Origin of the sequence: Fulverythrobacter ferritrahens (genome assembly GCF_020539485.1) — a bacterium.
GTDB classification, from domain to species: Bacteria; Pseudomonadota; Alphaproteobacteria; order Sphingomonadales; family Sphingomonadaceae; genus Andeanibacterium; species Andeanibacterium ferritrahens.
This window is the reverse complement of sequence record NZ_JACDXU010000003.1, coordinates 1-114,858: the sequence shown is the minus strand read 5'-3', so window position 1 is coordinate 114,858 and position 114,858 is coordinate 1. Positions and strand designations below refer to the sequence as shown.

General features: G+C 63.1%; 105 protein-coding genes, 2 tRNA genes, 3 pseudogenes and 1 riboswitch (1 of these 111 only partly in view). Of the genes and pseudogenes, 54 read left to right on the top strand and 56 right to left on the bottom strand.

All coding sequences use genetic code 11. The annotated features are described in order from the left end of the window. Positions 1-64 carry the 3' end of an alkylphosphonate utilization protein gene (locus tag H0274_RS12610; RefSeq protein WP_226795819.1) on the top strand. Its footprint begins 245 nt before the window's first position, so the window shows 64 of its 309 coding nt (coding positions 246-309); its start codon lies beyond the left edge, outside the window; the stop codon is at positions 62-64. A 111-nt stretch (positions 65-175) separates the two neighbouring features. Here H0274_RS12610 and H0274_RS12605 read toward each other — a convergent pair whose 3' ends face one another. Beyond that, the gene (locus tag H0274_RS12605) at positions 176-337 is read right to left on the bottom strand and encodes a hypothetical protein (protein ID WP_226795818.1); all 162 of its coding nucleotides are present in this window, start codon (positions 335-337) and stop codon (positions 176-178) included. A 40-nt stretch (positions 338-377) separates the two neighbouring features. Between H0274_RS12605 and H0274_RS12600 the strand changes: the two genes are divergently transcribed. Next, positions 378-629, top strand: coding sequence for a DUF2061 domain-containing protein (locus H0274_RS12600; RefSeq protein ID WP_226795817.1), 252 nt, complete (start codon positions 378-380; stop codon positions 627-629). Here the strand turns inward: H0274_RS12600 and H0274_RS12595 are convergent. The 4 genes from H0274_RS12595 to H0274_RS12580 all read right to left on the bottom strand — a co-directional run bounded on the left by H0274_RS12595 (position 626) and on the right by H0274_RS12580 (position 2,533). Beyond that, entirely contained in the window at positions 626-1,060 is a 435-nt protein-coding gene (locus tag H0274_RS12595; RefSeq protein ID WP_226795816.1) for a COG3650 family protein, read from the bottom strand. The genes H0274_RS12600 and H0274_RS12595 overlap by 4 nt on opposite strands. Before the next feature lie 34 nt (positions 1,061-1,094). Further along, a complete protein-coding gene (locus H0274_RS12590; RefSeq protein WP_226795815.1) occupies positions 1,095-1,730 on the bottom strand; it encodes a c-type heme family protein in 636 nt (211 codons plus the stop codon). A 68-nt stretch (positions 1,731-1,798) separates the two neighbouring features. Beyond that, positions 1,799-1,954, bottom strand: a complete 156-nt coding sequence (locus H0274_RS12585; RefSeq protein WP_226795814.1) for a hypothetical protein — start codon at positions 1,952-1,954, stop codon at positions 1,799-1,801. Positions 1,955-1,969: 15 nt separating this feature from the next. Then, entirely contained in the window at positions 1,970-2,533 is a 564-nt protein-coding gene (locus H0274_RS12580) for a hypothetical protein (protein ID WP_226795813.1), read from the bottom strand. Positions 2,534-2,699: 166 nt separating this feature from the next. Between H0274_RS12580 and H0274_RS12575 the strand changes: the two genes are divergently transcribed. Continuing rightward, positions 2,700-3,590 carry a hypothetical protein gene (locus H0274_RS12575; RefSeq protein WP_226795812.1) on the top strand — a complete coding sequence of 297 codons (891 nt, stop codon included), beginning with the start codon at positions 2,700-2,702 and terminating at the stop codon, positions 3,588-3,590. 92 nt (positions 3,591-3,682) lie between these two features. Here H0274_RS12575 and H0274_RS12570 read toward each other — a convergent pair whose 3' ends face one another. The 4 genes from H0274_RS12570 to thiC form a co-directional block, all read right to left on the bottom strand. Then, positions 3,683-4,066, bottom strand: a complete 384-nt coding sequence (locus H0274_RS12570) for a hypothetical protein (RefSeq protein ID WP_226795811.1) — start codon at positions 4,064-4,066, stop codon at positions 3,683-3,685. Positions 4,067-4,120: 54 nt separating this feature from the next. Next, a complete protein-coding gene (locus H0274_RS12565; RefSeq protein WP_226795810.1) occupies positions 4,121-5,638 on the bottom strand; it encodes a DUF1570 domain-containing protein in 1,518 nt (505 codons plus the stop codon). A gap of 366 nt (positions 5,639-6,004) precedes the next feature. Beyond that, entirely contained in the window at positions 6,005-6,922 is a 918-nt protein-coding gene (locus H0274_RS12560) for a hypothetical protein (protein WP_226795809.1), read from the bottom strand. 244 nt (positions 6,923-7,166) lie between these two features. Beyond that, positions 7,167-9,026: a phosphomethylpyrimidine synthase ThiC gene (gene thiC, locus H0274_RS12555; RefSeq protein WP_226795808.1), complete on the bottom strand. Its 1,860-nt coding sequence runs from the start codon at positions 9,024-9,026 to the stop codon at positions 7,167-7,169. 47 nt (positions 9,027-9,073) lie between these two features. Further along, a riboswitch (TPP riboswitch) is annotated at positions 9,074-9,200 on the bottom strand. Positions 9,201-9,315: 115 nt separating this feature from the next. On the opposite strand from thiC, the gene H0274_RS12550 reads away from it, so the two are divergent. Continuing rightward, entirely contained in the window at positions 9,316-9,693 is a 378-nt protein-coding gene (locus H0274_RS12550; protein WP_226795807.1) for a DUF6152 family protein, read from the top strand. Positions 9,694-9,967: 274 nt separating this feature from the next. Here the strand turns inward: H0274_RS12550 and H0274_RS12545 are convergent, their stop codons facing one another. The 3 genes from H0274_RS12545 to H0274_RS12535 all read right to left on the bottom strand — a co-directional run bounded on the left by H0274_RS12545 (position 9,968) and on the right by H0274_RS12535 (position 11,459). Continuing rightward, positions 9,968-10,231 carry a hypothetical protein gene (locus H0274_RS12545; RefSeq protein WP_226795806.1) on the bottom strand — a complete coding sequence of 88 codons (264 nt, stop codon included), beginning with the start codon at positions 10,229-10,231 and terminating at the stop codon, positions 9,968-9,970. A gap of 130 nt (positions 10,232-10,361) precedes the next feature. Then, the gene (locus H0274_RS12540; protein WP_226795805.1) at positions 10,362-10,769 is read right to left on the bottom strand and encodes a hypothetical protein; all 408 of its coding nucleotides are present in this window, start codon (positions 10,767-10,769) and stop codon (positions 10,362-10,364) included. A 102-nt stretch (positions 10,770-10,871) separates the two neighbouring features. After that, positions 10,872-11,459, bottom strand: a complete 588-nt coding sequence (locus H0274_RS12535) for a DUF2585 family protein (RefSeq protein WP_226795804.1) — start codon at positions 11,457-11,459, stop codon at positions 10,872-10,874. Positions 11,460-11,541: 82 nt separating this feature from the next. Between H0274_RS12535 and H0274_RS12530 the strand changes: the two genes are divergently transcribed. The 7 genes from H0274_RS12530 (at position 11,542) to H0274_RS12500 (ending at position 18,825) form a co-directional block, all read left to right on the top strand. After that, on the top strand, positions 11,542-12,318 hold the full coding sequence (locus tag H0274_RS12530) for a DUF2059 domain-containing protein (protein ID WP_226795803.1): 777 nt from the start codon (positions 11,542-11,544) through the stop codon (positions 12,316-12,318). A 55-nt stretch (positions 12,319-12,373) separates the two neighbouring features. Beyond that, positions 12,374-13,576: a lycopene beta-cyclase CrtY gene (crtY, locus tag H0274_RS12525; RefSeq protein WP_226795802.1), complete on the top strand. Its 1,203-nt coding sequence runs from the start codon at positions 12,374-12,376 to the stop codon at positions 13,574-13,576. Further along, entirely contained in the window at positions 13,573-15,081 is a 1,509-nt protein-coding gene (locus H0274_RS12520; RefSeq protein WP_226795801.1) for a phytoene desaturase, read from the top strand. Before crtY ends, H0274_RS12520 begins: the two co-directional genes overlap by 4 nt. Further along, positions 15,078-15,506, top strand: a complete 429-nt coding sequence (locus H0274_RS12515; protein WP_226795800.1) for a hypothetical protein — start codon at positions 15,078-15,080, stop codon at positions 15,504-15,506. The genes H0274_RS12520 and H0274_RS12515 overlap by 4 nt, the downstream gene beginning before the upstream one ends. Continuing rightward, entirely contained in the window at positions 15,506-16,087 is a 582-nt protein-coding gene (locus H0274_RS12510; RefSeq protein WP_226796155.1) for an LOG family protein, read from the top strand. Before H0274_RS12515 ends, H0274_RS12510 begins: the two co-directional genes overlap by 1 nt. A 96-nt stretch (positions 16,088-16,183) precedes the next feature. Further along, positions 16,184-17,137, top strand: a complete 954-nt coding sequence (locus H0274_RS12505; protein WP_226795799.1) for a phytoene/squalene synthase family protein — start codon at positions 16,184-16,186, stop codon at positions 17,135-17,137. Positions 17,138-17,205: 68 nt separating this feature from the next. After that, positions 17,206-18,825, top strand: coding sequence for an MFS transporter (locus H0274_RS12500; RefSeq protein ID WP_226795798.1), 1,620 nt, complete (start codon positions 17,206-17,208; stop codon positions 18,823-18,825). Between the two features lie 30 nt (positions 18,826-18,855). On the opposite strand, the gene H0274_RS12495 is transcribed toward H0274_RS12500, so the two are convergent. Next, complete coding sequence (locus H0274_RS12495) at positions 18,856-20,328, bottom strand: glycerol-3-phosphate dehydrogenase (protein ID WP_226795797.1); 1,473 nt, start codon at positions 20,326-20,328, stop codon at positions 18,856-18,858. Positions 20,329-20,355: 27 nt separating this feature from the next. Next, positions 20,356-21,615 (bottom strand): multidrug effflux MFS transporter, encoded by a 1,260-nt coding sequence (locus H0274_RS12490; protein ID WP_226795796.1) that lies wholly within the window; start codon positions 21,613-21,615, stop codon positions 20,356-20,358. Between the two features lie 149 nt (positions 21,616-21,764). On the opposite strand from H0274_RS12490, the gene dinB reads away from it, so the two are divergent. Continuing rightward, positions 21,765-22,880 (top strand): DNA polymerase IV, encoded by a 1,116-nt coding sequence (gene dinB, locus H0274_RS12485; protein ID WP_226795795.1) that lies wholly within the window; start codon positions 21,765-21,767, stop codon positions 22,878-22,880. Here dinB and H0274_RS12480 read toward each other — a convergent pair. The 3 genes from H0274_RS12480 to H0274_RS12470 all read right to left on the bottom strand — a co-directional run bounded on the left by H0274_RS12480 (position 22,877) and on the right by H0274_RS12470 (position 24,702). Further along, complete coding sequence (locus H0274_RS12480) at positions 22,877-23,335, bottom strand: NUDIX domain-containing protein (protein WP_226795794.1); 459 nt, start codon at positions 23,333-23,335, stop codon at positions 22,877-22,879. The genes dinB and H0274_RS12480 overlap by 4 nt on opposite strands. Further along, on the bottom strand, positions 23,323-23,943 hold the full coding sequence (locus H0274_RS12475; RefSeq protein WP_226795793.1) for a 6-phosphogluconolactonase: 621 nt from the start codon (positions 23,941-23,943) through the stop codon (positions 23,323-23,325). Before H0274_RS12475 ends, H0274_RS12480 begins: the two co-directional genes overlap by 13 nt. A gap of 198 nt (positions 23,944-24,141) precedes the next feature. Continuing rightward, positions 24,142-24,702: a hypothetical protein gene (locus tag H0274_RS12470; RefSeq protein ID WP_226795792.1), complete on the bottom strand. Its 561-nt coding sequence runs from the start codon at positions 24,700-24,702 to the stop codon at positions 24,142-24,144. 24 nt (positions 24,703-24,726) lie between these two features. Between H0274_RS12470 and H0274_RS12465 the strand changes: the two genes are divergently transcribed. Further along, positions 24,727-25,134, top strand: coding sequence for a hypothetical protein (locus H0274_RS12465; RefSeq protein WP_226795791.1), 408 nt, complete (start codon positions 24,727-24,729; stop codon positions 25,132-25,134). A 62-nt stretch (positions 25,135-25,196) separates the two neighbouring features. After that, entirely contained in the window at positions 25,197-25,502 is a 306-nt protein-coding gene (locus tag H0274_RS12460) for a hypothetical protein (protein WP_226795790.1), read from the top strand. 132 nt (positions 25,503-25,634) lie between these two features. Here the strand turns inward: H0274_RS12460 and H0274_RS12455 are convergent. The 6 genes from H0274_RS12455 to H0274_RS12430 form a co-directional block, all read right to left on the bottom strand. Beyond that, positions 25,635-25,708: transfer RNA gene (locus H0274_RS12455), tRNA-Gly, on the bottom strand. 150 nt (positions 25,709-25,858) lie between these two features. Beyond that, on the bottom strand, positions 25,859-27,550 hold the full coding sequence (locus H0274_RS12450) for an alkaline phosphatase D family protein (RefSeq protein ID WP_226795789.1): 1,692 nt from the start codon (positions 27,548-27,550) through the stop codon (positions 25,859-25,861). 163 nt (positions 27,551-27,713) lie between these two features. Then, the gene (locus H0274_RS12445; protein ID WP_226795788.1) at positions 27,714-30,038 is read right to left on the bottom strand and encodes a TonB-dependent receptor; all 2,325 of its coding nucleotides are present in this window, start codon (positions 30,036-30,038) and stop codon (positions 27,714-27,716) included. A 250-nt stretch (positions 30,039-30,288) separates the two neighbouring features. Continuing rightward, positions 30,289-30,912: an SCO family protein gene (locus H0274_RS12440; RefSeq protein ID WP_226795787.1), complete on the bottom strand. Its 624-nt coding sequence runs from the start codon at positions 30,910-30,912 to the stop codon at positions 30,289-30,291. Positions 30,913-31,108: 196 nt separating this feature from the next. Beyond that, positions 31,109-31,519, bottom strand: coding sequence for a DUF2946 family protein (locus H0274_RS12435; protein ID WP_226795786.1), 411 nt, complete (start codon positions 31,517-31,519; stop codon positions 31,109-31,111). Positions 31,520-31,597: 78 nt separating this feature from the next. Continuing rightward, positions 31,598-31,849: a twin-arginine translocase TatA/TatE family subunit gene (locus tag H0274_RS12430; RefSeq protein WP_226795785.1), complete on the bottom strand. Its 252-nt coding sequence runs from the start codon at positions 31,847-31,849 to the stop codon at positions 31,598-31,600. A 122-nt stretch (positions 31,850-31,971) separates the two neighbouring features. Between H0274_RS12430 and mce the strand changes: the two genes are divergently transcribed. The 6 genes from mce (at position 31,972) to H0274_RS12400 (ending at position 37,349) form a co-directional block, all read left to right on the top strand. Continuing rightward, the gene (gene mce, locus H0274_RS12425; RefSeq protein WP_226795784.1) at positions 31,972-32,388 is read left to right on the top strand and encodes a methylmalonyl-CoA epimerase; all 417 of its coding nucleotides are present in this window, start codon (positions 31,972-31,974) and stop codon (positions 32,386-32,388) included. Further along, positions 32,381-34,672, top strand: coding sequence for a methylmalonyl-CoA mutase (gene scpA, locus H0274_RS12420; RefSeq protein ID WP_226795783.1), 2,292 nt, complete (start codon positions 32,381-32,383; stop codon positions 34,670-34,672). The genes mce and scpA overlap by 8 nt, the downstream gene beginning before the upstream one ends. Continuing rightward, a complete protein-coding gene (locus H0274_RS12415; protein ID WP_226795782.1) occupies positions 34,669-34,899 on the top strand; it encodes a hypothetical protein in 231 nt (76 codons plus the stop codon). Before scpA ends, H0274_RS12415 begins: the two co-directional genes overlap by 4 nt. A gap of 106 nt (positions 34,900-35,005) precedes the next feature. Continuing rightward, entirely contained in the window at positions 35,006-35,116 is a 111-nt protein-coding gene (locus tag H0274_RS12410) for a biotin carboxylase N-terminal domain-containing protein (RefSeq protein WP_226795781.1), read from the top strand. After that, positions 35,113-35,358, top strand: coding sequence for a hypothetical protein (locus tag H0274_RS12405; RefSeq protein WP_226795780.1), 246 nt, complete (start codon positions 35,113-35,115; stop codon positions 35,356-35,358). Before H0274_RS12410 ends, H0274_RS12405 begins: the two co-directional genes overlap by 4 nt. Next, positions 35,358-37,349, top strand: a complete 1,992-nt coding sequence (locus H0274_RS12400; protein WP_226795779.1) for an acetyl-CoA carboxylase biotin carboxylase subunit — start codon at positions 35,358-35,360, stop codon at positions 37,347-37,349. Before H0274_RS12405 ends, H0274_RS12400 begins: the two co-directional genes overlap by 1 nt. Positions 37,350-37,389: 40 nt before the next feature. Here H0274_RS12400 and H0274_RS12395 read toward each other — a convergent pair whose 3' ends face one another. Continuing rightward, positions 37,390-38,340, bottom strand: coding sequence for a TauD/TfdA dioxygenase family protein (locus H0274_RS12395; protein ID WP_226795778.1), 951 nt, complete (start codon positions 38,338-38,340; stop codon positions 37,390-37,392). Between the two features lie 173 nt (positions 38,341-38,513). Here H0274_RS12395 and H0274_RS12390 point away from each other — a divergent pair, with 173 nt between their 5' ends. The 17 genes from H0274_RS12390 (at position 38,514) to H0274_RS12310 (ending at position 54,842) form a co-directional block, all read left to right on the top strand. Then, complete coding sequence (locus H0274_RS12390) at positions 38,514-38,897, top strand: Rid family hydrolase (RefSeq protein ID WP_226795777.1); 384 nt, start codon at positions 38,514-38,516, stop codon at positions 38,895-38,897. Between the two features lie 84 nt (positions 38,898-38,981). Further along, positions 38,982-39,464, top strand: coding sequence for a hypothetical protein (locus H0274_RS12385; protein WP_226795776.1), 483 nt, complete (start codon positions 38,982-38,984; stop codon positions 39,462-39,464). A 12-nt stretch (positions 39,465-39,476) separates the two neighbouring features. Next, positions 39,477-39,779, top strand: coding sequence for an I78 family peptidase inhibitor (locus H0274_RS12380; RefSeq protein WP_226795775.1), 303 nt, complete (start codon positions 39,477-39,479; stop codon positions 39,777-39,779). Positions 39,780-39,801: 22 nt separating this feature from the next. Next, on the top strand, positions 39,802-40,929 hold the full coding sequence (locus H0274_RS12375; RefSeq protein WP_226795774.1) for an enoyl-CoA hydratase/isomerase family protein: 1,128 nt from the start codon (positions 39,802-39,804) through the stop codon (positions 40,927-40,929). Between the two features lie 14 nt (positions 40,930-40,943). Next, positions 40,944-41,720: an enoyl-CoA hydratase-related protein gene (locus H0274_RS12370; protein WP_226795773.1), complete on the top strand. Its 777-nt coding sequence runs from the start codon at positions 40,944-40,946 to the stop codon at positions 41,718-41,720. A 54-nt stretch (positions 41,721-41,774) separates the two neighbouring features. Beyond that, entirely contained in the window at positions 41,775-42,737 is a 963-nt protein-coding gene (cysD, locus tag H0274_RS12365) for a sulfate adenylyltransferase subunit CysD (RefSeq protein ID WP_226796154.1), read from the top strand. Continuing rightward, positions 42,737-44,674 (top strand): sulfate adenylyltransferase subunit CysN, encoded by a 1,938-nt coding sequence (cysN, locus tag H0274_RS12360; protein WP_226795772.1) that lies wholly within the window; start codon positions 42,737-42,739, stop codon positions 44,672-44,674. Before cysD ends, cysN begins: the two co-directional genes overlap by 1 nt. A gap of 26 nt (positions 44,675-44,700) precedes the next feature. Then, complete coding sequence (locus H0274_RS12355; RefSeq protein WP_226795771.1) at positions 44,701-44,949, top strand: DUF2061 domain-containing protein; 249 nt, start codon at positions 44,701-44,703, stop codon at positions 44,947-44,949. Positions 44,950-44,959: 10 nt separating this feature from the next. Then, complete coding sequence (locus tag H0274_RS12350) at positions 44,960-45,706, top strand: 3'(2'),5'-bisphosphate nucleotidase CysQ (protein WP_226795770.1); 747 nt, start codon at positions 44,960-44,962, stop codon at positions 45,704-45,706. Positions 45,707-45,790: 84 nt separating this feature from the next. Next, positions 45,791-46,633, top strand: a complete 843-nt coding sequence (locus H0274_RS12345; protein WP_226795769.1) for a beta-etherase — start codon at positions 45,791-45,793, stop codon at positions 46,631-46,633. A 20-nt stretch (positions 46,634-46,653) separates the two neighbouring features. After that, a complete protein-coding gene (locus tag H0274_RS12340; RefSeq protein ID WP_226795768.1) occupies positions 46,654-47,640 on the top strand; it encodes a helix-turn-helix transcriptional regulator in 987 nt (328 codons plus the stop codon). 340 nt (positions 47,641-47,980) lie between these two features. Beyond that, the gene (locus tag H0274_RS12335; protein WP_226795767.1) at positions 47,981-48,985 is read left to right on the top strand and encodes a helix-turn-helix domain-containing protein; all 1,005 of its coding nucleotides are present in this window, start codon (positions 47,981-47,983) and stop codon (positions 48,983-48,985) included. Between the two features lie 159 nt (positions 48,986-49,144). Continuing rightward, positions 49,145-50,986, top strand: coding sequence for a PEP-utilizing enzyme (locus tag H0274_RS12330; protein WP_226795766.1), 1,842 nt, complete (start codon positions 49,145-49,147; stop codon positions 50,984-50,986). Positions 50,987-50,990: 4 nt separating this feature from the next. Further along, complete coding sequence (locus H0274_RS12325) at positions 50,991-52,040, top strand: PEP/pyruvate-binding domain-containing protein (protein WP_226795765.1); 1,050 nt, start codon at positions 50,991-50,993, stop codon at positions 52,038-52,040. Continuing rightward, the gene (locus H0274_RS12320) at positions 52,037-52,513 is read left to right on the top strand and encodes an acetyl-CoA carboxylase biotin carboxyl carrier protein (RefSeq protein WP_226795764.1); all 477 of its coding nucleotides are present in this window, start codon (positions 52,037-52,039) and stop codon (positions 52,511-52,513) included. The genes H0274_RS12325 and H0274_RS12320 overlap by 4 nt, the downstream gene beginning before the upstream one ends. A 4-nt stretch (positions 52,514-52,517) precedes the next feature. Further along, positions 52,518-53,978 (top strand): biotin carboxyl carrier protein, encoded by a 1,461-nt coding sequence (locus tag H0274_RS12315; protein ID WP_226795763.1) that lies wholly within the window; start codon positions 52,518-52,520, stop codon positions 53,976-53,978. A 15-nt stretch (positions 53,979-53,993) separates the two neighbouring features. Further along, a complete protein-coding gene (locus H0274_RS12310; RefSeq protein ID WP_226795762.1) occupies positions 53,994-54,842 on the top strand; it encodes an HAD-IIA family hydrolase in 849 nt (282 codons plus the stop codon). Positions 54,843-54,929: 87 nt separating this feature from the next. On the opposite strand, the pseudogene H0274_RS15705 reads toward H0274_RS12310, so the two are convergent. The 9 genes and pseudogenes from H0274_RS15705 to H0274_RS12270 all read right to left on the bottom strand — a co-directional run bounded on the left by H0274_RS15705 (position 54,930) and on the right by H0274_RS12270 (position 68,238). Further along, a pseudogene (locus H0274_RS15705) lies at positions 54,930-55,345 on the bottom strand (transposase family protein). A 437-nt stretch (positions 55,346-55,782) separates the two neighbouring features. Further along, complete coding sequence (locus H0274_RS12305) at positions 55,783-56,430, bottom strand: O-methyltransferase (protein WP_226795761.1); 648 nt, start codon at positions 56,428-56,430, stop codon at positions 55,783-55,785. A 124-nt stretch (positions 56,431-56,554) separates the two neighbouring features. Next, positions 56,555-57,043: pseudogene (locus H0274_RS12300) on the bottom strand (OmpA family protein); the annotation flags it as partial. A gap of 87 nt (positions 57,044-57,130) precedes the next feature. Continuing rightward, positions 57,131-57,889: pseudogene (locus tag H0274_RS12295) on the bottom strand (autotransporter outer membrane beta-barrel domain-containing protein); the annotation flags it as partial. Positions 57,890-62,816: 4,927 nt separating this feature from the next. Next, positions 62,817-63,674 carry an alpha/beta hydrolase gene (locus H0274_RS12290; RefSeq protein ID WP_226795760.1) on the bottom strand — a complete coding sequence of 286 codons (858 nt, stop codon included), beginning with the start codon at positions 63,672-63,674 and terminating at the stop codon, positions 62,817-62,819. Position 63,675: 1 nt separating this feature from the next. Then, positions 63,676-64,791, bottom strand: a complete 1,116-nt coding sequence (locus H0274_RS12285) for an NAD(P)-dependent alcohol dehydrogenase (protein WP_226795759.1) — start codon at positions 64,789-64,791, stop codon at positions 63,676-63,678. Then, positions 64,788-65,336 carry a nuclear transport factor 2 family protein gene (locus H0274_RS12280; protein WP_226795758.1) on the bottom strand — a complete coding sequence of 183 codons (549 nt, stop codon included), beginning with the start codon at positions 65,334-65,336 and terminating at the stop codon, positions 64,788-64,790. The genes H0274_RS12285 and H0274_RS12280 overlap by 4 nt, the downstream gene beginning before the upstream one ends. Further along, positions 65,333-66,781 carry a carotenoid oxygenase family protein gene (locus H0274_RS12275; RefSeq protein ID WP_226795757.1) on the bottom strand — a complete coding sequence of 483 codons (1,449 nt, stop codon included), beginning with the start codon at positions 66,779-66,781 and terminating at the stop codon, positions 65,333-65,335. Before H0274_RS12275 ends, H0274_RS12280 begins: the two co-directional genes overlap by 4 nt. 11 nt (positions 66,782-66,792) lie before the next feature. Beyond that, positions 66,793-68,238 carry an aldehyde dehydrogenase family protein gene (locus tag H0274_RS12270; protein WP_226795756.1) on the bottom strand — a complete coding sequence of 482 codons (1,446 nt, stop codon included), beginning with the start codon at positions 68,236-68,238 and terminating at the stop codon, positions 66,793-66,795. Positions 68,239-68,363: 125 nt separating this feature from the next. Between H0274_RS12270 and H0274_RS12265 the strand changes: the two genes are divergently transcribed. Continuing rightward, the gene (locus H0274_RS12265) at positions 68,364-68,873 is read left to right on the top strand and encodes a MarR family winged helix-turn-helix transcriptional regulator (protein ID WP_226795755.1); all 510 of its coding nucleotides are present in this window, start codon (positions 68,364-68,366) and stop codon (positions 68,871-68,873) included. Positions 68,874-68,968: 95 nt separating this feature from the next. Continuing rightward, positions 68,969-69,643 (top strand): response regulator transcription factor, encoded by a 675-nt coding sequence (locus H0274_RS12260; RefSeq protein ID WP_226795754.1) that lies wholly within the window; start codon positions 68,969-68,971, stop codon positions 69,641-69,643. Between the two features lie 259 nt (positions 69,644-69,902). Here the strand turns inward: H0274_RS12260 and H0274_RS12255 are convergent, their stop codons facing one another. Both H0274_RS12255 and H0274_RS12250 read right to left on the bottom strand, forming a co-directional pair. Then, positions 69,903-72,569 carry a TonB-dependent receptor domain-containing protein gene (locus tag H0274_RS12255; RefSeq protein ID WP_226795753.1) on the bottom strand — a complete coding sequence of 889 codons (2,667 nt, stop codon included), beginning with the start codon at positions 72,567-72,569 and terminating at the stop codon, positions 69,903-69,905. Between the two features lie 78 nt (positions 72,570-72,647). Next, positions 72,648-74,258 (bottom strand): hypothetical protein, encoded by a 1,611-nt coding sequence (locus H0274_RS12250; RefSeq protein WP_226795752.1) that lies wholly within the window; start codon positions 74,256-74,258, stop codon positions 72,648-72,650. A gap of 316 nt (positions 74,259-74,574) precedes the next feature. Here H0274_RS12250 and H0274_RS12245 point away from each other — a divergent pair, with 316 nt between their 5' ends. From H0274_RS12245 to H0274_RS12195, 11 genes are all read left to right on the top strand, one after another. Continuing rightward, positions 74,575-74,949, top strand: coding sequence for a hypothetical protein (locus H0274_RS12245; RefSeq protein ID WP_226795751.1), 375 nt, complete (start codon positions 74,575-74,577; stop codon positions 74,947-74,949). Between the two features lie 141 nt (positions 74,950-75,090). Then, complete coding sequence (locus H0274_RS12240; RefSeq protein ID WP_226795750.1) at positions 75,091-75,774, top strand: lytic transglycosylase domain-containing protein; 684 nt, start codon at positions 75,091-75,093, stop codon at positions 75,772-75,774. Continuing rightward, positions 75,775-76,092, top strand: coding sequence for a TrbC/VirB2 family type IV secretion system protein (locus tag H0274_RS12235; protein WP_226795749.1), 318 nt, complete (start codon positions 75,775-75,777; stop codon positions 76,090-76,092). A 4-nt stretch (positions 76,093-76,096) separates the two neighbouring features. Then, the gene (locus H0274_RS12230) at positions 76,097-76,381 is read left to right on the top strand and encodes a VirB3 family type IV secretion system protein (RefSeq protein WP_226795748.1); all 285 of its coding nucleotides are present in this window, start codon (positions 76,097-76,099) and stop codon (positions 76,379-76,381) included. A 32-nt stretch (positions 76,382-76,413) separates the two neighbouring features. After that, positions 76,414-78,840: a VirB4 family type IV secretion/conjugal transfer ATPase gene (locus tag H0274_RS12225; protein ID WP_226795747.1), complete on the top strand. Its 2,427-nt coding sequence runs from the start codon at positions 76,414-76,416 to the stop codon at positions 78,838-78,840. After that, a complete protein-coding gene (locus H0274_RS12220; RefSeq protein ID WP_226795746.1) occupies positions 78,837-80,033 on the top strand; it encodes a TrbL/VirB6 family protein in 1,197 nt (398 codons plus the stop codon). The genes H0274_RS12225 and H0274_RS12220 overlap by 4 nt, the downstream gene beginning before the upstream one ends. After that, the gene (locus H0274_RS12215; protein WP_226795745.1) at positions 80,030-80,845 is read left to right on the top strand and encodes a TrbG/VirB9 family P-type conjugative transfer protein; all 816 of its coding nucleotides are present in this window, start codon (positions 80,030-80,032) and stop codon (positions 80,843-80,845) included. Before H0274_RS12220 ends, H0274_RS12215 begins: the two co-directional genes overlap by 4 nt. An 11-nt stretch (positions 80,846-80,856) precedes the next feature. Then, positions 80,857-81,969, top strand: a complete 1,113-nt coding sequence (locus tag H0274_RS12210; protein ID WP_226795744.1) for a TrbI/VirB10 family protein — start codon at positions 80,857-80,859, stop codon at positions 81,967-81,969. Between the two features lie 27 nt (positions 81,970-81,996). Next, positions 81,997-82,989 carry a P-type DNA transfer ATPase VirB11 gene (virB11, locus tag H0274_RS12205; protein WP_226796153.1) on the top strand — a complete coding sequence of 331 codons (993 nt, stop codon included), beginning with the start codon at positions 81,997-81,999 and terminating at the stop codon, positions 82,987-82,989. 157 nt (positions 82,990-83,146) lie between these two features. Beyond that, positions 83,147-85,291, top strand: coding sequence for an RNA degradosome polyphosphate kinase (locus H0274_RS12200; protein WP_226795743.1), 2,145 nt, complete (start codon positions 83,147-83,149; stop codon positions 85,289-85,291). Between the two features lie 24 nt (positions 85,292-85,315). Continuing rightward, complete coding sequence (locus tag H0274_RS12195; protein ID WP_226795742.1) at positions 85,316-86,863, top strand: Ppx/GppA phosphatase family protein; 1,548 nt, start codon at positions 85,316-85,318, stop codon at positions 86,861-86,863. Positions 86,864-86,905: 42 nt separating this feature from the next. Here H0274_RS12195 and H0274_RS12190 read toward each other — a convergent pair whose 3' ends face one another. Genes H0274_RS12190 through H0274_RS12180 form a run of 3 tightly spaced genes read right to left on the bottom strand, consistent with a single transcriptional unit; the run spans position 86,906 to position 91,628 of the window. Next, positions 86,906-88,261, bottom strand: a complete 1,356-nt coding sequence (locus H0274_RS12190; RefSeq protein WP_226795741.1) for an alkaline phosphatase PhoX — start codon at positions 88,259-88,261, stop codon at positions 86,906-86,908. Then, positions 88,234-89,274, bottom strand: coding sequence for a phytase (locus tag H0274_RS12185; RefSeq protein WP_226795740.1), 1,041 nt, complete (start codon positions 89,272-89,274; stop codon positions 88,234-88,236). Before H0274_RS12185 ends, H0274_RS12190 begins: the two co-directional genes overlap by 28 nt. Further along, positions 89,274-91,628 carry a TonB-dependent receptor plug domain-containing protein gene (locus H0274_RS12180; RefSeq protein ID WP_226795739.1) on the bottom strand — a complete coding sequence of 785 codons (2,355 nt, stop codon included), beginning with the start codon at positions 91,626-91,628 and terminating at the stop codon, positions 89,274-89,276. The genes H0274_RS12185 and H0274_RS12180 overlap by 1 nt, the downstream gene beginning before the upstream one ends. A gap of 243 nt (positions 91,629-91,871) precedes the next feature. Here H0274_RS12180 and H0274_RS12175 point away from each other — a divergent pair, with 243 nt between their 5' ends. The 3 genes from H0274_RS12175 to H0274_RS12165 all read left to right on the top strand — a co-directional run bounded on the left by H0274_RS12175 (position 91,872) and on the right by H0274_RS12165 (position 94,641). Further along, positions 91,872-92,255: a protocatechuate 4,5-dioxygenase subunit alpha gene (locus H0274_RS12175; protein ID WP_226795738.1), complete on the top strand. Its 384-nt coding sequence runs from the start codon at positions 91,872-91,874 to the stop codon at positions 92,253-92,255. Then, the gene (locus H0274_RS12170; RefSeq protein ID WP_226795737.1) at positions 92,252-93,112 is read left to right on the top strand and encodes a class III extradiol dioxygenase family protein; all 861 of its coding nucleotides are present in this window, start codon (positions 92,252-92,254) and stop codon (positions 93,110-93,112) included. The genes H0274_RS12175 and H0274_RS12170 overlap by 4 nt, the downstream gene beginning before the upstream one ends. 71 nt (positions 93,113-93,183) lie before the next feature. Continuing rightward, on the top strand, positions 93,184-94,641 hold the full coding sequence (locus H0274_RS12165; RefSeq protein ID WP_226795736.1) for a carotenoid oxygenase family protein: 1,458 nt from the start codon (positions 93,184-93,186) through the stop codon (positions 94,639-94,641). Between the two features lie 180 nt (positions 94,642-94,821). Here H0274_RS12165 and hemN read toward each other — a convergent pair whose 3' ends face one another. The 10 genes from hemN to ccoN form a co-directional block, all read right to left on the bottom strand. Next, the gene (gene hemN / locus H0274_RS12160) at positions 94,822-96,135 is read right to left on the bottom strand and encodes an oxygen-independent coproporphyrinogen III oxidase (protein ID WP_226795735.1); all 1,314 of its coding nucleotides are present in this window, start codon (positions 96,133-96,135) and stop codon (positions 94,822-94,824) included. Between the two features lie 69 nt (positions 96,136-96,204). Beyond that, positions 96,205-96,453, bottom strand: a complete 249-nt coding sequence (locus H0274_RS12155; RefSeq protein ID WP_226795734.1) for a hypothetical protein — start codon at positions 96,451-96,453, stop codon at positions 96,205-96,207. Beyond that, a complete protein-coding gene (gene ccoS / locus H0274_RS12150; RefSeq protein ID WP_226795733.1) occupies positions 96,453-96,599 on the bottom strand; it encodes a cbb3-type cytochrome oxidase assembly protein CcoS in 147 nt (48 codons plus the stop codon). Before ccoS ends, H0274_RS12155 begins: the two co-directional genes overlap by 1 nt. Positions 96,600-96,608: 9 nt before the next feature. Continuing rightward, positions 96,609-98,729, bottom strand: coding sequence for a heavy metal translocating P-type ATPase (locus H0274_RS12145; protein ID WP_226795732.1), 2,121 nt, complete (start codon positions 98,727-98,729; stop codon positions 96,609-96,611). Next, complete coding sequence (locus tag H0274_RS12140; protein WP_226795731.1) at positions 98,726-99,187, bottom strand: FixH family protein; 462 nt, start codon at positions 99,185-99,187, stop codon at positions 98,726-98,728. Before H0274_RS12140 ends, H0274_RS12145 begins: the two co-directional genes overlap by 4 nt. Before the next feature lie 5 nt (positions 99,188-99,192). Next, complete coding sequence (ccoG, locus tag H0274_RS12135) at positions 99,193-100,665, bottom strand: cytochrome c oxidase accessory protein CcoG (protein WP_226795730.1); 1,473 nt, start codon at positions 100,663-100,665, stop codon at positions 99,193-99,195. After that, positions 100,652-101,593, bottom strand: a complete 942-nt coding sequence (ccoP, locus tag H0274_RS12130) for a cytochrome-c oxidase, cbb3-type subunit III (RefSeq protein ID WP_226795729.1) — start codon at positions 101,591-101,593, stop codon at positions 100,652-100,654. Before ccoP ends, ccoG begins: the two co-directional genes overlap by 14 nt. Beyond that, positions 101,586-101,756: a cbb3-type cytochrome c oxidase subunit 3 gene (locus tag H0274_RS12125; RefSeq protein WP_226795728.1), complete on the bottom strand. Its 171-nt coding sequence runs from the start codon at positions 101,754-101,756 to the stop codon at positions 101,586-101,588. Before H0274_RS12125 ends, ccoP begins: the two co-directional genes overlap by 8 nt. Beyond that, positions 101,753-102,502, bottom strand: coding sequence for a cytochrome-c oxidase, cbb3-type subunit II (gene ccoO, locus H0274_RS12120; protein WP_226795727.1), 750 nt, complete (start codon positions 102,500-102,502; stop codon positions 101,753-101,755). Before ccoO ends, H0274_RS12125 begins: the two co-directional genes overlap by 4 nt. Positions 102,503-102,515: 13 nt before the next feature. Next, entirely contained in the window at positions 102,516-104,168 is a 1,653-nt protein-coding gene (ccoN, locus tag H0274_RS12115; RefSeq protein ID WP_226795726.1) for a cytochrome-c oxidase, cbb3-type subunit I, read from the bottom strand. Between the two features lie 214 nt (positions 104,169-104,382). Here ccoN and H0274_RS12110 point away from each other — a divergent pair, with 214 nt between their 5' ends. Then, positions 104,383-105,066 carry an OmpW/AlkL family protein gene (locus tag H0274_RS12110; protein ID WP_226795725.1) on the top strand — a complete coding sequence of 228 codons (684 nt, stop codon included), beginning with the start codon at positions 104,383-104,385 and terminating at the stop codon, positions 105,064-105,066. A 56-nt stretch (positions 105,067-105,122) separates the two neighbouring features. Here the strand turns inward: H0274_RS12110 and H0274_RS12105 are convergent, their stop codons facing one another. The 8 genes from H0274_RS12105 to H0274_RS12070 all read right to left on the bottom strand — a co-directional run bounded on the left by H0274_RS12105 (position 105,123) and on the right by H0274_RS12070 (position 114,843). After that, positions 105,123-105,818 carry a Crp/Fnr family transcriptional regulator gene (locus tag H0274_RS12105; protein ID WP_226795724.1) on the bottom strand — a complete coding sequence of 232 codons (696 nt, stop codon included), beginning with the start codon at positions 105,816-105,818 and terminating at the stop codon, positions 105,123-105,125. A gap of 140 nt (positions 105,819-105,958) precedes the next feature. After that, a complete protein-coding gene (locus H0274_RS12100) occupies positions 105,959-107,296 on the bottom strand; it encodes an MFS transporter (RefSeq protein ID WP_226795723.1) in 1,338 nt (445 codons plus the stop codon). A gap of 22 nt (positions 107,297-107,318) precedes the next feature. Beyond that, entirely contained in the window at positions 107,319-108,668 is a 1,350-nt protein-coding gene (locus H0274_RS12095) for an MFS transporter (protein WP_226795722.1), read from the bottom strand. A gap of 39 nt (positions 108,669-108,707) precedes the next feature. After that, the gene (locus H0274_RS12090) at positions 108,708-109,862 is read right to left on the bottom strand and encodes an alpha-hydroxy acid oxidase (RefSeq protein WP_226795721.1); all 1,155 of its coding nucleotides are present in this window, start codon (positions 109,860-109,862) and stop codon (positions 108,708-108,710) included. 10 nt (positions 109,863-109,872) lie between these two features. Then, positions 109,873-110,607 (bottom strand): SDR family oxidoreductase, encoded by a 735-nt coding sequence (locus tag H0274_RS12085; protein ID WP_226795720.1) that lies wholly within the window; start codon positions 110,605-110,607, stop codon positions 109,873-109,875. Between the two features lie 154 nt (positions 110,608-110,761). Then, positions 110,762-112,270 (bottom strand): tannase/feruloyl esterase family alpha/beta hydrolase, encoded by a 1,509-nt coding sequence (locus tag H0274_RS12080; protein ID WP_226795719.1) that lies wholly within the window; start codon positions 112,268-112,270, stop codon positions 110,762-110,764. Between the two features lie 91 nt (positions 112,271-112,361). Next, positions 112,362-114,551: a putative bifunctional diguanylate cyclase/phosphodiesterase gene (locus H0274_RS12075; RefSeq protein ID WP_226795718.1), complete on the bottom strand. Its 2,190-nt coding sequence runs from the start codon at positions 114,549-114,551 to the stop codon at positions 112,362-112,364. A 215-nt stretch (positions 114,552-114,766) separates the two neighbouring features. Further along, a tRNA-Met gene (locus tag H0274_RS12070) sits at positions 114,767-114,843 on the bottom strand. Positions 114,844-114,858 lie beyond the last annotated feature (15 nt).

Below are 114,858 nucleotides of genomic sequence, written 5' to 3'. Positions count from 1 at the left end.
CGATTGTCGATATCCGGGCATCAAGGGCCTCGTCCTGCGCGCGGAATTCGTCAAGAAGCGCTGAGGCGCCGTCACGAACAGATGTCCCCGCCCTCGCTTCGCCGTGGTTCCTGGTGTTGCCGGGAGCCCTGGCGAAATCGGCGCCCCTTTCCACGGCGAAGCGAGGACGGGCGATCTATTCGAGTGCCAGTGGCAACAGGGTGCCGGCGTCGGCCAGTTCCCCGAAATGGGCAGCGGAAGGCTGGCCCTGTCTCTCGTCCAGGCTCCGCTTGAGCCCCCCTTCTTCGCCCTTTCCGATCAGTGTGAGCGGAGCAATGCGCTGGAAGTTGCGAACCATTCGCAATAATCTCAGCCCACTGAATGCGAAGAGAAACACCATGAACCGCGACGTGATGAAAACGCTGACCTACCTGTCCGTCCACCTCACCGTGGGCTTCACGGTCGCCTATGCCCTCACCGGCTCGATCGCACTGGCCGGCGGCATCGCCCTGATCGAACCCTGCATCAATGCCGTTGCCTTCTATTTCCACGAACGGGCATGGAAGAAGGCCGATGCCCGCAAGGCGCGCCCCGCCGCCGATAGTCTCGATCCGGGCCGCTTCGCCTCAAGCCACTTCCACCCTGCCTAGGGCGCCTGCGTCCCGGTGAAGGGATGCTGCTCCGACCAGGCACAGCCATGGCGGGTTTCGCCCTTCACGCTCAACAGGGCAGTGAAGGGATAGACCCGGTCGCTCATACTGTCGCTGCAAGGCGCCTGCGAGATGGCAAGGTCGAAAGGCGCGCCGTCCAGCGTGCCGCTGAAGGACAGGCCGCCCCGCCCGGCAAAGCGCTTCACGTCCACTGCCTGCCCATACGGATTTTCAGGCGTGGTATAAGTCAGCGCGCTGCCCTGCACCTGCCCGCCCCAGAAAGGTTCGGTTCCGGTGAAACGCAGCAGCTCGTCCGCCGCGATCTCGTGGAAGGGAGTATTATCCTCCGCATCGCCGGGAAGGCTGCCACCAGGGCCCGAATGGCATGCCGCCAGCAGCAACAGGCTGGAAGCAACGGCAATCGCACGCATCATTTCACCTCGACCATTCACTCGAACCGACTATTCACTCGAACATCTTCACCGGCCAGCTGACCAGCATCGCCCCGCGCAATTCACCCGGAGCAAAGCCCGTGGCCCGGTCCGCCGGATAGAGCGCGTGAAGCAGTTCCGCCACATCCGGGCTGAGATTGGTGCCGTGGCAGGTTGAACACGGCTTGTCCTGCATGGGGATGGCGCGCAGCACATTGATGCGTTCCGCCGCGCCCGTGCCGCTGCGCCACAGGGCGGTTGCCGGGCGGCCATCCACCAGCGGAGCTTCAGCCAGCCGGGCGTAATAGGGGCGCATTTCCTCGGTCAACCCACCCGCCGGATTGCGATTGCGTTCGGCCACGCGGCTCACCTGCGCACCGCTGGCGGCGGATTCGGCGGCGGCGATCTGCGGCGCGGCATCCTTGCACACGCCAATCGCCTGCACCGGTCCGCCTTCCTGCAAAGCGGCAACCAGCTGCGCCTGCAGCTTGCCCTGGAAGCTCTGCGCCACGGCGGCGGAGCGTTCCATCACTGCCGCTTCATCTATCTTCGCCTGCCGACTGCCGCCTTCCGGCAGGCTGGCGCATCCGGCCGGCAGCAGCAGGGCAAGTGCCATAACGGGGGCCAGAACGGGTGCCATAACGGGGTGCGGGGCAGATCTGTGCATCATCGAAGCTCTCCTCCGGGCAAGGCAAGGTTCCGGCATGACTCCAAATGCTGTCACTGGCCAGCGGGACTTTACCCCTGCTTGCGCGCCTTATGGGCGGCGATCTGTTCGTCCAGCGCGGCAATGCGCAATCGCTCGGGCGTGCCCTTGGCCAGCCCTTTGAGGCGGCAGGTGGCCCACAGCGCCTTGCGTTCGGATTCCAGCGCCTTGAGATAAAGATCGGCCATTATCGCTCCTATAAGTCAAGCCCGCCGCATAGAGGGGGACGGCGCCGAGGGACAGGGATTTGGCGCCGCGCCCCGCATCCGGGAAAAGTGACACGATCCGCCCCGCGAAACAGGGGGCGCTTCCCCCGCCGCTTGGGCCCGGTCGGCCTCGCCCGCCAGCCCCAGATGGGGCCGCGCGATCAGCCGCAGAAGCGCGGTATTGTCAGCTTTTCGCATGATCCCGGTGAAGCGCCCGGCATAGAGCATCGGCTTGAGCGCACCGTACAAGGCGCGATATTCCAGCTCATAGCCTGTGACTTTCCGCGAACGGTGTGTGTCACCCTTGCCCCTGCCCATGGCAACATTCCACGCCGCCGCGAAACTTTCCGCCCCGCGCCGGGCCCGCAGACGATAGGCCGTCTCACGCGCCATCCCCACCAGCCGCGCCGCTTCGGAGACCGAGCGCGTCTGCGCCAGATAGCCAAGAAACGCCGCCTGCCTGTGCGGCGTCCACCCATCGGCACGGGCACGCAGGGGAACGGGAACGAAACCCGGCACATAACGGCGCGGGCGGCGAGCAGGTCTGAGGCGATGGGTCATCCGACAGGATAAGCCACGGATTGGGGTGTGTAGGAAAGGGTTTTGGGTGGGGTGGTGGCTGGCTCTCCTGCCCTTCATCGTCATCCCCGCGAAGGCGGGGATCCCTCCGATTTACCAGCCTGGGAATTACACACAGAAATGCGCTATCAGAATGGGGTGACAGCCCATGAAAATCGGTTATTTAGCACTTATGGGGGACAATGGCGCACATATCCGGCTCAAGTTGGATACAGATCAGCCAATTGCATTGGCAGATTTCGTCGCAGAATTTGTCGGAATTGGTAATCAGTTCGATAAATTCATCGCGCGCGAATATCCTGACCTAAAGGCAGAAAGCGAAATCTTCATAGAAGAAGTTCGCTCGGGCTGCATTGAGGCAGATTTGGTAGCATGGATAGTCGGCGGTGCCTTGAGCGTCGGCGCGACCGCAAAACTAGCTATTGATTTCATCGACAAGGGGCAAATTCTCACAAAATTTGTGAAAGATGTTGGAGAACGAATTAGCCCATACTTTCGTAAAGGAGGACGAACAAAGGACGCCAGCAAAAGCGACCTCGTTGATTTTCTAAAAACTACCAAAGCTATCGCGCGTGACCCAAATGGAACATTGAGTCTTGAGGCGGCCGTATTCGAAGACGGCAAGCGTAACGTTCGCGCAGCATTTCAATTCAGCAGCGACGATGCCCGCCAAGCTGAAACCGAGATAGGCGACCATCGTCGGGAACTTGAGACAAAGATCGACGAAAACCAAGAGCGCGTTCTGCTCCAATTCGTTCGACCGAGCGTAGAAGCGGGAAAGCCCGGCAAAAAGGGCGGCGAACGTGGAGTGATCACAAGCATTCACAAGCGCGCTCTTCCTATACTCTACGCCTCCACCTTGGCGGAGGAGCGAATGCTCCATGAAAAAATGCAGCTAGAAGGAAACGTGTTTCGCGCCCTATTTGATGTAAGCGTTAATGTGGAGTTGAGTGCTACCGGAAAGCCCTTAGCTTATCGAATTACCGCTGTTCACAATGTGATCGAAAACGGTGACGAGGCAGACTTAATCGACAGCTAAGCCCGAACTTAACTCTAGGCAATTTACGTTAGGCCTTGAAAGAGAAGAAGCCTCGAGAATTTGCCCGGCGGAGCTTCCGATTGATATTCGGTTCAAAGTCCATTACCCGCCCCCATCGCCTCCCAATACAACACCAAAGCCCCCGCGCTCACCACCGCCCAGTTGAACGCCAGCGCCAAGGCAGTGAACAGACGCCAGCCGCTTCCAGCCTCCGCCATGCCGCGCCGGAAGGTCCAGCGGCCGATGGCGAAAGTCAGCAGCCCGCAGGCAAGGATGTTGAAGGCCGGATGCTTGTTCAGCAGGGTGAAGAACACCACCAGCAGCACGATGCTTTGCAGAAACCACGCCGAGGCGAACCATACGATGGGCACCGGGCGATAGGTGCCTTCGGGCAGGAAGCTGCCGATGTCGCTGGAACGCACGCCATATTCGGGCGGGCCGTAATCCTCTTCGTCTTCCCGCGATCTTCGCATCATGCCCCCTTTTGCTTCACAGGATGCCACGGGCAGGGGGCGCTTCAATCAGGAAGGCTACTCACCACCCTCCTTCACCGCTGAAACCGCACCTTCCTGCGCATAGAAGGTGGGAGAAGTCAGCAGCGCCGCCAGTTGCCGGCCTGCATCCTCACCTTTCACCCCGGCATCGATCCTGCGGACCACCCGCCGCGCCGCTTCGGACAGGAAGCCGCCATTGGGATCGGAGGCAATCGAGGCCAGATGGGGGCGAGCCTCGGCGAATTTGCCATGTTTCAGATAATATTGGGCAAGATCGGAACGCAGGGACTGGTCGAAGGGTGCCAGCCGGATCGCCCGCTCCATCCCCTGCACCGCCTCGGCAGGGGGCGGGCGGGCACGCTCCAGGTAATTGTGAAAATTGTAGATCAGCGGCAGGGGATGGTCTTTTTCCAGCCGGCGCAGCGCCATGAAAGGCGCCATCGCGGCGGTGTAGGCCGCGTCCCGATCATCGGCCTGCGCGGCCTGCCGGAACAGCGCATTGCCCTTCTGGACATAGGCATTCCTTTGTTGTGGATCGAGTTCGATGGCCCGGTCCGCCGCCCGGATGGCGCGCCGCATATTGCCTGCATCCACTTCGGCTTCCGCCAGAGCCGACAGGACCGGAGCGCTTTGGGGGTAAAGTACGGCAATCTTGCGCACTTCCCCCACCAGCTGCGCCGCCTGATCCGGGCCAACCCCGCTGCGCAAGCGCATTACCAGAGGCATGACCGCCGCTTCCGCCTCGTCCAGCTGGCGAACCATTATGGAACCGACGCCCAGCTTTCCCGGCTGGAAAGAGAATGAACGGATCGGCCTGCCGAGATAGAGCTTAAGCTCCCGGTCCAGCTGGTCGAAATCGCCAAAGGCCTGCCTTGCGGCTTTCATCGTACCCAATCCCTTGCCCATCAGGCCGAGATAGGCCTCCATCTGGCCCTGGCGCATCTCCGCGAAAGTCAGATAGTGATACAGCAGCCAGCTGCGCGCATAGAAGGCGTTGGAGGCCTTCTCCATTCCCGCCTCGAAACTGGCCGGGTCCAGCAATTCCCTCACCTTCACTTCCCGGCCATGCAGCAAGGCGCCCATGCGGTGCCGGGCGGGCCCACCCAGCGAAATGCCGCCGGCATGGGGGAATTGGGCAGAGGCGAAGAATTCCGCCCCGCCTTCATCGTACCAGCGCGGGCCCATCGACGCGCCGGCGGAGATCAGGAAATGGTGGGTATATTCGTGCAGCAGCACGATCATGGGGAACGCCGTATGGTCTCCCCCCGTCTTCACTCGCGGGACGACGGCAATCGATGCCCCGGCCCGCGGCCTGTAAAAGCCGGCGATGCGGCGGGGCCCCTCCCCCATCAGGCGGCGCACTTCCCGATCGTTCTTCACGACGAATATGGTCAGCCGGTTCGACGGGCTCGGGGCGGGCAGATCTTCTCCGGTCAGGGCTTCCAGTGCCGAATGGTAGAGTTCCAACTGTCTGGAAAAACGGCGAATGTTCTGTTCATCGTCATCGGCATAAATGACGAAGTTCGCGCTGGAGGCCTCGCGCCATTCCGCCATTGCCGGCGCCGCAGACAAGAGGCAGACCGGCAACATCGTCAAAAGAGCTCGCACCACGGCCCCCTTTGATCGAATGATCCTTTTCTATATCAACAGGTTGACACAAGCAGGCCGCGTATCAAGGCGGGAAAAGGCTTTTCCCGGCGGCCTGTCCAACTTGTGCCACGCCTCAGCGCGCAGCGCGGGCTGCGAGCAGGCGCCGCGACCTTTCCGCGATCCAACCGGGCGCGAAAGGGAAAGGAGGAAGCGCTGATGAGGGACGCGAACGGCTGTCTCGACCTGTGGCGGGGCGAACCCGCTATCAGTCATCCCGGACCTGTTCCGGGATAAGGCTGCTTTCCTTCCCCCTGCACGTCGCGGCTTCGCTCAGTCCTTCACCGTCGTGTCGTAAGTCTCACGGAAGTTTTCGGCATTGCGCGCCGGCCCGATGAGCGCGCGATATTCCGCCCGCCTGGTTTCAGCTTTGGCCAGGGATTCCCGAAGTTCGGCAAGATCCTTCTCGCTTTCGGCGACCTTCTTCGCCGCAGCCTCGGCAGTGGCGCGCAGACTCGCGGCGGCGGCATTTGCGCTCCCCTTTTTTCCAGCGGTCCTTACTTCAACCGCGCGGGCCCGTTCGTCCGCAGCAATGAATTTCGCCTTGCGCTTCGCCAGTTGCTTTTCCGTCCTCTCGACCCCCGTCCTGGCCGCATCGACTTCAAATTCGTCCGCGTCGCCGGGCTTCTGGCAATAGGGGTTGGCCGGCACAATCTCGTCATCAGGCCCTAGCAGTGTGAGCGTCCGGAACTTCCAGATCTTGCCTTCCCGCTCGAAGACGCCGTCATAGACTCCGGCGATACTGCCATCCGGGGCGTGTACTGCCCACTGCCCATGGGCAGTGGTGAAGGTGCCCGCCCGATAGAACCGCAGGGGCAGCGGTTCGAGCGTGTTGCCCGCGACAGCAAGCGGATCAATCTGGCGATCGAGATTTGTCTGATCCGCCACGGAATCTCCAGATGTCCAACGGGTCTTCCTGGTCAGCTTGAACAAGGTGCTGCGGGGCTTGCCCGCAGAGGCTGCCGCAAAATAGTCGCTCATCAGCTGCGTGCCGGGTGCATGAGCCTCGAACTGCTCTTCCTTATCGACGAATAGGTCGCACCGCATATAACCGTTCATGGAACGGCCGATCGCCTGGCCCAGGACATCGGGCAATCCCGCCATCAGCGCCCCGCTGAAACCCTGCGAATATGCCGGCTGTGCGGCACAGACAGCTGCCAATGCCAGCACGGCGCGAAAACCGATTTTCATGAATACTTCCCCCCTGTCGCGGAGCGGAAGCTAGCAAGCACTGGCCTGGCCGGACAGAAGGTAAAAACTCCATAGTGGCTCAATGCCGGTTGAAATACGGCAGTTTTCGCTCACCCTCCGCCAAGGTCGCGGGGCCAATCGCGTTGGCGGGGAAGCGGTTGCGCACCGGGCCCTGCCAGTGCGCAACCGGTTTTCCTGTTTCCCCTCGATCGAAGGGAAACAGGAGGGCGGGCCTTTTGCCCTGTCAGTCGTGTTCGCGGTCGCCCTGGCCGATGTAAAGCTCGCGCCCCGTCTCGTTATAGACGCGGCTCATCTCCTTCATCCCCGCCTCGGCCTCTTCGGCGGCGGCGAAGGTTTCGATGGGGGCGTTCTGCTTCGCGGCGAAATCGCGCACTTCCTGCGTGATCTTCATCGAACAGAATTTCGGCCCGCACATGGAGCAGAAATGCGCCGTCTTGGCGCCTTCGGCCGGCAGCGTCTGGTCGTGATATTGTTCGGCAGTGTCCGGGTCCAGCGAGAGGTTGAACTGGTCGCGCCAGCGGAATTCAAACCGCGCGCGGCTAAGCGCATCGTCGCGCACCTTGGCTGCCGGATGGCCCTTGGCAAGATCCGCCGCATGGGCCGCCAGCTTGTAAGTGACGACGCCCACCTTCACATCGTCCCGGTCAGGCAGGCCGAGATGCTCCTTGGGCGTGACGTAGCAGAGCATGGCCGTGCCATACCAGCCGATCATCGCCGCGCCGATGCCGCTGGTGATGTGGTCGTAACCGGGCGCGATGTCGGTCACGAGGGGCCCGAGCGTGTAGAACGGAGCCTCACCGCAGGCGGCCAGCTGCTTGTCCATATTCTCCTTGATCTTGTGCATCGGCACGTGGCCGGGGCCTTCGATCATCACCTGCACGTCCTGCTCCCAGGCGCGCTTGGTCAGTTCGCCCAGCGTGTAGAGTTCGGCGAACTGCGCCTCGTCATTCGCATCGGCGATGGAGCCGGGCCGCAGGCCATCGCCCAGCGAATAGGCGATGTCATAGGCCTTCATGATCTCGGTGATCTCGTCGAAATGTTCGTAGAGGAACGATTCCTTGTGATGGGCAAGGCACCACTTGGCCATGATCGAACCGCCCCGGCTGACGATGCCGGTCACGCGCTTGGCGGTGAGCGGGATGTAGGGCAGGCGCACGCCGGCATGGATGGTGAAATAATCCACGCCCTGCTCGGCCTGTTCGATCAGCGTATCGCGGAAGATTTCCCAGGTCAGATCCTCGGCAATGCCGCCCACCTTTTCCAGCGCCTGATAGATCGGCACGGTCCCGATGGGCACGGGGCTGTTGCGGATGATCCATTCGCGCGTGTCATGGATGTTGCGGCCGGTGGAAAGGTCCATCACCGTGTCCGCGCCCCAGCGGATCGACCAGACCATCTTGTCCACTTCGCTCGCCACATCGCTGGCGACGGCGGAATTGCCGATATTGGCGTTGATCTTCACCAGGAAGTTGCGGCCGATGGCCATCGGTTCGCATTCCGGGTGGTTGACGTTGCTGGGAATGATCGCCCTTCCGCGCGCCACTTCCTCGCGCACAAATTCCGGCGTCACGTAATCGGGAATGGCAGCGCCCCAATCCTGCCCGTCGCGGATATATTCGCGCAGCATCTCGCGGCCGAGATTTTCGCGCGTGGCGACATATTCCATCTCGGGCGTGATGATACCCCGGCGGGCATAATGCATCTGGCTGAGGTTCGCGCCGGGCTTCGCGCGCAGCACACGCTTGTGGACATTGGGATAGGCAGGCACGCCGCCCGAACGATCCGGCCCAAGCTGACCGTTGTCTTCCGGCTTCACTTCGCGCGCGGCATATTCTTCCACATCGCCGCGTTCGATCTGCCACTGGCGGCGCAGCTGGGGCAGGCCCTGCGCGATGTCGATCTGGACGGTGGGATCGGTGTAGGGGCCCGACGTGTCATAGACCCGTACCGGCGGTTCGCCGCTGGAAGGTTCCAGATCGATCTCGCGCATGGCCACCTTGAGAGGGCCGACATGGATCTTGCGGCTGCCCCGGATCGGGCCGGTGGTCACGCCGATTTCGATGGGGGAATTGATGTCGGCCATTCAGTCTCTCCAGCCGAGCGGAAGAGCGGATGGCGGGCCTTGTCATCAGGCTGGACGCCCTCCACTCCCTCCGCCCGTGTTAACGGGTTCAGGTTCGACGGGTCGTGGGGCGCAACGCCCACCTCTCAGCCAATGGTCCGCAAGCGGTCCGGCATGGCTCCCCGGGGATGAGTCGGGGTTCTAGGGCCTTGCGCGCGCGGCGGCAAGCGGGGCCATGCCGGATCGCGACAGGCAGCGCGCGGCGTGCTATCTTTCGTTTCACGGGAGATGTGAAAGAGGAGATACGCCCATGAGCGTTTCCACAAGGCACGCCCTCGCCGCAGCTGCGGCGCTGGCCCTGCCCGCCGCAGCCGCGGCCCATCATGGCTGGGGCTGGACTGAGGACAAGGAGAGCCGCCTTTCCGGCACCATCCAGTCGATCAGCTTCGGCAATCCGCATATGCACCTGCAGTTGCGCACCGATGACGGATTATGGGAAGTGGACCTTTCCCCGCCCATCGTGGCGCAGGGATCGGGCTTCGGCCCGGATGCGGCGAAGACGGGTGATACGGCCATCGTCACCGGCCACCGCGCCCGCGACGGCAAGCTGCGCGCCTTCAAGGGCGAGACGATCACGGTGCGCGGCAAGACCTATGACGTCTATCCGCAGCGGGAGAAGACGCTCTGACCTTAGGGCGGAGCGCAGATTCCTGGGCGGATAATCGTCCGCTTTCAGCAGAGCCCTATAGCGAGGGGAATGGCAGGAATGTTGGGGGAAACGGACCATCCTGACTCGTCATGCTGAACTTGTTTCAGCATCCATTTCTCCCCACGGACTGCCGCTCAATTTGGTCAAATGGGTCCTGAAACAAGTTCAGGATGACGATAGTGCAAACGTCTGCAATGTTGTCGGTTCCTGAAGGGCAGGTTTAGGTGCTTTGGTAGTGGGAAGCGGGCATAAGTCAGGCGTCGTTTTGAGCGTAGCTGATCAGCCGTTGGCATTGCTCTTCGGCGGACCCGATGAAGCCTTCGATGATCTCACGAGCAATGAACGTCTCAAGGAAATATTCGTAGTGCTTGCCATCCCGCTTCACGGGGTCTGTGGTGTCCGGTGCAGGAGACACAAGGATTGCGTTTGCCTCACAGGACCATGGCTGCTCGACATAAATTGTCGTAATATCATTGGTCCATCCGGACGCCTCGGCAATCAACTCGATGAGCGTCATTCTCCCCTCCCTCTCGCGAGTGGATTATAGTTGGCCTCCAATGTCCGCAAAGTTGTCGTGTCCGGACAGTCAGCTTTTGAGGCCCCTCCACGAATTGCGGAAGCCCGCTGACGCCCCCGCCCAGGCCCCCTCACGTAAACCGCATGAAGCCCGACACCGCCAGCGTCAGCCCGGCAAGCAAGGTCACCACCGCCCACGCGCGGTGCATGGCGGCTAGGTTCTTGAGCCAAAGGTGGAAATAGAGGTCCGAGAAACCGGCCACGGCCAGCGCCTCGATCATCATCAGCCCGCCGATACCCTTCATCACGCAGGTCACGATGTCCCCCGAATCCCACGGGTTCATCAGATAGATCAGCGCGCCGAAGGTCAGTTCCACCGCAGCGCTGAGCAATTGCAGCGCGGGGGACTTGTCGATTTCCTCGATCATGGTGCGCCAGATGCCGGGCTGGCGCAGCGCGCCGATGGCGGCGAAAGTGGCAAACAAGCCCAGCAACGCGGCGCTCCACGCAGTGGGATCGAAACTGTTCAGCATCCTCATGCACCTCCGCTCGATGGAGTGTTTGAGCAGATGAGTAAGGCCGGTCCAGTGCGCTGTCCAGCGCCGCGTTCCTGCTGTTTTCCGCTATCGGTTTTTCGCCTCTTAGGCCGCGGCCTGCCACTGTACTATCGCATCCATCGGCCAGAGCAGCATCAGGACGTTGAGCGTAAGATTGTCGCGGATCATCGCCAGGGTGAACAGTTCCAGTGCCACGCCCAGGGCGATACCGGCCCAGGTCGGCAAGCGGCCAGCGAGCAGGAAACCGACGATCATCCAGCCGATATCGGACATGGAATTGACGATGCTGTCCCCCACATAGCCCCAGCTGACCGTCACTTCGCGATAGCGGTTGATGATGAAGGGCGTGTTTTCCAGCACTTCCCAGAAGCCTTCGAAACCCACTGCGATCGGCAGGGCCCAGCGCGCGGGCAAGCCGCCGAACAGGCCCCAGCGCCACCACAATATATGCGCGAAGAAATAGAACAGCAGGCCGTGGATCAGATGGCTGGGCGAATACCAATCCGTGATATGCTGGCTGTTCTCGGAAGACTGAACCACACCGTGCCACAGCTTGATCGTGCCGCATTCGCACATGATCGGGCGGTGCATCGCCAGCAGGATCGCGAGGATCAGCGCCAGAACGGCCAGAGTGGCGAACAGGGCGCGACCATGGGGTAGCAGCGATGGCATTTGCGCTGACTGCACCCGATGCAGTCCATCCGCAAGCATACGCAATTGTCTTTATCATTCCGGTGCTTCACTCGTGCTTCCCATGACGATTCCCACGCGTGTCCGCGCGCTCGCCCTTCCGCTTGCTCTCGCCCTCGCCCTCACCGGCGGGCCGCTCCATGCGGCGGAGGCGCCTGCCCCCTTGCCGGAAGCTGCGGCGCAGCGGATCACAGCCGATCCGCACGGGGATCTCTATGATGCGATGCAGGGCGGGATCGACAATGAACGGGTGCTCGACAATCTGATCGAGTCCATCATTGCGGAAATGTTTCGGCTGGTGCCGGAATTGGAACTTCTGGAAGCCGAAAAGCCGGGACTTATGGCCGGGATGGCCGCCGCCTTTCGCCCCGTTCTGGCCGACTATTCCGCGCGGGTAAAGGAAACCTACCGTCCCCGGATGATCGCGCTTTTCAAGGAAGAACTGAGCGCGGAAGATGCCGAACAACTCTCTGCCTTCTATCGTTCCGACCTCGGCCGCAAATTGCTGACGGGATTGAGCAACAATTACACCGGCGCCCGAACCATGCGCAGCGCGATAGAAAATCCGAAGGCCGACATTCCCGCCGAAACGATCACCAACGACGTGAAAAGCGCCACCTTCAAGGCCTATCTCGGGCTCTCCGTCGCTGATCGGAAGGCTGTTGACGCGCTGGCCACGGACATACCGGCTTTCGGGAAACTCAATAAGCTCCAGCCGCAGATAAACGCCTTGCGGCATGAGATGGAGAATTCCCCCATGCTGCCCGAGGAAGATGCTCGCCTGCAAAGCTCGATCGACGCCGCCTTGCAGGAATATCTCGATAATCCCGCCGAGAAGTAGGCACAGACACCCGCAGGCATTGCGCGGGGCGGCTCATCGGCTAAAGCCTTTGCCCATGAACGGGCGCCAATTCGATATTGTCCTGCTGGGCGGCGGGCTTGCTGGCGGAATGATCGCCGCGGCGCTGGCACGCGGCCGGCCCGACCTGTCGGTGGCGGTTGTGGAGGCGCAGCCGGTGCTGGGTGGCAATCATCGCTGGAGCTGGTTCGAAAGCGATCTTTCTCCTGAAGGCGTCGACCTGCTCGCTCCCTTCGCCAAGACCGAGTGGAATGGCGGCTATGAAGTCGCATTTCCTGGCCATCGCCGCACGCTCTCCTCGCCCTATCGTTCGCTGGCCTCGGGCGATTTCGATGCGCAATTGCGCCGCCTCTTGCCTGAAGGCGCGATCCTGACCGGTCATGAAGCCGTAACGGTGGACCATGCCGGCACCATTCTGGACAATGGCGAGCGGATCGGCGCGCGCGCGGTGATCGATTGCCGGGGGCAGGCGAAATCGGCGCATCTGAGTGGTGGCTGGCAGGTATTCCTGGGCCATCATCTGCGCACCAGCACTCCCCATGGAGTGGAGCGGCCGATCATCATGGATGTCACCATCGAACAGGTGGGCATTGCCGATCCGGGCGCCTATCGCTTCGTCTATGTCCTGCCGCTTTCCCCCGATGAGCTGTTCATCGAAGATACCTATTATGCCGACAGCCCTGTGCTGGACCGTGACCTGCTCACCCGGCGGATCGAGGCCTATTGCGCAAGCCACGGATGGGCCGGAGAACTGCTCGGCTCCGAAACAGGCGTATTGCCGGTGATCACGGGCGGAGACTTTGCAGCCTATCAGGCTGAACGGCGCGTGGAAGGCGTGGCCCGCGCAGGTGCGCTGGCCGGCTTCACCCATCCGCTTACTTCCTACACCATGCCCTTCGCGGTGGAGACGGCGCTGGCCATCGCGCGGGAGGCGGACCTTCCGGCAGACCGGATGGCGGCCATGCTGGAAGCGCGCGCGCAGCAGCATTGGCGCGATACCGGCTTTTACCGGCTGCTGGGCAAGATGCTGTTCGGCGCCGCCGATCCGGCACGGCGCTGGCGCATCTTCGAGCACTTCTATCGCCTGCCACAGGGCCTGATCGAGAGATTCTACGCCGCGCGCTCGACACCGCTCGACAAGGCGCGCATCCTCATGGGCAAACCGCCGGTGCCCGTCACTCGCGCGCTGGGCGCATTGCTGCAGAAAGGCACACCGATGAACGGGCAGGAAGCCGTATGACCCCCGATCTCGTTCCCTATCCCGGCAAGCGGGCCTGCGTCATCGGCGCGGGCTTTGGCGGGCTGGCACTGGCGATCCGCCTGCAATCGGCGGGCATTGCCACCACTGTTGTCGAAGCGCGCGACAAGCCGGGCGGCCGGGCCTATTTCTGGGAGCGCGAGGGGTTCACTTTCGATGCCGGCCCCACCGTCATCACCGATCCGACCTGCCTGCGCGAATTATGGGCGCTGTCCGGCCATGAAATGGATGACGATATCGAGCTGATGCCGGTCATGCCGTTCTACCGGCTCAACTGGCCCGACGGCACGAATTTCGACTATTCCAATGACGAGACTGCGCTGCAGGCGGAAATCGCCCGCATCTCGCCTGCGGACATCGCCGGTTATGAGGATTTCCTGCGCTATTCCGAAGGCGTGTGGCACGAAGGCTATGTGAAGCTGGGCCATGTGCCCTTCCTGGACTTCGCCTCCATGATCAAGGCCGCCCCGGCGCTGGCCAAGTACCAGGCGTGGCGCTCGGTCTATTCGATCGTCTCCAAATATATCCAGTCGGAGAAACTGCGCGAGGCGTTCAGCTTCCACACTCTGCTGGTCGGCGGTAATCCAATGACCACCAGCAGCATCTATGCCCTGATCCACAAGCTGGAAAAGGATGGCGGTGTGTGGTGGGCCCGCGGCGGTACCAACCGGCTGATCGCTGCCATGGTCCGCCATTTCGAGCGGCTGGGCGGCACGATCCGCCTGCACGATCCGGTAAAGGCGATCCACACCGTGGGCACCGTGGCCAGCGAAGTGGAAACGGTGAGCGGCTGGAAGGAACGCTTCCACGCGGTGGCCAGCAATGCCGACATCATGCATACTTATCGCGACCTGCTGGGCGGCACCAAGCGCGGGCGGGACGAGGCGAAATCCCTGTCGCGCAAGCGCTTTTCCCCCAGCCTGTTCGTCGTCCATTTCGGGATCGAGGGCACCTGGCCGGGCATCCCCCACCACATGATCCTGTTCGGCCCGCGCTATAAGGGCCTGCTGGAGGATATTTACGAACACGGCGTGCTGCCCGCCGATTTCTCGATCTATCTCCACCATCCGACCGTGACCGATCCCTCCATGGCGCCGGAAGGCAAGAGCACTTTCTATGCGCTGGTCCCGGTGGCCAATATGGGCAAGCTGCCGATCGACTGGGAACAGGTCGGACCGGTGCTGGAAAAGCGCATTCTGGATGAAGTCGCCCGGCGGCTGATCCCCGATCTGCATGACCGGATCGTCACCAAGTTCCATTACGCGCCGCGCGATTTCGCGCTGGACCTCAACGCCCATGTCGGCAGCGCCTTCAGCCTGGAGCCGATCCTTACGCAGAGCGCATGGTTCCGCGGCCATAATCGCGACGATGTAATCCGGAACATGTATCTGGTAGGGGCAGGAACCCACCCCGGCGCCGGGATTCCCGGCGTGGTCGGCAGCGCCAAGGCCACTGCCAAGCTGATGCTGGAGGACATGAAGGAATGAAGCCGCTTTCCGCCCTTTGCGCAATCGCCCTGTTCGCCCTTCCCGCCGCGCTCAGCGCCGAAAGCTGGGAAGAAGTGGACCGCCTGCCGGGCGACATCGCCGTGGAACTGGACAGGCAGAGCATGAGCGAAGCTCAGGATGGCACGGCCCAGGTAGTGCTCGCCTCCTTCCGCAAGCAATTGCCCAATGGCATGATGCAGACCGACGTCGCCATGGATTGCGCGGGACAGGCGGCCAAGATCCGCGGCATCCAGCTGCTGCAGGAAGGCAAGGTAATATCGTCCACCCCCTCACCCGGCGCGGATTTCCGCCCGGTGAACTACGGCAGCTCGGAAGCGATCTATTACAAGGCGCTGTGCGGGCGGGAAATTCCCCTGCCCAACGCTGGAGAAGGTGAAGCGGCTGGAGGCGAAACGGGCGAATGATCCGCCGCCTTGCCGTCTATTGCGGGTCTGCCTCACCCGCCGATCCCCGTTATCTGCAACTCGCGCATGAGGTTGGCGCCGCTCTGGCCGAGCGCGGCATCGGCGTCGTCTATGGCGGCGGCAGGTTGGGCCTGATGGGCGCTGTGGCCAATGGCGCGCTGGAGGCGGGCGGCGAAGTGATCGGCGTGATCCCCGATGCGCTTTCCACCAGCGAAATCGCCAATACGGACTGCACCGAGCTGCATGTCGTCTCCGGCATGCATGAGCGCAAGAAGGCCTTCACCGATCTGTCGGATGGCTTCGTCACCATCCCCGGCGGCGTGGGCACGATGGACGAATTGTGGGAAGCGGTCAGCTGGGCACAGCTGGGCTATCACACCAAGCCGGTGGGGCTGCTCAATGCCTTCGGCTATTACGACCATCTGATCGCCTTCAATCGCCATATGGCGGAAACCGGCTTCATCCGGCCAGCCCATCAGGGCATCCTGATCGCGCGGGAATGTATGCCCGATCTGCTGGAAGCCATGGCCGCCTATCAGCCGCACCGCCCGATCTTCGCCATGAAGGCGGACGATTTGTGAGTTCCTTTTCGTCATTGCGAGGGGCTGAAGGCCCCGCGGCAATCCAGAGGGCAGTTACAGGCGGCCCTGGATTGCTTCGTCGCTCCGCTCCTCGCAATGACTTTTGATCGCCCGACCCTCGTCGCCCATGCGCGCGACACGATCCGCGAAGGGTCCAAAAGCTTCGCCGCCGCCAGCACGCTGTTCGGCCGCACCACGCGCGAACGCGTGTGGCTGCTCTATGCCTGGTGTCGCCGCTGCGACGATCTGGCCGACGCGCAGGATATGGGCGGCACGCTGGGCGATCAGGCCGGCGCGCATGATCGGCTGGCGGAGATCCGCGCCCTGACGGCCAAGGCTTTTGCGGGGGAACCCACGGGCGATCCCTGTTTCGACGCTTTCGGCCTCGTCGCCCATGAATGCGGGATCACGCCCGCCATGGCAGAAGACGTGATCGCCGGTTTCGCGCTGGATGCCGATGGCTGGCGCCCGCAGAGCGAAGGCGACATGATGCGCTATTGCTTTCATGTGGCAGGCGCAGTGGGCGTTATGATGGCCGTGGTCATGGGCGTGCCCGCGCGGCGCGACGACGTGCTGGACCGTGCCTGCGACCTTGGGCTTGCCTTCCAGCTGGCCAATATCGCCCGCGACATCGCCGAGGATGCCGAAGCGGGGCGCTGCTACCTGCCCGCCGAATGGCTGGCCGAAAAGAACATTCCCGAAAGCGAGATCATGGCGCCCCGGCACCGCGCCGCCCTGGCCGAACTTGCCGTGCGGCTGGTAACGCTCTCCAAAGAGCATGAGCAGGCATCGCGCATCGGGGCGGCGCAGCTGGGGTTCCGCGAGCGCTGGGCGATCCTCTCCGCCGCCGGCATCTATGGCGCAATCGCCATCGAAGTCGGCCGCCGGGGCGAGGCCGCGTGGGACGAGCGGGTCCATACTTCCGGCCGGGCCAAGTTGGGCTTCGTGGCCAAAGGACTTGCCGCAGCCCTGATGCCGCCGCCGAAAATCGCAAGTCTGCCCAAGTGGAACCGCCGCCAGCTGGCCGCCATGGCCCGCCCGGCAGGCTGACCAAACCCCGCTTGCCTACCCGCCCCCTTCGGGGCAGTCTCCCCGCAAAATATACAGGGGAGAAGGACATGGAAGAACCCGGTGCCGAACAGGCGCAGGTCCGGAAGACCGAGTGGAAAGTGATCGCGGCATCGTCGCTCGGCACGGTGTTCGAATGGTATGATTTCTATCTCTACGGGCTGCTGGCCACGATCATTTCGGCCCAGTTCTTTTCCGGCGTCAACGAAACCACCGCTTTCATCCTGGCCCTTGCCGCCTTTGCCGCGGGCTTTGCCGTGCGGCCCTTCGGCGCGCTGGTTTTCGGGCGAGTGGGCGACCTTGTGGGGCGCAAGAACACCTTCCTCGTCACCATGGGGATCATGGGCGCATCCACCTTCGCGGTCGGCCTGCTGCCATCCTATGCCAGCGTGGGCGTGGCCGCGCCGCTGATGCTGGTGGCGCTCCGCCTGCTGCAAGGGCTGGCGCTGGGCGGGCAATATGGCGGCGCGGCGACCTATGTGGCGGAACATGCGCCGGAGGGGAAACGCGGCTTCTATACCAGCTTCATCCAGACCACCGCGACCCTGGGCCTGTTCGCCAGCCTGCTGGTGGTGATCGGCACGCGCGAGGCGATGGGAGAGGAAGCCTTCGCCAGCTGGGGCTGGCGCCTGCCTTTCTTTGCCTCGGCGCTGCTGCTGGTCGTCTCGCTGTGGATCAGGCTCCAGCTCAACGAGAGCCCGGTCTATCAGAAGATGAAGGCTGACGGCACAACGTCAAAGGCCCCGCTGACCGAGGCATTCGGCAATTGGAAGAACCTGCGCATCGTGCTGATCGCGCTGCTGGGCGCGGTCGCCGGGCAGGCGGTGGTCTGGTACACGGGCCAGTTCTACGCGCTGTTCTACCTCGAAAAGATCCTGAAGGTTGAAGGCTCCACCGCCAACATCCTGATCGCCGCCGCATTGGCCATCGGCACGCCCTTCTTCGTGTTCTTCGGCTGGCTGAGTGACCGGATCGGGCGAAAGCCGATCATCATGGCGGGCTGCGCGCTGGCGGCAGTGCTCTATTTCCCGCTATTCGGCGCGCTGACCGCCGCCGCCAATCCGGCGCTGGCGGAAGCGCAAGCGGAAGCCCCGGTGGTGGTCCATGCCGATCCGGCGACCTGCTCGGTCCAGTTCGACCCCATTGGCAAGACCAATTTCAACACCACTGCATGCGACATTGCGAAGTCAACGCTGGCCAAGGCAGGCATTCCCTATGAGAACGCCGCCAATGGCAGCGGCGAGACGAGTATCGGCGGCGTCACCGTGCCTGCGGACGACCTCGAAAGCTATGGCGAGCGGCTGACCATTGCGGTGGCGCAGGCGGGCTATCCCGCGCAGGCGGACCCGGCGCGCACCAATACTCCGCTGGTGATTGCCATCCTCACCGCGCTCGTTCTGCTGGTGACCATGGTCTACGGCCCGATCGCGGCCCTGCTGGTGGAACTGTTCCCCAGCCGCATCCGCTACACCGCGATGAGCCTGCCCTATCACATCGGCAATGGCTGGTTCGGCGGCTTCCTGCCCACCATCGCCTTTGCCTGCGTGGCAGCGACGGGGAATATCTATGCAGGCCTGTGGTATCCGGTGGGCGTCGCCGTGCTGACGCTGGTGGTGGGGCTATTGTGGCTGCCCGAGACCTTCCAGCGGAAGATCGATCACGAGGGGTGACAGCTTCGATCCTCCCCCAAGGGGGAGGATCTACCCGCCCATATATTCCGCCACGCTCGTCCGCTCGGCCTCGCTCATATGCAGGCCCAGCTTGCTACGTCGCCACAGCACGTCCTCGGCAGTCCGTGCCCATTCCACTTCGCGCAGATAGGCAACTTCCGCCTCGCTCAGCCCCGCGCCGAAATGGCGACCGAGATCGCTCCACCCCCGTGCCTTGCTCAGCCAGCGTTCGGCTCTGGTGCCATAGGCGCGGGCGATACGCGTCGCCTCCGCCAGCGAAAGAAACGGGTGCCCCTGCTTCAGGTCAGCCGCCAGCGCCGCTTGCCCCTCCAGCGGGAAATCCCCGCCCGGCAGAGGCGCATGGGCCGTCCATGCCGGGCCGGACAGGGCCGGAACGCGCTGAGCGAGTTCATCCACTGCGGCTTCGGACAAATGGCGATAGGATGTGATCTTGCCCCCGAACACATCGAGCAAGGGCGCGCCTTCTTCCGGCGGGGAAATGGGCAGGCGATAGCCGCGTGTCGCCGCCTCCGGCCTGCCCGATCCATCGTCCACCAGCGCGCGCACGCCCGAATAGGTCCACACGACGTCAGCCGGGGTCACGGGCTTCGCGAAATATCGGCTCGCCGCCTCGCACAGATATTCAACCTCGTCCTGCGAAGCCTCGATCCGGTCCAGCGGGCCCTCATGATCCCGATCGGTCGTGCCGATCAGGGTGAAGTCCCGCTCATAGGGAATGGCAAAGCAGATGCGCGTATCGGGCAGCTGGAAGATATAGGCGTAATCATGGTCGAACAGGCGGCGCGTCACGATATGCGATCCGCGCACTCGCCGCAGCGAGAAGCCGGGGGCCTGCCCGGTGAGCCGCGCCACATCGTCCGCTCCCGGCCCCGCGGCATTCACCAGCGCACGGCCGTGGAAGGTTCCGGCGGGAGTTTCCACCGCCCATAATTCGCCTTCCCGCCTGATCGCCGTGGCGGGCGTGCGCGTGCGGATTTCCGCCCCGCGTTCCGCCGCATCGAGCGCGTTCAGGACGACCAGCCGGGCATCGTCCACCCAGCCATCCGAATATTCGAAACCCCAATCCAGCGCCGGGTCCAGCGCCGCGCCCGCCAGGTGATTGTGCAATCGGATCGTATCGGCGGCGGGCAGGCGCTTTCGCCCGCCGATATGGTCATAGAGGAACAGCCCCAGCCGCAGCATCCAGCGCGGGCGCAGATGGGGCATCCAGGGCAGCACGAAGCGCATGGGGCGGATGATATGCGGGGCAATGGCCCATAGCACTTCCCGCTCGTGCAGGGCCTCTCGCACCAGGGCGAATTCGTAATATTCGAGATAACGCAGCCCGCCATGGACCAGCTTGGTACTGGCGCTGGACGTGCCGCTGGCCAAGTCCCGCGCCTCCAGCAGGAGAACCCGGGCACCTCGTCCTTGGGCATCACGCGCGATCCCCGCGCCGTTGACCCCGCCGCCAATGACGATGAGGTCGAACGGCCCGGTCATCCCGCGTCTGCCATCAATGGCCTGCCATCAGTGAATCGTCACCGGCGGAACCGGCCGCGCATGCAGGCGGCGGAACAGGCGGCCCTTTTCGCTGAACATTACCAGCACCAGCGCCAGCGCGCCGGCGCTCAACAGTGCCCAGGCGAGCGGACGGGCGGTGCCATCGTAACTCTGCCCGATCACGATGCCGATCACCGAAGCCAATACCATGCGCACGAAGGCCTGGATCGAGCTGGCCGCACCTGCGATCTCGGCAAAGGGCTGCATCGCAATGGAGCCGAAATTGGCACCGAGGAAGCCCAGCAGGGCAAGGTTGCACGCCATCAGCGGCAGGAACCACAGCAGCGAGTCGCTGTGGGACGAGTGAGACACCCAGACCTGCAACGTGCTCACCAGAATGAAGATCAGCAGGCCCGCATGGCTCACGCGGCGAGCGCCGAAACGCTCCACGATGCGTGAATTGACGATGCTGGATACCGCCATGGTCGCCGCCGTCGCCCCGAAGATATAGGGGAATGCTTCCCCCGCGCCGAAATGCTCGCCCACCAGCTGCTGGGCGGAATTGACGTAGCCGAAGACCGTGCCGATCACCAGCCCGGAGCCCAGCACATAGCCGAACGCCTCACGCGAGGTGGCGGCGATCACCATGTTGCGGCCCAGGATTTTCGGGCGGATTTCCTGCCGGAATTCGGGATGCAGCGTTTCCGGCAGGCGGATGGCCGCCCACACGATCATCACCACGCCCATGAGGCTCAGCCCCACGAAGATCCAGCGCCAGCCCGCCACTTCCAGCACCAGCTGCCCCAGCGTGGGGGCCACCACCGGCACGGTGATGAACACGGCCGAGATCAGCGAGAAGACGCGCGCCATGCGGTCCCCTTCGAACTGATCGCGAATGATCGCGCCGGGCAGCACCATCAGGCCCGCCGAGCCCAGCCCCTGCAGGATGCGCATCGCCACGAGCTGATTGAAGCTGGTCACGAAAGCGCAGCCGATGCCGAACACCACATAACAGGCCAGCGAGATCATCAGCAGCTTCTTGCGGCCGAAACGGTCCGCCAGAAGGCCGGGAATCAATGTGCCCGCCCCGGTGGAGAGCAGGAACAGCCCAACGATATATTGCCGCTTATTGGCGTCCAGAACGCCGAAGTCGCCCGCGATCTCGTCCAGCGCGGGCAGCATGCCGTCAATCGCGAGGGCGTGCAGCGCCATGAGCATGGCGGTGATAACCACCAGCTCGGTGCGACCCAGCTCGCGCGGCGGGGAAAATTTGATAGACTTGCCCATGCCGCGCCCCTAGCCCGGTCTCGCCTTTCATGGCCAGCGAGAATTGCTGCATGTGCTAACAAAATTTCCTGTCCGCGCATTATCCCCGCTTCGCCGCGACGGACGGGGGGTGACGATCCGGCGCGAGCGGCGTATCCTTCGGGCAAGCCATGCATGCTGACGAAACCGAGGATGAAGACGCCGCGCCGGGCCTGCGCAAGATCATCCATGTCGACATGGATGCCTTCTTCGCCAGCGTGGAACAGCGCGACGATCCCGATCTGCGCGGCAAGCCCGTGGCGGTGGGCGGGGCCACCGGGCGCGGCGTAGTGGCCGCCGCCAGTTACGAGGCCCGCAAGTTCGGCGTGCGTTCCGCCATGCCTTCCCTGCGCGCGCAGCAATTGTGCCCCGGCCTGATCTTCCGCAAGCCGCGTTTCGATGTCTATCGCGAAGTATCGCAACAGATCCGCGCGATCTTTCGGGACTACACGCCCCATGTCGAACCGCTGAGCCTCGATGAGGCCTATCTCGACGTGACGGAGGATCTGAAGGGCATCGGATCGGCCACCCGCATTGCCGAACTGATCCGCCAGCGCATCCGCAAGGAAACCGGGCTCACCGCGAGTGCGGGCGTGAGTTACAACAAGTTCCTGGCAAAGCTGGCGAGCGACCAGAACAAGCCGGACGGCATCTGCGTGATCCGGCCCGGCCAGGGCGCGGGCTTTGTCGCCGGCCTGCCAGTCCGCCGCTTCCACGGGGTCGGCCCGCGCGGCGCGGAGAAGATGGCCAGGCTGGGGATCGAGACGGGGGCGGATCTGCGCGAAAAGGACATCGCCTTCCTCAAAGCCAATTTCGGCAGCTTCGCCGATTATCTCTATCGCGCCGCGCGCGGCATCGATCTGCGGCCGGTAAGGGCCAACCGCCCCCGCAAATCCCTGGGCGGAGAGCGGACCTTCATGGGCGACATTTCCGCCGGACATGCCCTGCACGAAACGCTGGACCGGATCGCCGACATCGTGTGGGGGCGAATTGAAGAAGCTGAGGCGCGCGGACGCACCGTTACACTGAAGCTGCGCTTCACGGACTTCCGCATCGTCACGCGCGCCCGTTCGCTGCCCCATTTCGTCAGCGGCAAGGCGGAGTTCGTAAAGCTGGGGCACGATCTGCTGGACGAAATGCTGCCTCTGCCGCTTCCCGCACGGCTGATGGGCCTCACGCTCTCCGCACTGGAGGGGGAAGATGCGGAGAAACCGCAGAAGGACATGGCGCAGCTTTCGCTTCTCTAGGTCATCATCTCCAGCACCGCATCCACCAGCGCGATACGATCCTGCGGAAGATCATCGGGCGCAAAGAAGCGCGCCTGTGTGATCTCCCGCTGATCGGGGCGCAGGGTGCCTGCCAGCCGGGCGGAATAGATATGGCTCACGCAAGGCGCCCCGTGAAGCATCCGGCGGTTGACGCCCAGCGGCACCAGGCTTTCCACCGCGCAGCCCAGTTCCTCCGCAATCTCCCTGCGGGCCGCCGGTTCGGGCAGTTCCTCGCGCTTCAGGCCGCCGCCCGGCAGGGTCCATTTGCCGGAACCATAGGCATGACGCACCAGCAGCACCTTTCCCCCGTCATCCAGCAGCAGCACATTCACCCCGCAGAGCTGCGGGCGGGCCAGCCGCCACCAGACCTTGCGCAGTTCATGCGCCAGCCGCAGCCCCATCCGGTGGAGCGGCGCGGGAATCAGGTGAAGCATGTGACGGGCTGGCGTGCCGCGGAAAGCAGCCGCGCCACCGGCAGATCGCTCTCGCCAGCGGCAGCCGCCTCGAACAGGGCGCGCTTGTCCTCGCCCCGGATGACGAACAGAATCCGATCGGCATCGAGCAGCGCGGGAATGGTCAGACTCACGCGGTCGAACGGCGCCTCGGGCGGAAGCGGATCGGGGGTGAGGCGGCGCACTTTCAAAGGATCGTCCACCCTGGGATCGGTGTTGGGGAACAGGGAAGCGATGTGCCCATCCCCGCCCATGCCCAGCCAGGCCAGCGCGAAATGCGGCGGCTCGCTCTCCAGCGTCAGCGCCGTGACCTGCGCGCCTGCCGGCGCCAGCAGCGCGCGGATGCGGCCGACATTGCTGGCAGGGTGCTCTTCCGGCACCAGCCGGTCATCCCCCGGCCACACCTCCACCCGCGCCCAGTCCAGCGGCAGGGCGGCCAGTTGTTCGAGAATGGGGAACGGCGTCGATCCTCCCGGAACGGTGATGGCAATGTACCCGCTCCCCGCCGCCAGAGCTTCCTCGATCCACTGATAGAGCCACAGGGCAATGGCGCGATCATCCGCGCCAGAGATGATTTCGGGGCGATTCATGAGGTTAATCTAGCAGACCGGCGCCCAACGGAAAGGCCGCCACGGCATAGCCGCAGCGGCCCCGCTGTCCAGGATCCAAAGGGCCAGGCGGAGCGGTTTACCCGGTCGCCCTGATTGGGGTGGCTTGGGGGCTTCGTAAGGACACCTTTCGATACACCCGCAACGCGCGAATGGCCTGCAAGGTTCCGGCGCCGCGGCTCACACAATTCCGCGCGCAGCCAGCCCCGTCCAGACTGCCGCCAGCAGCATCGCCGCCGCTATCGAAAGGCGTATGGACGCAAGCGGCAAACGCGCCTCCATCTGTCCCGACATCGCCCATGCCAGGGTCAGCGCAGCCCCGCCGCCCAGCGCCCCCCCGGCGCCTGCAAGGCCGGGCGATCCGGCGGAGGCCGCGAAGGCGACGATCAGGAAGCGGGCGGCATCCACCAATTGCCGCGCGGCAATCACCAGCGTGATGGCAACCAGAGAGCGCGTCGGTTCCGCCGGCTCCCGCGGGCGGACCGGCCAGGCCAGTTCCCCCGCGCCAAGCAGCAGCGCAAGTGCGACGAACATCGCCTTGCCTCCCGGCGGCATCAGTTGGGCCAGGGCCGCTCCGGCAAAAGCGGCAATCGCGGCGGTCGCGATGCTGGCGATCCATCCTGCGACCAGCAGGGGGCTATTGGCGCCCAGCCTGCGCGCCAGCACGCTGACTATCCGCTGGTCGCGTCCACCGGTAGCGGCAAGGAATGTGGCAAGCAGGGCGAAGAAAAAGGCTGGCATGATCCAAGGATAGCATGCCGCAAAATGCGCGACACTGGCAAAACCGGTGCCGAACCCCTAGCTGGACAGGTTATGAGCGTGGCGATGGACATGAAACGCGGAGGATGGCGCTGGATCTGCACCCTGCTGGTGCTGGTCGCAGCGATTCATGCCGTTCTCCCGTCGGACCAGCCCTTGCAGCGCGTCAGCGGCTCTGCCTTCAGTTCGGCCACTGCCGAAGTGGCGGTCAGTTGCCCCTCCCGCAATGAAGAGCGCCGGCAGGCCGTCCCTCAGGAACCGCGCAGCGCTCCGCTACCCTGCCGCGTTGAACTACAGCCGCTCGCCAATGCCGAGCCAGCCCGGCCTTTCGCACCCAAGCCGGCGCCGCGCGGCCCTCCGCTCTGGGAAACCACTCTTTCCCCTCTCAACCCACGGGCTCCGCCTTTCGCCTGACCGGTCACCGGGCGCGACACATCGTCGCGGCCAGATGTTTCCATCCGGACAGGATATGAAAAATGAGTTCCGACAATCCCGTCGCCGCTGAAAAGCGCGCGGCCGCCGAGCGACTGCTCGAACGCTATCCCGACCTTACGGGCGATGAGCTGGAGCGCCTGCTCCATTATTTCCGCAAGGAAGCCTCCTCGCTCGATTGCGCGCTGGTTTCCTCGAATTACGAGGTGCTGGGCAAATATCGGCAATTCTGCCGCGATCACTATCTTAACCGCCTGCGCCCCCGGGAAGTGATCTTCATCGGGGCCTGCGTCACGGGCCTGGTGGCCCTGCTGATCGCCTTTTCAACCTTCTCGGGCAGCAGCGCATGAGAGGCAGCGGCCCCGGATCGCACAGCCGGCGCATCCGGGGCCGCTTTGTTTCCTAAAGAATACAAGCACCGGGAGACAACGCCGCCGCGGAGCGCTGGAACTCAAGGGGATGATATTTGAAGGAGGGGCGGCTGGAGCGGGTGAAGGGAATCGAACCCTCGTATTCAGCTTGGGAAGCTGCTGCTCTACCATTGAGCTACACCCGCTAACGGCGGAAATGCTCGATTTCCGGGCCGCCGAGAGGAAACTGCCTGCAACATGGATTATGTCAGCAGCCTCGTCTGGGCGGCCAGTGCCACAAGATGCTTGCGCCGGTCAACGCACAGATGCGCCGGACCGGAAATGCGTGGCCATATTCAGCCGCGCAGCACCACCGATCCATCCTGCCGATCCAACGCGAAGCGGCGGATCACGCTGGTCCTGTAATCGGGTTCCAGCACCGTATCCACGGCAACGAAGCTGGCCTGGCCGCCTGCTTGCGTCAGTTCAAGCCGGACGTAGCCCTGATGCATATTGTCGGTCCAGACGATCTCGGGATTGTGGTCGGCAAAGGCCCTGTCGAATTTCAGGGAGAGTTCCGGGCCGAAGCCGCTGGCCATGAAATCGCCCGGCGAACTGATTCCCGCAGTGCCCAGCTCCACCCCTGCCGGACGGCCGGAGGCATCGGCGAGCTCGTTGGCCCAGAAACTGTGGCTGTCGCCCGTCAGAAAGACGAGATCGCCCGCCCCCGCTGTTCGGCTGAGGTCGTAAAGGCGTTCGCGGGCCCAATCGTAGCCATCCCAGGTGTCGGGATAGAAGGGCAAGTTCCACTTGCCCTTCCAGGCCAGCGCCCGTGCCTCCAGCGAGGCATCGGCGGCAGGTTCCGCCATCAGGCCGAGCGCCACCACGTCAGGCACATTGGTGCGGGCGATGGGCATGGGATTGCCGATCAGGCGCCAGGGCTGCTGGCCGGCAACGGATTGTTCGAGCGCGCGGGAAAGATCCGCCTCAAGCTCGGGCGCCAGCATGGCGCGGCCGGGCGCACCGATCACGTTCTTCACCAGATGGCGGGCATCGTCGGCGCTGGCGATCTTGTCTGCATAATCGAGATAGTCGACCTGCAAGGCGCGGGCGGTATGGCGCGTTTCCAGTGTGAACAGGGTGGCCAGATCGCCAAAGCTGTAGCTGCGCCAGAACTGCATCCGGCTGCGGCCTTTCTGGGCCAGCCATTCCGGCTCGCGCACGGGCATCCATTCGAAATAGGCCTGGATCGAGGCGGCGCGGCGGGTCTGCCAGTCCCCTTCCGTGCCGGGCTGGTGGTTCTGCGCCCCGCCGGTCCACGGATTGTTGGCGCTTTCGTGATCGTCCCAGCAGGCCAGCAGGCTATGCGCAGCGTGCATCGCCTGCGAGCCGCTGTCGGTCTTGTACTGCGCATGGCGTGTCCGGTAATCTGCCAGAGTGACGATCTCATGCGCGGGTTCATGGCGGCGGCCGATAGTGCTGGCCACATCGTCCCCCCAACCATCCGGCCCCTGCCCATATTCATAGATGTAATCGCCCGTGTGCAGCACGAAATCGACATCGGCATCCCGCGCGATCGCGTCATAGGCATTGAAGAAGCCGAAGGCGTAATTGGAGCAGGAGGCCAGTGCAATGCCCAGCCGGTCCAGCGCCCCCTCAGGCAAAGTGCGCGCGCGGCCCACGGGTGAGAAACTGTCTCCCAGCTGGAAGCGATAATAATAGGTGTGCCCCGCCTCCAGCCCGTCGGCCAGCAACTTCACCGTATGGTCGCGCTCCGGCCCGGTGGCGAAAGTGCCCTGCTTCACGATCCGGTCGAACGCCTGGTCTGCGGCCACTTGCCAACGCACCGTCTGCGCGCCCTGCGCCGTCACCCGCGTCCACAGCACCAAGCTGGACCGGTCCGGATCGCCGCTCGCCACGCCATGGCGGAACACCGCATTGCTCTTCGGTTCATGCGCACCGGCGCGCCACGGCAGCGTTGCGAGGAAGGTGGTTCCGGCGAGGCCCGCAAGCGTGGTCCGACGAGTGATGAGAGAGGCGAAGGCCATTGGGCGAACTCCGAATTCAGACATATCCTGCGTGACTGGCAGGAGGATGATCCATTGATGTGTCAGCCAGATGGAAAAGAGCGCCCCCAGGGCGAGGGCGCTCCCTTCCTTCCGGCAAGAAGCCAGCCGGGCGCGGCGATAAGGGCTGCCGCGCCCGCCCGGATCAGAAGCCGGCCTTCAGCGTGACGAAGACCTGACGGGGAGCACCGACCAACAGGGTCTGGCGGTCGCCCGAGTCGCCGTAACCGCCCGAACCGACAGTCGCGATGTACTGCTTGTCGAACAGATTGGTGGCGTTCAGCTGCAACTCGATCTTGTCGGTGAAGCGATAACCCAGGCTGGCATCGGCCAGCAGGCGGGCATCGACCGACTGGTCGTTCAGATAGGTGAAGTAGCGTTCCGACATCCAGTTGAGGCCGACCCGGCCGAACAGCTTGCCATCGTCATAGGCCAGCTCGCCACGCGCCATGTGCTCGGGGCTGTCGGTCAGGGTCTTGCCCTTGATGGGAGAGATCACCTTGCCGTCACCATCCACCACATCGTCACGATAGGTCGCGTCGGTGTAGCTGTAGGATGCGTAGAGCGAGAAGTTGCTGCCCAGCTTGAGATCGCCCGCCGCTTCGAAGCCCAGCGAACGGACCGAACCGACATTCTGCAACGCGCTCGGATTGCCCTGAATGGAAGAGCCGACCGCAACCGACTGCAGGCGGTTCTGGAAATTCACCAGATAGACGCCGACCACACCGTTGAAGCTGGAGGTGTTGTAGCGCAGGCCAGCTTCATAGGTGTCCGAGCTTTCCGGCTTCAACGTGTTCTTGATCGCGTCAAAACCGGCCTGATTGGTCGAGAACGGGCCAGTGGTGGTTGCCGAAGCATAGGCGCGGGTCGACTGCGTGAAGCCGGCGAAGACTTCGGCATTGTCGGTCAGTTCATAGACCAGGCCGACATGCGGCTGGAACCAGTCCTCTGCCTTGATCCTGCCTTCCGGATAGGTGGCCTGAACCACGGCATCGGCTTCGTTGGTGACCTTGAAGCCCTTCCAGCCCAGATTCACCTTCAGCGATCCGAGGTCGATCTTGTCGGCCACGAAATATTGCAGCGTGTCGGTGGTGAAATCGAATTCCCACTGGGTGTAGAACGGGTTCTTCGGATAGGTCCGGAACGAGAAGCCCGGATCGGTGCGGCTGGCCAGCGCATAGAAACGGCGGGCCTGGTTGAACTCGTTGTGTTCGTACCAGCCGCCGACGCTGACCTGATTGCTACCCAGATCGATGTCGAGCGAGCCGAAGATGCCGCCACGGTCGATCTCATATTCGGTCGTGCGGACGGAAATCGGCGTGCCATTGGGGCTCGGCACGTAGGGCGTGGCCCACAGGCCCATGCCGCGGTTATTGTGATAATAGCCCTTGAGCGACAGGTTCACCTTGTCACCCAGCGGCGCCTTCACGCCCAGCGAAGCTACGAAGTCCTTACGCAGGCCAGCCGCATCGTAATAGGCATCGTCGACAGATTTGTAATCGCCGGGGAACACCGTGCCAGCCGACGGGTTGCTCGGCGCAAGGCCGGTGATGTCCGACAGGCCATCCGCCCCCGGCAGGCCGGTGGTATTGTTGAAGGAGTCGATATTGTTGGCGATGTCGGCCAGCTTGATCGCCAGCGCCCAGTCGCCATAGAGGTTGTCGGAACCATAGCCCAGGCGCTCCAGCATATCGAGCGACATGTCCTGGTAGTCCTGCTCGCGGCGATCCGAATAGCTTACCCAGCCATCCACTTCAGCCGCGCCGATCGGAATCACGAGCTTGGCGTTGACCATGTGCTGGTCCTGCATGCCCTTGCCCTTGTATTTGTCGGTCGAGCCATAGGCATAGCTGACATAGCCGCGCGCGCCATTGGCACTGCCGGCATTGAGCCGCACGAAGCCACGCATCGTCTCGTTGCTGCCATAAGTGACGGCAGCATCGGCAGCGAAACGATCTTCCGGATCGCGCGAGAAGTTTTCAACCGTGCCGCCCAGATTGTTGGTCGACTGGGTGCCCAGCGTGCCCGCGCCCTGCGACACTTCCACGCGACCCACGTTTTCGGGGCTGATCACGCGGCTGATATGCAGACCGTTATGGTTGCCATAGGTCATGTCGCCCAGCGGGATGCCGTCAAAGGTGAAGCCCAGCTGGTTCTGGTTGAAGCTGCGGATGGTGACGCGGGTCGACCATTCATAATTGCCGAAGGGGTCGGCCGACTGGAAGTTGACGCTGGGCAGCTTTTCAATCGCCTTCAGCGGGCTGGTGCCCGGCAGCAGGGTGACGATATCTTCGGAAGAAATCGCCTGCACCTGGCGGGTCTCGCCCTTGCCATAGACGACGATCTCGTTCGCCGGGGTGTCGCTCTCGGCGGCAGCGGCGGCTTCTTCGGCGTGGGCGGCATTGGCCAGCGCAAGGCAGGTCAGGCTGGCGCCGATGAGAACGCCCGCGCGGAGCTGATGGAATCGCATTTTTGGTCCCTCATGGTTTTGTTGCAGCGCGGCATTGGCGAGGGATTTTGAAATGCGCGGGTCAGTTCAGAGACGGATTTGTGACTTTTCTGACGGATTGGTTTCAAACGGGAACTTATGCTGCGGCGCAAGACGAATGTCCCGCGCCGTAGCTTTTTTGCATCAGTGCAGGCGAGCTTGCAGCCGATCCCGGGCGGACAGAGCGGGCACGCGGATGTTCATGATGCCCTCATTCCCCGTTGTTCCGGATTCAGCCTACCAGCCGGTGTAGCTTGGCCAAGGCCGATGCCTCGGCTTCATGGTGATCGATGATCGACTGAAGCTTGCCCGCGCGGTCCATCAGGAAGACCGAGGCGGTATGGTCGATAGTATAGTCGCCGCCAGGCTGGGGAACCTTCTGATAGAAGACATGCCAGGCCTTCACGATCCGGGCGATCTGCTCGTCCGAGCCGGTCAGGCCCACGATGGGCGTGCCGAAGAGGTCCACATAGGCGCCGATATCCGCCGGCCTGTCGCGCTCGGGATCGACCGAGACGAAGACGATGCGGAACTTGTCCCCCTCCGCGCCCATCTGCTGGCGCAGTCGCGCCATCCGAGAAAGGGTGGTTGGGCACACATCCGGGCAGCGAGTGAAGCCGAAGAAGATCGCATAGGGTTTGCCTGCGAAGTCTTTCTCGGTCACGGTCGATCCATCGGCCCCGACCAAGGTGAACGGGCCGCCCACGGCATTGCCGTAATCGCTGGCCTCCCGCGGCTTGTGTCCGCTGCCGAACCAGGCGACGAGACCAAGACAGGCCACGAGCGCCACGACCAGCCACAGGATCATGCGGAAGCTCCGCACTGCTTCTGCGGGCTGCTGCCCTTCCCCGCTCATGGCCGGTGCCCCTGGCTGGATGTGCGGGGAAAGAGTGCGCCCTTATCGGCGCGCGGGGCGAAGTCCTTGCAGAGTTCCGCCACCTCCCGCCCCGTGGGGCAGGCAGGAATGATCGACATGTAGAATGCTCCGGCAGACCGGCACCGCCCATTCAGGGCACAGCGCCGGGATTGGCTGACGTTTCAGGTCGGAAATGTCAGGCCGTTGCCGGGGGACCGCGCAGAGGCGGCTGGAGATAGTCGGCCTGCAGGAAAGGCAGGCGCGCGGCCGGGCGCAGGCCCAGCAAGAGAATGAAGGCCAGCGCCAGCACCAGCAGCGGCGCATCCGCACCGCCCATGGCCGCCATGGTCAGCGCGGAGAAGGAACACTGCCTCCCATCCTTAGCTTCGCCCTTCCCGTCAGGCGTCACGCCCTCGGCGGGAATATCGATAGTGGCGAGAGTGGGGCCGCCCTGCCCGCCGCCGTTACAGACGGTAACGGCAATACTGTCCGACCCGCCGGATACCATATAGCCGGCCGGGATCAGCGCCTTGATGGACAGGGCCAGTACCACCACCAGAACGGCGGCGCGGCTATTGGCAAGGACCAGGGCGCGCAAGGCTCGCATTGCCGCCGCCCTTAAGGCTGATTGCGCGGCTTGTCAGCCCCGCCGGGCCCGCCCGCGCATAGGGCAAATTGTCTCAGCTCAGTTACCGGAAGAGGTGCGGTCCGCCGTTTCGCCGGTCGTCTTGGCGGCATCTGCCTGATCGGCGGCAATCTGCGCCACCGGCTTCGCGGGGGCGCTGGCCGGCTTGTCATCATCTTCGGCCATGCCCTTGCGGAAGCTGCGCAGGCCCTTGCCGAAATCGCCCATCGTTTCGGAGATCTTGCCCCGGCCAAACAGGATCAGCACCACCACGGCCACGATCAGCCAGTGCACCATGGAAAAGGAACCCATATCGAATCGCTCCACCGTTTAGGTCGGTATTTCTGGCGCGCCTATAACCGAACCATGCAAGGAAAGTGACAGGAATCGCGTTAGCCATTTCCCGCCAGCCCGCATCGCGCTAGGGCTGGGTCATGTATCTGGGGCCGCTCAACCATGTCGGCGTCGCGACGCCTTCTATCGCCCGTTCCGTCGCCTTCTGGCGCGATGTGATGGGCGCCACCCGAATTTACAACCCCTTTCCCATGCCCGAACAGGGTGTGACGGTGTGTTTTGTGGACACGCCGAACACCCAGATCGAGCTGCTGGAGCCACTGGGAGATAATTCCCCCATCGCGAAGTTCCTCGAACGCAACCCCGAAGGCGGCCAGCACCACCTCGCCTTCGAAGTGCCGGACATCGCCGCCGCCCGCGCGGAATTTGAACGCCAAGGCAAGCGCATCCTTGGCCCCACTCGCATCGGCGCGCATGGTACGCCGGTGTTCTTCCTCCATCCCAGGGAGATGGGCGGCGTGCTGACCGAAATCATGGAAACGCCCAAGCATGACTGACAAGTCCGACTGGCAGGCCCGCGCGGATAAAGAAGCCAAGGGCGCGGACCTCATCTGGCACACCCCTGAAGGAATCGCGGTCCAGCCGCTCTACACCGCCGATGACGCGCCCGCAGACCCCGGAGTGCCCGGCTTCGCCCCCTTCACCCGCGGCCCCTATGCCAGCATGTACACAGTGCGGCCCTGGACCATCCGGCAATATGCGGGCTTCTCCACGGCGGAAGAAAGCAACGCCTTCTACCGCCGCAACCTCGCCGCCGGGCAGAAGGGCCTGTCCGTCGCCTTCGATCTTGCCACTCATCGCGGCTACGATTCCGATCATCCCCGCGTGGTAGGCGATGTCGGCAAGGCAGGCGTCGCCATCGACACGGTCGAGGACATGAAGCTGCTGTTTGACGGCATCCCGCTGGCCGAGATGTCCGTTTCCATGACGATGAACGGCGCGGTGATCCCGATCATGGCCTTCTTCATCGTAGCGGGCGAGGAACAGGGTGTTTCTCGTGCCCAGCTTTCCGGGACCATCCAGAACGACATCCTCAAGGAGTTCATGGTCCGCAACACCTACATCTACCCGCCCGAACCATCGATGCGGATCGTGAGCGACATCATCGCCTTCTGCTCGGCCGAGATGCCGAAGTTCAATTCGATCTCGATCAGCGGCTATCACATGCATGAGGCCGGGGCGACGGCAGTGCAGGAACTGGGCTTCACCATTGCCGACGGCAAGGAATATGCGAAGCGCGCCATGGAAGCCGGGCTGGACATTGACGCCTTCGCCCCGCGCCTGTCCTTCTTCTTCGGCATCGGCATGAATCTGTTCATGGAAGTGGCCAAGCTGCGCGCCGCGCGCGTGCTGTGGTGCCGCGTGATGGAGGAACTGGGCGCGAAGAGCGAGAAGTCCAAGGCGCTACGCACCCATTGCCAGACCAGCGGCGTAAGCTTGCAGGAGCAGGACCCCTACAACAACGTCATCCGCACCACGGTGGAGGCACTGGCCGCCACTCTGGGCGGGACGCAGAGCCTGCACACCAATGCGCTGGACGAGGCGCTGGCGCTGCCGACCGACTTTTCCGCCCGTATTGCCCGCAACACCCAGCTGATCCTGCAGGAAGAAAGCGGCATCACCCGCGTGGCCGATCCTTTGGGCGGTTCCTATTATGTCGAGGCGCTGACTGCCGCTCTGGTGGAGGATGCGGGCAAGCTGATCGCCGAAGTAGACGCGATGGGCGGCATGACCCAGGCCGTCGCCAGCGGCATGCCCAAGCGCAGCATCGAACAGGCCGCCGCCGCAAGGCAGGCCCGCGTGGACCGGGGCGAGGACGTGATCGTAGGCGTCAACAAATACCGCCTTGCCGAGGAACAGCGGATCGAGACGCTGGAAGTGGACAATCACGCGGTGCGCGAAAGCCAGATAGCGCGGATTGCTGCCGTGAAGGCCGGGCGGGACGAGGCGAAAGTGCGGGCGGCGCTGGCGGCGCTGACTGCGGCGGCCAAAGCTCCTCCCCGAAACGGGGAGGGGGACCACCTGCAGGGTGGTGGTGGGGGCGTGCCCAACCATACAGGTTCCGCTCATGCTGAGCCTGTCGAAGCACGCGCGCAAACGGTCGAGCCAGACGGAACCCACGGCGCGCGCCCTTCGACAAGCTCAGGGCGAACGGATACTTCTCAAAACCTCCTCACCCTCGCCATCGAGGCCGCCCGCGCCCGCGCCACTCTGGGCGAAATCTCCGCCGCGCTGGAAGAAGCCTTCGGCCGCTACGGCACAAAGCCCCAGCCGGTCGGCGGCATATACGGCCCGGCCCATGGCAGCGATCCGCGCTACCGGCAGGTGCTGGACGGAGTGGAAGCCGTCACCCGCCGCCTTGGTCGCAAGCCGCGCCTGCTGGTCGCCAAGATGGGACAGGACGGGCACGATCGCGGGGCCAATGTCATCGCGAGCGCCTTCACTGACATGGGCTTCGATGTGATCAGCGGGCCCCTGTTCCAGACCCCGGCCGAAACCGCCGCCCTCGCCCTTGCCGAAGAGGTGGACGCCGTGGGCGCCAGCAGCCTCGCCGCCGGGCACAAGACCCTGATCCCCGAACTGATCCGCCATCTGCGCCAAGCAGACCGCGCCGACATCAAGGTTGTCGCCGGCGGCGTGATCCCGCCGCAGGATTATGAATTCCTGCGTGAGGCAGGCGTGCAGGGGATTTACGGGCCAGGCAGCAATGTAGTCGAATGCGCGGCGGATATGCTGCGGCTGTTGGGGCATAATATGGGGCCGGTGGAGGATAACGCGTGAATAGATTGATTCGGTGGGCGTCTCTGGGCTTTGCCACCTTCTCCACCGTCTTTTGGGCAATCGTGGATATTATCGACCAGATCGTCGGCCAAGGTCTTGGCGGAGCAGCGCAAAGCTGGCTGACGACCACATTGCCTGCAATTCTCTTCGGTATGATCTGTGTGCTGTTCTGCCACTGGTTTGCGCGCAGAATCCTCAGGCAATTTACGTTGGACACCCTTTCATGACCCTTACCTCGTCATTCCAGCGAAAGCTGGAATCGCAGGCCTCAAGGTCCAGCCCAGCCGCCAGAGACCCCAGCTTCCGCTGGGGTGACGGCTTGTAGGAGCCGTCATGTTCACCAAAATCCTCATCGCCAATCGCGGCGAGATCGCCCGCCGGATCATCCGCACCGCGCAGGTGCCGCAGCACGATCTGCTGCTGGTGGGGAAGGCATCGGTGTGAGCTTCAGCAACCGCCCTATGCTGAGCAACGGCAAGAAAATCGGTTGCGTCCTATACATGAGCCTCGGAACCCTGATCGTCCTATTCGGCCTTATTGGCGCCGCGCTCGGAGATTGCGCCGACATCGCGGATTCAAGCTGCAAAGACAATTTCGGCAATTTCCTGCTGTTTCCCGGCTCGCTCATAATAGTGCTCGTGGGCGGCATGGTCATGCTTTGGTTTTTCACGAGAGACGCCCGCTGATGTTCTCCAAAATCCTTATCGCCAATCGCGGCGAGATCGCCTGCCGGATCATCCGCACCGCGCGCCGCATGGGGATCGCCACGGTGGCGGTCTATTCGGATGCCGATGCGCGCAGCCCGCATGTGAAGCTGGCGGATGAGGCGGTGCATATCGGCCCTTCCCCCGCCGCGCAGAGCTATCTCCTGCCAGAGAAGATCATCGCCGCCTGCGAGCAGACCGGGGCCGAGGCGGTCCATCCGGGCTATGGCTTCCTGTCCGAGCGGGCGAGCTTCGTGGAGGCGCTGGAGGCGGAGGGGATCGCCTTTATCGGCCCGCCGCCCAATGCCATCGCGGCCATGGGCGACAAGATCGAGAGCAAGCGCCTGGCGGCGGCGGCGGGTGTGAATGTCGTCCCCGGCTTCGTCGGCGAGATCGAGGATACCGAGCACGCCGTCCGCATCGCGGGCGAGATCACCTATCCGGTGATGATGAAGGCCAGTGCGGGCGGCGGCGGCAAGGGAATGCGGCTTGCCTGGTCCGAACAGGACGTGCGCGAGGGCTTCGAAAGCGTGAAGCGCGAGGGACTCAATTCCTTCGGGGATGACCGCGTCTTCATCGAGAAATTCATCGAAAGCCCGCGCCATATCGAAATTCAGGTGCTGGGCGACAGGCATGGCAATATCGTCCATCTGAACGAGCGCGAATGCTCAATCCAGCGGCGTCACCAGAAGGTGGTGGAGGAAGCCCCTTCGCCCTTCGTCACGCCGGAAATGCGCGCGCGCATGGGGGCGCAGGCCGTCGCTCTGGCGCGGGCGGTGGGCTATCATTCCGCGGGCACGGTGGAACTGATCGTCAGCGGTGCCGACCCGACTGGCGAGAGCTTCTACTTCCTCGAAATGAATACCCGCCTGCAGGTGGAACACCCCGTTACCGAGGCGATCACCGGGATCGATCTCGTCGAACAGATGATCCGCGTGGCGGCGGGCGAGGCTCTGCCTTTCACGCAGGAAGACATCGGGATCGACGGCTGCGCCATCGAGAACCGCGTCTATGCCGAAGACCCCTATCGCGGCTTCCTGCCCAGCACCGGGCGACTGGTGCGGTATCAGCCTCCCCAGAATGGGGAGGAACAGGGCTATGTCAGGGTCGACGATGGCGTCACCGAAGGCGGCGAAGTCTCGATCTTCTACGACCCCATGATCGCCAAGCTCATCACCTGGGCCCCCACGCGCGATGAGGCCGCCGATCTTCAGCTGCAGGCGCTGGACGCCTTCCGTATCGAGGGGCCCGGCAACAATCTCCATTTCCTCTCAGCCCTGATGCAGCACCCCCGCTTCCGCGCGGGCGAGCTGACCACCGGCTTCATCGCGGAGGAATATTCCGAAGGCTTCACGGGCGCTCCTGCCTCGCCAGAACTGCTCCGGGCCCTTGCCGCCATGGCGGGGACCATCGTCACCATCGATGCCGACCGCGCGCGGCGGATTGCAGGGCAACTTAACGGCCCGCCTGCCGCTCCGGGCGACTGGCAGGCGACGATCGACGGGCAGGATTATCTGGTTAGCATCGAAGAGGATGCGATCACGGTGGACGGCGAGCCGGTGGACATCGCCTTCGAATATACGCCGGGCGAGCGGATCATCTTTGCCGAACTCGACGGCGCGGCGCTGACCGTTCAGGTGGCGCCCCGGAAGCTAGGCTACACGCTCGCCACGCGCGGCTTCAGCCGTTTCGTGCGCACCCTGAACGCCCGATATGCCGCCCTGAGCGCACATATGATCGAGAAGGAAGCGCCCGATCTATCACGCCTGCTGATCTGCCCGATGCCGGGCCTGCTCGTAGCATTGCACGTTGCCGAAGGGGATGCGGTGGAACCCGGCCAGCCCCTCGCCACGGTGGAGGCAATGAAGATGGAAAACATTCTGCGCGCCGGGAAATCGGGCACGATCCGTCGGATCAACGCCTCGGCAGGCGCCAGTCTGGCAGTGGATGCAGTGATTCTGGAACTGGATTGACGTCCAGCTCCCGAACCACGCACCAATCAATCAGGCCGGCTTAGCGCCCACCCTCGCGCGCACTGACGATATCCACCGTCCTGGGCGTGCTGGAGAACAGCTCGGCAAAGGGATCGTCACCGGTTTCCATCGTATGAGGCTCGGTGCCCTCGCGCACCGTGGTGCGGCGCATGTCGCGCTTTTCGTGTTCGTAATCGAACTCGCCGCCCCGATGCATGGTGCACAGATTGTCCCAGATCACCAGATCGCCGACATGCCACTTCACGCTGAAGATATACTGCGGCTGGGCGCAATGCTCGATCAGTTGCCTGATCAGCGAGCGTCCCTCCTCCCGGCTCATCCCTTCGATGTCCATGGTGTGGGCGGCAATGAACAGCGCCTTGCGGCCCGAACCCTTGTGAGTGTGAACCAGCGGATGACGCGCCTTGGGCCGGGCGTCGATTTCTTCCTCGGTGATATCCGCGCCAGCCTGCTTGCGGCTCCACCACAGCGAGTTGACCCCCACCTTGTCGGCCAGGAATTCCTTCATGTCTTCCGGCAGGTCTTCATAGGCGGTGCGGGTATCGGCGAACCACGTTTCGCCACCTTCGCCCGGCACCTGATGCGCCAGCAGAAGCGAGAAGGACGTGCGCTTTTCCATGAAGGCACTGTCGGTGTGCCACAGCCGGTCGCCCTTGCGATACTGGATCGCGGCCTGATCCTGAGTGATCTCGCCTTCCAGATTGAGATTCGAAGCGTCGAACAATTCACGGAAGGGGAGGCGCATCTTCATGCCCTCCCGCGCGGGAACCCGTTCCAGATAGCCGAAATTGCGGCTGAATTCGACATGCTGCTCGTCGGTCAGGCCCGTGTCGCGGTAAACACAGACGCCGTATTTATCCATGGCATCAGTCACTTCCTTCAGCTCTTCAGCGGAAAGGGGACGGGTGATGTCCAGGCCGGAACATTCAGCGCCGAACTTCGGCAGAATCGGTTTCACTTGGAGGCCCATCTGGCCTTCTCCTGTTGCTTGCGCAGCCCTTTCGGGGAAAACGAGGCAGCGCGATTCCCCAAAGCGAGGACAGAGTCAATCAGCCGGCCGGGATCATCCCCTTCCGTCGAGCCTCTGGCGCGACGGGACCCATTTTACGATAGATAGGCCGATAACCAAGGAGAGGAAGACCCATGAGCACTCGTCAACGAATCTCGCCGCGTTCAAAATTCGAGGAATCGGTCGGTTTTACGCGCGCGCTGCGCGATGGAAACCGCATCATCGTGGCCGGCACAATCGATGATCGCGTGCCTCCGGCCGAAAGCGCGGGAGATCAGGCCGACCGCATCTACACGCTGATCGGGGAATATATCGAGGAACTGGGCGGCTCCATGGCGGATGTGGTGCGAGTGCGGATGTTCGTGACCGACATCGCCGATGCCGATGCCGTAAGCGCAGCCTTTTCCAAACACCTCAAGGCCGCCTGCCCGACCGGCACGCTGGTGGCCATCGCTGCGCTCTACCGGCCTGAATATAAGGTGGAGATCGAAGCCGAGGCGGTTGTCCGGCAAGACTGAGCGAGCAGGTGCTGGGGAAATATCCCGGCGCCAAGGCGTTGATATGTTCCGGATTATGCATCCGCACGCGAGTGGAGAATGCAAATGAGCCTGCGCCTTTTCGCCACCCTCTCGGCCTTCGCCCTTGCTGCCTGCAGCGGCTCCGACAACACGGAGAATACCGCCGGGCCCGATCAGGATGCCTCCACGGAAACTCCTGAAACGCTCGCAGCCCCACGGACATCCGCCACGACAGATGCTGCCGTATTGCCGGATGAAATTCCGGCCGGAATGCAGGGACGCTGGGGCCTGGTTCCGGCCGATTGCACATCCACGCGCGGCGATGCCAAGGGACTACTCGTGATCGGCCCGGAGAAGATGAAATTCTATGAGTCGGTCGGAACGCTCAAGACAGCCCGGGAAGCTGACGAAAACCGCTTTGTAGCGGTCTTCGACTATACGGGAGAAGGGATGAGCTGGACGCGCGATGAGGAATTGCTGTTGCGGGAAAATGGCCGCCAGCTCGTCCGCACCGAACATGGGGAGGGTGCCATGCCGGAGCCTTTGCGATATGATCGCTGCCCCTGATCGGAGTACCCCATGAAACGACTTGCCCCCCTTCCCGCCATCGCCGCGGCTTTCGCTCTCTCGGCTTGCGCAACCACCGGCGCGGAGGAACCCGCTTCCCCTCCGGTTGAAGCGGAATGCAAAGCGGAAGCGGGGCAGCCCTATGTAGGGCAAAAGGCAACGGCGGAAGTCGGCGCGGCATTGCTCAAGGCCACCGGAGCGCGCAGCCTGCGCTGGGTTCCTCCGCGCAGCGCGGTAACGATGGATTTCCGGCCTGACCGCCTGACCGTGAGCTATGATGACGACATGGTGATCGAACGGGTTTCGTGCACCTGATCGGCCCGCTATCTCCCCGGCGATGAGCGAGAATATCCACCACCACATCCATGGCAGCGTGGGGCATCTGTCCCTCGCCCGCCCCCGCGCGATCAACGCCCTCACGCTCGACATGGTCGAGGCCATGCAGCGGGTGCTGCTGGAATGGCGCGACGATCCCGCAGTTCAGGCTGTGCTGATCGATCACGCCGAAGGCCGGGGCTTCTGTGCCGGGGGAGACGTGGCAGCGGTGCGTCGGTCTGTGCTGGAAGATGGCGGGGCAGCGGGTCGCGCCTTCTTCCGCGAGGAATATGGCCTCAACCATTTGCTGTTCACCTATCCCAGGCCCGTGGTCGCCTTCATGGACGGGATCACCATGGGCGGCGGAGTGGGCATCGCCATGCCCGCGACATTCCGCGTGGCGACCGAGAACACCCTGTTCGCCATGCCGGAAGGGGCCATCGGCCTGTTCCCCGATGTCGGCGCGGGCTGGTATCTTTCGCGCCTTGCCGGTCGGATCGGGCCATTTCTGGCACTGACCGGCGCGCGGCTGGATGGGGCGGAATGCCTCTGGGCGGGGCTTGCCACCCATTACCTGCCCTCCGATGCGTTGGCACAGGCCAAGGCGCGGATCATAGCCGCGCCGGATGCTGTCGCCACAATCCTTGACGAGCTTTCCGTCCAGCCGCCCGAAGCGCGCCTCACCCGCAATGCGGATAAGATCGACCATTTCTTCGCCTCCGACCGGCTGGAGGACATCCTCGCCGCGCTGGAGGCAGACGATTCGAAATGGGCGGGTAAGGAACTCGCGACCCTGCGTTCCAAGAGCCCGCTGACCATGAAGGTCGCCCTGCGGCAGATCGCTGAGGCCCGGCGTCGTCACGAGCTTGACCCGAGGCCGCTGGCCGGCGGAGTGGAACAGACCGGCCGCGATCCCGGCATTCGCCGGGACGACGCAGCAGCCTTCGCCGAGGAAATGCGCATCGAATATCGCCTCGCCGCACGCATGATCGCCGAGCCCGACTTTGCCGAGGGCGTGCGCGCGGTGCTGGTGGACAAGGACAATGCTCCACGCTGGAATCCCGCGACGCCCGAAGGCATAAGCGAGGTCAAGCTGGATGCGATCTTCGCCCCGCTCCCGCATGGGGATGAGTGGGCGCCGCTGGCCTGAACGGAGAACAAGCCTTGGCCGAATATCAGACTATCCTCGTCGAACAGCAGGGCGCCGTCACGCTGGTGACGCTGAACCGGCCGCAGGCGCTCAACGCACTCAACAGCCAGCTCCTGGCCGATCTGGTCACGGCATTTGCCGCCTATGAAGCCGATCCGGCGCAACGCTGTCTCGTCCTCACCGGCAGCGAAAAGGCCTTCGCCGCCGGGGCTGACATCAAGGAAATGTCCGCCAAGGGCTTTGCCGACATGTATGGGGCCGATCTCTTCGCGGGCTATGACCGCGTGGTCGCCACTCGCAAGCCGTGGATCGCCGCCGTGGCGGGCTATGCGCTGGGCGGTGGCTGTGAACTGGCAATGATGGCCGATTTCATCCTCGCGGCCGACAGCGCGAAGTTCGGCCAGCCGGAAATCACCCTGGGCATCACGCCGGGCATGGGCGGATCGCAGCGCCTCACTCGCGCGATGGGCAAGGCCAAAGCGATGGAAATGTGCCTGACCGGCCGGATGATGGATGCTGCGGAGGCGGAAAGCGCCGGCCTCGTCGCCCGCGTGGTTCCAGCTGACGACTTGCTGGCCGAGGCCATGAAGGCGGCAGCCAAGATCGCCGCCATGCCGCCGCTCGCCGCCATGGCCTGCAAGGAAATGGTCAATGCCGCCTTCGAGACCCCGCTGGGTCAGGGCCTCGCTTTCGAGCGCCGCCTGTTCGCCGGGCTGTTCGGTACGGAAGACCAGAAGGAAGGCATGGCCGCCTTTTCCGAGAAGCGCCCCGCGCAGTTCACCGGCCGGTGAGCGGGCGAACCGCGCGAAGGGGCAGACCTAGCCACAGTTTGCCCCCCGCAAAGAATTTCTGCCCCGCCGCGCTCTTGCCCCCGCTCGCAGCACAAGCCATGTGCCGATGCGATTATGCAGCAACTGACGCATCTTGATCGGCTCGAGGCCGAAAGCATCCATATCCTGCGCGAGGTCGTGGCCGAAGCGCAGAACCCCGTGATGCTCTATTCGATCGGCAAGGACAGCGCAGTGATGCTGCACCTTGCCCGCAAGGCGTTCTATCCGTCGCCCCCGCCCTTCCCGCTGCTCCATGTCGATACGACGTGGAAGTTCCGGGACATGTACGCCCTGCGCGACAAGATGGCCGAACAGTCCGGCATGGATCTGATCGTCTATCAGAACCCGGAAGCGAAAGAGCGCGGGATCAACCCGTTCGACCATGGTCCGCTCCACACCGATATGTGGAAGACGGAAGGGCTGAAGCAGGCGCTCGACAAATACGGCTTCGATGCCGCTTTCGGCGGTGCGCGCCGCGACGAGGAAAAGAGCCGCGCCAAGGAGCGCATCTTCTCCTTCCGCACCGCGTCGCACGGCTGGGACCCGAAGAACCAGCGCCCGGAACTGTGGAACCTCTACAACGCCCGCAAGAACAAGGGCGAGAGCATTCGCGTTTTTCCGATCAGCAACTGGACCGAGCTGGATATCTGGCAGTACATCATGAAGGAGCAGATCGAGATCGTGCCCCTTTACATGGCCGCCCCCCGCCCCACCGTGGAGCGTGACGGACTGCTGCTGATGGTGGATGATCACCGCTTCCCGCTGCTGCCGGGCGAAGAGCCCGTGATGCGCTCCATCCGTTTCCGCACGCTGGGCTGCTACCCGCTGACCGGCGCAGTGGAGAGTTCCGCCAGCACCCTGCCCGAAGTGGTGCAGGAAATGCTGTTGACCACCACCAGCGAACGGCAGGGCCGCGTGATCGACAAGGATGGGGGCGATGCCTCGATGGAAAAGAAGAAGCAGGAGGGATATTTCTGATGACCGATCCCGCCGCTCTCGATCCCATCTACAAGACCGACGCCCTGATCGCCGAGAATATCGACGCCTATCTCGAGCTGCATCAGAACAAGAGCATGCTGCGCTTCATCACCTGCGGGTCGGTGGATGACGGCAAGTCCACGCTGATCGGCCGCCTGCTTTACGATTCCAAGATGATCTTCGAGGATCAGCTGGCCGCGCTTGAAGCGGACAGCAAGCGCGTGGGCACGCAAGGGGGCGATATCGACTTTGCCCTGCTGGTGGACGGCCTCGCCGCAGAACGCGAACAGGGCATCACGATCGACGTCGCCTATCGCTTCTTCGCGACGGAGAAGCGCAAGTTCATCGTGGCGGATACGCCCGGCCACGAACAATATACCCGCAACATGGTGACGGGCGCCTCCACGGCGGACCTCGCCGTGATCCTGATCGATGCGCGCAAGGGCGTGCTGACGCAGACCAAGCGCCATTCCTACCTCGCCCATCTGATCGGCATCCGCCATCTGGTGCTGGCCGTGAACAAGATGGACCTGGTGGGATATGACCGGGCCGTGTTCGACAGCATCGTGGAAGATTATGCCGCGTTTGCGCGGGAAATCGGGATCGAGGAATTCACGCCCATCCCCATCTCCGGCTTCAAGGGCGACAACATCACCGTCGCACCGTCCGACAATACGCCGTGGTATGCAGGCCCCAGCCTGATCCACCATCTGGAAACGGTGGAGATCGCGGACACCGTCGCGCAGGCGCAGAGCTTCCGCATGCCGGTGCAGTGGGTAAATCGCCCCAATCTCGATTTCCGTGGCTTTTCCGGCCTGATCTCCTCGGGCGAGATTTCGCCCGGCAAGGAAGTGCGCATCGTGCCTTCGGGCAAGACCAGCCGGATCAAATCCATCGTCACCCTGAATGGCGATCTGGATGTGGCTGTGGCCGGGCAGTCCATCACCCTTACGCTTGAGGATGAAGTGGATTGCAGCCGTGGCGACGTGATCTCCATTGCCGATAATCCGCCGCAGGTTGCCGACCAGTTCGAAGCCACCGTCGTGTGGATGAGCGATGAGGCGATGATCCCCGGCCGGGGCTATTGGCTGAAACTGGCGACGCAAACCGTGACCGCGACGGTGGCGGAGCCGAAATATGAGATCAACGTCAACACGATGGAACATCTCGCGGCCAAGACGCTGCGGCTCAATTCCATCGGCGTGGCGGAAGTAACCACGGACCGGCCGCTTACGTTCGAGCCCTATTCGGATTCGCGCACGCTGGGCGGCTTCATCCTGATCGACAAGATCACCAATGCTACCGTGGCCGCCGGCATGATCCATTTCAGCCTGCGCCGCGCCCAGAACGTCCACTGGCAAGCGCTGGAGGTCGGTCGGGAACAACATGCCGCACTGAAGGGCCAGAGGCCCGCCGTATTGTGGTTCACCGGCCTTTCGGGCTCGGGCAAATCGACCATCGCCAATCTGGTGGAGAAGAAGCTTCACGCGCTGGGCAAGCACAGCTTCCTGCTGGATGGCGACAATATCCGCCATGGCCTCAACAAGGACCTTGGCTTCACCGAGGCGGATCGGATCGAGAATATCCGCCGCGTGGGCGAAGTGGCCAAGCTGATGGCCGATGCCGGGTTGATCGTGCTGACCGCCTTCATCAGCCCCTTCCGGGCCGAACGCGAGATGGTGCGCTCCATGCTGCCGGAAGGCGAGTTCGTGGAAATCTTCGTCGATACGCCCCTGAGCGTGGCGGAACAGCGCGACGTGAAGGGCCTTTACAGGAAGGCGCGGAGCGGCGAACTCAAGAACTTCACGGGGATCGACAGCCCCTATGAAGCGCCGGAGAAACCCGAGATTCGCATCGACACCACCACGACCAGCCCCGAAGCCGCCGCGGATCTTATCGCCGAGCGTATTCTGGGCGTGTGGACGCCCGACCTGTGACGGACGCCTGAGGGGGGAACGGGGGCATGTTCCTCTTCCAGGGACGCGAAGCGCATAGCCGCTCGGTGGTGAAGGCCATCAGTTGGCGCGTGCTGGGCAGCATCGACACGTTCCTGCTTTCGTGGCTGTTCACCGGCAGCCCGAAAGCAGCGGGTGCGATTGCCTCGACCGAGGTGATCACCAAGATGATTCTCTATTATTTCCACGAGCGGGCATGGAGCTCGGTGACCTGGGGCTTCAAACAGGTTCCGGAAGATCCGGCCACCAAGATCTGAGAATATCGCAATGACAGACGCCGAACTCGCCGCTCATCTGGCCATCACTGCCGGACGTATCCTGTTGGAAGTCCGGACCAGCGGAATGTTCGAGGGCAAGGCGCTGGGCAAGGCCGGCGATCAGGTGGCGAACCAGTTTCTTGTCCACGCCCTGCGCGCGCAGCGGCCTGAGGACGGGCTCCTCTCCGAGGAAGAGAAAGACAATCCCGAACGTCAGGGCAAATCACGCGTGTGGATCGTCGATCCGGTAGATGGCACCCGCGAGTATGGCGAGGAACGCAGTGACTGGGCCGTTCATGTCGGAATGGCAGTGGATGGCGTGGCCACGCTGGGCGCGGTCGCCCTGCCCGGCCTTGGCGACGGCACAATATTCCGCAGCGACAGCCCCGCTCCGCTGCCGGAGCATCGCGGGCCGCCACGTCTGCTGGTAAGCCGCACCCGCCCGGCCGCAGAGGCGCTGGCCGTGGCCGAGATGCTCGGCGGCGTGCTGGTGCCGATGGGCTCCGCCGGGGCCAAGGCCATGGCGGTGATCCGGGGCGAGGCGGACATCTATCTGCATTCCGGCGGCCAGTATGAATGGGACAGCTGCGCCCCAGTGGCCGTCGCGAAGGCTCACGGCCTGCATTGTTCGCGCATCGATGGCAGCCCCCTGGTCTATAATCAGGCCGATACCTATATGCCCGACCTGCTGATCTGCCGCCCCGAATGGGCGGAGCCTGTGCTGAAATCGGTCGCTCAGGTGGTATCCCCGGACTGAATTTGCGATATGTCAGTGTTCAAGGGCGCAGTGCGAGCGTAGCACTGGGCCAGGGCACCTATCGAGTCCATTGGGAGAGCCACCTTGGCAAAGAACAACACGATCACCTTTTACGACCTTGCTCTTTCCACCGGGGCAACGATCAGCCCCTTCGTGTGGGCGACCAAATATGCGCTGAAGCACAAGGGTTTCGATCTTGATGTGGTGCCCGGCGGTTTCACGGGCATTCCCGAGCGCACCGGCGGCCATTCGGAACGCCTTCCGGCAATCGTGGACGACGGCAAATGGGTGCTCGATAGCTGGGGCATCGTCGAATATCTCGATGCCGAGTATCCCGCACGGCCCATGCTGATCCCGCATGAAAGCGTTGCAGCCGTGACCCGCGCGCTGGATGCCTGGTTCTGGAAGGTCGCGACCGGCCCGTGGATGCGCTGCTTCTGCGCCAATTATCGCAATCTGGCTAACCCCGAAGACCATGAATACATCACCCATTCGCGCGAGATCATGCTGGGCATGAAGCTGGAGGAAATGCAGGCCGGTTATGAAGACCGCCTGCCGAAGATTTCCGCCGAGCTGGAGCCGCTGCGCATCGCCCTGCGGGAAACCAAGTGGCTGGGCGGATCGCAGCCGAATTACGCGGATTACCGAATTCTCGGCTCGATCCTGTTCACGGCATCGGTCTGCCAGACGAGCCCGGTATTCGCCGATGACGATCCGCTGCGCGACTGGATCGAGCGCTGCCTCGATCTTTATGACGGCCTCGGCCGCCATCCCGGCCTCTTCCCGCTATTCGGCCTCAAGCAGCGCGAAGGCGATCCGGAACTGTTCGCTCCCCAGGGCCAGGGCGGCATTCACAAGCGCAATACCGGCCCGGCATCGACCAGCGCCGAAACGCAACGCATCACGCAGGGCTTGGCGGCGGACTAAGCTCCTGCCCGGCTGGCACCATGAACGGCAAGAATCCCCCGGTCGAACCAGACAACGGTGCGACCGGGCAGAATGAACAATGGACCTCGGAGGATTTCTCCTCCGAGGAAGCCGCCAAGCGCTGGCGCAACTATTTCGCGGGGCTGAAAGAATCCCCAGTCGAGATCACCCTGCACAGCCAGGAGCCTTTTGCCGCCCAGCTCGTCAGCAGGGGCGTAGGCCAATTGCGTCTGCTCCACCTGATCGCACCGCCCCAGAAGGTCGTCCATCGGGAGATAGTTCAGGATCTGGCCGCAGCGGATCATCTGATCCACCTGATCTACTCCGTCCGAGGCGCGTTCCGTGCCCGCGCGGAAGGGTATGATTTTCACGTAGAACCGGGCGAATCCGCCCTGATCGACAATTCCCATCGCTTCGAGCTGGACATGTATACCCAGCACGAAGCGGTGGATCTCATCATGCCCTACCCATGGCTTGCCCAGTTCCTGCCCGATCCGCTTTCCTATCTCGGCAGGCCGATGCCGATGGATCGCGGCTGGGCCCCGCCCCTTGCCGCAATGTTGCTCACGATCGCGCGGGAGGGCGATAATTGCCCCCAACCCCGGACTCTAGTGGCAGAACAGCTCGGCCATCTGATCGCTCTGGCCCTGGGCGTGCGGGAAACGGTCGCAATCCGCCCCAGCGCGCGGCTCGCACAGCAGATCATGCGCCGGATCGAAAGCGACTACGCCGATCCCGAATTGTCGCCCGAAGGGGTGGCCGCCGATTTGCGCATATCCAAACGCTACCTGCAGGCATTGCTTACAGGCGCGGGGACGAGCTTCGTCCGCGAACTGACTGCCGTGCGGCTCGACAAGGCGAGTGCTTTGCTCACCGATCCAGCGACCCGGGCGCTCAGCGTGGCGGAAGTCGCCTATCGCTGCGGCTTTCTCGATCCCGGATATTTCGCGCGCCAGTTCCGCAAACGATTCAATGCGACCCCCCGCATGTGGCGCGAGTTGGCCTGACTTCACCCCTGCTGGACGAACACGCATGCGCGTTTATCCTCATTCCCGTGCGCTTGCGTCCTTTCTAATACGAACCCAAATGCACTATCTACGCCGACGAAAGCTGCCCGTAGGGCCTTTCGGGATCGCACGAACGACCGCCCATAAAGACATCGCCCAGCCGCGAAGACTTGCGACGTGACAAGCAAGCCGAGCCTGGTGCAGGGCGGGAGGGAAAACCGTAACTGAACGGGGGGACTCCCCCTCCCCCCGTTCTTTCCACCTGGTTAAGGTCGCTCGTGCGGTCCGTCATCCAGTTGCCCGAATGGCGCATGGATGCGATCCATGCGATAGTCACAAAGTGACCGAACGGGACAGAACCAAGCGCGACAGGCAGGCGGAGGACGACAGGGAGTGGAGTTCGTCCGGCCTCGCCATGCGCGATGCAATCGATCAATGGCGCCACTGGGCCGCCAGCACGATTGCCCCGATCGAGGTTACCGTCTTCGATCCTGACAGTTTCGCCGCTCGCTGGGTCAGCCATGGTATCGGCCAGTTGCGCCTCCTCCAGCTCCACGCCCCCGCCCAGCGCGTGACCCATACGGGCGCAGAAGGCGCAGCCATGCGCGCCACGCCTTCCATCCAGCTCGTTTATTCGCAACAGGGTGCGATGAAGACGCTGATGGGCGGCCGGCGCTTCACACTGGAAACCGGGCAATTCGTGCTGCTCGACAATACGCGCTTCTACCAGATGGAAATGGAGACCGAGCATCGCGCGCTGGATCTGATGATGCCGCAAAGCTGGGTCGAAAAATACCTGCCCGATGTCGGCATCCATCTCGGACGGCCGATCGACACAAGGGAAGGATGGGGCGCCCCGCTCGGCGCATTGCTCGAATGCCTCGCCAGCCGCCTGAAGGCCAGCACTCTGCCGCGCTCCCTGATTGCCGAGCAGATCGGCAATCTGCTGGCTCTGGCAACCGGAGTGCTGGAAGCGAATGACACCAACCCTCCGCGCAACCGCCATCGCGGCCAGCTCGCCCGGCTCATCCTGCGCAGGATCGAGAACGACTATGCCGATCCCGACCTGACGCCCGATCGCGTAGCAACCGATTGCGGTATTTCCAGAAGCTATCTTCAGACGTTGCTGGCCGCGAGCGGCACCAGCTTCGTGCAGGAACTCAACGCCACGAGGTTAGAACGGGCGGGCGACATGCTTTCCGACCCACGCGCTCGCAGCCTTCCGATCGCCGAGATCGCCTATCGCAACGGCTTTCTGGACCCGGGCTATTTTTCGCGCCTGTTCCGCAAACGCTTCGGCATCACGCCGCGCGAGTGGCGGGCCGGTCACGCACCCCAATCCTGATATCCTCCCCAAAACTAGACAATTGCATTGTGCTTTTGTCTCATTCCTGATGTGCTTGAATCCTACCGTGTGGGGAACCGACGCGGTATGTAAGAATCAATAAGATAGAACCGCAGGCTTTTTGACCGTGCGGATCGGGAAAATTGGAGGATGCTGGAAATGGCCGATGGAGCTAAGGGTTTCCCCTTGCCGAGTTCCCTGAAGGTAGTGCCGGGCACCGAAGCCGCCCAGGCCGCCTATCCCTATTACACCCAGTTCACGCCGGAAGATGACGAGCGGTTCTGGTTCTACAATTCGATGCACTTCCCCGAGCCGATGCATCATTTCGACATGATCACGGCAGAGGCGGCCTATGTCGCGCTGGGCGCCTTCAACACCCGCGTCCATGTGCTGCCCACCGCCAAGGGGATCGACCACCGGGTCATCAACGGCCGCGTCTATATCGGCGGCGTCGCGGTAACCGATCCGGCCGAGATCGAGGAACGCGTGGGCGAATTCCAGCAGCGCGCCTTCTATTATTACGAACACTGGGAGACTTTGTACGACCAGTGGAAGGAGAAGATGAAGGCGCTGATCGCAGATGCGCAGGCGCTGCCCAAGCCTTCCCTGCCCGATTACGAGCCGCTGGAGACGACCCACACCGGCAAGGGCGTGGCCGCCAATCATGCGCTGCTCGACATCTACCAGAAGCAGATCGAAGGGTACCACCGCATGTGGCACCACCACTTCGAGTTCCTGCTGCTCGGCTATGGCGCCTACATGACCTTCTTCGACTTCTGCAAGAAGGCCTTCCCCGAGATTTCCGACCAGACCATCAGCCGCATGGTTGCCGGCATGGAGGCGGAAATCTTCCGCCCCGACGAGGAAGTGAAGCGCCTCGCCCGCCGCGCGGTGGAACTGGGCGTGGACGACAAGTTCCATGACGGCATGTATATCGACGACGTGCTGGAAGCGCTCGACCAGTTGGGCGAGGCTGGCCGCGCCTGGCTCGACGAGCTGGAAGCAAGCCGCAACCCCTGGTTCAACGTCAGCTCCGGTGACGGCTTCTATCACTATCACCGCAGCTGGAACGACGACCTCTCGCTGCCCTTCGCCGCCCTGCCGGGCTATATCGAGAAGGTGAAGGCGGGCACGAATATCGAGCGGCCCACCGGGCAGCTCATATCGGAACGCGAACAGCTGGTGGCGGACTATCGCGACCTGCTCGACACCGATGAGGACAAGGCAACCTACGATCAGCTGATCCACCTCGCCCACCGCGTGTTCCCCTATGTTGAGGGGCACAAGTTCTATTGCGAGCACTGGTACACCAACCTGTTCTTCAACAAGATCCGCGAATTCGGCGCCCTGCTGCGCGATCACGGCTTCTTCGAGAAGGAGGAGGACGTGTTCCATCTCACCCAATACGAACTGGAAAGCGCGATCATTGATCTGATGCTCTCCTGGGGCATCGGCTCCGAGCCGCGCGGCCCCAAATATTGGCCCGCCATCGTCAAGCAGCGCGCCGCCGCAATCCAGGAATGGGCCAAGCATCCCACTCCGCCGGCGCTGGGCAATGTTCCGGACTCGATCGACGATCCGGCCATCGTCATGCTGTGGGGCATCACCCGCGACAATCTCGACACCTGGCTCAACGCCGATGCCGAGGCGGATTCGAAGGAACTCAAGGGCTTCGCCGCCTGTCATGGGGTTGTCGAAGGCCCTGCCCGCGTGGTGAAGTCCGTCGAGGAAATCGGCCGTCTGCAGCAAGGCGACATCCTCGTCTGCCAGGTGACCAATCCCACCTGGGCGCCGATCTTCCAGAAGATCAGCGCCGCCGTTTCCGACATTGGCGGATCGATGAGCCACATGGCCATCGTTGCCCGTGAGTACGGCTTGCCCGCCGTGGTCGGCACCGGCACCGCAACCCAGAAGATCAAGGACGGCCAGCGCATCCGGGTGGATGGCGGCCGCGGCACCGTGACCATCCTCGACGAGGAAACGGTGCTTGAGGACGCATGACGCAATGAGCAGTGAAGTGAAATCGGTCGCCTGGTTCAGCGAAGTCGGCATCCATGATCGCCCCACCGTGGGCGGCAAAGGCGGCAGTCTGGGCGAATTGACCAGCGCGGGCATTGCCGTGCCGCCCGGCTTCGTCGTCACCACTGATGCCTTCGAGCTGTTCCTCAAGGCACTCGAAGCGCGTGACAGTGTGCGCGACAAGGTCGAACGACTGGAGCCGGCCAATCTGGAAGCGGTGACTGCCCTGTCGCAGGAGCTGCGCCGCAGGGTGGTGGAAGAACCCCTGCCCGCCGAAGTGGAACAGGCGATCCTTGCCGCCCATGCCGAATTGTGCGGCGGCGGGTCGGTGCCAGTGGCCGTCCGTTCTTCCGCGACGACGGAAGATGCCGAGGACGCGAGCTTCGCCGGGCTTCAGGACACGTTCCTGTGGGTGCTGACCCCCGAGGAAACTGTCCACCGCGTGCGGGAATGCTGGGGTAGCCTCTACTCGGTGGAGAGCATGACCTATCGCCTCAAGCACAAACTGCCCGAAGAAGGCGTGGCGATGGCTGTGGTGGTCCAGCAGATGGTGGATGCCCGCACGGCAGGCGTGATGTTCACTCGTTCGCCTACCAGCGGCGACAAGTCGGTCATCACCATCGAAGGCGCCTGGGGCCTGGGCAGCGCGGTCGTTTCCGGTGAAGTCACGCCCGATCGCTGGGTGATGGGCAAGATCACCGGGGAGATCAGCGTGCGCGACATTTCGCACAAGCACGCCAAACAGGTGCCTGCGCCGGAGGGCGGCATCGTGGAAGTCGAGCTGGACAAGGTGGACGCGGAAGCCCCCAGCCTTTCCGACGACGAATTGCAGGCCCTGCGCGAAGTCGGTCGCCGGATCGAGCGCCATTACGGCCGCCCGCAGGACATCGAATGGGCCGTCGACAAGCAGGGCAACATACTGCTGCTGCAGAGCCGCCCTGAAACCGTCTGGTCAGCAAAGGAAGTGGCTCCCGTGGCCGAAAAGAAAGATAATCCGCTGAACCACGTGATGAATATCTTCGGAGGCCGCCGATGATCCTCAAAGCGAAGGACATCGCAGAAATCACCCGGCTGCTGGACGAATCCCAGTTCTCGGAACTCAAGCTGGAGATCGGGGACTTCAAGCTGCGTGTCAGCCGAGGTGGGTCCGGCCGCCACTTCCACGATGACGAGATGATCGGCACCCCCGCACCGGCCGCATCCACCAGTCCGGCCCCAGCACCCGCAGCCACGCCGCTGCCTGCGGCATCAGGACCGGCGGCAGGCGAGGTTGACGTGCCCGCGCCATTGCTCGGCAATTTCTATTCCGCCCCTCGTCCCGGTGATCCGCCTTTCGTGAAGGTGGGCGATCTGGTGAATGAGGACAGCGTGATCGGCATTATCGAGGTGATGAAGCTGATGAACTCCGTCCGCGCAGGCGTGGCGGGCACCGTGATCGCCATCCTCGCCCAGAACGGCACTTCCGTGGAAGAAGGCCAGCCTCTCCTCCGCGTAAAGACAGGAGGCTAAAGCGATGGCCAGGGTCCAGCTCGTCGAGACATCCCTGCGGGACGGCAATCAATGCCTGTGGGGTGCGTTGGGCGTCGATACGGCTCGCACGCTCACCATCGCACCGGTGATGGAGCGCTGCGGCTTCAAGGCGATTGATTTCACCACCTCCACCCATATGGGCGTGGCCGTTCGCTACAAGCAGGAAGATCCGTGGGAACGGATACGCGCCATGGCAGAGGCCTGCCCCACTACGCCGCTGCAATTCCTCTCCACCGGCTTCCGCTTCATCGCCTGGGAAACGGCCAGCCCGGAATTCATGGAACTGGCCTTCCGCACGCTGGCGCGCAACGGCATCCGTCGTTTTGCCTTGGCCGATCCGATGAACGATGCGCCCTCCAATGTGGAGGTTGCCCGACTGGTGAAGCGCGCAGGCGGCGAACAGGTGGTAGGCGCGCTTGTCTATACGATCAGCCCGATCCACGATGACGCCCATTATGCGGAAGCCGCGCGGATCATGGCCGCCAGCCCCGACATTGACGCGCTCTATATCAAGGACCCGGGCGGGCTGCTCACCAGCAAGCGCGCCCAGACCCTGATCCCCGCGATCATGGCCGAGATTGGCGACAAGCCGCTGGAGCTTCACGCCCATTGCACCATCGGCCTTGCCGAGCAGGCCTATCTCGAAGGCGTCGAATTAGGGGCAACGGCCCTGCAATGCGCCAGCGGCGGTGCGGCGGATGGCACTTCCAATCCGCCGATCCAGCGCATGATCGCCAATCTGCGCGCCATGGGGCACACGGTGGACATTGATGACGATGCCGTGGCCGAAGTCTGCGATTACTTCACTGCCCTGGCAGATGCGGAGGGGCTGCCCACCGGCCACCCGATGCCGTTCGATGCGGCCTATTTCCATCACAATCTGCCGGGCGGCATGGTCGGCACGATGCGCCGCCATCTGTCGGACCAACGCGTCCCCCATCTTGAAGGCGCCGTGATCGAGGAACTGGGCCGGGTCCGGCGCGAGCTGGGCTGGCCTATCGTGATGACGCCCTTCGCCCAGATGCTGCAAACACAGGCAGTGATGAATGTCACCGGTAAGGAACGTTACGCCGTAATCCCGGACGAGATCATCCGCTTCGCCATCGGCAAGTTCGGCCGCCCGATGCAGCCGGTCGATCCCAATCTGATGGACCGGATCATGTCCGATCCGCGCACCAAGGAACTGGCGGCGGAACCGGGCATGGCCGAACTTTCGGACCTGCGGAAGCGCATTGGCACCAACCTGTCGGATGAAGAATTCCTCCTGCGCGCCACCATGCCTGCCAATCTGGTGGACGCGATGCAGGCCGCCGGACCCGCCGAACGCATTTACAACCCGCAGACCCGCGCCGTGATGGATCTCATCCGGGGCGTCCTTGCCCGCCGCGACCTCACCCAGATCACCGTCGAGAAGGAAGGCTTCCGCCTCGACGTCGAAGCCTGATAACGGAAAACCCCCATGCCCCATTCCCAATTCGCAGAACCCATCGGCACGGCGCGCGGCGTGATGTTCGATCTGGACGGCACGCTCATTCTCTCCAACCGCGAACTTGGCCAGTACAAGGTGCTGCCCGGCGCAGTGGAAACGCTGGAAGCCTTGAGGCACCGCGGCATTCCCTATCTCGCTCTCACCAATGGCAGCGCCTATCCGGCAAGCCGCCAGGCCCCGCGCCTCCGCGAAATCGGCCTGCCGATCCCCGACGAAAACCTGTTCACGCCCAACAGCGTGGCCGGCGGCGTGTTCAGGAATCGCGGCGTGGAACGCGTGCTGGTACTCGGCACCGAAGGCGTGGCCGAAGCGCTGCGCGGAGAGGGAATGAACACAATTATGGCCGGCGATGAAGGTGCCGCCAGTGCCGATGCGGTCTATGTCGCATGGCATCCCAATTGCACGATGGACGATATCCACGCCGCTTGCGAAGCGGTGCTGCGCGGCGCCGCCTTCTTCACGGCATCGGACGTGCCCTTCTTCGCCACTCAGAGCGGACGGTCCTTCGGCTATAGCTGCGCGATCGGCGGTGCCGTGGCCCGTGTGACCGGTGTGGAACCGGAAGTTACCGGCAAACCGTCGCTCCATGCGATGGAGTTTGTTGCCGCCCAGCTTGGCCTTGCCATGCATGAGGTGGCAGTGATCGGCGACGATCCCAAAGTGGAGACGGAAATGGCCCGTCTTGGCGGCGCGATCGGCATCGGGGTAACCACCGGCACCACATCGCTGGATGAATGGGCCGCGCAGCCCGCCGAACGCGCACCGCACCGCGTGATCGATCACATCGACGCGATTCTCGACATGGGCTTGCTCGTATAGGCAGCGATCGCCCATCGATGGCGCAATCCCTCCACGAAAGCTCTGCCTGACGAGCATCTTTTACCTTTAGCGTACCAGCCCGCAGCCTCATAAATACGTTGCCGCCGTCATATTGAACGTCAGTCGGACCAAGACCAGGAAGTTCCTGGCAGTTTGTCATTGCGCGTGGCGACGCAACGGACGCGTTTCGCTTTGGAAAAGCAGCACTCAAGCAGGTGCCGCTCGCGATAAAGCTCCCTGCTGAAATGCGCTTTAGACCCGCCGGCTGGCCTCAGGCAGGATAATTGCGAACGCCGTTTCTCGCGAAGAGATACGCCGATGCGGCCGGCATCCTGGGCCCTGTCCGCCAGCACGATGGTTCCGGCGCCAGTCTGACCAGGCAGATCGCCGGCGGCTTGGCCATCGTGGTTTATTCGGCTGTCAGACCAGACGCCGTTCTGCATTCGCGGGTTGTCCATTCGAGTGCCCCCGCGAGGCTTGTTGGGCCGCAGCGGCTGGATCATACGCCACTTGAAGTCTGTCAGGCCATATCGCCTCCTGATGACGCTGAATCAGCGCCACCCACAGAGGAAAACCTTCCGTTCAGAAGCCACGGGCATTCGGGTTGGCGAGTTGGATGTCTACCGAATATGGATCAGCGGCTTCCACCGGCTCCGGAAGTGCGATCATCTCCTGCCGGTCTCACCGGCCGACCACAGCACCCCGCTGATCGAGAATATCAAGGCCAAATGGTCGCTCCTTGGCCGTCATTCCCTTCAAGGTCGGATCGTCCTGCTTCTCCATATACGCAGGTTGGCATGGCCGAGTTCAGGCGTCAGCATTTTATAGGCTCACGACCTGGCAATGGTAACGGTCGACCAGGCCGCGATCGGCAGCTTCTGCCGTTCCGTCAGTTGATAGCTGCCCGGGACGAGCTTTCCGCCATCTGGGACTATCCAGCTCAGAGTGAAGAATTGCCCGCAGCCCACCTCACCGTCAACTCGATTCCCTGACCTACGGGCAACAGGGTCGTCTGCAGGTCCGGCTTCTCCCGGATAACCCGACGCAAGGCGCGGGCGCTGTCGCGCGCGCCCTCGGGAAGGATCATATTGTCAGTGGCCATGATCGCCTCATCCGACAGCCTGGGATAGACCGCCTCGAAACACGGCACATAGAGATTCTTCCAGATGTCGAGGAAGACGAAATCGAAGGGCCCGGGATCGGCCGAGACCACTTCCAGCGCGTCACCGCAGCGAAACTCGACAAACTGCTCCAGCCCCGCTCGCGTCAGCATGGCACTGGCATAGGCTTGCTTGGCCGGGTCGAGATCCACCGTAATGAGCCGGGCACCGCATTCGCGTGCCGCATCGGCCAGGAACAGCGTGGAATATCCATAGCTCGTGCCCAGTTCCAGGATTGTCTCAGGCGCACGCGCGATCACCAGAGAATGCAGAAATCCTGCCGCTTCGGCTCCTACCGGCAGCAGGAACTCATTGCGCCGTGCACCCATCTCCTCCGCAGGGATCGTGGCCGTTGTGGCGGCTTCCCGAACCTGCCGATCTGCATATTCCGCGAACACCGCCGCGACCTTGGGATCCTTGAAATGCATCGCTCGCCTCTCCCGCTGCATTCTTTGGGTATGGACCTGTGGCCACCTCAAATCGAGACAGCAAAAGGCCCGGGGGTTTCCCCCCGGGCCCTTCGATTGTCGGACCTTGCGGACCGGATCAGGCTTAGTTGCCCGAACCCGGACCGTAGGTGATTTCGACGCGGCGGTTCTGCAGTTCGCGCACACCGTCAGCGGTCGGAACCCGGGGGTTCGCTTCGCCGAAGGCCTGGCTGCTGATCGCCGTGGACGGGATACCCTTGCCAACCAGATAGCTCTGGACCGAGCTGTTCCGGCGAGCGGAGAGACCGACGTTGTACTGGGTGCCGCCCGAACGGTCGGCATAACCTGCCAACATGATCGGAACAGTACCGCAGTTGCCGTAGGCAGCTACCGCGCTGTCGAGGGTCGTCGCAGCCTCAGGCGTGATGTCCGACTTATCCCAGTCGAAGAACACGATGTACGGGCCCTTGTTGCACACCGGCGCAGGCGGCGGAGGCGGGGGGGGCGGCGGAGGCGGCGGCGGGGGAGGCGGCGGCGGGGGCGGCGGCGGGGGAGGCGGCGGAGGCGTTGCAGCCTTGCCAAACTCATGCCGCAGCGTGATCGCACCCGAGTGCACGTCGTGGCCATCGGCCATCCAGCCTTCGTAGCCCAGCTTCAACCAGGTCTGGTCAGTGACCGACGCGGTGAGCGAGGCGCCGACTGCGATCGCATCCTCAGCCCGGTAGGGGCTGATGACTTCGAACGCAGAGCCCGGCTGCAGCTGATAGAAGGCAGTGAACGACGCGGGTTCATCATTGAACTCGTGACGCCATCCGGCCTTCACTTCAGGCACCAGACCACCCAGGTTGCCCGACAGCTTCAGACCCAGTTCGGAGGTCAGGAAGTCGTCAGTTGCGTCGTTGACCGTCAGACGGCCAGCGAAGCTGCCACCTTCTTCAAAGCCCTGCAGCTTGGTCGAGACATAGTCGAGACCGGCATAGGGAGTGATGGTCGCACCGCCCAGGTCGAAGCGGTAGCCCAGTTCACCACCGACTGCCCAGATGTTGGCATCAGGCGAGGCCGTAACGACACCCGTGATGTTGCCCACCGTGGCGGTCCGCAAGGACTTGCCGCTCAGATCCGAGTAGCTGACTGCTGCCTTGGCATAGAACTGGCCCGGGTCATAAGCACCGTAGACGCCGACCTGGAAGCCGTCGGCATCCATCGAGCCGCCGTACCAGTCGAAGTCACCCTGGTTCTTGATGTAACCGCCACCGATACCGAGCACGAAGTTCTCGGTAACCGGGAAGTCGACACCCAGAGCTGCCAGCCACTGATCGCTCTCATAACCGGTCGCATCGGCAGTGGTATCGCTGTCGATGTTTTCCTGGCCATAGTTGACGGTCGCCCAGATGCCGGCGCTTTCACGGCGGCAGGTCAGGCTGCTGTCATCGAGCTTCAGCGCAGCGCATTCGCCCATGTCGGACAGAACACCGTTGAAGCGGTTACCCATCCAACCCAGCGACTGCAGGTAGGTGGCATATTGCGCACCATGCAGGTTGCTGAGCGAGGAACGGTAAGCTGCCGTATCCTGCGTGAAGATATCTGCCAGCATGTCCGCGAACGGACCCGTCAGCGTCGGCGAGTAGACATCTTCAAGACCGCCACCAGCTGCGAGCTGGTTCGGCGTGAGGCCGAAACGAGCATCGTCGAAGGCAACGCGCTTGAGACCCAGGTCGATGTTGTCACCGGCAACGCCGTCGTCCCACACCCCGTCGGCACCATTGTAGATGACGTTGAGGTCAAGGAAGATCGAGCCGCTGCTGCTGCTTGCGAAGGTGCCGTTACCCACGCCAGCCGAGATCACGTTGTTGTAGTAATACTCGTCAGCATAGAGGCCGTTCGAGCTCGACGGACGAATGACCAGCTTGGCGCCGGTAATGTCGGCCGTGTTCGCCACGATCGTCTGGTGAACCAGCGTCGGCGCGGCAGCAGTGCTGCCCGTCGGGCTGCTCGGCAGTTCCAGAGCCAGAGTACCACCCGCAGCAATCGTGAAGTCATCCACGTTCACCGAAGCAGGGCCGTTATAAAGGGCAGCGCCCTGTTCCGGGTTGTCGCGCAGGTAGAGCACGCCGTCACCGGTCACCAGGAGGTTACCCTCCAGGGCGAGGTCGGGATTGACGACACCGTCAAAGGACGTTTCGCCATTGTCGACCGTGATCGTGTCATCAGCCGAAATCTCGATGTTGCCCCAGATATCGCCACCACCCAGGAGGTTGATCGCCACGGCATGCGGTGCAAACTGGGTGTTGATCGCGTTGCCGCGAACAAACACATTACCACCGTCGTAGCTCTCCTTCGCGATGATCGTGCCGGAGTTGTTGATCGTGAGGTTTTCTTCAACCGGAACGATCATGTTGCCATCGTTACCGACATAGATGCCGGTAGCGTAGGCGGACCCACCATTCTCAACAACTGCCAATACGTCGATCGTGCCGCTGTTGGAGATGGTCAGATCATAGTCGTCCGCATGCACCTCGATACCGACAGCGCCAGCGGAGGAGTAGTTAGCCGTACCGGTACCACCAACAGCCGATGCGTTCACCGTAAGGGTGTCGGAATTGGCGATGTTGCCGACCAGCGTGCCAGTCGAAGCATAGATACCCCACGCAAATGCATAGGCCGAGTCATCAGCCGCAGCAGTAGCCGTAACGGTCATCGCACCGTCATTGGTCACGTCGAGGGCATTAATACCTTCAACCGCATAGTAGCCGGTTGCCGTTGCGTAGGCATAGGAGTCAGTGCCCACTGCTTCAGCATCAGCGGAAACAGCGAAGGTTCCGGTGTTGGTGAAGGTGAGGTTGCCACCCAGGCCAGCACCGCTCTGGCGGATGCCCGTAGCCTCTGCGTAAGCGTAGGAGTCAGCAGCACCATCCATCAGAGCCTTGGCGCTGACGGTGAAGTCCCCGCTGTTGGAAGCGAAGACTTCCGCGGGAAGAGCGCCCGTGCCCGTGCTGACACCAACCTGGTCAATACCAGTTGCATAGGCAATAGCAGAGCCGCCCGTAAGGCCGGAGCTGGCTGCCGATGCGTTGGCTACGGCCGAGAAGGTGCCGCCATTGACGAAGGTAACCTCTGCATCGGTACCGACAGCCGTCTGGGACACGCCCAGAACGTCAGCACTTGCATAGGCATAGTCCGCAGCCGAAGCCTCGGCGTTAGCGCTGAAGCTCAGCGTGCCGGTGTTCTGGACATCAGCGACCGAACCCAGGGCGAGCTGATAGATGCCAGCACCGACGTCCGCGTCAGCACGAGCCGTAGCTTCACCGGTTGCGACAGCATTGGCGCCGACCGAGATCGTGCCATCGACGTTGTCAACCAGAGCGGAAGCTTCACCAGTGGTCGAGATGGCGAACTGGGCAACGCCAGCAATCACCTGAGCACCGGCCTGAGCCCAGACGCCATCAGCACCTGCGTCCGCGAGCACATTGAGCTCGGCATCGGCAGCGTTCTGAGTGAGCGTCACGTTCGCTTCGGTACCAGCCAGAGCAGCCTGAACCACACCGGCGCCAACAATGGCAGCGGAGATCGCGGTGCCGGTACCGGCAACGGCATCAGCCACGGCGCCGAGCGAGATCACGCCATCATTGGCAAGCACAGCCGAACCGGTTTCAGCAGCGTAAACGCCCTGAACGATGCCAACGCCGGCGAGAGCGACGGCAGTGGCGTCTTCACCACCATTGGCGGTCATGTTGGCGCCAATGTTCACCGTGCCTTCTGCAGCGTTGGTGAAGGTTACGTCTGCATCGCTTTCCGTACCGACGCCGATCTGCACCACACCGGCCACGAAGCCGCCATAGGCATGGGCATCGTCTTCTTCAGCAACCGCGTTGCCAGTGGCACCGATGGTGAACTGACCCGAGTTGGTGAGAGCGACCGAAGCGAGAGTATCGGCAATACCGACCTGAACCACGCCGACGCCGAAGCCGGCGAGAGCGGTGGCTTCGTTGACTGCTTCTGCATTGGCATTGGCGCCGATGCTGAAGCTGTCGGTGTTGGTCAGATCAACCAGAGCGCTCGTGCTGGCGAAGGCAACCTGGCCCACACCGACGAGGAAGCCCGCAGCGGCAACGGCGTTGTTCGAACCACCGCCGAGAGCGCCGGAGGTTGCATCGGCTTCAGCGCCGAGGGTGAACGAACCGTCATTCGCGAGAGCAGCGCTGGCATTGCCTTCGTCAGCATAAGCGACCTGGCCGTAGCCGAGACCGAAGACCGAGAGAGCCGTCGCGTCTTCGCCGCCATTGGCCTTGGCGCTTGCGCCGAAGGTCACTTCGCCGGCCGTGCCGTTGCTGAAGTCCACACCGGCATCGCCAGTGGTGGCAGCAGCGATCTGCAGACCGCCAACGAGGAAGCCCGAGAAGGCATGCGCATCGTCGTTCACTGCAGTAGCATCAGCAGCCGCAGTGAAGGAAATGATGCCGTTATTGTCTACGGTTGCATTGGCCTGGGTATCAGCAAAGGCCAGCTGGCCGAGACCGATGCCGTAGCCTGCAAGGGCAGTGGCTTCGTTATCGGCAACCGCAGTCGCCTTGGCAGCGCCAACGATCGAAGCCGGAGCAGTTGCATCGGCAGTAGCGACGTTGGTCAGCGAAGCGACAGCTTCCGTGCTGCCCCAAGCGATCTGAGCGACGCCAGCGAGGAAGCCAGCGCCAGCAACGGCGTTGTTGGAGCCCGCACCTTCGACGCCCGAATCGGCGTAAGCCGAGGCAGTGATGTCCACCGAGCCGGAGTTGTCGATGTTGGCGTAGCCATTGTCGTCGCCAAGGGCGACCTGGCCGAGGCCGATACCGACGAAGCTGAGAGCGGTAGCGTCTTCACCACCATCCGCAGCAGCATCAGCGCCAATGCTCAGCGAACCGGAGTTCGAGATACCGGCAGTCGCGTTGTCCGAAGCGGTGACGAGCTGGAAGGCACCGATACCGACGCCCGCCTGAGCGTAGGCATCATCCGTACCGGCAACCGCACCAGCGCCCGACAGGACGTTGAATTCGCCAGCATTGTCGATGGTGGCATTGCCATCACCGCCGGAGCTGACGATCTGGCCGAAGCCAGCACCGATATAGCCATTCGCGTCAGCTGCTTCGCTGCCGTTGGCATTGGCGTTCGAAGTGACGTTGAAGGAACCATCAACGCTGTTGCCCAGCGTGGCCGAAGCAGTGCTTCCGGCGCTGGCAACCTGAAGGCCACCGAAGACCACAAGGGCGTCAGCCGAAGCATTGTTGGCCAACAGGGCCGTGTCGGTGGAAAGGCCGGCATCGGCCTGCGCCACAACGCTGAAATCGCCATCATTGGCGATGTCTGCGTTAGCAACTTCGCCGCCCATCGACATCTGGCTGACGCCAAGGTCGACTTCGGCCTGCGCAGTCGCATCCAGAGAAGCGTCGGCAATTGCGATTGCCGAAATGGTCAGGGTCGAATCAAGCTCGTTCGCCAGGTTGGCGTCGGAAGTGTCACCACCGAAGGCGATCTGGTTGATCGCAGCAGGGCCGGTCACGCCGGCATAGGCATCCGCACTGCCAGCCGTGCTGGCGGCATTGGCGATAGCGCCGATGGCAAGCGAACTGCTGTTGGTGATCGTGATATCAGCGAGATCAGCGGCACCGCCGAACTGCAGGATCGCACCGTTCACACTCGCGCTAGCCGAAGTCGTGCCAGTTGCGTCCGCGACGATCTGGACGTCGCCATCAGCGATCATCGAGAGAACGACGTCGTTGCTGGCACCACCGGTCTGGATAACCCAGCCCGAGCCTACGCCATTAACGGCTGCGGTCGGAGAGTCCGTGTCGCCAGCATGGCCGTCATTCAAAGACCCAATGTCGGAAATGTCGATCGAGGCATTGACGTTCGATCCACCGTTGGTCTGAATAACGCCCGGGCCCTCTGCGTGGGCCGGGACGGCATTCAGTGCCATCGCGGAGACGCCAACCGCCAAAAGGCGACGCGTGTTGCGATTCATCCGTATAACTCCCTCATATTGCCCCCAAGAATGGAAGCTTCTGCAGTCGAATCTCGTGGGCCCTGCGACGGACCCGGAAAGCTTTGCGACCCGCCCTTTTTGGGCGATTTTGTTGTTATCGGAGACCTATTTGACGGATTTCATACCGCTTTAGCCCCCGCTCGTCCATGCCCATGATCCATTTTTGTGACAAGCAGACCACGAAATCCCCCATAACGAAAGTTACGGCGTGATTTGCAGTCCGGTTGCCACACTGAAAGGCACGCACATGATCATTATTGGATTATGTCCCATTGAAGCAACTGTCTATGGCTAATAGCTTGCCTAAGGGTAAACACCAGCAACCCGTCTCCTTCGAGCAACAGTCTGCCGCGATGGCATCTTTCGTTTATTAGAAGGCCCTGATGAAGCTGGCGATGAGGGGACCAAATGAATCGACCGGGCTGCCGATCTGGCGCGCGCCGGAAATGTGATTATGGCCCGACTGGACGTGCAGGACCGGGATCTGCCCCCTGGCCGCATACCATGCATCCGCAAGGGCCTTGGCCTGATCGTGGCATTCCGCCATGTCCAGCTCGCATAGGGCGAACAGGCACGGTGCCCTGCTGGCAAGCAGGCCCGGTAAGGGCGACATGGGCGACCAGTCCTCCAGTTCGGCGCCGTAATATTGCGGCTTGAAGGGATCGCGCAGGGCGATGGACAGGTCATAGAACCCCGAACTCATTATGGCGCCCGCGAATTTGCCTGCCGCGCCGGAGGGAGCAGCGACCACATCGGCCACGTGAGTTGCCCCGGCGGAATGGCCCATCAGGAATATCCGTTCCGGATCGATTCGATATTCGGCGGCATGGCTGGCGAGGTGGAGCAGCATGGCGATCACATCGTCCCGCCCGGCAGGCCAGCGCACTTCCGGGGCGAGGCGATAATTCATCGTGGCGCAGGCAAAGCCCTGCTGCTGCGCCCAGGCGCCGATATTATTGTAGAACGGGGCGCCGGGCGCGCCCTTGTCCCCCATCACGAAGCCGCCATCGTGAACGAAGATCAGGCAGGGCGCGGGCTCGCTGCCCGCCGGCCGGAAAAGGTTGAAGCGGTGGCGTTCATGCGGGCCATAGGCGATGTCGCGCGTGGTGCCACTCTCATCCGGCGCGGGAACGAGCGGGGCCAGCAGGGCATTGGTCCGCTCGATCAGTTCCATGGTGAATTCGCTGCCCATGGCGCGCAGCTCTGCGTGGAAAGTGCGGCGGTCCATCTCAGGCTCCGTTTTGGGCAGTGGGCATCATCAGCACGGGCTTGATCGCGGCGGCCGTTTCGCAATCATGCCAGGCGCGCGCGAAATCGGCGAAGGGATAGCGGGTGATCATCCGCTCCACCGGGAAGCGGCCCTGTCGCCAGAGATCGACGAGCTTCGGCAGGAACAGGCGCGGCGAGGCGCTGCCGCCGAGAATGCCCTTGAGCGTGCGGCCATGGGCGAGCATCGCCATCATGTCGGGCGTCCAGGGCTCGCGCGGGCGAGTGACGAAGCCCGCCGTGCCCTGCATCGCCAGCACTTGCAGGGCAGTGGAGAAGACTTCCGCCGAAGTGGTGGTGTTGAAGCTGAAATCCGCGCCGAAGGGCAAGGCCGCCCTCGCCTGCCCGGCGACATCGCCCTGTGCCGCGTCGATAGTGTGGGTCGCGCCCAGTTCGCTTGCGAGTTCCAGCCGCTCCGCCACATTATCGACCGCGACGATGGTTGCCGCGCCTGCCACGCGGGCAGCCATTACGGCAGAGAGGCCCACGCCGCCCACGCCGAAGATCACGATGCTCTGGCCCGGCTTCACCTGCAGCGCCTCGATCACCGCGCCTGCGCCGGTGATCACGCCGCAGCCCATGGGGGCGACGATGTCCAGCGGCACGTCCTGCGGAACGGGCACTGCTCCGCGCGCATTGGCGATGCAATGGGTGGCAAAGCTCGACTGGGCGAAGAAGTGGCTCGCCAGTTTCTCGCCATTCTGGCTGAGCGAGGTGGAGCCATCGGAACGCTGGCCGCCGAAACTCCGGGGCATGGCCTCGCGGCAGTAGGAGGGCCTGGCGGAAAGGCAGGAAGGGCAGTTACCGCAAGAGCCGCCCGAGATGACGACGTGATCGCCCGGTTTTACGTGGGAAACCGCACTGCCCACCTGCTCCACCACGCCCGCCCCTTCATGGCCCAGCACGGCGGGCTTGGGCACCGGCATACCGATGCCCGCGTGGGAATGCAGGTCCGTATGGCAGATACCGGCGGCCACGACGCGGACGAGGATCTCGTCCTCGCGCGGTTCGCCCAGATCGACCTCTTCCAGTACCGGAGCAGGGGCCCCTGCGCGCGAAACGGCAGCGGTGATCCTCATTCCGCAGCGTCCTTTTCATCATCCAGGCTGTGGCGCGGCGGGGTCATCTTCGGGCGCCCCTTCATCAGCAGGTCGCCCTTCCATGGCACGTCCTCAAGGCTGCGCCAGGCGTTGACCAGCAGCTGCTTGAACACCCACACGCCATCTTCCTTGATCAGGATATCGTCGCGCGTACCGATGCCGAAGACGAAGTTCGTGCCGTACTCGATGTTGAACTGCAGGATCTGGAACATGGAGCGCACCCGGGCGCCTTCTTCCGTCGGCGTCATCAGGAAGTGCTGGAACAGGTGCTGGCGGCCCAGCCACCAGTGCTGGCGGTGATACCACAGCTCCTTGAGGTTCTCGAGGATGGCGGCATGCCCCCTCACCTCGCCCTGCCACAGGTGATCGAAGCTGGCGTCCCGCGCGAAGGCGGAGAGGGCCAGATCGGCATCGGCAAGGTCTATGCCCCAGGCATAGCGGGCATAGGTTTCCATGATGTCCCCGCGATCCTGCGCGGGCATGGTCTTCGGGACGCCGTTCGACCAGCAGGGCGTATCGCTCATGCCACGGCCTCCATCTGGTACTTGCCGGTCTTCAGCACATCCTCAGGCACCCACACGCCATGGAAGGTGGAGCGCACGCGCACCGGCATGTGCAGGCGCGCAATGGGGCCCTTGGCGAGGTTCAGCGCATCGAACACGCCGATCTCGCTATGGCCCTGATCCAGCCGGCTGAGGAAGGAGAGTATCCAGCCGTCGCCTTCCTTGGAATTGGGGCTGCGGGGGACGAATTGCGGCTCCTGCACGGAGATCATCTGGCCATGCTCCCACACGTCCAGTTCGCCGGTCTTCACGTTCACATGGCCCAGCGTGCTGGTGCCATCGCCCGAGCGATAGACGATTACCCAGCCATGGCTGTAGTCGCGGCCCTGCCAGCGGTCGTCCGTGCGCGGCATTTCGCAGGGCACCGGCATGATCGGGCGGGTTTCATACCCGCCATCGTTGCGTGCGAGATCGAAAGTCATGCGAGTGAGGATCGGCGGCACGGCCGGCCATACCTCGCCGTCCGGCGCGGGGAAGAAGGGGAAGCAATTGCCGTTGTAGAGGCACAGGTCGAGATGGACCTTCGTTCCCTCCGTCACCGCGTTGAGCATGTGCCCGGCAGTGGTGTTCGGCCCTTCGAACCAGCGCACGTCCTCTGCCTTGCCGTAACGCGGCACAATGGCGACCATGGTCGGCTTGTCGGGGTGGTATTCGTAGAAATGCCGCCCTTCCTTCAGCCCTTCGATGCTGGGCGTGATGAGCGGGAAGAACGGCACCACGATGTGGCTTTCGGTGATGGCGAAATCATGCACCACCCCCGGCCAGGGGGCATTGAACCAGATCTCGTTCACTTTCGCGCCGTCGGCATCGAAGATGTAGATGGCAAAGTCGGTCGTTGAATCGCCTTTGGCCTGATAGGAATAGGTCAGCAATTCGCCCGTTACCCAGTCCACCTTGGGGTGAGCGGTAAGGCTTACCGCGCTCACTTGCCCGCCAAGATCGGTCTGCGGGCCGGTTTCCAGAGTATCGGGATCGATCTCGTAAGGCAGGTCATCCTCCTTCTGGGCCAGCAGCTTGCCGGCGTGGAACAGCATGGAGGTGTTGGCCGTGCCCGGGCTGGTGCCCGCCGCCAGCGGATCGGCAGTGTAGCGGTTGCGATAACGGCCGAACAGGCTGCGGCGATGCTCGTCCTGCAGCTTGTAGCGAGGCGTTTCCACCCAGCGGCTGCGATAGCTGACATGGCCATCCTCGAAGCGGACCATGTGGGCCATGCCCTCGCCATCGATGAAGATATCCTCGCCATTCATCGGCGGATATTGCCGGTCCGCGCCGCAGCGATACCAGGTGCCGCGCAATTCGGCCGGGAGATGCCCTTCGACGATCTCCAGCCCTTCCACATGGGATTCGCTGCGCAGGGGTTTGCCCCAGCCCTTGTAGAGCGGGATGTCCGGGAAAGTGATTTCCATCTGGCCTCTCCTCAGCCGATTGCCTGATCCACCGCGCTCACCGCCTGCCGCGTGAGGCAGACCGGTTCGCCGGAATTGATGAGCAGCGCCTGTTTGCGCACGTAACGGGTCAGGTCCGGCCGCAGACCGGGCAGGCCCGAGAAGCCGAAGCTGTCATTCTTGGCCTCGGAGCCGAAGAAGGTGAGGAAGGCGTCCTGGATGCTCACCTTGCCCGCGTTGATCTGCTCACCCACGGCCATGGCGCTTTCTTCGTCAGGCCCGATGACGGCGGCGGACAGGCCATAATCCGTATCGTTGGCAAGGCGGATTGCCTCCTCGATATCGTCATAGGTCATCACCGGCATGCAGGGACCGAAGGTCTCTTCGCGCATGATCTTCATCTCATGCGTCACGCCGGTCAGCACTGTGGGGCGCATGTAGTCCCCGCCATCGATCTGGAAGGGCATTCCACCCTCCACGATGGTGGCGCCCTTCGCCAGCGCATCTTCCAGATGGCCCCGCACGATGGCAGCCTGATGCGGCCCGGTGAAGGGGCCGATATGGCCGCCCAGCGGATCGGGGTGATTGAGTTCGATCTTCCTCGCCCGCTCAACCAGCTCGGCCACAAATTCGTCGTGGATCTGGCGGTCGACATAGATGCGCTCGATGGAGAAGCAGACCTGCCCCGTGGCGCTGATCGCGCCGCGAATGGTCGCGGAAACGGCGCGGTCGATATCCGCGCCCTTCATCACGATCAGCGGGTCTTTCCCGCCCAGTTCCACATCATAGGGGATCATCCGCGCACCGCAGGCGGCGGCTACCTTGCGGCCATTGGGCACGCTGCCGGTGAAGGAAATGTAATCGGCTTCCTCAACCAGAGCCTGCCCCGTCTCCCCATCGCCCAGCACGCAGTCGAACACTTCCGCCAGTTCAGGCACTTCGCGCACGCTGTCGAACAGCGGGCCGGTAAAGCGCGGCGTCACTTCGGAAGGCTTGAGCAGCACCGCACAGCCCGCGAAAAGCGGCGGGATGGCGTGCAGCATGGAAAGCATGGTCGGCGCATTCCACGGGCTGATGATGCCCACCAGCCCATAGGGCTTGAGGATGCTGGTGAAGCGGATGTCCGGATTTGCGCGGGCAACCCCTTCGCGCAGCGCCGCCTTGAGCTGTGCAGGCGCGCTGGCGCAAAGCCCGCCGATCACGCCCAGCATCATGTCGGGCGCGATGCGACTGATCTCGCAATAGCCGGTGTCGTGCGAATCCGCATCGATGATTGCCTGGCGGTATTTCGTGGCGATCAGCTGGGCCCAGCGCCCCATCACCTTCACCCGCTCCTCAGCCGGCATGGCCGCCCATTTACGCTGGCCCGCGCGCAGCCTGGCCGCCTTTGCGGCCACTGCCGCACGATCGGCGACTTCGATTTCCATGTCCGGCTTGCCGGTGCGCGGATTGCGCACGGCCAGGGTTCGCCCTGCCATCGGCCTTCTCTCCCGATAATCCTCGTTCTATCCGGCGCTTTTTGACGCACCGCGATTCATTGATTAATCAATGAATCCGAAGGTCGAGTCAACCGGCTAATCGACGTGGGGAAAGAGGACGGGGAATGGCAGGAAAAGACGAGGCGAACATGCCGCCGGACAACAGGATCATGCCCCTGTCGGATGAGGATTTACCGCCTTCCTACCGGCTCGGCGGCATCGCCTATTTCGGCTATCGCCTGGCAGTGACGGCCAAGCTGTTTGACCGGAAATTCATGGAAGTTCTGAAGGCCCACTCCACGCTCACGCTTCCGCAATGGCGCTGCCTTGCCCAGCTTGGCCTGGCAGAGCCGGGCACCGTGCGCAGCCTGGCCGAAGGGGCGGTGGTCGATAGGGCGGAAGTCAGCCGCGCGCTCGCCCGCCTGATTGCACAGGGCATCGTGCAAAGGCACGACAATGAAGGCGATCAGCGCAGCCCGCATTTCAGCCTCACACCGGAGGGCCGCGCCCTGTATGACCGGTTGCGCAAACCTGTCTCCCAATTCATCGGTTCGCTTGTTTCACAAGTGGATAAGGACGATATCGACGCTGCCGACCGGGTGTTGTGGACCCTCTCCAAAGGCTGCATCGACTGACGGGAATTTCCGTGCCCGCAAATTTGTTGGGATCGTCATAAACGAGTCACATGAACCCGGCAGTTCCCCCTCGTTTAATGAGGAATTGCGCGGCTATGGCACTGGTCAACATCTTCCTGACAGACCCCAAGGGGGACGTGATGGAGGATTTCATCCATGACGACATGACCTTCACTTTCAACAGCATGGACGGGGCCGGCCCTCGCCGTCTGGTGGAGGGCCCCATGTGGGCATTCGTAGACTGGGTGATGGCCGATCTTTCGGGCCTCGAAATGTGCCGCCGCCTGCGCGCCGATCCGCGCACGCAGGATTGCCACATCACCATCGTGCTGGAGCAGGACGATCAGGAAGATCGCCGCCGCGCGCTCCGTGCCGGGGCGGATGACTATATCGTGGGCCCGCTGGGGCGGCAGAAGATCCTCGACCGCGTATTGGCCCTGCAATCGCGCCAGCAGCAGCGGCATGCGACCCAGATGGTGGAACTGGGGGCGCTGAAGATCGATCTCGGCGCGCAGCAGGCTCGATGGTCTGAAAAGCCGATCCCACTTCGCCCTAACGAATTCAGATTGCTACGTTTTCTTGCAGAGAACCCCAATCGCGTTCTCTCCCGGCAGGAGATGATCGAGGGGCTTGGCAAGCAGGAACCGCCGATCGATCCACGCACCGTGGACGTCTGGATCGGCCGCCTGCGCCGCGCATTCCGATCCGCCGGCGCGGGCAATCCGTTGCGAACCGTTCATGCGATGGGCTACGTCCTCGACGCACCCTGAAGTCTGTTCAAAGGGACAGACGGCGTACAAACGCCAATATCCTGGCCAAACCGGCTGAAATCAGCGACCGTGAATCTGCTCCAGCGGAAGGATGGCACCGACCTGCCATCTAACCCTCACGCGTCCGCCAACCCGATAAAAGACCTGGCCGCGAGTCACCTCGCGGCCAGGCTGAGTGGGTGGCTGTTGAATGGTCATACCCAGCCGTCAGTCCTGCCGGGGCCAGGTACAAACCCGACCCCCGCCGATGACAGCCGTGTCAGAAGGTTGCCGAAAGGGACAGGGCGTAAGTGGTGCCCACGTCATAGGTGTTCACGTCCACCCGGCGATCCCCGAACTGCTGATATTCCTCGTGCCCGCGGCCCAGGATGTTGCGCACCTCGACCTTGGCCTCCAGATCCGTGCCGAGCAGCTTGAAGCCTTCGCGCGCCACGAAATCGAGCTGCACGCCGGGCCGCTCGATCACGTCGGGCTGGGGCGGAGTGCCGTTCAGGCCACGGCTGACCACGCGATCGCTCGCATAGGTGATGAGGAAGGTCTGCTGCGAGAGACGGTCTTCATTCTCAAGACCGATCTGCAGGTTGACGATATGATCCGACTGGCCCGTCAGCGGCGCGCCATCCCGGAAATAGTCGGTCGCAACGGTCGAGGCAGCGCCATAGAACTGCACGGTATCGGCCGCCGTCACTTTCAGCTTCGACTTGGTGAAAGTGTAATTCGCCGAGGCCATCAAGCGACGATTGCCGTCACCCCAGTCCCCGATATTGACATATTTCTGGAGATCCACCTCGGCCCCATAGAGCTGGGCTTCGGGTGCGTTCGCATAGGATGTGGTCAGATCCACGCCCGCGACGAAGGCTTCGATCGGCTTGTCGATCTTCTTGTAGAAGCCGGCGACCGAAACACGCTCGTCACGCGCGAAATACCATTCCCACCGCGCTTCGGCATTATACAGTTGGCTGTCCACCAACAGCGGGTTGCCCAGATAGGGGCGGCCACTGTCGGGATCGTAATAAGGCTGGTTGAGCAATTCGCGGAACTGCGGGCGCGCGATGGTTTTCGACGCACTGGCGCGCAGCTGCATGCCCGGCTGCACCTCATAAGTGATGGTAGCGGCAGGAAGCCAGTAATTGTTCTTCAGATGCGTGGAGGCCGCAATGGCTGTCGGCTCGTTGAATACCTGGATCGGATCGACATCGAGCTGGGCGTCTTCATAACGCACGCCGACATCCACGCTGAGGCCCGTGAGAAGTTCCGCTTCGACCTTGGCATAGCCCGCCCAGTTCTTGAGACCGGCGGCGAAGGCAGGATTGCCCTCGTCGGTCTCGATCATCGAGATGCCGAAGGTCTTCACCACGCTGGGGGCGAGCAGCAGATCCGGACGAAGCATGCCGATGCCGCTGATCACTTCGGGATAGCCCATGAAATCCGGCGGCGCGAGGAACTTGAAATCGCGGCGGGAACTGGTGCGCGACGTATCGGAATAGGCACCGCCCACCGAGACCCTCACGCCCTCCGCCAGAGTGTAGCCGAGATCGATGCCGCCAGACCACAGATCTTCATTGAGGTCGGAGAAGGTGACCCCGCCATCGCCGCCATTGCCGTTGTTCAGGCGATTGACGAAATACTGGCCGAAGGGATCGGCCTCCGCATTGGTGCGGACATATTCGAAGAACAGCTCGAACGGGGCCTTGCGCTTCGAATTGGCATATCCGCCGCGAAGTTGCAGGGACAGTTCCGGAGTGAGCTTGAATTCGCCCACGATCTGAGTGTCGAACAGCTGGCGTTCATAGAAGCCCGTGCGCTGCTGGAAAAAGTCCGTATCGGTCTGGTGGCGCTGCCCCAGGCCGATGCGCGCCTGCTTGATCGTGTCGTGCACATAGAGATTGGTCAGGCGGATGCGATTACCGTCGCCGAATTCGTAACCCAGCCCGAGCAGACCGTTCAGGACGATCCGCTGATCGGTGATCGTGGACTTGAAGTCCGTTTCGAGCAGTTCGAGATCGGCACTGAGCGAGGATTGCTGCAACGGCTGGCGAGTGCTGTATTTGTTGCTGTAACCACCGCCCGCGATGATGCCGAATTCGCCATCACCCAAGGTCCACGACTTACCGCCAGAGAAATTGGCGCTGAAGTTGATCGGCGTCTGGTTATACCGCTGGACCAGCGCATTCCGGCCCGTGACCAACTGGGCGAGGATGGCGGAAGTATCGACATCGCCGGAGCTCATCCGGTCGCCACTGTCCAGAAATGCCTGCAGGGCAGGCGGAATATCGCGGTTGCCGTTATCGAAGCCGGTCCAGTCGGAGCTGCTGCCGTAATAGGTCAGCCCGTCGCTGAAAGTGGTGATCGTGTCGCCCGAAACACCGCCGCCAATGGTCAGGAACGCTTCTTGCGGGGTGGCCTTGGTGGTGAGGTTGATCACGCCGCCGCCGAATTCACCCGGGAAGTTCACCGAATAGCTCTTCTGGACGAGCGAGGAAGCGATCACGCCGGTCGGGAACATGTCCAGCGGAACCACGCGCTTCAGCGGCTCGGGGCTGGGAAGCGGCGAGCCGTTGAGCAGGGCCAGCGAATAACGATCGCCCAGGCCGCGGACATAGACGAAGCCCTTGCCCACCACGCTCAGGCCGGTGACGCGGCTGAGCGCGCCGGCAATATTGCCTTCACCCGTGCGGGCGATCTGTTCGGTCGAAAGGACGGAAACAACCTGGTTGGCGGTCTGTTCGACGTTCCGGTCACGTCGACCGGTAACGATGATCTCACCGCCAGGGATCGAGACCTCGAGGTCTTCTTCGGGCTGGTCCGCGGAAGTCTGTTCATCGGATGCCGCATCGGAAGTGTCCTGCTGCGCAAAGGCTACGCTGGGCACGGTAAGTGCGGATGTGAGTAGCAAGGCGCCGGCAAGACGCGACAAGGTGGACATCGGATTACCCTCAATATCAGATGCATGGACGGGGGCAGCGCGGATGCGACTGCCCCCGAAGTCATGTCAGGCGACCGCTCAGGTCGTCGGCAGCGAAGTACAGTTGCTGGCACCGCCCAGTGCGGCAGTGCTGCTGTTGCAGGTCCAGCCGGTGTACCAGGTGGTGTTGCCGCTCCACGCGGCGCCGATCTTGTTCGGGTTCGGCACTTCGAAGAACGAGGACGAGGTGATGGCGGCGGCATCGGCAGCAGCAACACCGTCTTCGTTGGAGCCGTTCACGAAGCCATTGGTCAGCGTTGAAACAAGGCTGTCATTGTTGCCATTGGCGCCCGAACCGAAGAAGCTCTTGACCTTGGCGAGGTCATATTCGCCCGAGCCGATATATTTGTCGCCCGAGCAGGTCATCACGACCGAACGCGCGGAGAGCGTGGCACCATTGGCGCCGCCCGAACCGGTCATGCGGATGCACTCGTTCTTCGGCGTGGCAATGATGCCGTTGATCAGCGTCGTGTCCGAATTGCCGCGGAACAGGGTCGAAGCCTTGTCGTTGCCTTCATTGTTGGCGCTGACTTCCGGCTGGATCGCGACGAAGTTGGCCACCCGCAGGCGAGTGCGCGGCGTATCGGTTTCCTTGCCGTCGCTGTCGATTTCCATCAGCGCGTCACCCTGACCCGAACGCTGGGCAAGAATGGCATACTGAAGGTCGAAGCGGGCGCCGGTATCGACGTCGAGGCTGTCATCGTCGGCGCCGGTGGCGATGTAATATTTCATCCCGGTGCTGCCGCCGAAGACTTCCATGCCGTCATCCGAGGAATTGTGCGACTGGAAGTGGTCGATCTGCGTGCCGCTGCCGACGCCTTCGAGCGTGAGCGCCTGCAGTTCCTTGTTCGCGCCGAGCACGAAGCCAGAATAGCGGATCTGCACGTAGCTCATCTTGCCGGCATTGTAGGTGTCGTCATTGCCGCCGAAGACAGCCGGGAAAGCCGAACCTTCGGTCTTGCGTTCGCACTGGGTATCGACCGAGCCGAAATCGCAATCGGTAACCTTGGCGCGGCCCATCAGCACGACGCCGCCCCACTGACCCATCGAGCTGTCGGAGTTGAAGCCGGCAACGTTATCGGCGCTGGTGAATACGATCGGGGCCGTGGAGGTGCCGACGGCATTGATCTTGTTGCCGCGATTGACCGCCAGCCAGGACTGGCCGGTCGCACCATACAGGATCACGCCCGGAGCAATCGTCAGCGTGACATTGGTGTCAGCCTTGAGCGGAGTGGCTTCGCAGCCCGGAGTGGTCGAGGTGTAGGGCGCACCATCGGTCGGAGCGGTGTAGCCACCATCGCAACCCACGTCCACGCGGCCACGGATCGAATAAAGCAGGCCGGGCAGCTTGGGCAGCGTCGTGGAGACGTTGAAGCGGGCGGGCAGTTCGCAGACGCGCCAGGTTCCGGTCGGGCCGGAGATGGTGCCCTTGTCGGCCAGACCCTGAGGATCGGCGATGGTCGGGCAGGCGCCAGCGGGCTGGACAGTGCCGGTGCCGGGCGTCGGAGTCGGCGTACCGCCGCTGCTGCCTCCGCCGATATTGACGGTAACCGGCCCAGTCGCACCGGGCGAAGCGATGTCGTCGGGGCCACAGGCGGAAAGAGCCAGAAGGCTACAGCCGATTACGAGCGAGCGATTGAATTTTTTCACGGCGAGCGGTCCCCTCAAAAACCGAAGAATCAAAGTCGCGAACTGTTGGTCGCGACTCGCCCGCTAGACGGGGGACATGACAGTTTCTTTGCAAAGTTACGGTTGCGGGCTTCCGCGTATTTTATGAATGTTTTGTTACACTTATTACAATTTGAAGACTCGCCGCCAAACCGGCAGCTCGCGGAGAGAAAACACTTCAAATTCGCGCCGCCACCTTCAAATGTTACAGTTCAATGACATTATGACGTTTTTATTGCAGCCGGCCGGGCATGGGCTCACTCTCCCATCATTGAAGAACATCAGCGGGAGATATGTGATGCGTAAAACACTTGTCCTTGCCGTGCTGGCCGCCGCGACATCTCCGGTTGCCGCCATTGCTGTCGATACCGATGCGGACCGCGTCGATGTCGCTTATGAAGCCCTTTCGGAAGGTCGCACTGCCGAAGCCATCGCCAAGCTGGATCGCAGCGAGGGCGTCCAGACCTCCGATCCTGCCACCCTGATAAACCTCGGCACTGCCTATGCCCGCGAGGGACGCTTCACCGAGGCGCGCGACATGTTCAATGCGGCGATGAACAGCCAGGATCACTATTACCTCGAACTGGCGGACGGCAGCTGGGTCGATTCCCGCAAGGCGGCCAAGGCCGCGCTGAAGAATCTGGAAAAGAACGCCAGTATCGCGCTGCGCTGAATCATCCTGGGCTGACGCCCTGTCATAACTCGGCCGGTTTCCGGCCCCGTAAACCCGCGCGAGATCCCCCTCTCGTGCGGGTTTTGCGTTGCCTGTCGCCGATGTCACGCCTTTGTCATGTGCTGCAAGCATCAGGCCACCATGATGAGGGACGTGATTCTCCTTGCGGGCCGTTCGGCGGCATCCGCCTCACTTGCCTGCGCGATGGCCATGGCGGCGGCATCCCCCGCCCGTGCCGATGTGCTCGAAGTGGGGGGAGAAGGCGCCTATTGGGTCGCCGGGCCAGCCAGCGGAAGCATGGCGGGCACTTCCGGGGCCACACAGAACCTCTCGGCCACCTATGCCGTGTCGGAACCGCTCCAGCTTGTTCCCGACGATATTGCAGTTCCCGACTTTGCTGTGGCCGTGCCGGAGCAGCACGCGGCCGTGGTGCCGGACGCCTATGACGCGAAGGTGCGGGAACTCGCCCGCCGCTTCGACCTCAGCCCTGCTTTGATCGAGGCACTGGTCTGGCAGGAAAGCCGCTGGCACGCGGGCGCCGTCTCCCCAAAGGGCGCGCGCGGCCTGGCCCAGCTGATGCCCGGAACCGCCCGCCAACTGGGCGTCGACGCCAGCGATCCCTTTGCCAATCTGGAAGGCGGCGCGCGTTACCTGCGCGAGCAGCTCGACCGTTTCGACGGCGATCTGGAGAAAGCGCTGGCTGCTTACAACGCCGGCCCCGGCCGGGTGGAGAGCGCCGGCGGCGTTCCCAACATCCGGGAAACCAAAGCCTATGTGGCGGCGATCATGGGCCGCCTTTCGAACCATTCGCGGAGTACCGATTAAATGCGTGCGCCTATCCGTTCCAGAATCCTGGCTCGTCTCGCCGTTCTTGCCTCTTTCCTCGCCCCGGCCGCGGCCCATGCCCAGCAGGTGGGCGATCCGCAGGGTTCCGGCCCGATCGTTTCGGCCCTTCTGTGGTTGCAGGGCACGATGCTGGGCAATGTCGCCACTGCCGTTGCCGTGATGGCCGTGGCCGCCGTGGGCTTCATGATGCTTACCGGCCGCCTCAACTGGCGCTTCGGGGCGACCGTGATCATCGGCTGCTTCGTGCTGTTCGGTGCCGCCTCGATCGTGGCCGGCATCCAGGGCGCGGCGGGCTAACGCCGTGAGCGAATTGATCCGCCACCCCGTGCACCGCGCGCTGACCCGCCCGCAGATGTTCGCCGGGGTGACCTATAACTTCTTCATCCTGAACTTCGCGCTGACGACCGAGCTGTTCCTGATCACCGGCAGTTTCTGGGCCTTGCCCGCCGCGCTGGTGTTCCATGTGGTCGGCTATTTCGCGTGCCTGCGAGAACCACGGATTTTCGACCTCTGGCTCACCAAGGTCGGCAAATGCCCGCGCGTGAAGAACTGGAAGCGCTGGGGCTGCAACAGCTACGCCGCCTGACGCGGCATTGGGGCCTCAGGAGGGCCTGACGAATGGTGAAATGGATCGGAGCCGCCGCCTGGAGCGCAAAGGAAGCCCTTGCGGGCGAGCGCCTGCCCTATGCCCGGCTGGTGGACGAAAACACCGTGCTGCTGCGCGACGGCTCGCTGCTGATGGCGTTGCAGGTGCCCGGCCTGCTGTTCGAGACCGAGGATAGCGATGCGCTGAACGCCCATGCAGCCACGCGCGAAGTAATGCTGCGCGCCAATCTGGATGCGCGTTTCGTGATGTATCACCACGTCATCCGCCGCCGAGTGCAGGTGGAACTGGAAGCGACTTTCGAAGATCCGCTTTCCGCCCATATCGACCGGCGCTGGCGCGAGAAGCTTGGCCGCGGGGCCCTGTTCATCAACGATCAGTTCGTCACGCTGGTGCGCCGCCCGGCACGCGGCAAAGCTGGCTTGGCCGAACGCATGGCCAAGATGTTGAACCGCAGGGGCCAGGAAGTCCTTGAGGCCGACCCCAAGGATCTGCGCAGCCTGCGGGCGGCGGCGGGCGCGCTGATCGCCTCGCTCGGCCAGTATGGCGCAACCCTACTGGGCGATTACCAGGGCAATGGCGGCCAGACCAATTCCGAAGTGCTGGAGCTGCTCTCGGCCCTCTACAATGGCGAGATGCGCCCCGTGCGCCGTCCGATGGAGGATACCGACATCGGCCTGATGCTGCCCTATCGCCGGGTGAGCTTCGGGCTCGATGCGATGGAATCAAAGGATGGGCGCGGCACGGATTTCGCCTCTATCCTCAGCCTGAAGGACTATCCGGACGCCACCTCGCCCGGCCTGCTCGACCCGCTGCTGCGCCTGCCCTTCGAAATGGTGGTGACGGAAAGCTTTGCCCCCAGCGAGCGGCAGACCGCGCGCGAGAAGATGGATCTGGCGCTGCGCCGCCTGCGCTCCGCCGATGAGGAAGCCCGCGCCGAGCGGGCCGAAATGCTGGCCGCGCGCGACGAATTGGGCGCAGGGTCGGTCGGCTTCGGCGATCATCACCTGACCGTGCTGATCCGCGAGAGCAGTCTTCCCCGGCTGGACGATGCCTGCGCCTCCTGCGCCGCTGCCCTTGCCGATACCGGGGCCATCGCGGTGCGAGAGGATACTAATCTGGAACCGGCCTTCTGGGCGCAATTCCCGGGCAACGAAGGCTATATCGTACGGCGGGCGATGATCTCTTCCGCCAATATGGCCAGCTTCGCCTCACTCCACGGCTTTGCGCTGGGGCAGGCCAGCGGCAATCATTGGGGGGAGGCGGTCACGCTGCTGGAAACCACCAGTTCCACGCCCTTCTTCTTCAACTTCCACCACGGCGATCTGGGCAATTTCAGCGTCATCGGGCCCTCGGGCTCGGGCAAGACGGTGGTGATGAACTTCCTGGCAGCACAGGCCCAGAAATTCGCGCCCCGCACCATCCTGTTCGACAAGGATCGCGGCGCGGAACTGTTCATTCGTGGGATCGGCGGGCGGTACGACCGGATCGCGGCGGGCAATCCGGCGGGCTTCAACCCGCTCGCTCTGCCCGACAATGCAGCCAACCGCGCCTTCCTGCGCGACTGGCTGGGGGTGTTGCTGAAGGCAGATGGGCCGGAGGAACTCGCCACGATTTCGGGCGCGGTCGATGCCGCCTATGCCAACGATCCCTCGCTGCGCCGCCTCCGCCATTTCCGCGAGCTGCTGGCCGGCACCCGCCGCCCGACGCCGGGCGATCTGGCCGACCGTCTTTCCCCCTGGATCGAGGATGGGGAACATGGTTGGCTGTTCGACAATGCGGAAGACAGGCTGGACCTTTCCAACCGCGTGCTCGGCTTCGACATGACGGCGCTGCTGGAAAGCCCGCGCCTGCGCACGCCCGTGATGATGTATCTGTTCCACCGCATCGACGAGCGGCTGGACGGCCAGCCGACCATGATCCTGATCGACGAGGGTTGGAAGGCGCTGGACGACGAAGTATTCGCAGCCCGCATCCGCGACTGGCTGAAGACCCTGCGCAAGCGCAACGCACTGGTGGGCTTTGCCACCCAGTCAGCCCGCGATGCGCTGGAAAGCCGCATTTCCACGGCACTGGTGGAACAGACCGCCACGATGATCTTCATGCCCAATGCCCGCGCCCGGGCCGAGGATTATTGCGACGGTTTCGGCCTTACCAGCCATGAACTGGCGCTGATCCGCTCGCTGCCGGCGCATAGCCGCTGCTTCCTGGTGCGGCAGCCCGATGCCAGCGTGGTGGTTCGCCTCAACCTGTCCAACGCGCCCGAAGTACTAACCATCCTTTCCGGCCGCGAGAGCGCCGTGCGCCGCCTCGACACTCTGCGCGAGGCCGTGGGCGACGATCCGGCCAAATGGTATCCTGCCCTCACCGGCCATGCCTGGCCCAATGCACGAGGCGATGAGGGCGAGGACGATCTCGCCATCTGGGAGGCCGCCGAATGAGCCCGCAATGCCAGCAGGCAGTTGTCGACGTCGGCAACGGCATAGGCGCTTCGCTGCGCGGGGTGGATTGCCTCGCTTCCGACATGACGCAGGCAGCCTTCGGGCGCCTGTTCGGTTCGGGCGGGGCACTGATGCCCGCGCTGACCATCATCCTGACGCTCTATGTCGCCTTCTTCGCCTTCGCGCTGATTACCGGGCGGACCCGGATCGGTATCCGGGCGCTGACGCCCCGGATCGTCACTCTGGGAATGGTGCTGACGCTGGCGACGAGCTGGCTCGCCTATCAGACACTGGTGTGGAACGTCGCCACCGGCGCGCCAGACCAGATCGCGGGCATCCTGACCGGCACCAAGGGCTCCGCCACGCAGGTGTTCGGCGACAAGATCGACATCGTTTTCTCCGCCATTCAGGACGCTTCCGGCCAGGGCCAGCAGCAGGCCGAAGGTGCCCCCCGCAAGGAAGTCTCCACCTTCTCGCCCGAAGGCATGATGTGGATGGGCGCCACCATGCTCTTGCTGGGCACGGTGGGCGTGCTGGTGACCGCGCGCATCGCACTGGCAGTGCTGATGGCAGTCGGCCCCGTCTTCGTCGTTCTGGCGCTTTTCCCGGCCACGCGGGGGCTATTCGCCGGCTGGCTGCGCGGCTGGGTGATGATGGCCATCGCCCCGCTCTTCGCAGTGGTGGGCGGCACAATGATTCTGGAACTGGCGATCCCGGTGATCAACGCGATGATCGCGGTTCCCGGCAAGGTCGATCCACGCGCCGCCATGGCCTTCTTCCTGGTGGGCGCGGTTCACATCTCGCTGATGTTCATGGTGCTGAAAGTCAGCGCAACCATGGTGGGCAACTGGTCCGTATTTGGCCTTGCCGGGTCCGGCGGGCGCGAACCTGCCGACAATGCCCCTGCACCCAGCGCGCATGTTGCGCCCGCCCCGATCGAGATCGCCGCCGCACAGGGCCAGGGGCAGGTTTCGCCCGCTCCGCGCCGTATCGCCATTTCACCAGCCGTTGCCGGCATGGCTGCCAATGACGCTGGCCCATCCGCCGGGGGAGGCACCCATAGCCGCGAAACCCGGATTGTTGCAGCAGACAGTGCTGCCTCAGGTTCGCTTTCCTCCACCCCATCACGCGCGCGCGGCATTGGCAGCCGCTTCCGCGCCGCCCCCGTTCGTTCATCGGAGAAGTTCAAATGAACTGCGCCCTGCAGCCCGCGCTGATGCTCGCGGCCGCATCCGCCGCCCTTGCCGCCCCCGCCCTTCTCGCCCCGGCCCATGCCAGCGGCGATCCGCGACTGGTGGAGCGCCTCTACGATCCCTCGCAAGTGGTAGTCATCACCGGCAAGCCGACGGTGCAGGCCACGATCACTTTCGGTGAGGACGAGCATATCGAGAATGTCGCGATCGGCGATAGTTCCAGCTGGCAGGTAACGCCGAACAAGCGGGCGAACCTGCTGTTCGTGAAGCCCCTGTCCATCCGCGCCAGCACAAACATGACCGTGGTGACGGACCGGCACACCTATCTGTTCGACCTCGTCGCCCGGCCAGATGCCAAGCCGCTCTACGTGCTCAACTTCATTTACCCGAAGGAAGAAAAGACGGCCGAAGCGGATGAACAATCCGCCATGCAGCAGGGTGCCAGCGAGCTGGAAATCGCTGCGGCGACCGATCCCTATGCCGTGGCCGATCCCGCCAAGCTGAACTTCAACTGGAAGCGCAAGGGATCGCCCCGGTTGATGCCGGACCAGATCTATGACGATGGCAATGCCACCTTCATCACCTGGCCTGCCGATGCGACCATTCCCGCAATCCTGATCAAGGACCGCGCGGGCACCGAAGGCCCGGTGAACTATGCCGTGCGCGGCACCACCACCGTGGTCGATGGCGTGCCGAGCGAAATCATCCTGCGCTGGGGGGAGGAAATCGCCACTCTGACCCGTGACGGGCAGCCGGGCGCGGCCATGGCGGGTGCAACCCCGTCGCTTGCGAGCAACAAGGAGGCAAAGTGATGCGGCTTGCCATGCAACTGCCCGAAAAGAAGGGCTCGTCTTCGGCAAATGGCGCCGATCCGCGCGAAGTCATGTCGGCTGAGGTGATCGACCTTGCCAGCCGCAACGCCTTTCCCGTCGTCACCCAGCGCAAGGGCCGCTCCGATATGGTCGGCCTCATGGCGGGCGTCGGCATCGTGGCGCTGCTTGGCGTGGTGACCCTGTGGGGCATGAACGCCGCACGCGTCGATAGCGGCCAGCAGGCGCAGCCGGCCGCAGGCACGGTCCAGCCCCTGCCCGTCGCCCCGGCCGTGCCCTCGCCCGACGAAATGCCCGCTGCGCCGCCGCAGACGGTCGCTCCGCCGGTTCCCGCGCCCGATCCGGGCCCCGCGCCGGTCCTTTCGAACATGCCGGGTGCGCAGCCGGGCATGGCCGCCAATCCCTACAGCAACCCCACTGTGGTGTTCGATGCCAGCTCCCTGCCGGTACCGATCGCGGCCGTAACGCCCGCTACCCCGGCCGGCAGCACCGTTTCCAGTTCCGCGGGCGATTTCGCCAGCCGGGTGGGCGGCGTGGGAGGCGGACCGGCCAAGGCCGCACGCCAGTTCGACCCGCAGACCACCATCACCCAGGGCACGCTGATCCCCGCCGTGCTGGAAACCGCCATCAACACAGACGTGCCCGGTTTCGTCCGCGCAGTGGTGAGCCAGGACGTGCGTTCCTATGACGGCACCCGCGTGCTGCTGCCCCGCAGTTCGCGGCTGGTCGGCCAGTATCAGTCGGGCCTGCAGGCCGGGCAGAAGCGCGCCTACGTGATCTGGACCCGTGCCATCCGGCCCGATGGCATCACCGTGGACCTCGCCTCGCCCGGCACCGACTTTGCCGGGATGACCGGCCTGCCGGGCGATGTGAACACGCATTTCTTCAAGCGCTTCGGTTCCGCCATGTTGCTGTCCGTGATCGGCGGCCTCGGCGCCTTTACCAGCGGCGGCACCGCCGTGGTGCTGGGCGGTGGACAGAGCGCGGCGGCAACTGCGCTGCAGCAGGACGGCCAGATCGCCCCCACGGTGCGTGTGCGCCAGGGCGAACCGATCCGCGTGTTCACCGCGCGCGACCTCGATTTCTCGACCGCACCGACGCTGTAAGGATTTCAGGTGAGCGCATCGGTTCACATGCTGGCCCCAACCGAAGAGCCCGTGCCCCCGCTTAACGGAGCGCGCAGCGTCTATCTGGACGCCTATCTCGCCCCCTTCGCGGAGTGGCTGAGCCGTGACACGGTGACCGAGATCATGGTCAACGGCCCCGGCGAGGTCTGGGTGGAAGATGCCGCCCAACCTGGCATGCAGCGCATCGCCGCACCGGAGATCGACGACAAGCTGGTGCAACGACTGGCCGAACAGGTCGCTCGCGTCAGTCATCAGGGCATCAACCGGGAACACCCGTTGCTGGGCGCCACCCTGCCCGATGGCGCGCGCATCCAGTTCTGCGGCCCGCCCGCCACGCGCAAACACTGGACCATGGCGATCCGCCGCCACCGCCGGCTGGATCTGCCGCTTGACGCCTATGATACGGGGCCGCTCCAGCCGCCCCGTCCCGCTGCCCTGCCAGACCCGGCTGGCCAGCCCGTCGCCTTCCTGCGCGAGGCGATCCGCCAGCGCATGACCATACTGATCTCCGGCGGCACCTCCACCGGCAAGACGACCTTCCTCAATGCCATGCTGGGCGAAATTCCCGCTCAGGAACGGGTGGTGCTGGTGGAAGACACGCCGGAACTCAAGCTGCCCGGCGCCAATGGCGTGGGTCTGGTTGCCGTGAAGGGCGAATTGGGCGAAGCCAAGGTGACTGCTAACGAGCTGCTTCAGGCAGCCTTGCGCCTGCGCCCGGACAGAATCGTGCTGGGCGAATTGCGCGGCGCGGAAAGCGTCAGCTTCCTGCGCGCGATCAACACCGGCCATCCGGGCAGCTTTTCAACCATTCACGCCAATTCGCTGCGCGGCGCGCTCGACCAGCTGGCGCTGATGGTGATGCAGACCGGGATCGGCCTGACCCGCGCGGATACTATCGCCTATGCCGCATCGGTAATCGATGTCGTGGTACAGCTTGGCCGCAATGGCCAGGGCAAGCGCGGCATCACCCAGATCGCCCTGAGCCACGAACTGGTGTGAGTTTTCCGGCGCGCATGCTTCCCCATTTCCGCACCAACTGAGTTCCCCTGCGGAAGCTTGGCGAGTTTTTCACAAATATGTAACATACCCTCCCCATCGAGCCAGTGTCGGGCCGGATTCTCCGCACCCGCCAGAGGCATCGCTGCCAAGCAGGACCATGAGTACCCAACTCGACAGCAAAGCCGATGTCACCATTCCGGTGGACCGCTATTTCAACCGCGAACTGAGCTGGCTCGCCTTCAACGATCGCGTGCTGGCCGAGGCGCGAAACGCCCGGTATCCCTTGCTGGAACGGCTGCGGTTCCTGTCCATTTCGGGCAGCAATCTCGACGAATTCATCATGATTCGCGTGGCCGGCCTCGCCGGGCAGGCCCAGCGCAACATTGCCACGACCTCGCTGGACGGGCGCACCCCTTCGCAACAGCTCGCCGCGGTCCGCAGCGCCATCGCGGATCTGGAATATCAGCAGCAGAAAAGCTGGCGCGAATTGCGCCCGCTGCTGGCCGCCAAGGGCATTCATGTCGCCGATGAAGGGCGCATCGACGCCGCCGCCGCCAAATGGCTGCGTGAACATTTCATCGACAATATCGCGCCGGTCCTTACCCCGCAGGCGATCGATCCGGCCCACCCCTTCCCCTTCGTGGCGAATGAAGGGATCGGCGTGCTGTTCAATCTCACCCGCCTGGCCGACGACGAGCAGGTGGTGGAAATGGTGCTGGTCCCTCCCGCCCTGCCGCGCTTCGTGCGCGTGCCGGGGGAAGAGGCGATCTATATCAGCATCGAGAACCTGATCTGCCGCCATGCGGACATCATCTTCCCCGGCTTCCGCGTGGAAGGAGATGGCGTGTTCCGCATGCTGCGCGACAGCGACATCGAAATCGAGGAAGAGGCGGAAGATCTGGTCCGTTTCTTCCGCACCGCCATTCAGCGGCGTCGGCGCGGCCGGGTCATCATGCTGGAACTACAGGACGATTTCGATCCCGATGCGGAGCGCCTGCTGCTGGCTCAGGTCGGGCTGGACGATGCCATCCTGATGCGCACCGACGGCACTATCGGCCTTTCGGGCCTGTCCGCCATCGTGGAAGAAGAACGCCCGGATCTGAAGTGGGAGCCTTATATGCCCCGCTACCCGGAACGCGTGCTGGAGCATGATGGCGATTGCTTCGCCTCGATCCGCGAAAAGGACATTGTGATCCACCACCCCTATGAGAGTTTTGAGGTGGTAGTGGACTTCATCCGCCAGGCTGCGGCCGATCCCGACGTGGTGGCCATCAAGCAGACGCTGTATCGCGCGGGCAAGCAATCCTCCGTCGTAGCCGCGCTGATCGCCGCGGCCGAGGCAGGCAAGGCCGTAACGGCCGTAGTGGAACTGAAGGCCCGATTCGACGAAGAACAGAACCTGCTCTGGGCCAACCAGCTGGAACGCGCGGGCGTGCAGGTGATCTATGGCTTCGTGGACTGGAAAACCCACGCCAAGGTCAGCATGGTGGTGCGGCGCGAGGAAGGGGAGCTGCGCACCTACTGCCACTTCGGCACTGGCAATTACCATCCGCTGACATCCAAGATCTACACCGATCTCAGCTTCTTCACCGCCGATCCCAAGCTGGGGCGCGATGCGGGAAAACTGTTCAATTTCATCACCGGCTATGTCGAGCCGCGCAATCTGGAGATGCTCACCATCTCACCCATTGGCCTGCGCGCGAAGCTGGAACATCTGATCGGGCGCGAAATCGCCAATGCCCGCAGCGGCAAGCCTGCCTTCATCTGGGCCAAGCTCAATTCGCTGACCGATGGCCAGTTGATCGACCGGCTGTATGAAGCAAGCCAGGCAGGGGTGCGGATCACGCTGGTCATTCGCGGAATCTGCTGCCTTCGGCCCGGTCTTCCCGGACTGTCGGAAAACATCGCGGTCAAATCCGTGATCGGCCGCTTCCTGGAACATGCGCGCATCTGGGCCTTTGCCAATGGCTTTGCCATGCCGAGCCATCGCGCCAAGGTATTCATCTCCTCCGCAGACGGGATGGAGCGCAATCTGGACCGCCGTGTGGAAACGCTCGTCCCGATCAGAAACCCCACCGTTCACGATCAGGTGTTGCAGCAAGTGTTGCTTGCCAATCTGCTCGACACCGAACAGAGCTGGGAACTGGGGCCCGATGGCACCTATCAGCGCCTTGAAGCGGGTGAGCGGCCGTTCAACCTGCATCGTTATTTCATGACCAACCCTTCGCTCTCGGGCCGAGGCACTGCCCTGGATGAAGGGGCCAAAGTACCCAAACTTGCACTGCGCAAGGGCGGGGTCTGACCGAATTTTGAGGACTCATTCCACGTGATCGGCGATCGGGACACCGCATTTCCCAACACCCTGCCCCACCGGGCGGTGATCGATATCGGGTCCAATACAGTGCGTCTCGTAGTCTATGGCGGGGCGCAGCGTGCGCCCACCGTGCTGCTGAACGAGCGTGTTACGGCCCGCCTCGGCCGCGATCTGATGCATGATGGACGCATTCCGGACGAAGCGGTGCAAATCGCCCTCGCCGGTCTCCGGCGCTATCGCCGTATCCTGACCGACCTGCATATCGCCGAAGTGGACGTGATCGCCACTGCGGCGGCCCGGCTTGCCGAGAATGGCCCGGAATTTCTTGATCTGGTCCGCGAGTGCGGCTTTGCCCCCACCCTCCTGTCAGGGGAGGAAGAAGCCCGGACCAGCGCGCTTGGCGTGATCGGCGCTTTTCCCGGTGCGCGCGGCGTGGTCGCAGACCTCGGCGGCGGCAGCCTGGAACTGGTGGAAATTCGCGACGGACGATGCACGCATGGTGCCTCCATGGCGCTGGGCACGCTGATGCTGGGCGAATTGCGGGCTGCCGGGGCCGATGAATTCACACGTCGGGTCAACAAGGCACTCAAGCATGAGGACTGGGCACATTCCATGTCCGGCCCACTATACATGGTGGGCGGCACGTGGCGCGCACTGGCGGGTTTTGCAATGGCCGAAGCCAAGCACCCGCTCACCGATCCTCACGGGTTCGAGTTGACCGGCGAAGAGGCACTGAAGCTTGCCAAGCGGGTTCGGATAATGGAACCGGAGAAGCTGACGGAGGCGCGTGTATCGTCCATGCGCGCCGCGATGCTGCCCGATGCCGCAGCGCTGCTTCACATCCTCCTCGGCAAGTTGGAGCCACCCAAGCTCATCTTCTCCTCATGGGGCCTGCGCGAAGGGCGGCTGTTCGACCAGCTCGACCCCGCGGCGCGGGCGCAAGATCCTTTATTGGCCGGCGCGGCCAGTTTTGCCGCGCCGCGCGGCGGGCCGCCGATGCTCGCCACCCGGATTGCGGGCTGGACAGTGAACGCCCTGCCCCGTGACGGGACAGGCTCCGAACGCGTTCGCCTCGCCGCCACCATGCTGGCGCTGGCCTCCATGCAGATCGAGCCTAATCTCCGGGTCAAGCAGGCGATCAACTGGGCGCTGTACAAGCGCTGGATCAATCTGAGCGATGAAGGTCGGGCGATGATGGCCGCAGCGCTCTCCGCCAACTGCGGCACGACCAACCTGCCCCGGATTCTGGGTAAGCTGGCAAGTGGGAAACGACTGAACGAAGCAGTCTGCTGGGGCCTTGCCATCCGGCTGGCCCGCCGTCTGGGTGGAGGTTCCCGCACCTCGCTGCGTAACACCGCCCTGGTGATCTCAGGCAGCAGGCTGGTGCTGTTCCTGGGCGAGAGCCATGCCGATCTGCGCTCCGACCATGTGGCGCAGGATCTTGGCGCCCTGGCCGCGCGGCTGGGCCTCGAACCGGCCGTGGAAATTGTTCCGAATGACAGCCTGCTGGAAAAGGCCAGCTTTGCGATCCCCACCCCCGCGCCCACGCCGGGCGCGTAAGGGGCAGGCAGGGCACCTACAGCCGGGAAGTGTTGCCGCTTCTCAGGCCATCCAAGGGCCAGTGATCGCGAAAGTCGTGGTCGGGCTGAAGGCGTTGACGAACAGCGTCTTCCCATCGGGCGAGAAGCAGGCACCAGCCAGTTCGGTCTGCATCCGCAGGCGGCCCAGCGCGTAAACCTCACCCGCAGGCGTGATGCCCCGCAGATGATTGTCGACCACTTTCGTATATTGGTCTTCGCACACCACCAGATGCCCGTTGGGGGCCACGGTCAGATTGTCCCCGAAATTGAACTGTTCGGTTGAGGCGGATTCGAAGAACAGTTGCAGCCGATCACCCGCCGCTTCGGGCTTCAGGCGAAATATCTGGCCGAGCTGTTTGGCCCCGCCCGAGGTGCAGCAAAAATAGAGTTCGCCCTCACCCATGTGAAGCCCCTCGCCCCGCGCGAAGAGCGTGGCGCCTTTGGCCGCCCCTTGCTTGCGCAGATCGTCTTCAGGGCTGTCCGGCATGTCAATATCGACCCATTTCGCGGCATGCCATTCGCCCATCTGAATGGGCGCGCCATTCCAGTTGCGGCTGTCCGCCATGCCGTTTTCCAGAGCCAGCGCCTGCAGGCGCCCTCCTTCAGCCAGTTGGCCCGGAACTTTGGGGATGAACCGATAGAACAATCCATCCTCGCGATCCTCGGTCAGATAGACCGTGCCCGTGGCCGGATCGACGCAGGCCGCTTCGTGATTGAAGCGCCCCATCGCCTTGAGCGGCACCGGATTGACGGGGCCAGTGGCATTGGCAGGCACTTCGAAGACGTAGCCGTGATCCTGACCCAGCCGCCCGCCAGCCTTGGCGACGAACTCCTCGCAGGTAAGCCAGCTGCCCCAGGGCGTGGTGCCCCCCGCGCAATTGCGGATAGTGCCGCCAAGCGAGCGGAACTGGCTTTCGACTTCCAGCGTCGCGGCATCGAGCACGATGGTGGTGGTGCCGCCGGGCAGGACAGGGCCAGTGCCATCCTGCCGGTCATAACCGCGAGCGATCTCCCCGCCGCTATCCGCATTGGGCATCAATTCGTGGTTGCGCACCAGCGCAACCTTGCTGCCGGGCAGGGCGAAGCAGCCCATGCCATCCCCGTGATCGGGCACCTTGCCCCCATCGCTCATCACATCGCCCAGCCGGGAGAGTACGCGATAGGAAAACCCCGCAGGCAGATCGAGCATGCCGGCGGGATCGGGCACGATCGGGCCATAGCCTTCCGTAAGCCCTGCCGTGGCCGCCATGGCGGGGCGCACAATGCAGCTCGAAGCGAGCAGCGCGGCAAAGGCACTGCCCGTCGCGCGCAGGAAGGCGCGACGGTCAGTTTCGGAAATCTGGGAGAAGGTCAGGGCTTTGCTACCGGCGGTGTCCAAGTCTCAAGTGCCTTTTCGATTTCGGCCCATGAAACCAGCTTGAAGTTCTGGGCCCGGGCGCCGTTATGTCCATCCTGGGCCACAAAGAGCCCACCGGGATACTTTGGCCCGAAATCGCCGGCTTGCAAGTCGATACCGTCGGTTTCCTCGGCTGAACCGAAAGTCCCCTCCGCAATCCGGAAACGACCGGCGGGCTCCATGCCCGGCAGGCGGAACACGGCATAGGTGTTGTCGCCCTGACTGGAGGCGACCAGCCAGCCGCCCTTCTCGCCCTTGGGCAGGATCGCGAGGCCCTCGGTATCGGAGACAAGCTGAAGATTGTCGTTCCTGGCGACAAGCTCGCCCTGGGTCGCCCCGGCGGCAAAGCGCCAGATGCCCACGTCTTCCTCGCCGACATAGAGCGTGCCGTCGCGCGGATCGGCCACGCAGCCCTCGGTCTGGGTCGGAAGCTTCATGGTGCGGACCGGAACGGAAGCAGGCGTGGCGCCCAGTTCGAGGCGGAATTCCTCGATCTTCCCATCCTTCAGCACGGAGAAGGCGTGGAGGCCGTCGGGCTGCTCCAGCAGGCAGATGCCATAGCCCTCGCCCGCACCGCCCGGCACTGCACCCAGCGGCACCAGCTTCGCATTCGCCGTGTCGAGCCGGTACAGGCGTATCTGCGCGGCAGTGATGTCGTTGCGATCACTCGCTGCCACGATCACGCCGGCAGAGCCCAGATCCTTGAGGTCGACATTGTTCAGCCGCCCGTCGGGATGGAAATCGCGCACCTGTCCATCGAGGCCATAGACATAAAGCCCGGCCTTCTTGTCGGTGCCGATCACCAGACTGGCTTCCGGATTGGCCGCATTGCGCCAGATCGCGGGATCGTCGGCAGCATCGGCGTTGCCGGTGCCGACCGGAACGGTCTCGCCCTGAGCGAATACGGGGGCCGCGGGCCAGGAATTGACCGGCGGCGTGGTGCTGCAGGCGCTCAGGGCGCCTGCAAGCGTGACGATCAGGATAGTCTTGCGCATCAGAAAGCGTACCGTGCCATGACCTGGAACACCGGGCCAGCCTTCTCGCTTTCAAGTTCGTATTCGTCGAACTTGCGATCGATCTGGTCCTCATCGTCGTCGAACTTGTTGAAGATCTCGGCCTTCCGGCCGTTGAGAAGGTTCGAACCGACAGCGCGGATAGTGAAATTGTCGCCGAAGCGCTTTTCGACGAAGATTTCGAGATCGGCACCGTAAGTGGTGGTGACTTCTTCGGCCAGGACACGGTCATAGGCCGGACCCTGCTTGCGATAGGTCGCACCAAAGGCAGCACCAATGCTCGGAAGATCCTGGATCAGCCCGAAATTGTAGACATATTCGGACTGGCCATTGAAGCGGCGCTCACCCATGAAATCGGTGATTTCGCTGTCGAGCCACGAGAAGTTGCCGAACAGGCCGGTATCGGGCAGGCCGATGAAGCCGAGATCGGTCGAAAGGTCGAATTCGACGCCGTAGACCGTGCCGTTGCCGACATTCTGCGGCTGGAAAATCCAGGCGCGATCCTTCGGGCTATCTTCCGAACCCGGCTCATTGGTGTTCACCAATTCGATCAGGTCCGTGATGTCGCGATAGAAGAAGTTGACACCGATCACGCCGCGCGAACCCAGGCGGCGCTCATAGCCGAGATCGAAGCCCCAGGCGGTTTCGGGATCGAGCAGCGGATTGCCGAGCAGATCGCTGTCGCCCACTTCTTCCTCAAGCAGGGCCGGCGAGATGTAGTTGAAGTCCGGACGGCGGGTGGTGCGGGCGGCCGAAAGCGTGATCCGGTCGCGATCCGTCACGTCCCACTTGAGCGAGGCGGAAGGAAGCAGCTTTTCGTAGCTGTTCTTCACCGTCACGACGTCGGTCGGGTCGGTGCGGTCGGTCACGGTCACGTCGGTCGATTCATAACGCAGGCCGACTTCCCACTGCACGGAGCCACCCTTGCCTTCGAACAGGGCGAACACGTCCTTGCGGAGTTCCTCGATGTCGCTCAGCCCACCATCGGGGGCCTCGAATTCCTCGAATGCACCGGCAAGATCGGTCGGGTTGTCAGTGAACTGATCCCAGCTGTTCTGCAGGCCGTCGAATTCGTCTTCCTGCTCTCCCTCGAGAATGTCGGACCGGCGATCCTTGTCCTGATAGAGGCCGCCGACCATGAACTTGACGCCATCGGCAACCTCGACCTCGTGCTCGAGCTTGATCGAGAATTCCTTGTCGAGAATGTTGCTGTCGGTCGCCTGGCCTTCGAATGCGGGAACTTCCTCGTCGTCATAATCGACGTCGAAATCGACCTCATATTCGGTTTCGTAGCGGTCTTCCTTGAACTGGGCATAGCCCAGCTTCAGGCTGGTTTCGCCCAGTGCCCACTTCTGAGCCAGCTTGCCGCCGAGGCTGAAGTTTTCCTGGTCGATTTCCGCGACATTGGCGTTGTCGGTCAGCAGATTGCCCGAGGGCAGCGGCCCGGTGATCGCAGTAGGATCGTCAAATTCGAAGGAACGCTCGGTCTCGGTCCGGTCGGTACGGACATAGAAGCCGTTCAGTTCGAACTTCGTATCGCCGCTGTCGATCTTGTAGGTGCCGTTGAAGCTGTAATCCTTGCCATCGCGCGTGTCGGTCTGATCTTCGCGATTGTCGAACTCCTCCGTTTCGAAGTCCGGCACGTTCTCGGGCGAATCCTTGTAGCGCAGGCTCGACTTGACCTTCGGGTTGTGGCGGCCCTGCAGGTTCGCTCCCAGCAGGATGCGGCCCGGACCGACTTCGCCGCCGTAAACCAGGCCGAGGCTCGGCTCGAGTTCATCGTCGTTGTAAAGCAGGCCACCTGCGCGGACGTATCCGCCGTCCAGCTCATAACCGTCGCGCAGGACGATATTGAGCGTGCCGGCCACCGCGTCGCCCGTGCGGCGGGCGCTGGAGGAGCGGACGATTTCCACGCGCGAGATCAGCTCGGCCGGGATACGGTCCATGAAGAACGAACGGTCGGCATTCGATCCGGGCACGCGTTCGCCATTGATAGTGATCTGCGTATAGCCCGGCGGCAGGCCGCGCAGGCGCGCGCCATCGCTTTCGATCACGTCCGAGAGGAACGTGACCGAGGGCACGCGCTTGAGCGCATCGCCAGCGGTCAGCGGCTCGAAACGTTGAAAGTAGTCTTCGCCATAGACCAGCGTCGGTTCGGCATCGTCATCGCTGCGCGAACGCACGCCGATCTGGGCCTGCACCACGATCTGGCGCGAAGTTTCGATATCTTCCGGCTTGGGAGCTTCGACCTTCGCGTCCTGAGCTTGGGCATTGCCCGCGAGCACGACGGCAATTGCCGCAGCGCAGCTCGACACGAACATACGATTGAGTTTCATGGGGGGATATCTCCGATCCTGTGTCCGGGCGGGCGGTAGGAACGGTTCATGACTTGTCAGCTACGTGTCAGTGACAGTTACATGACACTGCGGCGCTGTTACCTATCGGCAACAGTCGCGCATATCGCCGGGGAATTTCGCTCTGCGCGGGCCTTCTGCAAATTTTGATCCCGCTCAACAACAGGCCTTCCGGACTCGGCTATCGCGCATCCTGTGAAGAGTATCGATCCGGGAGTAAGCGCGATGAATGCTGGCTATGCCGAGAGCGGCAAAAGGCAGATTTTCGGCACAGAGCCGTTCGACGGCGATCTGGCCATGCGTGGCTATGCGCTCAATGCCATGTGCTATTCCTTCAACGCGAAGGATAACCGCGATGCCTTCGCGGCTGATGAAGAAGGCTACATGGCCCGTTTCGGCCTGACCAATGAACAGAAAGCCGCCGTGCGCAACCGCGATGTGCTCGCGATGCTCGATGCAGGCGGCAATGTCTATTACCTCGCCAAGCTGGCAGGCATCCTTGGGCTCAACGTGCAGGATCTCGGCGCGTTGCAGACCGGGATGACGCTGGACGCCTTCAAGGCGGCCCTGCTTTCCCATGGCGAAACCACGCGGAGGGCAGCGGCATGAGCCAGGTTGCAGGCGGCATTTTCACCAGCCACGTTCCGGGCATTGGCAATGCCATCGCGCGCGGGCTGCAAAAGGATCCCTACTGGAAGCCTTTCTTCGATGGGTTCGATCCCGTCCATGAATGGCTCGCCAAGGAAAAACCCGATGTGGCCGTGGTGTTCTACAACGATCACGGGCTGAACTTCTTCCTCGACAAGATGCCCACTTTCGCCATCGGCGCGGCAGCCGAATACCGGCACGAGGACGAAGGCTGGGGCCTTGCCTTCCAACGCCCCTTCGCCGGCCACCCGGAGCTTTCCTGGCACATTATCGAACAGGTGGTGGCGAGCGAGTTCGATCCCGTCACCTGTCAGTCCATGCTGGTCGATCATGCAGTGGCCGTTCCCTACGAATTGTGCTGGCCCGGCACCGAGGCGTTCCCGGTCAAGCTGGTTCCGATCGCGATCAATACGGTGCAGCACCCGCTGCCCAGCCCGAAGCGCTGCTTTGATCTCGGCCGTGCCGTTGGCCGCGCGCTCAAGAGCTGGAAGGGCGGCGAGAAGATCGTCGTCTTCGGCACGGGCGGGCTTTCCCACCAATTGGAGGGCAAGCGCGCGGGCTTCATCAACAAGGAATATGATCACTTCTGCCTCGATAATATCGGGCCGAATCCGGAAGCGCTGCTGCGCCACGATTCCCTGGAAATCGTCGAGCTGGCAGGCAGCCAGGGGGTGGAAATCCTCAATTGGCTGGCCGCACGCGGCGCCCTGACGGGCGACGTGGTGGAACTGGCATCCAACTATCACGTGCCGATCTCGAACACCGCCGCTGCGACGGTTTTGTTCGAAAATCGCGAATTCCTTCCGGCGTCGGCGTGATTTGATGAAGGTCAAAGCCCTCCTTGCTCCGGCCGTTATCGTAACGGTCGTTATAAAGGAGAGGTAAAGCCATGGTCCATTTTCCGCCCGAACCGCTCTATCAGGATGTCTTGCGGCTGATCCGCCTTGAAGGGGACATCAATGACCTCGAGGTCGAGGGGGAAATCCCCGCCGACCTCGACGGGGCGTTCTATCGCGTCCATCCCGACCCGCAATTCGCGCCGAAATATCCGCACGACCAGTTCTTCAACGGCGATGGCATGGTTTCCATGTTCCGCTTCAAGGACGGCAAGGTCAGCTTCAAGCAGCGCTATGCCCAGACCGACAAGTGGAAGCTGGAAAATGCCGCAGGCAAGAGCCTGTTCGGCATGTATCGCAACCACCTGACCGACGATGAGAGCGTGAAAGGCGAAATCCGCGGCACGGCCAACACGAATGTAATGGTCCACGCCGGCAAGCTGTTCGCCATGAAGGAAGACAGCCCCTGTCTGATCATGGACCGCAATTCGCTGGCGACTGACGGCTATACGGATTTCGACGGCGATCTGGGCAATGCGCCCTTCACCGCCCATCCGAAGATCGATCACGAGACCGGGAATTTCTGCGGCTTCGGCTATGCTATCGACGGCCCGCTGACCGAGGCGTGCCACTATTTCGAGATCGATCCCGCCGGCAAGGTGGTGCGCAAGGCGAATTTCAGCGTTCCCTATTACACCATGCTGCACGATTTCTGCATCGCGGGCGATTATGCGGTGTTCAATGTCAGCCCCTATCACTCCGACTGGAGCGTGCTGGAGGAAGGCCGCCCGCATTTCTATTACGACCGCGACCTGCCCTTCTATCTGGGCGTGCTGCGGCGCGATGGCGACGGCAGCGACATGCGCTGGTTCAAGATGGACCCCAGCGTCTGCGGTTGCCACGTAATGAACGCCTTCCAGGATGGCACGAAGATCCACTTCGATCTGCCGACCAGCAAGACAGGCAGCCTGCCCTTCTTCCCGGAAAAGGACGGACGCCCGTTCAACCCGCAGGAAGCCGTCACCAACCTGATGCGCTTCACCGTGGACCTTGCCTCCAACAGCGACGAAATTCAGTCGATGGAGCCGATCGGCAAGATGCCGGGCGAATTCCCCCGGATCGACGACCGCTTCGCCGGCAAGCCCTATCGCCACGGCTGGATGATCACTTACGACTTCGGCAAGCCCTACAACGGCCCTCCGGGACCGTTCGCGGGCGTGATCAACTCGCTCACCCATTATGACCATGCCACCGGCCAGGAACAGAGCTGGTGGTGCGGACCGGACGGCGCCTTGCAGGAACCCTGCTTCATTCCGCGCAGTAAGGATGCGCCGGAAGGCGACGGCTGGCTGGTCGCCCTAATCGACAATCATGTCACCAACTATTCCGACTTGTGCATCTTCGATGCACTCGATGTCGCAAGAGGTCCTGTTGCTCGTGCCAAGCTTCCCCTGAGACTGCGTCAGGGACTTCACGGCAATTGGGCAGACGGGGACAAGCTCGCGGCCTGACCGCCAAGAGCCCCCTGTCGCTTCTCCCGACTGGCGGCCTGCCCCCCTAGCCCAGGGCAGGCCGCCTTCTTTTTGTCTGGAGCAGGTCTGACGAATTTCAACCGCCTTGGCAAGGCGGCAAAAACGGACGCAAGAAAGCGGGGCCCGCCATAACGAACCCCGCTTCAGGGAGAGAAGGTTTCAGACCGCCGAACTGAAGCGGCGCTGGGAATCCTGACGATAGGGATCAAAGGCGGCGGCAATGCTGCGGGCATAGGGCAGCGATTCACTTGCCAGCCTCAGCACGCCATCCTCGAAGGAACAAAGGCCGCGTTCGAAATAGGGCTCCAGCCGGGGCGTGACTTCGGCAAGAAGCGCGGGCCCGACCGGGGCTTGGCACTGGCACAGCAGGGCCTCGATCACCGCCCCGCGCATCTGGTCATCCGCATCGCGCACGATGCCAGCGGAATGCGGCAGGATGTCCTGTGAAAGGAGCATACGATACCGGCCGGCGTTCTTCTCGTTCTGCACGATCAGATCGGGGAAATTGCTGATCGAGGAAGCACCCAGCCCCAGCAGGACAGGCGCGGTATCATCCGTAAAGCCCTGGAAATTGCGATGCAATCTTCCGGAACGGGCCGCCTGTGCCAGCGGGTCGCCCGGCAGCGCGAAGTGATCGAAACCCACTGGCTCGTAACCCAGGCCCGTCAGTTCGCGATAGCCGAACTGGGCCATGGCAAAGCGCTCGTCCTGGCCAGGCAGGTTGGTCGCATCGATCTGCTTCTGGCGCGGGATCAGATGCGGGACATGGGCATAGCCGAACAGGGCCACCCGGTTGGCGCCCAACAGGGCCGTACGCTCCAGCGAATCCTCGATATCATCCTGGGTCTGGCCCGGCAGGCCATACATCAGATCGAAATTCAGCGAGCCGACCCCCGCCTCGCGCAGCATGGCCGTGGCCCGCTCAATCATCTCGAGCGGCTGCACGCGCCCGATATTTTCCTGCAGATGGGGTGCGAAGGTCTGCACGCCCAGGCTGGCATGAGTGATGCCCACGCCCTTCAGCACGTCGCCCCAGTGATCTTCCAGCGTGCGCGGATCGAGCTCGATGGAGATATCGGGCGAGGCGAGCGGGAAATGCACCACCAGCGCATCCATGAGCCTGACGAAATCCGTGGGGGCAATCGCATTCGGGCTACCACCGCCGAACGCTATCCTGCGCACCTTGGCGCCGCGCGGCAGACGCGATCCCACCAGGGCGATTTCCCGGTGCAACGCTTCGAGATAACTCGCCAGCCGGTGCTTCTTGTTGGCAGCACCCGTATTGCAACCGCAATACCAGCAAATCTTCTCGCAATAGGGGATGTGCAGATAGAGCGAGATATCGCCGGTTGCCGCCTCAATCGCTGCGCCATACTCCTTCGCGCCGGTTCCAAGCTGGAATTCGGCTGCGGTGGGGAAGCTCGTGTAACGCGGTACGGGCCGCGAGAGCAAATCTGGATAATAGGGCCACATAAGGGCCTATAAAGCAGGCCCTGAGACCCCCGACATTGCGGTGAGTCAAAAGTTACAAACTTGCGGGAACTATTCGCCGCCAGGTTCTTCGGGCAGCGTCGGGCCTGTCCGGGCGCGCTTGCGCTTGTCGTCCGAATGACAGCCTTTGGCGCAACAGGCAGTCCCCTGCGAGCCCGGAAGCGGCGTTTCCAGAGGCACGGAAACGGAACCACCCCCGCACAGGCTCATCAGCAATGCCTCCCCGCGCAACATGAGCGAGGGATTGGCAGCGGCTGGAATCAGCGCAACGACAGCAAATGCCTGCGTCAGCGGCCCCATCAATCGTCCTCCTCGTCGATCAGGATGCGATTGGCGGCGCCATCCATATCCTCGAACTGGCCGCTCTTCATGGACCAGAAGAACGCCGCCAACCCGCCGAGGCCGAGCAGCAGGGCGACGGGGATCAGAATGGCGATGACGTTCATGCCGGTCTCCTACCGGGCCGCGCGCGCAAGGCGCAGCGAATTGGCGACCACGATCAACGAACTGGTCGACATGGCAAGTGCGGCGATCATCGGCGTGACATAGCCCGCGATGGCGAGCGGCACAGCGAATGCGTTATAACCGATGGCGAGGGCGAAATTCTGCTTCACCACCCGCATCGTCGCCCGCGCAACCTTGATTGCGCGAGGCAGGGCAAGGAGCGAATCCTGCACGAACACCAGATCGGAAGCCTGCAGCCCGACATCGCTTGCCGAACCCGGCGCGATGGAACTGTTGGCCTTCGCAAGAGCAGGGCCGTCATTCAGCCCGTCCCCCACCATCAGCACATTGCGCCCTGCGGCCTGCAACCGGCCGATCAGTTCCTGCTTGTCCTGCGGCGAGGCTTCGGCCTGCGCAAACAGGTTGGTTTCCCGCGCGACCTGCGCGACGGAGGCGGTGTGATCGCCCGAGATGATCGAGGTTTCCACACCCATCCCGGCCAGCCGGTCAAGGGCTTCCCTCGCATCGGGACGCAGCCGGTCGGCGAAGGGGATGAGCCAGGTGGGCATGCCCTCAATATCGAGAGTGACGGCGATCCCGCTGGCGCCTTCCGGGCGCCGCAATGCGACCTTGCGCCCTTCGTGAAAGGCAAAGACACCTTCACCGGGCCGCTCTTCCACCGAGTCCAGCTCGATCGCGCGAATGCCCCGAGCGGCCAGGGCGCTGGCGAGCGCCTTGGAAATCGGGTGGCGGCTATGCGAGGCAAGGGAAAGGGTAATTGCCGCAGCTTCAGGCGGAAGATTTGCCACGACCGCCGGGTCCGGCACTGGCCTGCCCAGCGTCAGTGTGCCGGTCTTGTCCAGCAGGGCGCGGTCAGCCTTGGAAAGCCGTTCGAGCGCCGACCCGTCTTTCACCATGATCCCCGCCCGCATCAGTGCCCCGCTGGCCACCACCTGCGCCACCGGCACGGCAAGTCCCAGCGCGCAGGGGCAGGTAATGATCAGAACCGAGATAGCCACGACAAGCGACTGATACCAACCTGCACCGGCCAGCATCCAGCCGATGAAGGTGACTGCCGCCAGCGTATGCACCGCAGGCGCATAGAGGCGCGCGGCGCGATCGGCGATGCGCACATATTTGGACCGGTCCTGCGCGGCAGCTTCCATCAGCCGCGCAATTTCCGCCAATGTCGTGTCCTGACCGATAGCAAGCACACGTACATCCACCGGCGCATCGAGGTTCAACGTGCCGGCCAGCACCCGATCGCCAGCCGCGCCGGGAACGGGCGCACTTTCGCCGGTTAACAGGGATTGATCGAAGCGGCTGCTTCCCAGCGCGATCTCGCCATCGGCGGCCAGCCGCTCGCCAGCGGCCACGCGCATGATCATGCCCGGAGCGAGATCATCCGCCTTCTTCCATTCGAGCGTGCCGTCTGCGGCCACCACCATGGCGCCCTGCGCGGCATGGCTGAGCAGGGCATCCACGCCTGTCCGCGCCCGGTCGCGCATCATGGCATCCAGCACGCGGCCCGCCAGCAGGAAGGCCAGCAGCATCAGCGCGCCGTCAAACCACGCATCATGCCCGCCGGTTATGGTCTCATAGGAACTCAGGGCAGTGGCTAGAAAGACACCGATGGAGATCGGCACGTCCATATTGGTCCGCCCGCGCCGCAAGGCACCCCAGGCGGATTTGAAGAATGGCATGCCGCCATAGACAATCGCGGGAATGCCGATGCCTGCCGAAATCCAGTGGAACAGCGTGCGCGTTGCGCCCTCTGCCCCGGACCAGACGCTGACAGAGAGCAGCATCACATTCATGCAGGCGAAGGCCGAAACGGCGAGCGGCGCCAGCAATGGCTTGACCGCCGACTGGCTGCGCGCCAGCGCGCCCTTGCGGGGTTCGGCCTCGAAGCCGATCCGGTCCAGTTCCTCCACCAGATCGCGCGGCTTTACCGAGGGATCATGCGCGATTGTCACTTGTCGGGCCGAGAGGTTCACCCGGGCAGACACGATGCCTGGCCGCCCTTCGAGCCCCCGCTCGATCTTGGACATGCAGCCCGCGCAATGCATGCCCGGCACGGCGAGCACCGTCTGGGCAATGTCCCCTTCATCCTGGCGGGCCAGCGCGGTCATTTCAGCTCTTCCTCCCCGCGCCAGCTATCCGTGCCCGCTTTGGCGGCAAGGCGCAGGGTCCAGCGCCCTTCCGGAAGCGTCTCACGCGAGAGATAGCTGCCATCCGCCTGCCGGGTAAAGGTAAGCGCAACGTCATCCAGCCGCCCCAGCGGATGGCGGGCATCGCCATCCAGCTGCGCGTCGTCCGGTGCGCCGGCGAGGGTCACCGCCACCCGGCCTTGCGGCGTGCGAGCGGCATCTGCCTGCCAGCCCAGTTCCTTCGACTTCGCCGCCCGGTCGAGCCAGCCATTGAATTCCTGGCTGGCAACATAGGAGTTCTCGACCACGACACCGCCGAAGGTGGAAGTGGCATAGCGGGCCATCACCACATTCACCGTGCCGACCGTACCGAAGAAGGCGATGAAGATCGCCGTGGCATGCCATCCGGTGAAACGACCGCCTTTGATGGGGGCATCCATGGTCTTCACTCCTCCGATCCGGGTGCTTCGAAATTCGCCTGACCGCTATCGCTCTCGCCCGTTTCGTCGAGCGAACGCAGGATGAAGGTGAACTTCTGGCTTCTGGCGCCTTCCGGCACGACAACATAGGCGCGCATCGTGTCGATCTCGTCAGCCGGGACATCGCGCACGATCTTGCGGGCAGCAGCCTCGCGCGGCATGTCCTCGCTCCACATTACAGCGCCGGGCAGTCCCTCGATGGCGACTTCCATCTTGCGCGGGCGGCTTTCCATATTGCGCAGCTTCAGCGTGTAGGCATTGCGCACCGATCCGTCGCTCATCAGCATGAAGGGCGGATTGCGGTCCTGCGCGATGGTGATGTCGGTATGGTTGCGCGTACCCAGCGCGAAGAGCAGCCCGAGGCCGAGCCCACCCCATACTCCCAGATAGATGATCGTCCGCAGGTGAAAGATCGTCTTCCACACGGGCCGCGGCGTTTCCCCCGCAGATTCGCGCTTGTTGTCCTCCAGCGTGGCATAGTCGATCAGCCCGCGCGGGCGACCGACTTCCTTCATCACCCGGTCACAGGCATCGATGCACAGCCCGCAGGTGATGCAGGCGATGTCCGGTCCATTGCGAATGTCATAGCCGGTTGGGCAGACGGCGACGCATTGGTTGCAATCGATGCAGTCGCCATATTCGCCCGGGTTCTTCTCCGCCTTCTTCAGGCTGCCGCGCTTCTCGCCGCGCCAGTCCTTGTAAGTGACGAGCAGCGATTTCTCGTCGAGCATCGCGGTCTGGATGCGCGGCCAGGGGCACATGTAGATGCACACCTGCTCGCGGGCGAAACCGCCCAGCAGGAAGGTCGTGGCCGTCAGCACCGCCACGGTCGCATAAGCGACGGGCGCGGCCTGCCCGGTCCAGAAATCATGGGTGAGCGTCGGCGCGTCGGCGAAATACATGATCCATGCGCCGCCGGTCCAGAAACTGATCAGCAGGTAGATCGAATATTTCAGCGTCCGCTTGAAAATCTTCTGCGGGCCCCAGGGCGCTTTCGCCAGACGCATCTGGGCGTTGCGATCACCATCGACGAAGCGGTCGATATGCTGGAACAGATCGGTCCATACCGTCTGCGGGCAGCTATAGCCGCACCAGGCGCGGCCCACGGCACTGGTCACCAGGAACAGGCCGATACCGGCCATGATCAACAGGCCGGCCACGAAATAGAATTCATGCGGCCAGATCTCGATGCCGAACATGTAGAAGCGGCGATGCGCCAGATCCACCAGCACGGCCTGATCCGGCGCATAGGGGCCGCGGTCCCACCGCAACCAGGGGGTACCGTAATAGATCGTCAGGGTGACGAACATCACGAACCATTTGAAGCGGCGGAAGGGCCCGTCGATCTTTTGCGGATAGACGCCCTTCCGTTTTTCGTAGAGCTTCTCCGGCCCCGGGACGTGCGATCCCGGGACCATTATCTTTTCAGGGTTGTTCATTGGTCTGTTCCGCCGGGGTTGCGGGCGCGGCCGGAGCCGCCTGTTCGATGAAGTCCTCGCCCCCTCCCAGCGAATGGACATAAGCTGCCAGCATCTTGATGGTCACGGGGTCCAGACGGTTGCCCCATGCCGGCATGACGCCCGCATGCGCGTTGGTTACGCTGGCGATCACATCCTGGCGGCTGCCGCCAAAGAGCCAGATCGCATCGGTCAGGTTCGGCGCACCGAATTCGCGCATGCCCTTGCCATCGGGTCCATGGCACACCGCGCAGTTTTCCGTGAAGAGCTGCGCACCGGCAGGGCTGTCCTTGGCCTTGCCCGAAAGCGCCAGCACATGGCTGGTCACCGCACTCACCTGAGCGGGGGTGAGAATGCCGTCACGCCCGAACGAAGGCATCTGGCTGAACCGCGTCTGATCGTCCCCAGGTTGACGAATGCCGTGGATCAGCGTCGTCTCGATCGCCTTGAGGTCACCGCCCCACAGCCAGTCGTCATCGTTGAGGTTGGGATAGCCTTTGCTCCCGGCCGCACCCGAACCATGGCATTGCACGCAATTGACCTTGAAGGCTGCCCGACCCCCGGCAACGGCGGCGCGCATCAGTGCCGGATTGCCCGGCAATTGCTCGATCGGCATGCCGGCCAGCGCAGCCACATTCGCGGCGCGCTCCTTTTCCTGGGTCTTCATCTCGGCTGCCAGTTCCCCCCGGCTGGTCCAGCCGAGCATGCCCTGGGTAGCGCTGGAGATCATCGGCCAGGCCGGATAGGCGATACAATAGGCAATGGCCCAGAGAATGCAGGCATAGAAGCTGAGTATCCACCAGCGCGGCAGTGGGTTGTTCAGTTCCTCGATGCCGTCCCATTCATGCCCGACGGTTTCGACGCCGGTTGCCTCATCGATGCGGGGCCCGTCGTGTTTGATGTCAGTCATCGCTATCGTCCTTGAAGATCGCTTCGGCGGCTTCCTGATTGAGGGACTTGGCCCCCGGCCGGAAGGGCCACAGGCACAGCACCACGAACACCACGAGCATGGCCATCAGGCCCCAGCTATCCGCGATGTGGCGAAGGTTGTCGTAGACCGAGTGACCACTCATCGTCCCTTCTCCTTCGCCAGATCTTCCTGGGCTGCGGCGCTGTTCACATCCACCAGCGTGCCGAGCATCTGAAGGTAGGCGACCAGCGCATCCATTTCGGTCAGGCGCTGAGGATTACCGTCAAAGTCGCGTATCTGCGCCTTGGGGTAACGGGTGGCCAGATCGCCAGCATCGGCATTGGGATCGGCCTGGGCGAGCAGGTCTGCCTTGGCGCGTTCGATATCGGCCTTGCTATAGGGCACGCCGACATTCTTCAGGGCCACCAGCTGCGCCGCCGGATCGCCAATCTCCAGATCGCGGTCCGCCAGGAAGGCATAGGGCGGCATCACGCTTTCAGGAACCACTGCGCGCGGATCCTTGAGGTGCTGCACGTGCCATTCGTCCGAATAGCGGCCACCCACGCGGGCCAGGTCAGGCCCGGTGCGCTTGGAGCCCCACTGGAACGGATGGTCATACATGCTCTCGGCAGCGAGGCTGTAGTGACCATAACGTTCCACTTCGTCCCGGAAGGGGCGGATCATCTGGCTGTGGCAGACATAGCAGCCTTCGCGCACATAGATGTCACGCCCCGCCTGTTCGAGCGGAGTATAGGGCCGCATCCCATCCACTTTCTCGATCGTATTATCGATCCAGAAGAGCGGAGCGATTTCAACGATCCCGCCCACGGTCACGGCAAGGAAGGCAAACACGCCGAGAAGGGTGATGTTACGTTCCAGCTTCTTGTGGTGCTGAGTCAGGCTTACCATTGTTTTTCCCTCCTCATTCGGCCGGAACAGGGGCCGCCGGACGGTCAGCCGCTTCATTGAAGGTTGCGTTGTGCATCGGTGCTTCCTGGCGCAGATGCCCCAGGATCGTGCGCCACACATTGATCACCAGCAAAACGGCACCGGCGAGGTAGAGCGCACCGCCAAAGGCACGGGCGACATATTCCCAGTGAAGCGCGGCAACCGTGTCGGCAAAGCTGTTCACCAGATAGCCGTCGGCACCATATTCACGCCACATCAGACCCTGGGTGATGCCTGCCACCCACATGCTGGCGGCGTAGAAGACGATCCCCAGCGTAGCGAGCCAGAAGTGCCAGTTGACCATGCGGATCGAATAGAGCCGCTCGCGCTTCCACAGGCGCGGGACGAGGAAGTAGATCGCCGAGAAGGTGATCAGGCCGTTCCAGCCCAGCGCACCCGAATGCACGTGGCCGATTGTCCAGTCCGTATAGTGGCTGAGCGAGTTGACGCTCTTGATCGACATCATCGGCCCTTCGAAGGTGCTCATGCCGTAGAAGGCCACCGACATGACCATCATGCGGATGATCGGATCGGTGCGGACCTTGTCCCATGCGCCGTTGAGCGTCATCAGACCGTTGATCATGCCGCCCCAGCTGGGCATCCACAGCATGATCGAGAACACCATGCCGAGCGTCTGCGCCCAGTCGGGCAGCGCCGTGTAGTGCAGGTGGTGCGGACCGGCCCAGATATAGAGGAAGATCAGCGCCCAGAAGTGGATGATCGACAGGCGATAGCTGTAGATGGGCCGCTCTGCCTGCTTGGGCACGAAATAATACATCATGGCCAGGAAGCCGGCGGTCAGGAAGAAGCCGACCGCATTATGGCCATACCACCACTGGACCAGCGCGCCCTGCACACCGCCGAAGAACGGATAGCTCTTCGAACCCAGGAGGCTGACCGGAATGTCCACATTGTTCACCAGGTGAAGCATCGCCACGGTGATGATGAAGCTGAGGTAGAACCAGTTGGCCACATAGATATGCGGCTCTTTCCGCTTCAGGATCGTGCCGACGAAGACAACCAGATAGGCCACCCACACGATGGTGAGCCACCAGTCCACATACCATTCCGGCTCGGCATATTCCTTCGACTGGCTGATCCCCAGCAGATAGCCGGTGGCCGCAAGCACGATGAACAGCTGATAGCCCCAGAAGACGAAGCGGGCGAGCTGCGGAAATGCCAGTCGCGCACGGCAGGTGCGCTGCACGACGTAGAAGGAGGTGGCGATCAGCGCATTACCGCCAAAGGCGAAGATAACCGCTGAAGTATGCAGTGGTCGCAGGCGCCCGAAATTGAAAAACGGCTCCAGATTGAGGAGCGGGTATGCCAGCTGCAGGGCAATGAACAGCCCTGCCAGAAAGCCCGCCATGCCCCAGAACACCGTGGCGATCACGCCCCAGCGAATGGGATCGTCATCATACCGGGTTTCGTCGGGTGTCCTGAGTATTCCCTTGGCGATTGCGGCGTAGTCCGCCTTGTTAACGCTCACCACCAGCCCGATCAGGGCGGCAATGGCTACAATCGTCATGTGAATGGCGAAGCCGCTGTCCTGAGCGCCAGCAATGGCGATCACGGCCAGCAATAGGATCGCGAGCCAGATGCCCGCGCCTGATACGACCTTTACCATGAGTCCTTACCTCCTGTCGGAGCGGCCTTTGCGCCCGGTGAGTGGGTGTCACATTGATCATCGTCAAATCGCCGTGGCTCAAGGGCGTTTTGCCGTTTTCCTCCGTTTTGCGCGGGATCAATGTTTTGCGCCGCAGACGGTGGAAAGGGAACATCGCGCTGCAAAAATCCTTGGCCGCACAGGGTGGCCACTGCGGCGCGAGGGATATGACACGATGCGTATGATGACCGCCGCCGTGGCCCTGGCAACGGCTTTCGCCCTGTCGGTTCCGGCTCACGCCGAAGACGGCGCCAGCGGCGACAAGGGCAAGTGGCAGATCAAGCTGCTTGGCTCTGCCGTGCTCGCCGATGGCAAGCTTACCGACAAGACCAAGGATCTCGTTGGCCTTCCCAACAATCTCGAGACCAAGGCCAATGACAATTACGTGCCGACTATCGCGGTCGAGTACTTCTTCACCGACAATATCTCGGTGGAGACGATCTGCTGCGTTACCCAGCACGATGTCGATGGCACTGTCGGCCTGCCCGGTGCGGAACTCGTCAGCGATGCAAAGATCATCCCCGCTACCCTGACGCTCAAGTACCATGTCGATGCGGGCCCGATTAAGCCCTATGTCGGCGTCGGCCCCACCTATTTCATCTTCATCGACGAGAAGCCCGGCGCCGCCGCCAAGACTCTCGGCGCCGATGGGTTCAAGCTCAACGACAAATTCGGCGTGGCCCTGCAGGCTGGCGTCGACGTGCCGCTGGGCGACAATGGGCTTTCTCTGGCCCTCGATGCGAAGAAGTATTTCCTCAATACTTCGGCTCACTGGTATGTGGGCCAGACCGAAGTGATCACCACCCGTCACGCCCTTGACCCCTGGGTACTGAGCGCCGGGTTGGGCTTCCGCTTCTGAAAAATGCCCGAAACGGCTTTCCTCTTCGCCATGAAGAGGGGGCCGGGGCATCGGGCTCAGCCCGCCCGTGCCTCGAGCGCCGCGCGGTTAAGGATCGTGACCGCGCGGCGTGACGGCAAATCAACGATCCCATCCTTCTTCAGGCGAGTGAACTGGCGGCTGACCGTTTCGATCGTCAGGCCCAGCAGATCCGCAACCTGCTGGCGCGAGAAGGGCAGTTCGAATTCGTCCAGCATCTGGTCCGGATCCTCGCATCCTGGCTCGGACAATCTTTCCGACATGTCGAGCAGGAAGGTTGCAAGCTTTTCTTCCGCATTCTTGCGGCCCAGCAGCAGCATCCAGCGGCGCGTGCGATCCAGTTCCGACAGCGTGCGCTTGAGCAGCTTGTGTTCCAGCGCCGGATGTTCATGGGCGAAACTGTCAAAATCGGTGCGCGAAAAAACGCAGACATTGGCCTCGGTAAGCGCAGTTACCGAATGGCGCGTGGTCGCGCCAAAGGGGCGCCCGATGAAATCGGATGGATAGACCACGCCGACAATCTGTTCCCGGCCGTCTTCCGTGCCCGTGGAGAGCTTCAGCACTCCCTCAATCACATTGGCTACCAGCAGGGAATCGTCCCCCTCCCAGATCAGCGATTCACCCGGTTCCAGCTTTCGACGACGTCCGATCGCATTAAGCGTGGCGATCTCTGTCGAATCGAGTGCGGCGCAAATTGCCCGGTTGCGCACCAAACATGTATCGCAAAAGCCCATGCCGCCGCTTACCAACGGCAGGGCTTCGCTACAACAATTCTATCGACCTTCTTTGATCCACCACGATAAACCGTGCCTGTCCGGACGAATTCCGGCTATCCGGATACTGAATTTATCGCTTCCGCGCACAATATGCCCTGTCAGGCAGAGGCCCGAGCAGGCGGCACCTGACGATCCACGATGATGGAGGCGGCCGAGATCAGGACTGCGGCTATCGAAAGCACCGTGAAGAACGGAATCACACTGCCCTCACCCAGATCCAGCAGCCAGCCACCCAATCCGCTGGCAGTAATAGCCCCGATGCGGCCCACGAAGATACCGAAACCGATGCCTGCCGAGCGGCAGGACGGCGGATAGCCATAGGTCATCATGGCGTAGAAGCTGGCAATGGCAGCACTGAACAGCGCAGCCGCCAAGCCGATCAGCGCGACGATGACATTGCTTTCGCTGGCACCGGGAACGCCGGAGAGTTGCTCCAGATGGAAGGCAAGAACCAGCAGCGTAACCAACAGGCTCACACTGAGCACTGCCATCACGATGCGCGAACCGAAGCGCTGCACCAGCAAGCCCGCCGCAATGGAAGACGCAATCGACGTCATGCCCGCCACCGAAACAGCATAGCTTGCCTCCTCGAAGCTGAAGCCCTTCGCCGTCAGCATCGTGGTCGTCCAGTTGAGGATACCATAAGCGCAGGTTGCCGCCGCCGCGAAAGCGATCCCGATCCCGAGATTGAGCCGGAGATTACTCCGGTCGAACACGCCAATGGAAACACCGTCGCGATCGGTATGATGCCGCTCCGGCGCGAGTTCGAACGCCCCGGGAAGGACTTTGCTCGCAGCAGTCTGGGCATCTTGCTTTCTGCCCTTCGCGAGCAGGAAAGTAGGGCTGTCCCGCAATATCAGGACGATGAGAAATACGACGAGGAGGGTCCCCAGCCCGATGGCAACGAAAGTGCCGCGCCAGCCATAGAGATCGACCAGAGTCGGCGCCAGCGCCGCCACCACGAGGCCGCCAGCGGGCGTACCGACGGACAGCGTCGTCACGCCGACAGATCGCCAGCGATCCGGCAGCCATTCGCCCGCCAGCGTGATCGCATTGGCATAGGCCGAACCGAAGCCCAGCCCGCCAACCACACGCCAGGCCGCCATGTGCCACACGTCCGCAGCCTGACTGGCGCCAACGGTAGCGAGGGAAAACACTATCGTGGCGATGGCAAGCGACCAGCGCCGCCCGATCGTGTCGCCCAGCCAGCCGCCACCCCACGAGCCGAGGCCAAAGCCGACCAGCGCCGCGCTCATCGCGATGCCGAAGCTGCCTCCGTCCACCCCAAATTCCGCAATCACCTTGGGGGCGACGATACCCAGCAGTTGGGCGTCCATTCCGTCACATACCAGAACGAGCATGCAGATCGCGAAAGTCGCCACTGAAAAGGCCCTGAGCGGCGCGCGCGACAAGGCTTCGCTGAAAGTCGTTTGCATTTACCCTACTCTCCCATTCGCCTCAAAGGGCGGGTGCCGGCGCAATATGCCGATCTATGATCCAGATCGACGAGCCGACCGCCAGGGCGCATACGGTCAGAACGCCGAAGAAGGGCAGCACGGAAGTGCCGCCCAGATTCAACAGATAACCCCCACTCCACGCCATGGCGATACCTCCAAGGCGGCCGAGCAACATTCCCAGGCCGATCCCGGCTGAACGGCAGGAAACGGGATAACCCATCGTCATCAAAGAATAGATTGAGGATATCCCGAGACTGACGATGCCGCCCACCAGACAGGCGAGCCCGTAGAACACCGCGAGCATCAGCGCAGATGGAGCGCCGGTGAGCTGTTCCACCAGGATTCCGAGCGCAATCAACGCCGCAAAGGTGAGTACAGAGCACCCTGCCATGAGCTTGAAGGAACCGAAGGCACGCAGAAAATATCCCGCGCATAGCGCACCTGCCACCGACAGCAGGCCCATCCAGAACAGCACGCCGATCGCCTCGGCAGGGGTAAACCCGCGCGAGGTGAACAGTTCCGTCCCCCAGCTCGTCAAGCCATAGACAATGGCGGTGGAGGCCGAGAATGCGATGCCGACGCCAAGTGTAAGACGGGTATTGCCGCGATGGAACAGGCCAATTTCCGTGACGATCCCGCCACGTCCGACCATAATCCCCTGCGGAGCTTCAGGCCCCAGTTCGATGTCATCGCCCAGCTTGTCACGCGTGATGCGCTCGGCCTTGTCCCGCTTTCCCTTCGCCAGCAGATACGAAGGCGATTCCCGCAGCAATACCAGAGCGAGAATGCCCGCGAGGACTGAAGCCCCGCCGAAGAGTACGAACAGCCCGCGCCAGCCCAGATCGTCCAGCAGGAAAGGCGCCACGCCCGCCGCAATGGTTCCGCCCGCCGGAGTGCCGACCGACAGCAGCGAGATCACATGGGTGCGGAAACGCTCCGGCGTCCATTCGCTCGCCAAGGCAAGGCCGTTCGGGCCCGCCGCACCAAAGCCCAACCCACCGAGGAAGCGCAGCAGCGCCAAAGCACCTACGCTGTCCACCTGAGCGGAAAGCACCGTGGCTCCGCCGAAGACCAGCGCAGCGCCAAACAGCAAATTGAGCCGCCCCAAACGGTCTCCCAGCCATCCGCCCAACCAGGCCCCGATGCCCATCCCGATCAGCGAGGCGGAGAGGGCCGTGCCGAATGCCGCACGATCGATGCCCCATTCGGCAACGATCGCCGGTACCACGAGGCCAAGTGCCTGCGCGTCCATTCCGTCAAAAACGAGGACGAGCAGCACCATCGCCACGACGGCATATTGGAACAATCGCACCGGGCGGCTGCTCACGGCCTCTGAAAAAGTGATCTGCACCAGCTCTCCCCCTTCCCCGGCCGTCCGTTCTTTGACGGATCAGCCCAACAGGTCTTTGCTTACCTCGCCTATGTTTCTTGCCCCCAGCAGGCCCATCGTCCGCGCGGTTTCCGCCTTGAGCAGTTCGAGGGCCCGCACCACGCCATCTTCCCCGCCCGCGGCGAGGCCATAAAGCGCAGCCCTTCCGGCAAGCACGCCCTTGGCCCCCAGCGCTACGGCCTTCACCACATCGCTGCCGCGCCGCACCCCGCTGTCCAGCAGCACTTCCAGGCGGCAGCCCACAGCATCCACGATGGCGGGCAAAGCTTCCATGGATGAGATCGAGCTGTCCAGCCCGCGCGCGCCATGGTTGGATACAACGATCCCGTCCGCCCCCACCTTCACCGCCAGTTCGGCATCATCGGGCCGCAACAGTCCTTTCAGGACCAGCTTGCCCTTCCAGCGATCCCGCAGGCGGGCAATCTCTTCCCAGTCGATATTGTCCTGCTTGAACAGCGCGCCGGGATGCACGCTCTGCGTCACGCGGCTGCGCAGCCGGTCGGGCAGATTGGCCTGGCTGGGTATGCCCCCGCTCACGGCATAGCGCCCCATCACGCCCATCAGCCAGCGCGGATGCAGCAGGATGTCGGCGGTGTTGCGCGCATTGAGCCGGAAAGGCGTGCCGAAGCCATTGTGATAGAGATATTCGCGATTGGGCGGCACCGGCAGGTCCAACGTCACCAGCAGCGCCTCGCAGCCCAGTTCCTGCGCCCGGTCGACCACCGCGTAGGACAGGGAGCGATCCGCCCAGGTATAGAGCTGGAACCACAACCGTCCGCCTGCCTCGGCAATCTGGTCTATATCCATCGTGCTGGCGCTGCAGATGGTGAAGGGCACGCCCGCACGGGCAGCCGCCCTGGCCAGAGCCAGATCGCCCTTGTACCACAGCAGCCCTGCCGCCCCGGTAGGCGCGACGGCGAAGGGAGCTGCGGAGGGCGTGCCCAGCAAGGTGGTGGAACTATCCACCCGCTCCACATTGCGCGCCACATGGGGGCGGAATGTTACAGCATCGAAGCCCGCGCGATTACGGGCAAGGCCAAGTTCATCCTCCGTGCCGCGCTCGACATATTCCCACACGCCCAACGGCAGGCGCGCCTTTGCCCGCTTGCGCAGGTCGGCGATGTTGAAGCAGCCGAAGGTGGACGCCCCCGCCATTGCCGCGTGCTCAGCCGCGGCCGAGGAAGGGCAGCTTGTTCTGGACGATCATCGCCTCATAGAAATTGAGGTGATCGGGCAGCGCGGTCATATGGATGATCGCATCCGCGATGTCCTTGGGCTGAGCAGCGAAATCCTTGTCGAGCTTCACGGCGCCCGGCGCGATTTCGGTGGCCACGATGCCGGGATTGAACATCGATGCGGCAATATTGAATTCCCGCCCGTCAATGGCGAGCGAGCGGGTCAGCCCATCAAGGCCCCACTTGCTGGCGGCATAGGCCGGGCTATCCGCACGCGGCACGCGGGCCGAGATCGAACCCACATTGATGATGCGGCCATGCCCCTTGTCCTTCATGATACGGAAGGCTTCGCGGCTGCACAGGAAGGCGGAAGTGAGGTTGGTGTCGATCACCTTGCGCCACATTTCCAGCGACAATTCGTAAACGGCCGTGCTGTCGGCAATGCCGGCATTGTTGATCAGGATGTCCACCGTGCCGAACCGGTCAACGGCTTGCTGGAAGAGATTGGCCACCGCTTCCTCGTCGGTCACGTCAGTGGCCACGGCCAGTGCCTCGCCCCCTGCTTCCTCGATCTTCCTGACAAGCCCTTCAAGGCGATCCACCCGGCGCGCGGCAAGCACGACCTTGGCGCCCGCAGCGGCATAGCCCAGCGCACAGGCCTCACCGATACCGGAGCTGGCACCCGTAACCACTGCGACACGACCCTTGAGAATATCGAGGTTCACCGGCTTTCTTCCTCTCGCGATGTTGCCTTTATCAATCTCCACCACCCGAATTCATGGCGGAGTGCAAGTCCATAGTTGCTGCGGCGCATGGCGGCGAATGATTTGCCCCGCCCCGCCCACAAAGCGGAGGGAGCAAGGCAAATCTTCTGCCTATCTAGCGCGCAACGCAGCGATAGTTCTTCGGATCGTTCACTTCCCCGCTGCCCGCATAATGCGCCACCTTGGGCCATGCGCAAAGCGGGCGGACCATCGAACCGTCAGCCTTCTTCGCCACCAGCGTTTCGGGGGCCTTGCCAGTGTTCACCCAGCCATCGAGCGCATCCAGCATATCCACCTGATCCGCACCCGGCCCGCCTGCGCAATGCCCCACGCCGGGCGCAAGGAACATCTGCAAGCCATTGGCCGCTCCGCGTGGATCAATGCGCTTCACCGCCTCGACATAGTCGATTGTGCCCACCGGGCTCGGCCCGGGATCACTTTCGCCATGCCACATCAACAGCTTGCCGCCGCGCGCGAAGAACGGGGCCAGATTGGGATCGCCGGCTTCATACATTTTGGCGAAGGCACTGGCACGGCCTTCCACCACCTGCGCGGGAGTAAGGGAATTGAGATCGACCTGCTTTCCGGGCCAGAGCACCGGCACCAGTCCGCCCGTGCCGCCGCCATTGGAAAATTCCTTGCGGTCGCCATTGATCGCCACGAAGGCCGCCCATCCGGCTTCCCCGCCCCTGCTCAGCGGCAATTGAGCGTAAGAGCCATCGGCCGCGCGTACCCCGTCATAGGCGATCTGCAGTGCGTTGACTTGCGGCTGGGTGAGGCACCCGCCAGTGCTGCCCGGCTTGCAGAGCAATTCCTGCGGATTCCACTGGCAGGAGCGCGGAGCGGCGATCACGCCATCTGTCACTCCATCCTTGGCATCGCAGGATTTGAGCACCGCGTCGCTCACCAGCTTCGCGCCTTCCGCGCCCAGCGCCGCACCGGGCTGAGCAAACAGATTGTTGCGCAGCACGGCGCTGGTCTGCACCTGCAGGGTATAAACTGGCGCCTGCGAGATGATCGCATCATAATCGTTCGGGAAACGCTGTGCTTCCATCAGCGCCATTCGCCCGCCGGTGGAACAGCCATGGAAATAGGAGCGATCCAGCCCCTTGCCGTAATAGGCGGTGACCAGCTTCTTGCCCGCCTCGGTCATTTCATGAATCGCGCGCCAGGAAAAATCCTTCGCCTTGACCGGGTCGACCACCCAGGGGTTTTCAAAAGGCGTAGTGCTGGCATGGCCGCCATCGGTCTGCGCCGTGGCATAGCCGGCGGTCAGGCCAGGCTTTGCGGCATCCAGCGTAATGTTTCCGGCCCAACCGCCGCCGCCAAGGCCCAGCATCTTGCCATTCCACCCCACCGGGAGGCGATAGACCACTCCGATCTCAGAGCCTGCTTCAGGCGAGAGCGTAGCCTTGATCTCGCAGAAGGCTGGCAGCGATCCATCCGCCTCCACCCATGTCGCGGTGGCAGTGCTGCTCAGTACTCCGAGCGCGGAACTTGCCTCACAACGCGCACGATCCTGTGCATGCGCCAGTGTGGATCGGGCTTCTCCGGTCGGGGCACAGCTCGAAACGAGCCCGGCAGCAAGGGCCAGGCAGGCGGCAATTGCGATTTTCGAAGGCATTCTGGCTCCCTGTATATTTTCCGGGAGCTTGAAAGATCATGGCGCTGCCCGTCAATGGGGAAGCGTGCTGTATGGGGTGAATGCGGTCTGTTTATGCCGATGCGGTGAGGCGCGAGACTTCCCCTATGTCTCGCCCCTCCGGCTCCGGACTGCCGAAATAATGGCCTTGCACCTCCACGCAGCCTTCTCTCGTCACCAGCTTGAGGTGCTCCTCTGTTTCCACGCCTTCTGCCACGGTCGTCACGCCAAGGCGCCGGCCGAGATCCGCCACTGCGCCCACCACCGCCGCGCAATCGGGCCGGGTTAGCGCATCCCGCACGAAGGAGCCGTCGATCTTGATCTTGTCGAATGGGAAAGCCCGCAAATGGGCAAGCGAGGAATAGCCGGTGCCGAAATCGTCCAAGGCGACCCGCACGCCCATGGCTCTCAGGTGGCGTAGATCGCCGATCCCGCTGGCCTCTTCATTCAGCAGGGCGGTTTCGGTCACTTCCACTTCCAGCCTGTTGGCGGCAAGACCCGTGCGCAGCAGGATGGAAAGCACCGCATTGGCGATGGTCCCCTGCCCCAATTGCCCCGGGGAGACATTCACGGCCACGCGTGCTCCATCCGCCCATTGCAGCGCATCGCTACAGGCCTGCTCCAGCACGAACAGACCTAGTTCGCGGATCAGGCCGCTCTGCTCGGCAATGGGGATGAAATAGGACGGGGAAATCCAGCCCCGCTGGGGCAGATGCCAGCGCACCAATGCTTCGCGTGCGGTCACCCGACCGCTCGCGATATCGAGGATTGGTTGATAGAATACATAGAGTCCGCGCCGATTGCGAATGGCTTCGCGCAGCTCGGCTTCCAGCGCCACACGCTCCTGCACCTGGCGTTCCATTTCCGGCTCGAACCTGCGAAACGTGCCTTTTCCGGCAATCTTCGCGACGCTCAATGCGATATCGGCGCGGGAGAGGAGTTCCTTGGAGCGTTTGCCGTGGCGCGGGGCCGTCGCGATCCCGATCGACGCACCGATCTCGACGCTGCGCTGGTCTTCCAGGCGAAAGGGCAAGGACAGGCTGGAGATCAGGCGGAGACAGAACTGGTTGACCCTCTCCTCATCGCCGGAGGGGAGAATGATCGCAAATTCGTCACCCCCCAGGCGGCCAATCGCGGCTTGCTGCTCCGTGCAAATCTCGTGCAACCGGGCGGCAACACTCGTGAGAACCTCATCTCCCACTACATGCCCCATCGTATCGTTCACGAGCTTGAAGCCATCGAGATCGACGAACAGGAGAGATATAGGCCCTGCCGGCGTTTCCAGCACTTCATCCAGCTGTTCGCGAAAGCGCGCGCGGTTCTGCAGGCGGGTCAGCGTGTCATGATGGGCAAGCCAGCGAATATGCTGTTCCGCCTCGACTTCCTTGGTCACGATCGCCCAGGACAGCATAGGCCCGATATAGGCGCCATCCTCTGCCCATACCCCCGTTATCTGCAGGTCGATCACTTCCGGCCCCACCGCCATGCGTGTGTGATAGGGAAGACCGGCGGGATCGGAGAGAGCCGCTCTGGCGCCATGGGGAAGATGTTCGAACACATCGATACTAGTCCCCACAAGAGCCTCCTGCTCCAGCGCCAGCTGATCCTGTATCTGCCGCATGGTCCGGATGGATGTCTCGTTGGCATAGGTAACGACGAGCTTCTCGGGATCGACAGTCAGGACCGCGATGGGCATGTCGTCCACCATCCGCAACAGGCGTCGCTGATCTTCCTCACGCTGACGCGCCCGGATCTGCGCTGCCACCATTCGTTCGAAATTCCGGCCCTGGATGGTCACAAGGAACATCGCCGCAGCCACTGCGAGCACAATGTTCAGGCCCATTGCCATGATCGTGGCATTGCCGGACCAGATGATGAGGATCAGCGCCCCTGTAACCGCGACCAGCGCGACCGTCATGGCTGCCGCACGCGCCTGTATGAGACAGAACATCGTGGAAATGGCAGACAGCGCAAGAAAGAAGGTTACGTGCCCCTGCAGAAACGGACCGCCATAGGGAAACAAGGCTGCGGCCCATGCCAGGATACCTGCAGCAAGGATTGCCGCCACCCAGTTGATACGGTGCAGCACGCCAGGAATCGCATTCTGATCGTCGATCGCAGTCCCCGATCGTAGCCAGTAGATCAGCCGCACCATGAAGGCTGCGGTGAGCAACATCGGCATGAGGAGCGTAAGCCAGACCGGCGCGAGAGGGTAGAAATTCGCCGCGAGCATCCAACTCGCAACGATCAAAATCGAATACATCAAGGGAATCTGGCGCCCGAGCGCAATGCATTGCGCACGTTGCAGATCCGGATTTTTGGCCGGATGCACCATGTCATTTATTAAATGCTTGAATCTCGAGAGGAACTGCATCTCGCCCCCGCAAATGCCCCACCGAGCTATTACGGGAAATCAAGTTAACAGCCCGCTAAGCGAGTCTTTTGCCCGAGCGGCTGTGTTTGGGTGTTTCAGGGTTTTGGTTGCGGGGGCAGGATTTGAACCTGCGACCTTCAGGTTATGAGCCTGACGAGCTACCGGACTGCTCCACCCCGCGTCACCGAAGCGCGTA

Bases quoted from the DNA above. Each gene is read 5' to 3' on its own strand.
- H0274_RS12605 (WP_226795818.1), bottom strand. From the start codon at position 337: ATGGTTCGCAACTTCCAGCGCATTGCTCCGCTCACACTGATCGGAAAG.
- H0274_RS12600 (WP_226795817.1), top strand. From the start codon at position 378: ATGAACCGCGACGTGATGAAAACGCTGACCTACCTGTCCGTCCACCTC.
- H0274_RS12595 (WP_226795816.1), bottom strand. From the start codon at position 1,060: ATGCGTGCGATTGCCGTTGCTTCCAGCCTGTTGCTGCTGGCGGCATGC.
- H0274_RS12590 (WP_226795815.1), bottom strand. From the start codon at position 1,730: ATGATGCACAGATCTGCCCCGCACCCCGTTATGGCACCCGTTCTGGCC.
- H0274_RS12585 (WP_226795814.1), bottom strand. From the start codon at position 1,954: ATGGCCGATCTTTATCTCAAGGCGCTGGAATCCGAACGCAAGGCGCTG.
- H0274_RS12580 (WP_226795813.1), bottom strand. From the start codon at position 2,533: ATGACCCATCGCCTCAGACCTGCTCGCCGCCCGCGCCGTTATGTGCCG.
- H0274_RS12575 (WP_226795812.1), top strand. From the start codon at position 2,700: ATGAAAATCGGTTATTTAGCACTTATGGGGGACAATGGCGCACATATC.
- H0274_RS12570 (WP_226795811.1), bottom strand. From the start codon at position 4,066: ATGATGCGAAGATCGCGGGAAGACGAAGAGGATTACGGCCCGCCCGAA.
- H0274_RS12565 (WP_226795810.1), bottom strand. From the start codon at position 5,638: ATGGCGGAATGGCGCGAGGCCTCCAGCGCGAACTTCGTCATTTATGCC.
- H0274_RS12560 (WP_226795809.1), bottom strand. From the start codon at position 6,922: ATGAAAATCGGTTTTCGCGCCGTGCTGGCATTGGCAGCTGTCTGTGCC.
- thiC (WP_226795808.1), bottom strand. From the start codon at position 9,026: ATGGCCGACATCAATTCCCCCATCGAAATCGGCGTGACCACCGGCCCG.
- H0274_RS12550 (WP_226795807.1), top strand. From the start codon at position 9,316: ATGAGCGTTTCCACAAGGCACGCCCTCGCCGCAGCTGCGGCGCTGGCC.
- H0274_RS12545 (WP_226795806.1), bottom strand. From the start codon at position 10,231: ATGACGCTCATCGAGTTGATTGCCGAGGCGTCCGGATGGACCAATGAT.
- H0274_RS12540 (WP_226795805.1), bottom strand. From the start codon at position 10,769: ATGAGGATGCTGAACAGTTTCGATCCCACTGCGTGGAGCGCCGCGTTG.
- H0274_RS12535 (WP_226795804.1), bottom strand. From the start codon at position 11,459: ATGCCATCGCTGCTACCCCATGGTCGCGCCCTGTTCGCCACTCTGGCC.
- H0274_RS12530 (WP_226795803.1), top strand. From the start codon at position 11,542: ATGACGATTCCCACGCGTGTCCGCGCGCTCGCCCTTCCGCTTGCTCTC.
- crtY (WP_226795802.1), top strand. From the start codon at position 12,374: ATGAACGGGCGCCAATTCGATATTGTCCTGCTGGGCGGCGGGCTTGCT.
- H0274_RS12520 (WP_226795801.1), top strand. From the start codon at position 13,573: ATGACCCCCGATCTCGTTCCCTATCCCGGCAAGCGGGCCTGCGTCATC.
- H0274_RS12515 (WP_226795800.1), top strand. From the start codon at position 15,078: ATGAAGCCGCTTTCCGCCCTTTGCGCAATCGCCCTGTTCGCCCTTCCC.
- H0274_RS12505 (WP_226795799.1), top strand. From the start codon at position 16,184: ATGACTTTTGATCGCCCGACCCTCGTCGCCCATGCGCGCGACACGATC.
- H0274_RS12500 (WP_226795798.1), top strand. From the start codon at position 17,206: ATGGAAGAACCCGGTGCCGAACAGGCGCAGGTCCGGAAGACCGAGTGG.
- H0274_RS12495 (WP_226795797.1), bottom strand. From the start codon at position 20,328: ATGACCGGGCCGTTCGACCTCATCGTCATTGGCGGCGGGGTCAACGGC.
- H0274_RS12490 (WP_226795796.1), bottom strand. From the start codon at position 21,615: ATGGGCAAGTCTATCAAATTTTCCCCGCCGCGCGAGCTGGGTCGCACC.
- dinB (WP_226795795.1), top strand. From the start codon at position 21,765: ATGCATGCTGACGAAACCGAGGATGAAGACGCCGCGCCGGGCCTGCGC.
- H0274_RS12480 (WP_226795794.1), bottom strand. From the start codon at position 23,335: ATGCTTCACCTGATTCCCGCGCCGCTCCACCGGATGGGGCTGCGGCTG.
- H0274_RS12475 (WP_226795793.1), bottom strand. From the start codon at position 23,943: ATGAATCGCCCCGAAATCATCTCTGGCGCGGATGATCGCGCCATTGCC.
- H0274_RS12470 (WP_226795792.1), bottom strand. From the start codon at position 24,702: ATGCCAGCCTTTTTCTTCGCCCTGCTTGCCACATTCCTTGCCGCTACC.
- H0274_RS12465 (WP_226795791.1), top strand. From the start codon at position 24,727: ATGCGCGACACTGGCAAAACCGGTGCCGAACCCCTAGCTGGACAGGTT.
- H0274_RS12460 (WP_226795790.1), top strand. From the start codon at position 25,197: ATGAGTTCCGACAATCCCGTCGCCGCTGAAAAGCGCGCGGCCGCCGAG.
- H0274_RS12450 (WP_226795789.1), bottom strand. From the start codon at position 27,550: ATGGCCTTCGCCTCTCTCATCACTCGTCGGACCACGCTTGCGGGCCTC.
- H0274_RS12445 (WP_226795788.1), bottom strand. From the start codon at position 30,038: ATGCGATTCCATCAGCTCCGCGCGGGCGTTCTCATCGGCGCCAGCCTG.
- H0274_RS12440 (WP_226795787.1), bottom strand. From the start codon at position 30,912: ATGAGCGGGGAAGGGCAGCAGCCCGCAGAAGCAGTGCGGAGCTTCCGC.
- H0274_RS12435 (WP_226795786.1), bottom strand. From the start codon at position 31,519: ATGCGAGCCTTGCGCGCCCTGGTCCTTGCCAATAGCCGCGCCGCCGTT.
- H0274_RS12430 (WP_226795785.1), bottom strand. From the start codon at position 31,849: ATGGGTTCCTTTTCCATGGTGCACTGGCTGATCGTGGCCGTGGTGGTG.
- mce (WP_226795784.1), top strand. From the start codon at position 31,972: ATGTATCTGGGGCCGCTCAACCATGTCGGCGTCGCGACGCCTTCTATC.
- scpA (WP_226795783.1), top strand. From the start codon at position 32,381: ATGACTGACAAGTCCGACTGGCAGGCCCGCGCGGATAAAGAAGCCAAG.
- H0274_RS12410 (WP_226795781.1), top strand. From the start codon at position 35,006: ATGTTCACCAAAATCCTCATCGCCAATCGCGGCGAGATCGCCCGCCGG.
- H0274_RS12400 (WP_226795779.1), top strand. From the start codon at position 35,358: ATGTTCTCCAAAATCCTTATCGCCAATCGCGGCGAGATCGCCTGCCGG.
- H0274_RS12395 (WP_226795778.1), bottom strand. From the start codon at position 38,340: ATGGGCCTCCAAGTGAAACCGATTCTGCCGAAGTTCGGCGCTGAATGT.
- H0274_RS12390 (WP_226795777.1), top strand. From the start codon at position 38,514: ATGAGCACTCGTCAACGAATCTCGCCGCGTTCAAAATTCGAGGAATCG.
- H0274_RS12385 (WP_226795776.1), top strand. From the start codon at position 38,982: ATGAGCCTGCGCCTTTTCGCCACCCTCTCGGCCTTCGCCCTTGCTGCC.
- H0274_RS12380 (WP_226795775.1), top strand. From the start codon at position 39,477: ATGAAACGACTTGCCCCCCTTCCCGCCATCGCCGCGGCTTTCGCTCTC.
- H0274_RS12375 (WP_226795774.1), top strand. From the start codon at position 39,802: ATGAGCGAGAATATCCACCACCACATCCATGGCAGCGTGGGGCATCTG.
- cysN (WP_226795772.1), top strand. From the start codon at position 42,737: ATGACCGATCCCGCCGCTCTCGATCCCATCTACAAGACCGACGCCCTG.
- H0274_RS12355 (WP_226795771.1), top strand. From the start codon at position 44,701: ATGTTCCTCTTCCAGGGACGCGAAGCGCATAGCCGCTCGGTGGTGAAG.
- H0274_RS12350 (WP_226795770.1), top strand. From the start codon at position 44,960: ATGACAGACGCCGAACTCGCCGCTCATCTGGCCATCACTGCCGGACGT.
- H0274_RS12340 (WP_226795768.1), top strand. From the start codon at position 46,654: ATGAACGGCAAGAATCCCCCGGTCGAACCAGACAACGGTGCGACCGGG.
- H0274_RS12330 (WP_226795766.1), top strand. From the start codon at position 49,145: ATGGCCGATGGAGCTAAGGGTTTCCCCTTGCCGAGTTCCCTGAAGGTA.
- H0274_RS12325 (WP_226795765.1), top strand. From the start codon at position 50,991: ATGAGCAGTGAAGTGAAATCGGTCGCCTGGTTCAGCGAAGTCGGCATC.
- H0274_RS12320 (WP_226795764.1), top strand. From the start codon at position 52,037: ATGATCCTCAAAGCGAAGGACATCGCAGAAATCACCCGGCTGCTGGAC.
- H0274_RS12315 (WP_226795763.1), top strand. From the start codon at position 52,518: ATGGCCAGGGTCCAGCTCGTCGAGACATCCCTGCGGGACGGCAATCAA.
- H0274_RS12310 (WP_226795762.1), top strand. From the start codon at position 53,994: ATGCCCCATTCCCAATTCGCAGAACCCATCGGCACGGCGCGCGGCGTG.
- H0274_RS12305 (WP_226795761.1), bottom strand. From the start codon at position 56,430: ATGCATTTCAAGGATCCCAAGGTCGCGGCGGTGTTCGCGGAATATGCA.
- H0274_RS12290 (WP_226795760.1), bottom strand. From the start codon at position 63,674: ATGGACCGCCGCACTTTCCACGCAGAGCTGCGCGCCATGGGCAGCGAA.
- H0274_RS12285 (WP_226795759.1), bottom strand. From the start codon at position 64,791: ATGAGGATCACCGCTGCCGTTTCGCGCGCAGGGGCCCCTGCTCCGGTA.
- H0274_RS12280 (WP_226795758.1), bottom strand. From the start codon at position 65,336: ATGAGCGATACGCCCTGCTGGTCGAACGGCGTCCCGAAGACCATGCCC.
- H0274_RS12275 (WP_226795757.1), bottom strand. From the start codon at position 66,781: ATGGAAATCACTTTCCCGGACATCCCGCTCTACAAGGGCTGGGGCAAA.
- H0274_RS12270 (WP_226795756.1), bottom strand. From the start codon at position 68,238: ATGGCAGGGCGAACCCTGGCCGTGCGCAATCCGCGCACCGGCAAGCCG.
- H0274_RS12265 (WP_226795755.1), top strand. From the start codon at position 68,364: ATGGCAGGAAAAGACGAGGCGAACATGCCGCCGGACAACAGGATCATG.
- H0274_RS12260 (WP_226795754.1), top strand. From the start codon at position 68,969: ATGGCACTGGTCAACATCTTCCTGACAGACCCCAAGGGGGACGTGATG.
- H0274_RS12255 (WP_226795753.1), bottom strand. From the start codon at position 72,569: ATGTCCACCTTGTCGCGTCTTGCCGGCGCCTTGCTACTCACATCCGCA.
- H0274_RS12245 (WP_226795751.1), top strand. From the start codon at position 74,575: ATGCGTAAAACACTTGTCCTTGCCGTGCTGGCCGCCGCGACATCTCCG.
- H0274_RS12240 (WP_226795750.1), top strand. From the start codon at position 75,091: ATGATGAGGGACGTGATTCTCCTTGCGGGCCGTTCGGCGGCATCCGCC.
- H0274_RS12235 (WP_226795749.1), top strand. From the start codon at position 75,775: ATGCGTGCGCCTATCCGTTCCAGAATCCTGGCTCGTCTCGCCGTTCTT.
- H0274_RS12225 (WP_226795747.1), top strand. From the start codon at position 76,414: ATGGTGAAATGGATCGGAGCCGCCGCCTGGAGCGCAAAGGAAGCCCTT.
- H0274_RS12220 (WP_226795746.1), top strand. From the start codon at position 78,837: ATGAGCCCGCAATGCCAGCAGGCAGTTGTCGACGTCGGCAACGGCATA.
- H0274_RS12215 (WP_226795745.1), top strand. From the start codon at position 80,030: ATGAACTGCGCCCTGCAGCCCGCGCTGATGCTCGCGGCCGCATCCGCC.
- H0274_RS12210 (WP_226795744.1), top strand. From the start codon at position 80,857: ATGCAACTGCCCGAAAAGAAGGGCTCGTCTTCGGCAAATGGCGCCGAT.
- virB11 (WP_226796153.1), top strand. From the start codon at position 81,997: ATGCTGGCCCCAACCGAAGAGCCCGTGCCCCCGCTTAACGGAGCGCGC.
- H0274_RS12200 (WP_226795743.1), top strand. From the start codon at position 83,147: ATGAGTACCCAACTCGACAGCAAAGCCGATGTCACCATTCCGGTGGAC.
- H0274_RS12185 (WP_226795740.1), bottom strand. From the start codon at position 89,274: ATGCGCAAGACTATCCTGATCGTCACGCTTGCAGGCGCCCTGAGCGCC.
- H0274_RS12180 (WP_226795739.1), bottom strand. From the start codon at position 91,628: ATGAAACTCAATCGTATGTTCGTGTCGAGCTGCGCTGCGGCAATTGCC.
- H0274_RS12175 (WP_226795738.1), top strand. From the start codon at position 91,872: ATGAATGCTGGCTATGCCGAGAGCGGCAAAAGGCAGATTTTCGGCACA.
- H0274_RS12170 (WP_226795737.1), top strand. From the start codon at position 92,252: ATGAGCCAGGTTGCAGGCGGCATTTTCACCAGCCACGTTCCGGGCATT.
- H0274_RS12165 (WP_226795736.1), top strand. From the start codon at position 93,184: ATGGTCCATTTTCCGCCCGAACCGCTCTATCAGGATGTCTTGCGGCTG.
- hemN (WP_226795735.1), bottom strand. From the start codon at position 96,135: ATGTGGCCCTATTATCCAGATTTGCTCTCGCGGCCCGTACCGCGTTAC.
- H0274_RS12155 (WP_226795734.1), bottom strand. From the start codon at position 96,453: ATGGGGCCGCTGACGCAGGCATTTGCTGTCGTTGCGCTGATTCCAGCC.
- ccoS (WP_226795733.1), bottom strand. From the start codon at position 96,599: ATGAACGTCATCGCCATTCTGATCCCCGTCGCCCTGCTGCTCGGCCTC.
- H0274_RS12145 (WP_226795732.1), bottom strand. From the start codon at position 98,729: ATGACCGCGCTGGCCCGCCAGGATGAAGGGGACATTGCCCAGACGGTG.
- H0274_RS12140 (WP_226795731.1), bottom strand. From the start codon at position 99,187: ATGGATGCCCCCATCAAAGGCGGTCGTTTCACCGGATGGCATGCCACG.
- ccoG (WP_226795730.1), bottom strand. From the start codon at position 100,665: ATGAACAACCCTGAAAAGATAATGGTCCCGGGATCGCACGTCCCGGGG.
- ccoP (WP_226795729.1), bottom strand. From the start codon at position 101,593: ATGACTGACATCAAACACGACGGGCCCCGCATCGATGAGGCAACCGGC.
- H0274_RS12125 (WP_226795728.1), bottom strand. From the start codon at position 101,756: ATGAGTGGTCACTCGGTCTACGACAACCTTCGCCACATCGCGGATAGC.
- ccoO (WP_226795727.1), bottom strand. From the start codon at position 102,502: ATGGTAAGCCTGACTCAGCACCACAAGAAGCTGGAACGTAACATCACC.
- ccoN (WP_226795726.1), bottom strand. From the start codon at position 104,168: ATGGTAAAGGTCGTATCAGGCGCGGGCATCTGGCTCGCGATCCTATTG.
- H0274_RS12110 (WP_226795725.1), top strand. From the start codon at position 104,383: ATGCGTATGATGACCGCCGCCGTGGCCCTGGCAACGGCTTTCGCCCTG.
- H0274_RS12105 (WP_226795724.1), bottom strand. From the start codon at position 105,818: ATGGGCTTTTGCGATACATGTTTGGTGCGCAACCGGGCAATTTGCGCC.
- H0274_RS12100 (WP_226795723.1), bottom strand. From the start codon at position 107,296: ATGCAAACGACTTTCAGCGAAGCCTTGTCGCGCGCGCCGCTCAGGGCC.
- H0274_RS12090 (WP_226795721.1), bottom strand. From the start codon at position 109,862: ATGGCGGGGGCGTCCACCTTCGGCTGCTTCAACATCGCCGACCTGCGC.
- H0274_RS12080 (WP_226795719.1), bottom strand. From the start codon at position 112,270: ATGCCTTCGAAAATCGCAATTGCCGCCTGCCTGGCCCTTGCTGCCGGG.
- H0274_RS12075 (WP_226795718.1), bottom strand. From the start codon at position 114,551: ATGTATTCGATTTTGATCGTTGCGAGTTGGATGCTCGCGGCGAATTTC.